The following is a 115,343-nucleotide window of genomic DNA, read 5'->3' as shown; positions in this document are numbered from 1 at the left end:
AGCACTTCGTATGCTTCTAAATAACCTTGATGCTGAAGTAGCCGAAAACCCAGAAGAGTTGGTGGTTTATGGCGGAACAGGTCAAGCAGCAAGAAACGTAGAATCGCTTCAGAAGATCATCAAAGTACTTTTGGAGCTTGACGATAATCATTCATTATTGGTACAATCGGGTAAGCCTGTCGGTGTGGTTCGTACGCATCCACAAGCACCAAGAGTATTGATTGCCAACTCTAACCTTGTACCAGAATGGGCAAACTGGGAACACTTCGAGAAATTGAAGGAAGACGGTTTGATGATGTACGGACAAATGACAGCAGGTAGCTGGATTTACATCGGTACACAAGGTATCCTTCAAGGTACTTACGAGACATTCGTAGCTTGTGGAGAGAAACACTTCAACGGAGACCTTCGTCACAAACTATTGGTTACAGGTGGTCTTGGAGGTATGGGTGGAGCTCAACCATTGGCTGCTACAATGGCGGGAGCTACATTCTTGGGTGTTGATATCGACCCTGCTCGTATCCAAAAGCGCATCGATACAAAATACATCGACCGCATGACTTACTCTTACGAAGAAGCTATCCAATGGGTAATGGAAGCGAAAGAGAAAGGTGAAGCACTTTCAGTAGGTTTGGTAGGTGATATCGGAGACGTATTGGGCAGATTGATCGAGGATAATATCACTCCAGAAATCTTGACTGACCAAACTTCAGCGCACGATCCTGTATTCGGATATGTACCAAACGGATTGAGCTTGGAAGAAGCAGAAGCACTTCGTAAGTCTGACGCAGTAGATTACAAAGCGCGTTCTTTGAAATCTATGGCAAGACACGTTGGCTATATGTTGGAGCTTCAAAAACGTGGTTCGATTACATTCGATTACGGTAACAACCTAAGAGAATTTGCTCGTCAAGGTGGTGAAGAAGATGCTTTCAACTTCCCAGGCTTTACGCCAGCTTATATCCGTCCATTGTTCTGTGAAGGAAAAGGTCCTTTCCGTTGGGCAGCACTTTCGGGTGATCCAGAAGATATCTATGTAACTGACCAAGCTTTGAAAGAGGCATTCCCAGAAAACAAGCACTTGATCAACTGGCTTGACAAAGCACAAGAGCAAGTAGCTTTCCAAGGATTGCCATCTCGTATCTGTTGGTTGGGAATGGGAGAAAGAGAAAAAGCAGGTAAAATCTTCAATGACCTCGTAAGAGAAGGCAAAGTAAAAGCGCCTATCGTAATTGGTCGTGACCACTTGGACTGTGGTTCTGTAGCTTCTCCAAACCGTGAGACAGAATCAATGTTGGATGGATCTGATGCAGTATCGGATTGGCCTTTATTGAACTTGATGTCTAACGCAACAGGTGGTGCAACTTGGATTTCATTCCACCATGGTGGTGGTGTAGGTATCGGATACTCGCAACATGCAGGTATGGTCGTTTTGGCTGACGGTACTGAGAGAGCGGAAGAGTGTATCTCAAGAGTATTGCACAATGACCCTGCAATGGGCGTATTCCGTCATGCAGACGCAGGTTACGACAAAGCAAAAGAAGTAGGAGAAGAGCACGATCTTTTGATTAAATAAGCTTTTCTCTTTTACCATAAATGTAAACTGCCTCAATCTATATATTTGGGGCAGTTTTTTTGTATTTGATTTATTCTAGTTTGTACTTAAACTGAGGCCTGCAACGTAGAGGCAAGGTATACCTTGTATCTACAATAACCTAAATGAACATTGAGCCCTTTTAGGTTCTCTTCATTGAATTACTCTTGATATAAAGTAAGGTACTACTCCTCAAATAACTTCTTGAGCTTTATCTTCACTGTTTTATTCCTCAGTCCTCTTTTATTTTGCTCAAATAGAGTTAATATTTCTTCAGGGCTATCAAATCTGACTGTATCCTCAAGCGTAGAAAATTCTAGGTATTTACAGCGATCCGTATAATATCTTTGGCAGTAATCACTATTCCACTTAAAGCCAAACCCAAATAGGATGATACGTTCATCTGATGTCGAGATTGTATCTAAATGTACTTTGGTTTTGGCACTTCCTTGATCTATCACCAATTCACTTTTATAATGAATAGGGTTTTTGAGGTTATTCTTGATAATAAGTCTTCCTGGAGTATCACAAGAAATAAAAATGAAAAAAATCAGAGTAGTATAAAAAACTTTTACCATTGCAAAGATTTATATTTTTCTGCTATCGAAAATGTGAAATTACAGGGACTATTCTCTGAAATAAATTAACGACTCTATAATTCCTTTCTAAAGCTATTTCATATTTAAGAATCGCCCTCCAAAACTATAGCTTATACTTGTATGTAACATGTATCCTTTCATAATTCCATCACTAGCATTTGATAGATAGAGGCGGAAAATAGGTCCCATCCGTATTTCTGATCCACAACCATCAATTGAAGATGTTTGTGTAACCGTAAAACGATTGGCAAACTTGTATGATAGACCTACAATCATATTCGTTAGTCTAAACTTCTTAAGATTACTCTCTTCTTTAGAGCCATCTTCAGATGTAAAAAAACTTACTCCAATAAAAGGAGATAAGCCAAAATCCTTTTTTAAAAGATCAGCATATGAGAGACTTATGTCAGTTTGAGTAATGTAAGGAGTATCATGTTCAGACCACTGTTCGCCCTCAAAAGTAAAGGTTCTCTTTACTTTAGCTTGTCCTAACATTCCTCCAAAGTTCAATTCCAAGTTTTTGAAACGGAAAGTATAATCAAGCCTCAGGAAGTTAACCAATGGCTGAAACTGTTCAGAAATATTCCCAAAATACACTGTAGTACCTATACCTAGTCCTAAGAACAATCCTAAATTACGATAGTCATATTTGGGTTCTTGTGTATTCTCCGTTTCTGCTAGCCTTTTTTGGATTATGATATTCCAAGCAGCTAAGGCATCAATATCTTCCCCGTGGCTAACGGCTTCTGAAAATCCGTTCATCTCTTGTTCGCACTTTTTATACTCTTCGTCAAAGATTAAGTTTACATAGGAAAAATCTTCAAGTCCATTGAGTTGATATTGAATGTTTCTTCTACAAAGCTCGACTAGGTCAAAAAGAATCTGATTATACCTTAATAGTTGTGGTTTCTTTCCTTCTTCGGTAACCCAACTGCGGTATGGGTTGATCGTACTTTTAACTCTTAAATACTCATAAGTATGTTTTCCTATTTTCTTTTTATCCTTAGCATAGCTGAGCTGATAATAAAGATAGGTCTCTGCTGTTTCCCCTATAGGTGATTCGGCTTGAAAATCATCCCACGTAAGAGGCCCTTTACTCCATTCCCTCTCATATTGAAGTTGTCCGAAACATGCTAATGATTGTAATATCAATAGCATTGATAATAATGTTTTCATCTTTAAAGTTTGAAAAGTAGCCATAGAAAATAATGGCTTAAAATAATTACAAATTATCCTCATTCGTCTTTGTTTCTCTTATTGAAAAAGTATGATTGCCTTGACTTTATCATAAAATAAGAGAAACGAGGACGATAGTAATTTCTGATATCTTATTTATTCACTTCCCCAATATGCCCTTCAATAGACGCAATCTTCTTTTTCATTCTATCGCTTTTTCCTTTACGGATATCAAATTTTACGGTAGAGTAAATACGATTGCTATTTGGTGCTAGCACATCGTGACACTGTTGGATAAGTGCTAATGCTTCAGGCATAGCCTCAGTTTCAAAGATGGTACCCATAGGCGTTAGTTGGTAATTTACACCACTTTCTCTGATTGCCTCAATGACTTTACTGACATGGGCACTCATACTTTCCCCTTTATCGGTTGGGAATATTGCGAATTCTACTAGTACTGACATATTCGAAATAGTTGTTTGTTCAGCACAAATATATATAAACCACTTACTCAAAAGAAAACCTCTATTCGCTCTCAGAATATATCATTGAGAACAAATAGAGGTAATAATACATTTATTGTTTAATTATTTCTTCTTAAACAACCTAGTAATCTTATCTAAGTCTGATTTGTAACTGATTGAAGTTGTCCAAATCTTGTCATAATATTCAGGGTGTGGAGGGTTGTTTTCAATTGAAATATTTCTAGCATAGTCTATGCTGAATCCTTTATATCCCAAGCTCATTCCAGCTCTTGAATACTGCTTTTCCCCTCCTAAACGGAAAGCTACATAAGCTTGATTTTGATGTTCTAGACGTACTTCTGTTGCTAACTTTAAAGCTACCATATCATCAGTTTGACTAAGACCTTTGTCTAATTGAGCAGCAAATACAAAATTTAGCTTCAACTTATCTGAGAGTTGAGTAGTGGGTTCTAGCAGAATACCTAGACTCATATATGGAGATAAATTCCTGTATTTATCATACTCTGTGCTAGGAAAATAGCTTATACCTAAATTATTCAGTGTTGCTCCAAAATTTATAGGCATATCCCATTTGGGAGATAATTTTATATTTCTTCGATATGAAAATCCAAAATCAAGAACATAAGTATAAGAATTTTGAGTCGTCCCCCTCCTATACTTTTCTTCACTATCAATATAATTTAAGCTAGAACTCCATGATATTCTATCATTGGCTTGACGAGCATATGTAATTTTATGTAGATTTTGTATTTCGTCAGGTACATAAACCCAAAAATTTTCAAACTTATCATCATCAAATAGGTGCATGTAGTGATAGGAGTAACTCACAGTATGCTTATTGTTCCAAGAATAATAAGCACCAAAATCAGTATGATACGAATTATCAAGATTACGAGGGTAAACAGGTAGATAGTTTGCTGTGAAGCCAATAGCTGATTCACTACTTTTAAAGAGAGCTCCATTTTGGTACAATCCAAGTTGACCATTGTAAGTTGAAGATACAACACCAATTCCTCCCAAACCTTCAATTTGAGCACTTGAGTGACTAGGGTAGAGAGATGAGGCGATAGATGAGTAATGGTATTGAGCAAAGCTGTTACCGAAAACAATGAAAAGTAAAAGAATAGTAGCTAAAAGTTTCTTCATGATAGAAATCTAGTTTAATGAAAAATAGAAGATGTGTGGGTAAAACATAGTTCAAACTTAAAACACATCAATCTTTCATTCAATCATGATTTAGAAAGTTTATCAATTAACTAAATGTTATTAACATACATTTAAGTTGTGGTAAATGAGTTATTTTTCAGTTTGTTAAAAAAAATAAGTATTCTTAAAAACATAACATAAATAACTTTCATACTTCAGTCATCCCCTTTACGCTACGCTAAACGAGGACGATAGAAATTTCTAATACCTTATTTATTCACTTCCCCAATATGTCCTTCAATAGAAGCTATTTTCTTTTTCATTCTATCGCTTTTTCCTTTACGGATATCAAATTTTACGGTAGAGTAAATACGATTGCTATTTGGTGCTAGCACATCGTGACACTGTTGGATAAGTGCTAATGCTTCAGGCATAGCCTCAGTTTCAAAGATGGTACCCATAGGCGTTAGTTGGTAATTTACACCACTTTCTCTGATTGCCTCAATGACTTTACTGACATGGGCACTCATACTTTCCCCTTTATCGGTTGGGAACATTGCGAATTCTACTAGTACTGACATATTCGAAATAGTTGTTTGTTCAGCACAAATATAGGTCTCAATTAGGCGAATTAATATTATTAAGAATGAAAATAGAAAGTTCAATAGAAAACTCTTTAGATTAGCTTTTTCAAATGAAATAAGACAAAGAGTAGATAAATATGAAATGGTTTTTCCTGTGTATCGCAATTCTAACAGAAGTGATAGCAACTTCAGCATTAAAGTCATCTGAAGGTTTCACAAAACTGACTCCTTCACTGGTTGTAGTGATAGGTTATAGCCTTGCGTTTTATTTTTTATCATTGGCATTGAAAAATATGTCAGTTGGTATCGCCTATGCTATTTGGTCTGGGGCTGGTACTGTATTGATTGCCTTAGTAGGTTATTTTTATTACAAACAAGAGTTGGATTTTGCTGCGATTTTGGGCTTATCTTTAATTGTGATTGGAGTTTTAGTAATTAACCTATTTTCAAATAGTGTTTCTCATTAGCAGAAAGAATGTTTTAAAAGCTTGCATGTGGATTTTTTTATAGAATCCCGATTTTACTAACACCGTAAAAGCCCTAAAAATACCTGTTGGGAAACTTTTTTCTACGTTCCGTCAAATATATTCAGAAGTATTATTCTATTCTGGTTATTATTACAACTTCAATTATTTGAGAATACATAAGACTAAACATCAAGATAGATAAAAGTACATCTATCGGATGAAACCAATTGAAAGTATTATAAAACCAGTTTGCTCAGAAATTGAGCGTCTAATTAGCGTGTAATAATGTTTTGTATATATAGTTACAGAAATCAGAGTTTAAGGGTAAAAAGTTTATATAGGCGGAGTATCAACAAGTTTAGTATAAGTATCTTTTCTGCGACTCTAATACCCTCTTTGCTCTTACTTTTTTTAAGCTTTAGTTCCACTTCTTATGCTCAATCTAAGCCAAAGGAGATTTTTAATAAGATGTTTAATGATACTACTTCTGTTGAGAAACCAAAATGGATTGCATATCCAACTTTGGCATACTCTCCTGAAACAAGTTGGGAGATTGGAGCAGCAGCAGTAGTCGTTTATTATGCAAATAAAGATAGTACCAACCGATTGAGTGAAGCTAGTGGTTTCTCCTTTTTCACTTTAGAAAGTCAGTATGGTGCTCACTTTGATCATGCACTTTATTCTGATAAGAATAAATGGTTTGCACTCGGGAAGCTAAAGTTTCAGAGTTATCCATTAGCTTATTATGGTATAGGGCCCAATATTGGGGGGGATGAATTGGCCATTGCGAATGCTAATTTTATGCTGATCAGAGAACGACTTTTGAGAAAGCTTCATGGGAACTGGTACTTGGGCTTAGAACTCAATTATGAGCGTTTGAGCAATGTGAGTTTTGAGTGGTTAGGCGGAGGTCAACCTCTCGACAACATTTTGGGGCAAGACGGCTATAGCAACTTGGGTTTGGGTGTTGGTTTAGTTTATGACAATAGACACAATGTACTAAATGTAAGGCATGGTTTCCTTTCTGAAATTGGTTACCTTTTCTATGAGCCATTTTGGGGTTCTACACATCGGTTAAGTACTTTATTTATTGACAACAGAGCATTTTTTAAAACCACAGAACGAAATGTACTCGCGTTCCAATTGTTAGGGCAGTTTTCTCAAGGAGATGTTCCTTTTAATCAGCTTAGTATGATTGGAGGAGAAATGATGATGAGAGGATATTACCTTGGAAAGTATAGGGATAAGAATATGTTTGGTTTGCAGACAGAGCACAGATGGTTGCCTTTTAAGTTTAGTAAAAGAATTGGAGCAGCCGTTTTTGCAGGCGTAGGCTCAGTATCACCCGATTTTAATTTTGATAAACTTTTATGGTCTGCAGGAGGTGGTTTGAGAGTTTTATTGTTCCCTAAAAGAGATATTTTTACAAGGCTTGATGTCGGTTTTAACCCTGATGGTTATGGCATTTATATGTTTATTGGAGAAGCATTTTAGCGAGGATTTTTAAGCTGAAAATAAGTGATAAATACATTGATGTAAGAATGGAATTGAAAAATAACTAAGTCATTTTTCACCGAAATTATCATAATTATTTTTCTAAATTAATACTTGGTTCATGTTGATTATTAACTGAATATGCCAATTTTATTTTGAAATCGTTTAACTGATTTAGGTTGAAGTCAATTGATTGTGAAATAGTTTTGGTTTATTCTAATAATCTATGCGATTCTACAAATAAAAATAGACTCAGTTCGCTAGAATCTATTTTTCAATTTCTAAATAGCGGGAAAGTTTTTTTATAAATAGTTTAAACCCATTTATTTAGAATGAAACTTAGAACTACTTTTCTAACTATTACATGGATTCTCATTACAGTATGTTTCCAACAGTGTAAATCACCCAAAACAGATGAGACAATAGAAGTCGCATCTTCTACTTTAGAAAGAGCACCTTACTTAAACTACCCTGTACCTCTTTCCCCAAAAGCACCATTCGATGTAGACAGAGACTTACAAGCTAAGTTGGATGCACAAGGGAAATTTGCTGAAGTACAACGTTTATTCGAGATTCTTTCTTGGCAGCAATTCATTCGCCTAAACTGGCCTGTTGATGCTAAAGGTAACCCCAAGCCTTTACTTTCAGATGCAGGGAAACCAAGATGGTTCTCATGGAAAGAAAGCTTTGAAGTTTTCAAGAAAGACGGATCTAAGCCTACTCCTTGGGGTGATTTCGAGTTACCAAATCGTGTTAGAGAATTTGCTGGAGAAAATAAGCATGTGCTTTTCAGAGCTAGTAAATTTGCCGAGTTTCAACACGATGATGTAGCTGATGAACTCGATCAAGCATTTACTGCACCCATCTGGGATCAGAGCGGTAACATCGTACGCTACGAAGTTCGCATGAACGAAACTGAGTTTGATTACATCGTAAAAAATGAGCTTTACAACTACGATGGACAAATCAAATTTTATCAGGCCAATGCTGGAAAAGATAAGGTTGTCAACTTTCCTTCGGCAACTACGGATAAGGCCGGTGCTTGTGAAGTGAAAATTGCATGGAAAATCATGGAAGAAGGAGTGGATTCAAAAGATCGTTACTTCACTTCAACAGCCCAAGTGATTAATGAAGACAAGACATTTTCTACAGCAGAAGTAGGAATGATCGGGATGCACATTTCATTAAAAACAGCTTCTTCTCCTCAATGGATTTGGGCTACTTTTGAGCATGTGGATAACCTTGAAACAAACCCATTGGTTGAAGTAAATGGAAAACCGCTTCGTCCTTCTTTCAATAATCCAGATTGTCCAACCTGCCCTGTGAACGCCTACCCTGAAGTAGATACAGATGGTAAAAAAAGAAACCAAATTCAGCGAGTAATTCCGATCAGTAAAGCTACACAAGAACTGAATGCTCAAGTACAAGCAATGCTTTCAAAAGCGGATTCTAAACTTAAGTTTTATGATTTGGTAGGAACACAATGGCCTACAGACCCTAGTTCTCCAGCTTATACTTATGGCGATACAAGCGTTTACACTTTGCCCGAAGCAGTGACCAACAAGTCTGGCGGAAAACCAACACCTGCATATTTAACAAATATGATTATGGAAACTTATTTCCAAGGTGGTTCAATTACTCCAAATGCAAAAGGAATAGATACCTTGAAAATCAAACAGACTTATCTCCAAAACGGTGACAGTATCTATGGAAATACCATCACTGGTTTCAATGTATACAACAGCAACGAACCTGCATTTTTCCAAATTCAAGGTTTCCCATTGACTACAGACCTTCAAAATACTCACAAAAATATCTTTGGAACAGAAAGCTGTATTGGTTGTCACTTCTCAGCATCAATTGCCAAAGATTTTTATGTAGATAAAAAGACTAATCAAAAAGTACCTGTTTTTGCTAAACCAGCAGATGCAGATTTTTCTTGGCTACTTCAATTGAAAGCTCATTTCAAAGAAGACATTACTCAATAACCCTTTTTTCATTTTCCCAACCCAAAATTATTTATTGCTATGCTTATTGATGAGCAAAATGGTTCAGAATTACAAAACGGTCTGAATGACTTAGGTGTTAGCGTTCAGCCAGCTGAACAAGCACCTGCTACTGTAAATGATACAAATTTCCAATTTGTTCAAGTCAATGAATTCCAACCCAATGCCGATGGTTGGAATACGATTGGTCAGATTATCGATCACAAAGTTGTCGGACATGACATTTACTTGACAAACACAAATCAGTACCAAGTAAAAGTATCCTTCCTTTCTCCTTCAGCCTTACGTGTTCGCTTTAAACCTTATCGTTATCCTAATTATGAAAAAAACAACTCTTACACAGTTGTCAATCATGACCTAGGAAATATCGACAAGTTTGAAGTGTCAGAACTAGACCAAGACGGAGGAACACTGAAAATAGACACAGGAGTTCTTCAAGTTTACATTGGGCTTAACCCTTACGGAATTTCTGTGCAAAAAGATGGAAAAGTCATCACTGAAGACACTTACGGAAAAAACATTGTATTCAGTAATGAAGCAATTGCCAACTTAAAAAAGTGTCCTGATTCAGAATCTTTTTATGGTTTTGGAGAAAAAGCAGGAGATCAGCTTGACAAGAAAAAATTCAGTCTGACTTTCTTCAATTACGACAATTTCACCTACAATGACATAGATGCCAATGGAGGGAAAGTCGTACCAGAAAACAATGAAGGAGGCCCTCTGAACCCATCATCACCACTCTACAACTCAATGCCATTTGCTTTGGCTGTAGGAAAAGGAAATGAAAACATAGAGTATGCTTACGGACTTTTCTTTGATAATGTCTCGCAATCATACTTCAACCTAGGTTCGAATGACTATTCAAACATGGATGGTAAATATTACTTCGGAGCACTGTATGGTGAACTGGACTACTACATCATGGTGGGAAATGAGCAGAACGATGAGACAACAAATGCCGTCACAGATGTATTGAACCAATATGCAGAATTGAGTGGAAAATCTTCAATGCCACCAATGTATGCTTTCGGTTATCAACAAGGTTGTTACGGTTATTATGACCGTTGGATTCTGATGAGTATTGCACAAGCCTACAGAGCTGCAAATATTCCGATTGATGGTTTACACATTGATGTTGACTTCCAGAACAACTACAGAACATTTACCAATAGTGAAAATAAATTTCCGAATGTAGGTGAGATGTTTGATACTCTTCATGATTTGGGCTACAAATGTTCTACCAACATCACAGGAATTATCACGGCAAACCCATTGGATGAAAACGGGAATACAGATACGCCTTATCCGACTAGAGATAGTATTCTTAATTTAAATGATCAGAATGCAGCAATATCAGAATATAAGGAAGATGCTCCCGTTCAACCATTCATATTCAATACAAGAGCAGGTGAAGCTCCCACTCCAAATATCTTTATAGCCAATGAAAGCTATGGAGTAGACACTGGTTTGAATCCGTTTAAATACCCAACACCTGCACAACCAGAAGGAACGAATGAATTGGGTACCTATGGTTTCTATAGCGACATGGGAGACCCTAAAGTGCAAGAATGGTGGGGAGAGCAATATGATTATCTATTGAAGAAAGGCTTGGATATGATTTGGCAAGATATGACTTGTCCTGCAGTTGTTCCAAACTTTGACAATGGAAACCCTGATAAGACTTTACCTCTCAACTTGATGATGTATGACAAGGTTACAGAGGAGTATCAACCCAATGCAAAAATCCACAATTCATTTGCTTTAAACTTAGTTCAAGCCACTTTTGAAGGAATTAAGAAATTGAAGCTAAGTGAAGAGTTTAAGACTGGTGGAGATAATGGACAGCCATTGTACAATTACAACAAGAGAAACTTTATTATTTCTCGTGGTGGTTTTGCTGGAGTTCACCGTTATGCAGGAATTTGGACAGGAGATTCAGCTTCAAGTTGGGACTTTCTTGCCATCAATGTTCCTGAAGTTTTGAATGTTGGACTTTCTGGTTTGCCAATCTCAGGTTGTGATATCGGTGGTTTTGCCAACGGGTCTGGTTCAGAAGAAGGAGGTGTAACCAACTACGAGCTGTTTACACGATGGATAACTGCTGGAGCATTCTTGCCTTGGTATAGAAATCATTACGATGGATATACAAAAACATTCCAAGAGCCATACCGATTTGGAACTCCTGTACCAGAAAATTGTCGTAAATACATCAATATCAGATATCGTTTACTTCAATTATTCTACGATTCGATGTATGAAAATACCCAAACAGGAATGCCAATCTGTAGAGCTATGTTTGTCAATGAAGTGAATGATCCTAGCGTTTTTGACTATGCAGATCATCAGTTCTTTATTGGTAAAGATTTATTGGTAGCACCTGTCATCAACCAAAACTGGATGAGAGATGTGTACTTGCCATCGGGTAGTAATTGGTATGTATTTGATATTGAAGGAGGAAAATTACCAGAACCTACACAAGGAGGTCAAGTCTATTCGTGGTATGTACCTTTGGATTTGGTTCCTGTTTATATCCGTGAAGGAGCTATTCTTCCAGTCAGAGAATTGGAACAATATGTAGGTCAGAAAGATAACAATATCATGACTTTCTATATCTATCCAGGCCCTGAAAGCTCTTATCAATTGTATCAAGACGATAAGACAACTATGGATGCAGAGGAGCAAGGAGAATATCGTGTAACAGAAGTTATGACAATGAACGGTAATGGAAGTAAGCAAGTCAACTTCAAACGTGTATACGAAAAGAACTATGTTCCAAATGAGAAATATTTCCAAGTGAAATTATTAGGTAATTTGGTTTGTCCTGAGTCGGTATCCATCAACGGAAAACAAATCTCTAAAATGGATTTGGCAGACTTTGACTCAGCAACTTCAAATGCTTGGTATTACGATTCGGACAATGAATTTGTAATGGTAAAAGTGGAAGATAATGCTTCAGAATTGAATGTATTTGTCGCCTATCCTGATGCCGAATAATTCATTTTCTTTATAATGAAACAAGGACAGTAATTATTTATTACTGTCCTTTTTCTATCTAAACATATTTATGATCAAGCATCTGATAAATACTCAAGTTTAAAGTTTTTCCTTGTTGACAAGTTTACCAATTTCTTCAGCAAGTCGTTCCACATTACCATCCGAATTTCCAACAGAGAGATAGCTTATCTTTCCACTTTGATCAATGATGATGTTTTTAGGGATTGAACCTTCAGCATACAAATTCCAAATGGTTTTATCTGAGTCTATTCCTACATTAAAATTGACATTGTACTTCTTCATCTGAGCCATTTTCTTTTCAACTTTAGCTTTATCTTCTCCAATTGAAATTGGAATAAAAACCAAATCATCTTTATCAAATTCGTCTAAAATTTTGGGTGTGATTTCACTAAACTCCATAAGGCATGGAGCACACCACGTAGCCCAAAAGTTGAGTAAAACGACTTTACCTTTAAGTTCTGATAATTTGATCTTTTGACCATCTATCATCGTGACTGAGAAATCAGATGCTTGTTCTCCTACACTCACTTTAAACTCATTATTCAGATCATCTAGACTTATATTTTGATCAACTTTTTTAGTTGTGTTTTTTACTAATTCGGAAGTTTTCTTTTTTGATGAAAGCTCAATCTTTATAATGAATTCTTTCTCTTTAATTTGATCGCCATATTTTCCGAATAGCTCATCTCGTTCTTCTTCCGAAACACCGATATTCATTCCTTTGATTAAACCATCTTTTTCGTATTCTGCTAATTCAGCTTGAGTAATCAATTGATCACCTACGATAATTACATATTCAGGCTTTTCTGTTTTAGTTTCTTGTGCAATCAAACTGAAGCTAAATAACACAAGAAATAAGGTAGTTATATGTTTCATTAAAGGTTCAAGTTTTTAAAAGTATATGAATTTAAGAGGTCGTTTATAGCTCTTTTATGATTTCAGGTAAATGTTGCCTTTTTAGTTGAATGTTACCTTCTTCATCAATTAAGTAATTGGCAGGGATTGATTTTATTTGAAAGTCAGAAGCAAGCTGTCCATTCGGGCCATTAAGATCACAGTGATTGATCATATTTACGATACCAAATTTTTCCATAGCAGAAATCCACTTTTCTTTATCGATATCTAATGAGACATTAATAATGACCAACTCTTTATTTTCTTCGGCTAACCTTAGAAGTTGAGGTGTTTCTTTGATACATGGCGCACAAGTTGAAGACCAAAAATGCAGTAAGACTTTCCTTCCTTTTAATTTCTCTAATGAATATTGGTCTCCTCTATAGTCTGTTATAGAGAATGATGGGGCTTTTGTATTTTCTTCGAATCCTACTTCTCTTTTTATCTTCTGACCAAGAGTACTTAGCTGAACTTGTGGTTCTAAAAGTTCATAGAAATGTTGAGTTTGTTCTAATTGGATGAGGTTATTTCTCATTAAGTATTCAGTTATGAAGGCTGAAATAACTGAATGTTTGTTCTTTTTAATGATGATTTCAGATTGATTAATGAAGTCATTGTATAAGCCTTTTCTTTCAATAAGGTTTAGTTTAGGGTTCATAACATTATTTGAAAAGGCTACCCATAAGTCTAGAAAATGGTAAAAAGCTTCATTTCGATTAGGGTCAGAAGCAAACTGAGGTCTATTTGGGTATAGGTCTTTTATATTTTGAGATTGGATGTCTACCTTTTTTAAAGCTTTGAAGGCGACTTGTGTTTGTTGATCTGATAAAACAAGACTTATTGGGTAACTCATATCATTTATTCCTTCAAATATCAGATAGTATAAAGTTGGTTCTTTGGAATATATTAAGTCGATACTAAATCTGTTAGCAGACATAGCAATTGTATCTGTTTTCGTTGTTTTTGTATTATAAAGATATGCCTTTCCTGTGTAATCATTTTCAATAGTAACTTCAAGGTTATGTGTTTTACAGCATATTAAGGAACACATAATGATTAAAAAAAATACAGTTCTCATTTAAACTCTGTTTAAAGAATGTGATCTAGTGATCATATTCATCGTTAAGAAAAATTAGACTGAAAATTGCCGTCTACTTTTCACTAAATCAATTATTTAAAATTAAATAAAGTTAACTGTAAACTATGTTAAATAGCGCTTTTTGAAAATGAAGGGAGTGAGGATTACCCTATACTATTAAAGGAGTGAAAAGATGAAAAATAGAGATGATTTAATTCGAAATGTTTTCTGATTCATTGATTACAGAATATATACTTTATTGTCTAAGTATCAGTTTTTTATTTATAACCTTTACTTTTTGGCAAAATGAAAGTTGCTACATACAATATCGAAAACCTAGACTTTAAAGGAACAGAGTTGAACCCCGTGTTCCAAGAAAGAAAACCCGTACTCCAAGCAATGTTGAGGAGATTAGATTCTGAGTTGATTTTCTTCCAAGAAATTCACGGTCAAGAGTACACGGATGAAGGTGGAACAGAGCAAAGAGATTTACTTGCTCTTAAAGATTTACTTGAAGATGGCCCCTATGAAAACTACTTTCTAGCATCAACTAAAACCTCAGAAAACAAGGTTTATGACAAACGAAACTTGGTTATACTTTCCAAGTATCCAATTACGGAAGTGAATCAATATCGAAATGATAAAATTGAGAAGCTAGGGTACAGAAAAGTGACAGCAGAACCTGCAGAAGAGGTAAAAGATGTGAGCTGGGAGCGCCCAATTTTGCATGTAAAAATTGATCATCCAGAACTTGGTGAACTGCACCTAATTAATCTTCATCTCAAATCAAGGTTAGCTTCAAATGTTTCTGGGCAGAAAGATGGTTATAAATGGAATTCTGCAGCAGGGTGGGCTGAAGGTTATTTTCTTTCTTCCATCAAACGAGTGGGGCAAGCTATTGAAACGAGAATTTTGCTAGATGAAATCTTTGAGCAAGAAGCGGATGCTAAAATCATTGTTTGTGGGGACTTCAATGCTGAACCAGATCAAGTTCCTGTAGAAGCTATAATCGGAAGTGTAGAGAATACGAGCAATCCTAGTTTGAGGTCAAAAGTTATGATACCGTGTAGTAATGGTATTCCATCTTCAATCCAATATTCTCACCTTCATCATGGGCATAAGAACTTGCTGGATCACATGCTGATTTCACAATCATTGGTTCCATATTTTCAGTCAGCATCTATTTTCAATGAGAATTTGCACGATGAGAGTTTACCTTTTGCAAGTGATCAGAAATTTCCAGAATCTGATCATGCCGCATTTGTAAGCACATTTAAAATATAGAATGAGTACAAACAGAGAACAATAATCAACAATGCAACTAGGCTAAAACTCAATCATATATTTGATTGAGTCTGCGAGAATAAGACTAGCGGCAGATCTTTAAATATAAGATCAAACCGCTAGCTTCTCCTCAGTTGTTTATGTTCAATCCAATTTCTGCGTATTAATTATTAGGGACAATTACATCTATTACAAATTCACCTTTAATTTTTGAATCATTAAGATCACTTCCATGTGCTTCATCATAACTGATCTTTACATTCTTTAGGAATGGAATTTCTTCACTCACATTTATATTAAAATATCCACGTTTTTGACCACTAATATTTTTGGAATACACTTTTCGAATAGAAGCTTTACCATCCGAGAAACTTAAAACTTTATTGTTAATAGGGATAGTTACAAAATATGGTTCTTTTAATACGAATCTAGTATTTTTGTCACTTCCAATACCTCCTTCTTCAAATGTGACTTCATGGAATATTCCTATAACATTTTCATCATTCCCTGCATCCATTCTTAATTCAACGTCGATTTTCACACCCGTATTCTTACCATTTTCTGTATCCATATTATTATCTCCTTTATTTTCTCTGAAGTACTGATCACCTTCTATTTGGAATGAATGAGTCTTTGTCGATGACTTTGTTGCTTCAATGGTTTCAATCCCTTTACTCTCATAATAGATTGAAATAGCATCTTCTATTATACTTTTTGTATTAGAATCTTCAATAAACTCCCAAATAGGTATAAGTCCTCCAGGATAATAGTTACATAAAACAGGATTTTCACCAATTGTCTCTAACCAAGCATAGTAATTTTCTTCTGTTGGATTTGTCCCAATTACTCCTGCAAGTTCTGATTTTCCTCCAATAGCATTAACCTCGACTGTTTTAGTAGATGATTCAAAGTACTCTTCAAAAGAAGCTTCCAAGCTTTGATTTCCACTGACACCGATCACTTTTATAGTAGCTTCAAATTCTGCATACTGTCCTAATGATACTTGTGTATTGGAGGTCTTTCGTTCAGCACTCATGTTGTATAAAAGAGATCCTCCCCAAGTACCACCTACACAAACATGTGTCCCATAGGAATTGATAAATTTTAAAGTCTCTTCTGTTGATGAAAAGTCTGTATTTTCTACTCGTTGAAGAAAACTATCAGTAACATATGAGTATAAATTTGAAGGAGTTAAACGACCATCTACATAAAGTCCATATTTGCTCGTAAGTTGGCGGTATGTAGCATAAGAGTAATTGTTATATGCACCTTTTGATAAATTGAATGTCCGTTTTGCTTCTCCTGAAAAAAGACCCTTTTTGATGCTGTTAGAAACGCCTCCAGAGATTGAAAATTCGAAACCTTTTTGAAAATCCTGTATTGAATTTCCTTCAGTTATAAGGATATTCGAACTTTCTATATTAGTATCCTTGATGATTTTTCCATCATTTACTAATCGAGTAAAGTTTAGTACCTCTTCTTTGGCTAAGGTTGTATTACAAAACTCTAAGGTAGCATCATATCCTCTTCCCAATACAGATTCAGCGTTTTTAAAATCTTCTGTACCTGACTGAACTTCATTAGAATCTTCAATAAGATCTTCTTCACAAGCTGTAAAAAATATACCTAAGCAAAATACCAATAAGCTGATTGGGGAAAGCTTTGATTGTTGTTTTTTCACAATGAAAATGTTTTAGTAAAAATTTCGATTTATGATATAATCAGAAGTTGAAAAATTGTGTGATTTTCTAATTATGATCGAAATATAGGAGGAGGTTAAAACAGGTGAAAAAACTAATGAGTGAGTGGTATATTTTTATGAGTAAATGGTGATTAAAGGTCTTATTCTATCTGTTTTATATTAAAAAAATGTCTTGTTACAGGAAATCAAAGTGCTTAATGATTTCTGATTTTCGACTTCTACTAATTGGTATTTGTTTTTTACCAATCTTTAAATTATTTCCATTAATCGTCTCTACAAAAGCTTTAGAAATGAGGTACGAACGGTGTACTCTCAAAAAAAGTTGGGGGCTTTGTAGCCTTTCTTCAAACTCTCGAAGTGTAACTGAAAGAATGAAAAAACCATTCAGTGTACTGATTAAAGTATAATTGCTTTGCGCCTCAGCCCATAGTATTTCATGATAACCAACTTTTACCTTCTGTCCTTTTTTGTTTAGGAAAATACTTTTCCCTGTTTCTGAGTGTTGAGGGTCTTGCACTTCAGATTGTAATGCTAACTCAATTGCTCTGCTGACTTCTAGTTCATTGAACGGTTTTGTCAGATAAGCTTCAGGTTTCACTCGTTTAGCATATTTAAAAGTATCATCGTCTCCGTATGAAGTAAGAAAAATTATAGGAATTTGGTATTCATCCTTAATCTTAGCTGCCAATTGAACGCCATCAACATCTTCTCCAAGGTTAATATCAAGCAGACATAAATCAACCTCAAACTCACTCAATAGCGCCAAAGCGTGCTGTACATTTATTGCTATACCAATGATTTCAAACCCTCTTATTTCAAGCCTAAGTTTAAGGTCTTCTGCAATTAAAATTTCGTCTTCTACGATTAAAATACGTTTCATATTAATTCAAAGGTATCTGAATTAAAGTAGAATATCCATTTCCTTCATTTAAGGAAGTGATTACTCCATCTAATTGTTTGATCAATGAATTGATCATTTGTATACCAAAAGAGTTTTCGGATGACTTCGCAGAAGGAGTTCCAGAACCATTATCTGCAGTTTTAATAATTAGTTGCTTGCTATCTTCCTTAATTTCAATTGTCAATTTTGGCGAATCAATATCCTCAAAAGCATGTTTGAAAGAATTGCTAAGTAGCTCGTTGAGTATTAGCCCTAATGGGATTACAAGGTCAACAGAGAGATATTTTTCTTCTACTACTTTTTCCACACTGACTTCATCTGGGCGAAAACCATAAGCATACATCAGATTATTAATGAGGTCATTGACATATTTTTTTATATCTATGCTGGTGACATGATGATCTAAATATAAATCCCGATGAATCAATGCCATTGCTTCAACTCTAGCTTGTCCTTCTTTTACAGCTTCAATGGCTTCTTGGTCATTTAATTTATAAGCTTGCAGGTTCAAAATACTTGAAACGAGCTGTAAGTTATTTTTTACCCTGTGATGAAGCTCTTTTAAAAGCAGTGTGATTTCTTGGTTACTAGCTTCTATAAGTTCTTTTTGAGAAGAGAGCAATTGATGATTGTTCTGTAGTTTTTTATAGGCTCCAACCACAATGACTGCGAGCAGTAAAATGAAAATCCCTACAGTGAAAAGAATGTTTCGTTCTTGAGTTCGCTGTTTAATCTCTATTTCCTGTAAGAGAAGTGCTTTTTCTTTCTTTAGTGTTTCAAATTCTACTTCCATTTTGGCTGTTGAATTTGTATATTTTTCATTTATAATTTGTTGGTTGAAGGCAACCTGTTTTTTAGCATATTGATAAGCATCTTTATATTGACCACTCATTGCGAGTAGGGCTGATTTTTGTCTCAGAATATTCTCTTTTTGAAACATTTTACCATGCTTGAAGGCATAAATTTCCGCAAGGTCAACCTCTTCTAAAGCTTCTTTATATTTTCCCCTTAATTTATAATTGGTGGCAAGTTCATTTCTGGTGTGGGCTAGCATGTAATCATCTTTCGCCTGTATACATAATTGTATTGCTTCTTTGAGATAATTTTCTCCACTGGCAAAATCGCTTATTGGGTTAGTTAGCTGTATGCGTTCTGTTCTTGTAAGTGTTAGTGTTGAATCAAAATTACGAATACCAATGACAGTCATTAAAGAGTCCTCAGCCAAGTTTGTATATAATCTACCTATGTTGTTATAGGTCTTAGCAGAATCTCTTAATGAAGGTTCTCCCTTACTTAAAACATCAAGAAATATAGCTAAAGCTTTTTTAGTCTGGCGGTTTTCATCATAAGCAATGGCCAGATTCAATCTATTAATTCTTTGATCAGCGTGAAATGAGGTATTTTGTAAAATTTTGATAGCCTTTTCGAGGTTCTGTATTGCTTCTTTGGGTTGGTGCATGTTCCGATAATTATCTCCAATCATGGCATAAGCTCGTGATAGCTTCTGAATATTCCCCACTGAATCAGCCAAGGTTTTCATTTTACCAGCGACACTCATCGACTTAGAATAATTTCCTACATCTCCATAATCGTAAATGAGTTCTTTGTAGAGGTCTAGTATCAGTGCTGAACTATCTTGATTTAAAGCCAATTCTAAGGCTTGTTCTCTAAATGAAATTGCTTCTTGAAACTCACCTTTTGAGACATGAGCACTAGCCAAGGTATTCAAAACAGAAATAGACAAAAACACAAAACCTTCTTTTTCAGCTACTGGAAAGATATCTTGAGCAATGCTAATAGCAGAATCTGGAGATTCAAACGTTAGTGATGCCGCTATTGAAGATTGCTTGAGAAGTGTTTCTGTTTGAGCATTTGTAAAATGAGAAAGAAGTAGAGTACAAAATATAGTAGCGTATAGTAGCTTCATTATTAAAAATGAAATGAGTAAAAAATAAGAATAGAATGATTCTCTTAAGATATTGATTCTTAGAATTAAAATAAAATATTAAACTATTTAAATTGATAGTTTAATGCTCATAATCTGTATCCATCCCTTTCAAATAAAATAGAAGTCTATGCTTTGTTAGCAGATTATTAACTCAATTCACAAAAAATTTATATTGATCAGTGATTCTCACATTTTACTATTTGTGTTAAACTGTTACTGATAACATAGTGCACAATCTTGCTTTACGACTATTTGAAATCGTTTTTTAACTATTGATAAAACACTAGGATACTATTTATTGTGGTTTACTTTACGACAAAAAATGTTATTGAATCAGCAGAAAAGGCTGTTTAGTTTTGCAAGGTTATTAAAGCAATCTCGAATACAGCTTTTTGAAATAACGTTCATAAACAGATGACGCCACTTTTTAATCATCTAAAAATTAAGGGGAAATATACCAATTAAATCAAACCAGCAAATAGTAGAATTACGTTACGATGGACTTTAATAAGCTAAAACTGTTCGTTTCCTTATGTCTTATAGGGATAACTCTGAATGGATATTCCCAAAATCATAAAGCCACTTATGATATCCACAACATTGCCTTTTACAACGTAGAAAACCTTTTTGATACTGAAAATGATCCTGAAAAAAATGATGAAGATTTTTTACCTGAAGGTTCTTATGCTTGGACAGAGAAAAGATACAATCAGAAACTTATTCAATTAGCAGAAATCATCTCTAAACTTGGAGCAGAAAAGACAAACCAACCCCCAACAGTTGTTGGAATAGCTGAGGTTGAAAACCTAAAATGTCTTCAAGATTTAATTAAAACCGCTCCTTTAAGTGATTACCCTTATGAAGCTATTTTGGTAGAAGGTCCAGATAAAAGAGGCGTTGATACAGGACTACTTTACCGCAAAGACCTTTTTGACCTAAAGAAATACCACGCTAAAGAGTTATGGATTGAAAATGCCTATAAAGGATTTGCCACGAGAAATCAGTTAGTCGTAGAGGGGAAATTGGAAGGCGAAGAAATCGCTTTTTTAGTAAACCACTGGCCTTCAAGAAGAGCTAAATCACATTACAGAGAAGAAGCAGGGAAGCTGCAAAGAAGCATTATCGATTCTCTACGTCAAGTAAACCCAAATATGCATATCGTAACCATGGGTGATTTTAATGATGACCCAACGAATAAAAGCATGGAAAAAGCTTTGGGTGCTGTAGGAAGTAAAAATGAATTGAACGATAAGAATTACCTCTACAACCCTATGCATAAGATGTATAAAAAGGGACTAGGTACTTTGGCTTATCGAGACAATTGGAATCTTTTTGATCAGATCATTATCAGCAAAGAGATGATTGAGAATGAAGAAGGTTTACGTTTCTACAAAGCTGAGATTTGCAATTTTGAGGAATTGAAAAATCAGAATGGTCGATACAAGGGCTATCCTTTCAGAACGTATGCAGGTGGAGGATATGCTGGCGGATATTCAGACCACTTTCCTGTCGTGATTTACCTAGTGAAAAAACAGGAGTCAACTTCGCTATAAACAACTAATAATCAATTTTTAAATCATTAAGCTTTTTTTATGAATCGGTTTATTACTGCACTAATGCTATTTTTTGGCATTTGTAGTATTGCGTCTGCACAAATCGAAGGGGAAATTGTCAGTGGGAAAATTGTATTTGCAGATACACAAAAACCAGCTGTCAAGGTCAGTATCCTTGTGGACGGATATACATTTGAGACAGATTTGAATGGACAATTTCAAATTCCATCGAGCCAAGTTTCTGAGCAATCAATAGTTTCGGTTGCGGTTGATCACTATCAAACAGTGAAACAGGTGTTGAAGAATGGAATGATAATCAAACTGAAACCTATTCACGAAGATGCTGGTACAATTGTTCTTTCTCTAACAGAATTGGATGCTGAAGATGGAGATAGCCAGTCAACACCGGGTCTTTTGTTTTCAACAGGAGATGCTTATAGCAGTTTGGCCGGATACGCTTGGGGACCGTATTGGTTTAGACAAAGAGGTTATCAATCCACTTATACAAATGTATATTTTGATGGCGTAAACATGGCTCACCCAGAAAAAGGTTATGCTTCATGGTCTACATTTGGAGGATTGAATGATATCAGCAGAAATAAGGAAAGTGTGTTCAATATGGCTCCAGTAGATTTCACGTTCGGAAATATTGGAGGTTCTACAAATATCATCACAAAGCCTTCTTTACAACGTGCAGGCTTGAGAGCCAGTTACTCGATCAGTAATTCTAGCTATAACAATCGTTTTATGTTGACATATTCTTCGGGGATGTCAGATAACGGTTGGGCGTTTACAGCTTCTGCTTCAAGAAGATGGGCGCAAGAAGGTTATGTAGATGGAACTTCATACGATGCCTATGCTGCCTATTTTGGTCTTGAAAAACAATTCTCGAAAAACCATAGCATGTACCTTACCGCTTTTGTTGCGCCATATGAGCGTGGTCAGCAAAACCCAATGGTACAAGAAGTATATGACCTAAAAGGTAACAACCTTTACAACACTTATTGGGGCTATCAGAATGGAGAGAAAAGAAATAGCCGAATGAAAAGCAGTATGCTTCCTCAGATTATCTTAAATGATGAATTGACGATTCAAGATAATTTGAAATTGAAAACAGCTGTTGGCTATAGCTTCGGAAAAGAATCGAATACAGCCCTTAATTGGTACGATGCAAACGACCCTCGTCCTGATTACTACCGAAATCTACCATCTTACCAGTACGACCAAGGAAATACGGCAGCAGGAGATATGCTGACAGAACTATGGCAGTCTTCTTCATTCGGTCTTTTGGATTGGGATGAATTATACCGAGTAAACTACGGAAGTGAAGAAACAAATCCTGATGGTGATGGCACAATCACTGGTTTGAGATCAAGATACTTCATAGAAAAACGTCAGAATGATATTCAAAACTTTGAATTCAATCCTACTCTAATTTGGGATTTTGGCAAAAACTGGCAATTGACAACAGGCGTTCAATACGAATTCTATCTAGGAAATAACTACAATACAGTAGATGATTTGTTAGGTGCTGATTATTATGTAGACATTGATAACTTCGCAGACCGTGATTTTGTAGACCCATCAAAAGCAGAAAATGATTTGTTGGCAGACACAAATATCAAGACTGAAGGAGATCGTATTGGACATGATTACGATGCTGTTATCAACAAACTGAATTATTGGGCAAACATCTCAAGAAGTTTCAATAAAGGTTCTTACTACTTGGGCGGAAGTTTGACAACGACATCGATGTACCGTTACGGAAACCGTCAGAAAGGTCTTTTCCCTGAAAATTCATACGGAAAGTCTGATGTACTGAACTTCTTTGATTATGGAGTCAAGTTTGGTGGAGAATATTTCTTAAACGGTAGAAATGTACTGACAGCAAATGCAACATATTATACTCAAGCACCATGGCTTAGAGATGCATTTGTTTCTATAAGAACGAGAAATCAAACGCTAGATAACTTAGTCTCATCAAATGTCATTTCAGCAGATGCTAATTACTATTACAGAGGTGAAGACTTTAAACTGAGATTATCTGGTTTCTATACGCAGATCAATGATATGACCAAGGTGGTCAGTTACTTCGACGACTCCCATAATGCTTTTGTAAACTATGCCCTAACAGGTATGGGACAAGAACACAAAGGAATAGAGCTTGGTATAGAGTACCAAATCACTGAAGAGCTGAAAGTAATAGGAGCGGGTACACTAGCAAGTTATACATACATCAGTAATCCACTTGCAACTACTACTGTAGATAACAGTGCAGAGCAACTTTCAGATGAGACAGTCTATTTCAGTGGAATGCATGTAGGAGGAACACCTGAGACAGCCTTCTCATTAGGGTTGGAGTACTGGTCAAAAAGATATTGGAACATCGGATTTTCAGCCAACTACCTAGCTGACAGATACGTGACGCTTAACCCTGCTCGATACACAGAAAGAGCAATCAATAGTATTCCTTCAATAGATTCACCAGAAGTACAAGCACAAAAAAGAGCAGCTATTCTACATCAAGAACGATTAGATGGAGCCTTTACACTTGATGTGTTTGCTGGTAAAAGTTGGAAAGTAGGTGACTACTTCATCAGACTAAACCTGAATGTCAACAATGCATTGAATAACGAAAACATTGTAACCACAGGTTTCCAGCAGTATCGTTTCGACTTCCAAGAAGGGAATCCTGAAAAGTTTGCAAACAGATATTTCTATGCTCAAGGTATTCGTGTGTTCACGAACCTTAGTCTAAGCTTCTAGCATAACATTCGCACATACATTTAAACAAAATTTGACTTATCTAACAAGATGAAAAAGCAAGTATTTTTTCTGAAAGGCTTGGCAATCACATTGCTTTTAGCGCTTACATTTTCAGCGTGTAATCATGATGACAATCCTCTGATTGACGATGATATTGATAATCCAGAAACTCCTGAAGTAGAAGTTTCTCACAGTATCATTGAGCTAAAAGAAATTTACACAGAAGCAGGTAATCCTGATTTGTTTGAAATCACAGATGAAGTAATTATTGAGGGAACAGTAGTTTCTTCAGACGAGTCTGGAAACCACTACAGAGAAATCTATATCCAAGATAATACAGGTGGTATTCAAGTTCGTTTGAACAAGAATAACCTTTATGGTGATTATCCATTAGGTCAAAAAATCTATATCAATGCGAAAGGCATGTATATGGGTAACTACGGAACACAAATCCAACTTGGAGGAGTGTTTGAAGGAAGCTTCGGTAGATTGGAAGAGGATTCAATTGCGAACCACATCACAAAAGGTGAAAGCCTTCAAATGCCAGAGGCTATCGAGATTGAGTTGGGTGAAAACTTTGACGATGAGGCTTACAATGCTACTTGGGTAAAAGTAACGAATGTAATGTTTACAGAGTCTGAACTTGGACAGACTTATGCGGGTGACGAGAACACAAACCGTACGCTAATCACAGAATCAGGTGAAACAATCATTGTACGTACGTCAAGCTATGCTGCATTCAAAGGGGAGACACTAGCAGAAGGAAGTGGTTCGGTAAGTGGTATTCTTACACAGTTCAATGGAACGCTTCAAATCATCTTGAATGACTTGGAAGGTGTGGAATTGACAGGCGAAAGATTCAATGACCCTAACAGTTTGCTACCAGCAGAAGGTGAAGGTACACTTGCAAGTGCATACAATATTGCAGCAGCAAAAGAAAATCAAGATACACAAGACAAGTGGGTGAAAGGATACATTGTCGGATTCTTCAACAACAATACTTTACATGCAACAACAGAAGGTGCATTGAATTCTAATATAGCCATTGCAGATGTAGCAGGTGAAACTAATGAATTGAAAGTAATTCCAGTTCAATTGCCTGGCGGATTTGTAAGAGAGAATCTTAACATTGCGGATAATCCAGATATGTTAGGTCAAATGGTGTGGTTGAAAGGTGACTTGGAAGCATACTATGGTGTAGATGGTTTGAAAAGTGTAAGTGCATTCTCATTGGACGGAGAAACTGAAGAGGAAGAAGAAGTTGAAACTTTCCAAGGTGAGTTAGTGGCTATTGCAGGAACAGACTTAACAAATACAACAATTGATTTCCGTACTTACAATGTGATCGCTTCTCAAGAGTTTTGGGCAGCAGAATCTCAAAAAGCGACAATCAATGCTTACCAAAAAGGAGCTACTGAGGCTTGGATGATTTCTACAAGCCAAGTTGATTTCTCTTCATTGACTGACCCAGTATTGGCAGTAACAGAGTCAATGAACTACCTTACTTCAACTGACGATGTACAAGTTCTAGGTTCTACGGATTATACAGGTACTGGAGATCCTTCTTCAGCAACTTGGACAGCATTGGCTACAAAAGCTGATCGTGTAACTTCAGGTCAAACAAAAACAGAATTTGTAGCAGAAGGTCAGATGTATGTGGCATTTGTTTATAAGTCTTCAGAAAGTGAAGCAATGAGCTGGGAAGTGATCACTGTAGAAGCTACTGAAGCAGATACTGACAATGGTGGAGAAGAGCCAACTGATCCAGAAAAAGGTGATCTTGGTGATCCATATACAGTAGAAGAAGTGATTGCTGACAATACTGGTTCTGGTTATGTTGTGGGTTACATTGTAGGTTATTATACAAGTGGGTCAAACATGAATACAGATGGTACGCAAGAAAGTGTAACGAATATTGCGATTGCAACAAATGCGAACGAAGCAGACATTTCTAAGTGTATTCCAGTCCAGTTACCAAAAGGTGCAGTAAGAGATGCATTAGGTGATCATCCTCAAAGCTTTGGCTCTCAAGTATGGATTTACGGAAACTTTGAAGCATACTTCGGTATTCCTGGTCATAAAGGAGCTTCTAAGTATTCATTAGACGGAGAAACTGAATTACCATAATTCATATAAAAATTAAAGCCCACGGTTTCTAAATCGTGGGCTTTCAAATCGCAAAGCTTCAATTATAACTATCAAACCAAAGCTGTCCATGTTTTTAAGTAAATTAAAAAGTCAACTGATCATCTGGCTTCTCAGTTTACCTCTTTTTATTGCTTGTGTAGATCAAGACTTTGATAATCCAAACTTCGAAGAACCTTCTGATTTTCCTGATGGTACTGCCACAATCACCATCGCAGAATTGAAAGCACTTCATGAAGGTAAATCAGATTCAGATACCGTAAGCATTCCTGACAATGCCGTCATTGTTGGTCAAGTGATTTCATCTGATCAAGCAGGAAACATTTATAAAGAGCTTTACATCCAAGATGAAACTGGAGGAATATTAATGCGTGTAGACGCAAATTCATTATACAATAGCTACAAACTAGGACAAGAAATTGCTGTAAACTGTGGGCAACTTGTCGTAGGCTCGTATGGTGGAAATAAACAACTTGGTATTCCTTCAATTTACAATAATGCACCTGCGGCAGGGCGTATTCCGCTTCCAATGATGAAAGAAATGATTCAGTTGGGAGCAGTGAAAGAGCTTCAAATTAAAACAGCAACAGTTTCTGAACTTCAGTCTAACTTAAGCGATTACTTAGGACACTTGGTTCATATTACAAACATTGAAGTAGCAAGTAGCGATAAAGGAAAAACATTTGCTGATGCTGAAAACCAAACTACGCAAAACCGTTACTTTAACGATGGTACTTCAGCTAGCGATGTGGTATTAAGAACAAGTGGATATTCTGATTTTGCAGGAGAAAAAATCCCTAGTGGAGCGTTAGATATGATCGTGATTGTATCATCTTTTAATGGTACGCCACAATTGTACATCAATAGCCTAGATGATATTACTGGAGGTTCTGTAACAGACCCAGACCCTGAGGATGGTAATGTTGTGTTTTCTGAAAACTTCGATACTTGGACAGATGGAGAGGTTAACCAAGAAGGTTGGTTAAACATCAATACAAAAGGAAATACGAAGTGGGTAAAAGAAAGTAAAGCGGGACATTACGTAGCTTTCAGCCCATATAATTCTGGAGATGCTGAATCTGAAGGTTGGTTGATTCTTCCTCAAGTGAATGGAAACAATTTATACCTACAATTCAACATGGCAGTTGGCTTTATGGTAGATGGTCATACTGATGTTATGCGTCTGATGATCTCTAAAGATTTCAACGGTCAAGACTTGGAAGCGGCAAATTGGGTAGATATTACAGACCAAGTAAATCTTCCTACAAATATTGGTGATGCTAATGGTGATTTTTGGCAATGGGAAACTTCTCTAATTGACCTATCTCAGTATGCTGGCAATGCAAATATCGCTTTTGTTTATAAAGGAAGCGATGTACAAAGTACCAAACTTGAAATTGACAATATTGTCATTACAAATGGTAAACCAGATGATGGAACACCAGTTGACCCAGGTTCTTATTACGGATCAGCAGAAGGAAAAACAGGCTATGCTTTAAAAACAGCATTACACCAAATCATCTCATCAAATACTACGGTACTTTCTTACGGAGACCTTTGGGATGCATTCTATGAGTCTGATGCAAGAGAAGATGATTCAAACAAAGTTTGGGATATGTATTCGTACAGTTTAGAAGGCGAGTTTACTTACGAATATGAATTTGGCACAAACCAATGTGGTAATACTCCAGGCTATGAAAACGGATGTTACAACCGTGAGCACAGTTTCCCTACAAGTTGGTTTGGAGGGAAAAACTACCCAATGTACACAGACTTAGTACATATTGTTCCGACAGACAGTTACGTAAATTCAAGAAGAAGTAATTATCCGTACGGAGAGGTAAGTTCAGCTTCTTGGGTGTCTGAAAATGGTGGTCAATTGGGCTCAAACAATACGAATGGTTATAGCTCGACTGTATTTGAACCGATTGATGAGTATAAAGGAGATTTTGCTCGTATCTATTTCTATATGGCTACTCGTTACCAAGATCAAATTGCGAACTGGGATAAAAACTCAAGTCAAGCAGATGCTGTATTGAATGGAACTTCTGATCAAGTATTTGAAGATTGGCAACTAGACTTGCTTTTGAAGTGGCATTACAATGACCCTGTAAGTGATAAAGAAATCAAAAGAAACGAGGCTATCTATAAATGGCAAAACAATAGAAACCCATTTGTAGATCATCCTGAGTGGGTGGAAGAGATTTGGCCAACGGAACAAGCAAGCCGATTAGCTAGCTAGACTTTCATTTTACTATACATAAAAAGCGACCTTCAAGATAGATGTTGAAGGTCGCTTTTTTTAGTTGTATATTAAATTAATTCACATTCAATTTTATTAACTCTTTAATATCAAAACTATTGTTAATATTTGGAATCAATCTAAATAAAGGTATATATTTGTCCTGTATTTAAAATTAATCTAAATAAAGGTGTACAGACAGGCTTCACTATATTTCTTTTTTGTTACAATTGTAACTTTATTCTGCACGATCTTTTCTGTTCAGGTATCATTCGCACAGAATGGTAGTTTTACAGTAAAAGGAAAAGTTGTAAGAAAGGATACAAAAGAAGCTATACCCTATGCAACGGTAATTATTGATTCAGCTTCAAAAGGTGTAACCACTGACTTTGAAGGAAAATATATCATTAAAAATCTTTCAAAGAATACGATTGCACTCACAGCTTCTTGTATAGGTTTTGAAGATGTTACCCTCTCTGTTAGCTCCAATTCAAATAAGGAGGTTATCTTTGAATTGGAAGAAGCAGCAGTAAGCCTTGAAGAAGTGGTTGTAGAAGGAGCTTCAGAAGCCTCAAAAATTAAATCACAAGGTTATTCTGCTCAAGTAGTAGAGATGGGACAACTAGAAACTCAGTCGGTACAGATGAATGATTTATTAGATCATTCTTCAGGAATCAGAGTGAGACAGTCTGGAGGGTTAGGTTCTACTGCTAACTACAATATCAATGGACTAGGGGGAAACTCAATTCGCTTTTTCCTTGATGGAATACCGATGGAATACTTCGGGAGAGCTTATTCGATTAGTAATATTCCTGTAAATCTGATAGATAGAGTAGAGGTTTACAAAGGTGTTGTACCTGCTTATTTGGGCAGTGATGCACTCGGAGGAGCAATCAATGTAGTCACTAAAGAAAATGTAGATACAGCTTTAGATTTTTCCTATTCTGTAGGAAGTTTCAATACTCATGAAGCAGTATTGAATGGAATGTGGAGAGATGCTAAAAGTGGATTTAGTGTAAAAGGCTCGATGTTTTATAATTACTCCGATAACAACTACAAAGTTTGGGGTGATAACATTGCGGTTTCAGACCCAGATGGAACAGTTCACAGAGGGATGAAAGTCGAAAGATTTAATGATGCCTTTTATTCTTATGCTCCAAAAATTGATTTGGGTTTTACTCAGAAATGGTGGGCAGATCAATTTTATGTAGGAATGCTATACACGGATATGTATAAAGAAATCCAGCATGGGGCAACAATGGATGTTCCTTACGGAGAAAGACATTACACACAATCCAACTTTACGCCAAGTGCTTCTTACAAGAAAAAAGACTTTATTCTGAAAGGTTTAGACGCGACTGCTTTTGCATCTTATACCATGATGCAGCGTCATACTGTAGATACTACAACTAACAGATACAATTGGTACGGTGAGGTACGAAGAACAGACCAAACTCCTGGAGAAAGAGGAGCTGCCACACTTCAATTGGATGAAATAAATACCTTGGTTAGCAGAGCAAATTTGAATTATAATATAAGTGAAAATACACAGTTTGGAGTCAATTATGTTTATACCGATTCTCGTCAGTATACCAATGATCCATTGGCAGAAACTAGCCGACAAGATCTGATTGGTGAACAAAGAATTTCAAAACAAAATCTAGGCTTCAACTTACAGAATGAGGCTTTCGAAGGACGTTGGAAAACTTCTATCTTCGCAAAGCATTTTAGCTATCGAGTAGATGTAGAGGATGCCGAGAAGATCAAAGGACAGTGGGAGCCTTATGTGTTTTCAAAAACAGACCAAGCTTGGGGTTACGGTGCCGCAACTTCTTTTGCCCTTACCAATTATTTTATGCTAACCTCTTCAGTAGAACAGGCTGTTCGAATGCCAGAGGTAAATGAAGTATTCGGTAATGTAGCAGACAATTTAGAAGCTTCTTACAACTTGAAACCTGAGCAAAGTTTTAATATCAATGCAGGTTTTAATTTAGGTCCATTTTACATGGGAGAGCATAAGCTTTCGTGGAATAATAACTTCTTTTACAGAGACACGAAAGATCAAATTCTTTTGGCTTTAAGTGGTAAAGGAACTACCGAAGAAGCGATGGTTTATGAAAATGTGGGTAAGGCAATCAGTAAAGGTTGGGATACAGAAGTTTCGTATAGCTTTATGAATCGACTATTTCTAGATTTCACGCTTTCGTATCTGGATGCTAGAAACAAGATGGAGTACGATGCAAATGGCTATAAAAACATCTATTACAACAACCGTCTGAGAAATGTTCCTTACTTCCAAATGAGTAACAGAGTGAGATATGAAATCCCAAATTTCTTGAAACAAGATGATGGTTTTTCTATCAACTGGAGCTATAACTATGTGCATGAATTCTTCTTAGACTGGGAAGCTCTAGGAAATAATAACAAGGCTGTAATTCCTACTCAAACCGTTCATAATCTAGGAGTGGGGTACAAGTTTCCAAATCGAAAAATTGCATTGAATGTAGATGTCCGAAATATCATGAATACCCAAGTATTTGATAACTATGGTGTACAAAGACCAGGAAGAGGCGTTTACTTCAAATTAAACTATAACATATTATAAACAACTTCAGAATATCATGAAAACGAATTTTAAACTACTAGGCTTATCAGCTATGATCTCAGTAATGGGGTTAATGAGTTGTGAAGACAAAAACGATACAGATTCAGAAAATCCAAGCACAGAAAATCCAAATACAGAATTATTTACAGTAGCAGCAGAAGTTTCTGGAGAGCCAAAGTCTTATTATATGGCCACAGCCGAAGATTTGACAACAGGAGAGCTTACTTTCCAAGGAAATGGTACTGAAATTGGAGGTGGAGTTTCTGCTCGTGTAGTAGGTGAAAATGGCTATATATATGTGTTGAATTATGGTACGGGTTTTATCACCCAGTTTATAGTTCAAGATAATGGTGAGCATAAGCAAATTAGTGAGATAGATGTGAGTGGACATGTAGGAACTCACCCAAGAATCAGATTGGTAGATGATTTATTATTATTGTATTATCCTGAGTTAGATGCCAATGACGGAAAGTATAAACTTAGTGTAGTTTCTGTTTCTATTCCTGATCTTAAGATTGTTGCTAGTGTTGAAAATATCACGATCCCAACTACTCCTCAATCAGCAGCAGAGAATGCTTACATTTATAGAGTAGATTCGCCAACGATTTTGGATGGTAAAATCTATTTTGGAGCAGCTCGTAGAATTGATGATGTAGATGATGAGTTAAGAGCTTCTGGTTTGGAAACTGTTGTTTTGAATTACCCAGAAATGGATGAAATCAGTGTGATTCATCATGAAGGATACGCTGGACATACTTATGGTTATAGAGCGCCTTCTATGTACAAAGTAGACGGATATGTTTACCAATTGAATGGAACCACTCGTTTTGGATTTAATACAGATAAAACACCAGCTTCTCAAACGGTTATCACGCGTATGAAAGATGGAAAGTATGATGAAGAATATGTGTTTAACTTGAATGCTGAGTTAAGTGATGATATTAGTGCCGTAGGTTGGTTTGCTGTAGGAAACGGAATTGGTTATGTTCCTGTGATGCACGGAGAAAATAACGAAGATTGGAGTGTTGCTCGAATTGATTTGAAATCAAATACAGCAGTAGAGCTAAACGTACCGCATTCAAATCTATTTAGCTACCAAAATGGAGTAACAGATAATGGCTATTTCTATATGGCAATTTCTCCGGGTACAGCAGACTCTTGGGTTTATGAGTTTGACATCAATTCAACAAGTCCTGATGCCTTTTCTCAAGGTTTAGAGCTTGATGGAGGAAATGTTTTTATTCAAGGTATTTATAGATAATCGCTATATTTAACAAAATAAAGATTTACTAGCTTCTTTTTAAGACTGAAAATCAGCAAAAACTCAGTCTTAAAAAGAAGCTTCTGCATTTCACAAGTAAAAACACATAAAGATTAACCATGAAAAAATATACATTCAAACAACTGTGTGCAGACTTACACCTGTGGTTAGGAATAGCTACAAGTCTTGTATTGGTTGTGGTCTGTTTTTCGGGTACTATCTATACCTACGAGGCAGAGATTAAAGCATTCTTCGATCGTAAAGTAGCCACTGTTCAATCAACAGAAGCACCAGTTAAAACCATTGACAAACTTCTTGGAAATTACACCAATAACGAAACTGTATTTTCAGTAAAAATCCCTGCTGATAATGAAATGGCTTACTTGTTCAATATTGCAACAAAAGAAGAAATAGAAGAAGCAAAAAATAGCAAAGAAAGACGACGTAGAGTAGGAGGAATGTATTATGTTGATCAGCATTCTGGAGAAACTTTAGGTAGTCCTAACCCTAAAGTAGCTAAAAGCATGACTACGCTCATGATGCTTCACCGTCACCTTCTTTTAGGCTGGGATATCGGAAGACCTATTGTAGGTTGGTCTACTATTATTTTCATTCTGATCTCTTTAACGGGTTTTGTACTTTGGTTGCCTAAGAAGTGGAAGCAGATCAAACAAGGACTTACTTTTAAAAAGAATGCAGGTTGGAAGCGTATCAACTATGATCTTCATAATGTTTTAGGTTTCTATAGTTTGATTCTTATTCTGATTATGGCCATTACTGGACCTTTCTGGTCTTTCGATTGGTATAGAACTGGAGTCGTAAAAACACTTACAGGTAAGGAGAAAATGTCACGAGGCGGAAAGCCAAAAGTAAAGCCTCAAGAAAGTAAGGCAGTTATGACCATTGCTTACGAAGAGATCTTAGAAAAGGCTAATCAAGAATTGGATTATGAAGGAGATGTTCAATTATCTTTTCCTTCTAAAAAAGCACCTTACGTAAGTGTTCGAAAAACCAATAGAGCATCATTCTTCAGTGTACCTTTCACTGATCAATTATATTACGATACACAAGGAGAATTACTAAAAGCAGATCTTTTTAAGAATAAAGATTTTGGGGCAAAAGTTATGAGCTTATTCAAGGCGATACACTTAGGTTATGTTTTTAGTGGTTTCTCAAAGTTATTGTACTTTATTTCTTGTCTTATTGCCACAAGTTTGCCAATTACAGGTATTATTATTTGGGTGAATAAGTTGAAGAAAAAGAAAAAAAGAAAGCAATTAGCATAAAGAGATGAAGGGAGCTTTTCAGATAGAAAGGCTCCCTTTTTATTTTTAATGAGATTAGGTACTAGGACAAATGTTTTCGAGATAAAATTTTACTGTTCTTAGAGTTGCTCTAAGAACTCATAAATGGATACAGAGGCGGACGCAGTTCTCCAGACTCGACATTTTAGTAGATTTTCGAGTCTGAAGACTCTAATTTTCATTTCTTAATTCTAAGATCACTTCGTTATCTCTTCGAATAGAATACTCGAAATCATTTGTCCTAGTACTTATCAAAAGATATTGATAGGAAAGAGTTTCAAGAAAATAAATATGGGAAAGAATACCGTAAAGAAGGCTAACGATATAGATATATAACGTTGCAAAAGATGTGCTTTTTTACGTGAAAGCCTCATGATAATCCATGGAATTATGGATACTAATGATATGCTAAAATTTATTGAGACAAAAACCCCAACAATAACAACCGCAAAAAACATTGGCTGTAAAATAACGCCAGAGAGTAGTCCATACAAAAATCCCATACTTGCGGCTATTAGCATAAAAATGAGCCCATACTTTAGTCCTAATTTATACTGATTCATGCTTCTACTACTTTTTGAGGTGAGACTTTTGATTTAGATTGTTTGACTTTTTTATTCTTCCCTTTTCGCCATCTCGGAAGCCAAATAATAAAACCCGTAATGAATAGTGTCGCGCAGATAAGTGATGCAATCAAGGCTAAGATTCGGGTAGGCAAACCTCCGAAAGTACCATAATGAATAGGCGTTACCCAGTTTAGGTACATTTTCCCTAACATAAGTTCTTTCTTTTCACTACTGTAAACGACTTCTCCAGAATATTGATCTAGCCAAAAGATTGATCTGTTTCCTACTTCTGAAGCACTAGGACTCCAGACATTCATACTATAAGTTCCTATTGAATCATGAGGTGTGTTAAAGCCTAATAGTACTGAATTGTCTAATTGAGATTCTGCAATCTCTTGTAATTGATTGACTGATAATGGTTTCGCTCCTTCATAATAATTTGATTTTTGATCAAGAATTGAAGCGATAGATTGAGGTGATTGAAAACTCAATAAAAACAGGAATAAGAATACAAATTGGGAGAATGTTATGACGACACCTGTAATAGAAATTAGTGTAATCATTGGTGAGAAATAGAAGCCTAGGGTGTTATGCAAATCGAAATTTACTCTTTTGGAACTAGCTCCCCATTTAATACCTAGTCTAGCTTTTACATTTTTCCACTTTTTCGGAATCCATAAACGAAGTCCCGTTATCATTAGGATAGTACAAATCAGAGAACTTATACCAACTAAATATTTTCCAACTTCGGGGATGAGCAATGTACGATGAAGATTACGAATAAAGCCCATCACTGTTTTATGGTATTCTCTTTCTGCAGTTACCTCAGCTGTATAAGGGTTTATGATATATTGTAAATGGATATCCTTTCCTTCTGGGTGTCCATAAGCGATGTATGCATCATTTCTAGTTTCCCAAGCAAAAAGCCCATGTAAATCGTGTGTAGGGTATTCCTTTTTCAGTTTATCCATCACTTGCTGAAATGAGAGCTTCGCATCTCCTTTTTGGTGAGGAAAATGAAATTGTTCTTGGTAGAACCATACATCTAGTTCTTCTTCAAAAACTAACAATGAGCCTGTAAGACTGACAATGATTAAGACAAAACCAGCAGTTATTCCAGCCCAAGTGTGCCATTTCCCATACCAGTCTTTTTGATGTTTTGCAGCGCCTTTCAACATAGTGTTTTATGTATTGAGAGTAGTAGCTAATTAAATAAAATGGATAAACTGCTGAACTATTGAATGGTAAAATAATCAATAGAACAGCAGTTGAGGTATGAATTCTTTATGGTTTAGAATCCATGTTTCAAGTCGATGAATTGATATGCAAAGCCGCCTTCTACAACATTGAATTGTTGTTTGTTAGACATTGTATTCAAATCAAGCTCATAGAAAGCATTTTCACCTGTACTAGGGCTAGTTACTTGATGGTATAATTTATCATCATAAAGGTATAACATAGGGTAAGAGAAACCTGCAGTGTACGGTGTTCCTGCTACCTCTGTTACTTGTTTTGTAGTTAAGTCAACTTCCATCAGTTTAGAAGTTTCGCTATACAATACCAATTGTATTAGTTTTCCATATTCTTCTGATGTGATAGTACCAAGCCCAAGTTTTGTGAGTAGGTCAATCATTTCTGTATCAGTATAATCTGCTTTTGCAGTACCTATACCATATGCTTTATTATTTCCTGCATAGATCAAAGTGGTGAACATTTGGAAAAAGTTGTTTGCATAGCCTACTGCATCAATTGGGTTGAAAGCATAGTCTGTGTCAAATTCTGAGTTTGTATTGATTTTCAAAATTTGAGGTCTTGAACCCGCAGGAGCATTTGCACCTACCATACCATCTAAACCATATTGACCTTGAGCCACTAAATACGTATTTCCTTCTTCGTCAATGACTTCATGAGTATTTCCTCTGAAAACAGCATATTCTGCATTCGGATGGTCAATTGTTTTCTCATGTATTAATGTTGTTGCATCAATTACTTCTACTCTTACTTCTTCTGCATCGTAGAACTGTCCAGTTGCAGCAATGTCGGCATAGTTAACCGCATATATTTTTCCAACTTTTTCATTGTAAAGCAAAGATGTATATCCATTTGAGTCAAAGCCTTCTCTATCTTCTGCTGCAGACATATCGATTTCGCCAGTTACTTGCATAGTAGTTGGGTTGAAAATCAAGATTTCTTTATCAGAAGAGTTTGAAAGTAAACCTGTAGTTTCATTGATAATAGCAACACCATTGGCATACTCGGGCAATGCAATTTCACCAATACGTTCAACTTCATTTGAGTTCTTATCGATGACATATTTTACAAACTTATTTGTTTCTAAGTCTGTATCAGGGCCAAACATAACTCCGTTTATTGCTTTTTGAATTCTGAATCTACCAAAAGATGCAAAATCAGTAGCTTTAATATTACCCGTAGGCATTTCTTCAACATATCCTGCAAAGTAATTGTCCGTTGAAATTGATCCAACTACATAACCTTCTGTTTTGTAATCAACCTCAGGAGTCATGTTGCCACCATTGTCTTCTGTTTCTTCACATGAAGTGATTGCTAACCCAAGAGCTGCTGCAAAAAGGATATTTTTATAAAGTCTCATTTTTAAAATATTGGTTTTATGCTTAGTAATTATTCAAGTTGTATGCAATTCTGAAATTGAAGTTTCTGCCAGGTCTCGGGACACTATACAAGTCATATAATTCACCGTCTAGCAGATTGTAAATATTAGCTGTATAATTAAACCTATTGTAGGTATAGCTTATGCCAATATCTACTCGATGTTGGGTCGGTACCCAGTTGTCATCGTTTCTAATTTTTCCTTCTCTTAGGTAGTTGAAAGTATCTACAAATTTGTAGTTGATAAAAAGCCTAAGTTTATCTTCTTTATTAATAAGCCCCTCTTCTCTAAACTCAAGGTTTTGATTGGTAAAGAATGTCGGTCTATTTTGGAAAGGTTGTCCTACTTCCCAATTATTTGAAATATTACCGTCATTGATCTCTGAAATCAGAATTTGCATCTTGGTAAGATTTGCAGAATATCTGAACTTCTTCAAAAAGTTGATGGTCAGTTCTGTTTCAGTACCTTTAACTTCAACTCCTCTCTGATTTTCATAGTTGCTAATGTCTCGATCAGGGATAAGGTATATCAGATCCTTTTGGTCTCTGATAAAAGCACTTAGGTCAAATGCGAAACTAAAGGCGTCTGAAATAACTTTTTTGTAGTTGATACCCAAATTAAGGTTATCACTTTTTTCTGGTTCCAAGTTTCCATTAGGTACTACGTTTAATCCATTACCAAATACTTCGTATAGGTTTGGGATGCGAACTCCTTTTTCGTAAGAAGATCTAACAAAAAATTGATCAGTTATCTGATATTTTAAGGTTCCGTAGTACCCATAGTAATCATTTTCTTCCAGTACTTTTTTTTCTAAAAGATCTATACCTTCTAGTTTATAGTAGTAGTGTTTTCCCGCTAACTGTAACTTTAATCGTTCATTGAATAGCTTTCGGGTATATTCAATACCACTGATATTTTTGAGTAAAGATTGGGTGTCTTGAAGTGGGTCTTCCTCTATGGGCTTCATCTCATCTCTGCCATGAATACTTTGATCGGCATATAACAACGAAATTGAGAAAAGATCATGATCAGAAAGTTGGTATTGGAGGCTAAAGCGGTCTACTATACTATTTGTAAATCTTCTGGACAATATCGGTTCATCAATGATTTCTCCAGCTTTTCTCTCAGGGTCAATATCGACAACCTTCCCTTCCCAACTATAGACATAAACAGAGGTATCATGTGTGAATAGTTTTTCGTGGGCATATACGAAGTCATTATTCAGTTTTAACTTATCTGTGAGCTTTTTTTGATATAATATATTGAAGTTATAGTTGTCAGACTCGTAGAAAGCTTCACCATAAGGTGTATTGCCAAGAATAACTCCATTTTGAGCTTCTTTGTAAACATCTGAGTAGTTGAGCTGTAGTTTAAATAAATCAGCCCAAGACTTTGACTTTACCACTAAGGAAAGATCAGTGTAAAATAGCTGATAAGCATCGTGAAATCGTTCAATTTCCTTTTCTTCTTCTGTATAGGTGTTTGGATCATACACATCGGCTGTCATTTTATAATTATTAGCTGAATAATTATAGGCTACCGTGGTATTAAAAATAAGGCCATTATTGCTTACATAATTATTTGTAGCACTAAACTGATGTGTATTGAATGAACCAATAGAATAAGATGTATTGAAGAAGTTAAAATCTTTATAGTCAGAAACTAAGTTTACAGCTCCAGCCATAGCATCACTACCAACTTCTACAGGGACGACGCCTTTATAGACATCAATACGTTTAAGGTTTACTAAAGGAATGTTGGTTAGAGATAATGAAGGATACAGAAACTCAAATGGCATTCCATCTTTATAAGTACGGACAGCATAACCTGTTAATCCATTCAATGAAATTTGAGCTCGATCACCCATCGAGCCAGAACTTTGAACTCTTACTCCAGTCATTCGATCAATAGCATGGCTAATGTCTTTTACTTGCCCTACTACTTTACCAATCTGAATACTTTCGATTTTGATTGATTCTTCTTTCTTTAGTTGTGCTTCAGATTTACCGACTACTGTTACTGTAGAAAGTTCATCTATACTTGCTTGTAAATCTATGTTTATGTTCAGTTGTGGTTTATTCAAAAGTATAACTTGAGTGTACTCTTGAGCACCCACAAAAGATGCTAGAAGTCGATACTCTCCATAAGGTATATTTTTCAATTTGAAAGAGCCATCATTGCTTACAACAGTTTGGAAGTTGGTGTTTTCTAATTTTACATAACCTCCAATAGCAGCTTCTTTTTCAAACGAAATAGAACCTTTAATATTTCCTGTTTGAGCAAAAGTAAGTACTGGCAGTAGAGTAAAAAGTAATAATTTAAGCTGTTTCACTATATTTATTTAAACTTATTATAAATAACACCACAAATGTAAATGATTAATATTAACATTTACAAATTATTTAGAATAATTTTAAATAAAGTATAATTGATTGTATTAGAGCTAGTTTGTAAAGAGTTGTATCATAGTGTTGTTGAATTATAAATAAAATTAAATAAGTTTAAGTTAAATCTACATTTAAAATAGCTATACTATATTCATGGCTAGATGTTAGCCATTAAACTTTCCTAACAATGAAACTATTTAAACTATCTCTTTATCTATTACTTTTTTCATTTGCCTGTAATGAGAAAATTAATTTGGATCAACAAGCCTACGAAGAGTTTTTAGTAAACGAAGGCTATACTCAAATACGCTTTACGAGTTATGAAAAAATTGTTGAAAAGTATGGGAGCTTTGAAAGCTTCAAAGAGTTTTATAACGAGCGACAAGATTTTTCTAAACGTAATAGATCGTTTAGTGAATTATTAAGAAAAAACGCAACTCAAAATGAACTGATTGCTTCAGACTCCTTGATGTATGAGATGAGAATCAAACCTTTTGGCAGTTATAATATCTTTAAAGCGAACTATGATTTACGAGAAAAAAATCATCAGAAGTATATGATGTTTTGGGAAAATTTTGAAAATGACAATACTGTACTTCTAAAAGAGCTATCACCAAAAATATATGACTTGATAATAGAAGAATGGGGAAGTATGCAATCATATAGAGCACATCTTGAAGAAAATAGAAAATCAAGGAGATGAAATCAATATAAAAAAATGAAGGGAGCTTTTCTATCTGAAAAGCTCCCTTTTTTATGGCTATATCTTTGATGATTATATGAACTATTAAGCTAATTCAAACTCTTCTTCAGCTTTTAAAACAGGTGTGGATTCGGCTAATGTTCTCCAATGATTTTTTCTTCTGAAACCATATAATACCGTTTTACTCATTGGGTAGCTAAACATTACTTTCTTTTCGTAGTCTGTACCAAGCTGTTTATAACTGGTAGAAGGTGCTGACCTAAGTGCTTCTTGAATACCTTTTGTGTACGCTGTAGGTCCTGTCATGAGGTGCACGTCAAAAGGATATTTATTATGCTTTAAGTTTTCAATGATATGCGCTAATGCTTTTTCAAGAAATGGATGCCCAGCTTCGTAAAACAACGCATACTGAACATAGCATCTTTGATTACCTTCTAATGCGATAACAGCACTATCATTTGGCGAGATAAACGAATCTAACTTGGCAGGAATTAGGCTATCAATATCAAGGTACACTCCCCCTTTTTTGAACAGAATAGCATATCTGAAAAAGTCAGCTTTTGCAGTTCCAATATTAATTCTTTTAAAAAGTTGATATACTTCTGGGCTGAATTCATTCTTTATAAATTGATCTACTCTTTCATCATCAAAGAATTGATAATCATATTCAGGATTTTTTTCTTAAGCCTATGAATATGCCATTTTGTAAGGAGTGGAAGCTTGGAATGTTTGTAAGTTTGATAAATAACTTTAGGTATTGCCATCTGAGTACATCTTAGTCAAATCGCAATTTAAGTAAAATGATTAATAAATATTTGAATATGTAACTGAGGTATGAAAAAAGGAAGAGTAGAATTCGTGGAGACTTTAAACGTTAATTAACGCATTCACAAATGCTACCCTGTATGTTTAATATTTTGAAAGTCAGTTTTATTATTTATCGAGTTGTGTTTGGTCGAGCATACCGTCAATTTTTTTATATATACCTTTTAAGCTTCCTCCTCCTGAGCAATAGAAGTTCAATAGCTCTGTATCTTCATTCTTATTTGTAGAAATACTCATTTCAGTATCTGAAAATTGAAATAGAATAGCTTTTCCTTCTATCGGGGTTTGGAAGGTATTTTGATTTACCTTTTCAGCAATAGCATCTAGTGTACAAGTAGGTTTTTTCTTATCGGCCCTTGAACGGATTTTAATCTCAAGTTTATTATTCGTTGTTTCAGATACGGATACGGCAATCCAATCATAGCCCTTATCACGATTTTTATAGCCCTCCGAAACGTAATGACCAACTACATTTAATCGCTCGTTGGGATTTCTATTTTCCTTCGCTTGATTTTGGCAACCTATTATGGTAAGGATACTAACTCCCAGAAATATAGCTTTCAATTTATTCATCATTTATGATCAGTTTTATGCTTACTAACAAGTAAACATCAATGATCTTAAAATTATTTTCAATGAAGATTTTTATATGATTCATCGATGAATCTGTATAGTAGAATATCCCTCCATCACCACTTTAAAAGCCTTGTTCAATCTTTACAGCCAATTTTGTCATCTTATTACATATTTCTATTAGATGTACTTTTTACACTTTGATTAGTTTAACTAAAAATTACAGACAACTACAATTCAATTACTCCTTAAATAGACTATCACAGTATATCGAGATGTATATCATAACTACTTTACTTTCCTATTCAATTCTTCTAAATACAGCTATGCCTTGGGGTGTTATAGGTTTCACTTTTGGACTAATAATCAGTTTGTTTTTGATGTGGAGAATGCGACAGCAACTATTGAAAAAGAAAAAAGAACATGATCTCAATACGTTTAAAATTGGTTTGTATGAGAATGTCAATGATGAACTCAAAACACAGTTGGGTTTGATGATGTCATCTTTGGATAAGCTATTGAAAACTAATTTTAAAAATGGGAAGGATACGCAACATTTACTGATTTCTGAAAACACGAAACGCTTACAGCAGCAAGTAGACCAACTATTAGCTATTCAGAAGTTTGGTACGGAGAAACTAGAGTTAAACAAGACTTTAGCAAACCTTGTAGAATTTACAGAAAAGCGAGTGAGTTCTTTTGAAGTACTTTCAAAATCAAAAAATATAGACTTTGTTTTTCAAACTAATGAGAGCGAGTGTGTTTGTCTGCTAGACTACAATAAGTTTGATAAGATTTTATATAACCTTATCTCTATCGCTTTTGAGCATACACCTGACTTTGGGCGAGTTTCTCTTGAATTACATATTGAAAGAGCATCATTAACTTTAAAACTCAAGGACAGTGAAATAGGAATCCAGACCGAACATTTGAATAAGCTTTTCAATCAGTCAACAACAATTAATCTACTTGAAAAGAAGGAAGATTATGGTTTGGGACTAACGCTCACAAAAGAATATGTAGAACTTCATAAAGGGACGATAGAGCTTGAAAGTAAGATTGGAGAAGGCTGTTGTTTTATTGTTCGTTTACCTTTGGAATATGAGCAAACGGATGTGAAATCGACTATTTTAGCTCCATCAGAAAATGATATTGAGGTTTCGTCAAGTATAAAACACAATAGAAAAACGCCTCTGATTTTAGTTGTAGAAGACAATGACGATTTTCGCTTTTTTTTGACAACCAGTCTGAAAGAAAACTACAGAATCATTGAAGCATCAGATGGTCAGGAAGGTTTTGAACAAGCAATTCGAGAACAGCCCGATTTAATTATTAGTGATTTTGTAATGCCTATTATGAATGGAAATACGCTTTGTAAAAAGCTGAAGAGTGATGCTAAAACAGCTCATATCCCCATCATATTACTTACAGCTCAAACAGAGGAACATTACCAAGTACAAGTTTTTGAGAGCGGGGCAGATCAGTATGTTTCAAAACCGCTAAACTTTGAGGTATTGGAATCAAGAATCAGAAGTTTGTTGACCCAACGTGATCAATTGCAGAAAGCTTTCAGTAAAAAAATAGCTGCTGAACCTACGGAAGTTTCCATTACAAGCATTGATGAACAATTGGTGCAAAAGGCTTTGGAATATGTGGAACAGCACATTTCAAAAACGGATTTGAGTGTAGAAGAACTCAGTTTGGCTTTAGATATAAACCGTGTACAGCTTTACAGAAAAATAACTTCACTTACAGGTAAATCACCTTCTGATTTTATCCGATCAGTTCGTTTAAAAAGAGCTGCTCAACTCTTGAACTCTAGTGAGCTAAATATTTCAGAAATAGCTTATGAAGTTGGCTTTCTAAATCCCAAATATTTTTCTAAATGCTTTAAAGTAGAATACGGAATATCGCCAACTACTTACCTCAATAATCAGAGAAAGAACACTTAATTACACTTATATTTTGATTCCTATGGCCATGCTTTAATCGACATTTTATTTAATTGAAAAATACGTTCAAATAGCCCTTTAAATACTTTTAAGGTCGGTTTGTAACGATTAAATCCCCTTTTTGTAACGCTAGGAATCCCAATATTTTCTCCTTTTATCCTCTTTTTTTTGGAGGAGCCTATAGATTTGTTCTTAATCAGAAATAAGTGTAATAATCACTTTAATTTTCGAATACACATTTATATGATTTTCACCTTAAAAGATGTTTGACTTTACTCTTTTAAAAATGGTACATCAACACACAATGAAAAGAGCTTTAAAAGGAATGATTTCCTATTGCTCATAACAGCGTAAAAACTCAAGAACTTAATTCTTCTTTCACTTATCAGTATCGTCATAATCGAGGGATTGGCCACTCCAAAGATTTCATAAAGCAACGACATGTTTTTGATATTGATTTTGGTTCGAAATACGCATACACACTTTATTCTTTTCTTTTAAAAAACTAAAACACTATTATGAAGACAAGATTACTCGTCTCACATTTTAGGTATGCTGCTATACCTTCATTTTTGAAAGGGAAATCCCTATTCAAACTATTCAGTTGCCTAACACTGACCCTATTTCTTGGTTTTTCAACAGAACTAAGAGCACAAGTTCCTTCCGACTTAATGATAAATTGTAACCAATGGAAAATTACATATCCAGATGGGGCAGAGGATAAAACCCTTTGTGGAGAACCTAACAATGAGTATTTCTATGTAAATAATGCAGGTGATGCCATTGTTTTTTATGCTCCAATAAGAAGTAACAATGGAACTACACCAAACTCTAGTTATATCAGGTCGGAGTTGAGAGAAAGAGAGGCTGATGGAAGTAAAGATATTTATTGGACAACGGAAGGAAGCCATATGCTTTATGTAAAACAAGCCATTACACATTTACCGATAAATAAACCTCACTTGGTCGCAACCCAAATTCATGGAAATAAAGCTGATGGTATAGATGATTCTATGGTAATGCGATTAGAAGGTTCTCATCTTTTCTTATCATTTAATGGTGGAAAACTCAGAGAGGATTTAACGATCAAAACAGACTATAATTTAGGTGATATTCATGAGGTGATCTTTCTTGTGAAGGATGGTTTACATTACTGCTATTATAGTGAAGATGGAAATCTGTTAAATGCATACAACAATGGTACGGCTTCTTCTTATTTGGTAAGAGATGGTGGAAATGATTATGTGATGAATCTAAATTATGACCAGACTTACTTTAAAGTAGGAAATTATACACAAAGTAATGCAGATAGAGAGGGAAGCGATACGGATGACCCAAATAACTACGGAGAGGTTTATGTATATGATTTTACAGTAAGTCATAACGGTGATACTGGACAAAATGTGGCTGTCACAGGCGTATCACTAAGTCCAGCAACGGCTTCTTTAACCGTAGGAGGAAATGAGCAACTTAGTTCAGCAGTAGCACCGTCCAATGCATCGAATAAAAGCGTAAGCTACAGCTCAAGTAATACTGGCGTAGCAACAGTAAGTTCTACGGGTTTAGTCACAGCAGTTTCAGAAGGTACAGCTACAATCACGGTAACGACTACAGATGGTGGGTTTACAGATAGTAGTGTTATTACTGTGAGAGCTGCTTCTACAGGATCAAACGTAGCACTTAATAAATCTGTAACAGGAACAGGTACCCCAGATGGTACAAATGTTCCTGCAAACTTGGTAGATGGAAATCCAGATACTCGATGGTCTGTTTCAGGTTATCCACAATCTGCTACCATAGATTTGGGAGCTGTTTATAGGATTGATGGTACCGAGTTAGTTTGTTATGGAGATAGGGCTTATCAGTATGTTATTGAGGCATCCACAAATGGTAGTTCTTATACAACAATTGTAGACAGAAGCAATAATTCTACTCCAGGTTCAAACAGTGCTCCGATTGTAGATAGCTTTTCAGCAGTAAATGCTCGTTACGTAAAAATTACGGTTTCGGGCGCAGCTAGTTATACAGGAACATGGGTGAGTTTGGAAGAGTTGAGCGTATTGGGTGAGGAAACAAATTCAACTGTATCAGTATCTGGAGTCTCACTTAATTCATCTTCATTGTCTTTATCTGAAGGAGTAACTCAACAACTTTCAGCGACAGTTAGTCCTTCTAATGCAACAAACCAAGGTGTCAGCTATAGTTCAAATAATACTTCGGTAGCCACTGTGAATTCAACGGGTTTAGTTACTGCGGTGTCGGCTGGTTCCGCTACTATTACTGTCACTACAGACGACGGTGGTTATACTTCGACTGCTGTGGTATCGGTCACTTCTAACAATGTAACTGCACCTTATGATATTGCTAAGTTCCAAGCATATTTAGCTGAATGTAAGCTACAATCGCCTTTGAGTGGAACAGAGGCAACTGCTTCGGATATAATGGCAGGTTACTCGTCAAATACATTCTATGTGGTGAATACAGATGAAATCGCATTTTCTCAGTCAAGAGATGCTGCTTCTACGAGCCAAAGAGCTGAATTGAGATATTTGACGAATTGGTACGCAAATAATACAGACCGTACGCTTCATGCAAACCTACGTATCGCTGAACAGACTTGCGATCAACTTACTGTTTTACAAATTCATGATGATGCCAACGAAGGTGTTGGTAATGGCCCAAATAAACCACTCTTGAGAGTGTACAGCAGTGGCGGAACACTTTATGCTGCAGTGAAAACAGATGCAGGAGGAGCCAATACAAGTCATATCAATATGGGTTCAGTTCCTAGTAGCTATTTTGACTGTGATATCAGAATTACATCTGGAAGTATGACTGTTTCTGTAAATGGTACAGAGTACGTAAATATGGATATCTCTTACTGGACATTCCCAAGTTATTGGAAAAATGGCGTCTACTTACAAGATACAGGATCAGCCACAGCTTATTTTAATGAATTGACAGAAACGATTCATAGTAATGGTTCGGGTTCTACAACAAATTTAGCGTTGAATAAAGCCGTTTCAGCATCAAATGAACAATCATCTAATCCAGCTTCAAACTTGGTAGATGGAGATGCCGATAGCCGATGGTCTGCTGAAAACTATTCGCAGTCTGCTACAATTGACTTGGGAGCAGTTTATTCAATCAATAGAACAGAAGTGGTATGTTTCAAAGACAGAGCTTATCAGTACATTATAGAAGTATCTACAAATGGTAGTTCTTATTCAACAATTGTTGATCGAACTAGCAATACAACAGGCGGCTCAAATTCAGCTCCAATTACTGATTCATTCGCAAATGTAAATGCAAGATATGTAAGACTTACTGTAACTGGAGCTAGTGGTTATTCGGGTTCATGGATAAGTATTGAAGAGCTTAGTGTGTTTGGTTCTTCGAATGCGCGCATAGCAACAAGCATTTTATCTCAAGAAGAGGAGGATGTAAATGTTTACCCTAATCCCGCAACAACTTCTCTGAATATTTCGGGTGCGTCAGACTATGACAGACTAGTGATTTATAACGGAAGAGGGCAGGTGATATCTACTTCATCTGATCTTGGAAATACTGTTCGGATAAATACAGAAAACTATGTGTCGGGGCTTTACATTCTAAGGCTTGAAGGACGAGATGGTTCTGTTACTCGAAAGGTCTTAATCAAATAAATTTTAAGAAAGAGGTTGCTTAAGGGTGGCCTCTTTTTTTATGAACAATCATGAATTGAGCTAAGGTTTGTATTTACTTTTTAGAGAAAAAAGCGAAGCATCTGCTATTTAGATATGATCCTTTATGTGATTATTTAAATAGATATTTTTACTAATACGATCTTACGAAGTTTGAATGTGAAGTTTATGAATTGGGTTAAAATTGAAATACTTCATTTTATTTGAAGTGTATATTTTACGTTGTTTTTACACTTCAAAAATACTTCAATACCCTTCAATGTCGCTTAAATACCATATAACCTAATATTTAATCTCTATATTTTTTAACACTAAAGAGAATACTTCTTCATCTTTTAGCTAAGGTTTTGAAGTTGGTTTAAGGCGTAATATCAATAAACTATCACCACAAATATGAAAAACACTAACGTTTATTTTTTTGTACTTTTCCTGACTTTAGTCTGTTTTAGTCATACATCAAAAGCTCAACTAGAATCTCATACTGGCGGATACAAATTTTTAAACATCAAGAAGAATTTTTCAACCACACAGATTACTTCAATTCTTCAAGACAAAGAAGGCTTTATTTGGATAGGAACGGATAACGGTCTGAACAAATTTGATGGTATAGAAAACATTATTTATGAACCCAATGTAGAGCTTGTAGGGGCTTTGACAAATGGGAATATCCAAGACCTTTATGAAGATAAAAAAGGAAATTTGTGGGTAGCTACTTGGGGAGGACTGTTTAAGTATCAGAAGGAGTGTGATTGTTTTGAACATTGGAAACATGAGGAAGGCAATACGAATACTTTGCCTAGTAATATCATTAGTCAGATAGGAGAGGACAGACATGGACGACTTTGGCTAGGAACAGATAAAGGGATTAGCATTTTTGATTTCAATGAAAACAAGTTTATTCATCATGAAGGAAATTTAGATGATGAAACAAAGTTGACTGTAAACTACGTTTGGGATTTTCATGAAGACAAGCAAGGACGAATGTGGATTGCAACGCCTTATGGTTTGAATGTTTATGATGAATCTAAAAATCAGTTTTCACGTTTTTGGGCAAGCCCTTCTCCTAAAACAATAGCAGGGAATAGGATTAGAGATATTGCAGAAGATAAAAATGGAAGACTTTGGATAGCTACTCTTGATGGAGGCTTGATAAGCTTGGATTATAAAAGTGAAAATGAATACCGATTCGATAATGTATCTCATTTTCATAATGCTCACTCAGGCTTAAAGCATCATGCTGCAAGAGCTATAGATATTGATAGTAATGGTGATATTTGGGTTGCACTTGAAAATGGGGGAATTGTTCAATATAAGACGGATGAAAAACGATTTGTAACATACGATAAGACACATAACGATTTCCAAGACTTATCTGTTTGGGACATTCTAGTCGATAAAGAGGATCGAATTTGGTCAGGAACTTATAACAAAGGGTTATGGATGTCCGATCCTCAATCCAATAAGTTTAGTTCTTTTTCTTATCTAGGAAATACCCCTATCAAGTTTGGGAATAATACATTTGTTTCAAAAACAAGCGATGGAGATTTGTATCTAGGAGTCGATAATACTGGGGTGTATCATTTCGATGCCGATAAGAATAAAACAAGCCTTTATCATTCAAAAGCAAAGCCTTCTCAAAAGTTAGTCAATGATGCTATAATAGGCTTATTTGTAGATCAGAATGATAATGTATGGATTGGAAATTGGGGAGCAGGGGTATTTTGGAAGAGAAAAAATGAGAAGGAGTTTCATATTGCACCTATTCATGAAGGGATACATGCGCAAACAGCTTTTTCATTCGATAATGATATCAACAGTAAAGAACACCTTTGGATTGGAGTGTGGGAAGGTGGATTAGTGAGGTTTAATGTCAATACACAAGAAAATAGTATAATAGGATCTGGTGAAAATGGCTTGTCTAGTTATTTGATTACAAGCGTTCGAAGTGGGAAAGGTAATGAGGTTTGGGTAGGTACACAGTACGGTTTGAATAAGGTGATATTTAACTCTGAAGATGATTACAACATCACACAATACACACCAGAAAGTAATGAAGCAAAGTTGAGTCATACTTTGATCAACTACATTTACAAAGATCAAAAAGATCGGATTTGGATTGCTACAAGTGGAGGGCTAAATCTTTATGACAGAGAAAAAGATACATTCTTAATCTTTAACAAAGAGAATGGGTTGAATGTAAATGTAATCAATTCAATCGTAGAAGATGAGCAAGGCTTTTTGTGGTTAGGAACAAACAAAGGTGTTTGTAAGTTAAAGTTTACAGAAAAGGATGGACAGCCTTCTATCTTTTCGGCACATTTCTTTGATGAATATCACGGATTGCAAAATGGTCTTTTTTCACCCTCAGTTCATACCGAAACGAATGGTACAATTTGGATGGCAGGAACAGAAGGTATAAATATATTTCAGCCTAGTCAGATAAAACAAAACCCAAATGCTCATGAGGTATTTTTTACTTCTTTGAAGATTTCTAATCAAGAACAAAAGCTCATTTTTGATGGAGAAAATTATCAGACAATCGGAGTGTCTGATCAATTGGTACTAACTCACGATCAGAATATGATCTCGATAGGGTTTTCTGTGCCCAATTTCACACAAGCGCATAAAAATAAGTTTGCCTATCGGATGATTGGTATTGATGATGGTTGGCAAGAAATCGGAAACCGAAGAAATGTGAATTTCACTACACTTCCAGCTGGCGAATATACCTTGGAGGTCATTGCAGCAAATAATGATGGTGTATGGTATGACACGCCAACTTCATTAGAAATTATAGTTCTTCCGCCTTGGTACAGAACATTGTGGTTTAGGTTAGTTGTGCTTTTTACTTTGGTGAGTCTTTTATTCGGTATATATAGGTTAAGAGTCAATCTGTTAAAGCAACAGAAGGCAGTTTTGGAAGGTACAGTTGAAGAAAGGACGAAGGAATTGGTGAGCCGTCAGAATGAGATTATTGCTCAAAATGAAGAATTAAAACAGTTGAATGAGGAAATTGAATCTAGTAGAAATCATATCGAAGAACAGCATAGACAAATAGAAAGTACCTATCGTGATTTTAGTACAGTTAGTGACATTGGTACTCAGGTTGTAGCGGAGCAACATGTCAGTGATTTACTAACGAAAGTGAGTTCTGGCCTGCGTCAAACTATTCATGCAAAACAAGTTGGGATAGCCGTTCATACCTCAAAAAAAGATGCATTGCGTCTATACCTAAAGGATGGGAATTTAGAAATCACAAAGAACAGAATCAGTTTGAGTGATAACCCTTTACATCAGTTGATCTATAAAGTATATGAGAAGAAGGAGTCAATCAGACTTTCGGGAACAAAATTGCTCAATGAAGTAGGGACTGCTCATTCAATTCAGATGCCAAGCACGTTGATTTATATCCCTCTAATCAGAAAAGAAGAATGTATCGGGATATTTGTGTTACATTCTTCGGGCGAAGATTATACAACTCGTGAGTTGAGAATAGCTGAATCTTTGGCTTCATATATTTCGAGTTCTTTGGAGAATATTAGTGCCTACAAGATTATCAAAGAGAAAAATGAAAGTATCGTTGATAGCATCCGTTATGCAAAAATGATACAAGAGGCGTTAATTAGCAGTAATGAAACCTTTTCCACCTTTTTCAAAGACTACTTTGTTTTTTATCAACCCAAAGATATTGTGTCGGGAGATTTTTACTGGACGTATAAAGTCGATGAAAATACAATTTTTGTCTCTGTTGTAGATTGTACAGGACATGGCGTTCCTGGCGCTTTGATGTCAATGCTTGGTTTTGGAATTCTGAACAAATTGGTCGGTGAACAGCGTATTTATGAGCCTTCAAAAATCTTGGAGTTGATGCATAAAGAGTTAAAGAAAATGCTCAAACAGCAAGAGTCGCAAAATGATGATGGAATGGATTTGGCACTTTGTAAAATTCAAGTTCGAGAAAAGGGGACATATAAAGTCAGCTTTGCAGGAGCAAAGTCTGAAATCTATATCATGGAAGAGTTTAATGAAGAACCTAAAGTAGTGAAAGGTACCCGAAGAAGTATTGGCGGTTGGGGAGCAAAAGAGAATAAAGCCTTTGAGACTGTTGATTTCGATTTAACCGAAGGAGGTTCTTTATACTTGTCTTCAGATGGTTTTGCAGATCAGCACAATCATGAAGGTAAAAAGTTTGGAAAACTAGAATTTCTTAAACTGCTTAAGTTAGTTTCTCATTTACCTATGAAAGAGCAAGAAACGCTTATTAAAAATCAGCTTTCAAACTTTATGAAAAGGCAAAATCAAAGAGATGACATTACAGTGGTAGGTATTCGATGTTTATAAAAAGAAGTCCCTGTTCAAGTGAGTATACTTGGGCAGGGAATTTTATTATTGACCTTAAAAGTGAAATTGTTGGCGAAGCGAATAAATAGATGGTGAATAAGTCTGTGAATTTACCTCTCTAACTTGATGGACAAGGATATACTAAGCACACTCAATTTATTCCTAATATTATTATCGGTTTACCATTTTTTGAAGTCTATATACATTACTTGATACTGTTTTATTTTTCCCTCCTTCTCAATTACAAATTTTGAGATTTATCAATTGGATTAAAGAATATGAATTAAGTTTCATGATAAACTTTAAAAGGTTGGTCTAACTATTTATATTGCAATTATGATTTTACTTAATCCAATAAGTTAAGAATCATTCTTTTATTGCTTAAAGGAAATCTATCACATTTAAGTGTCACAAATTGATACGATAATATGTGTAGAACATTGTTACTGATAAAAAATACCGAAATGAAAAACTCAAATACTATACTCATTGCATTACTCTTATTCTGTTTAGCTTGTAAAGAACAGCCTTCAAATACGGCAGAATCAAGCTTGGTTGAAAACCATGAAAGAAAAGCAGAGCAGTTGCATAAAATACCGATTCTAAATTTTGCTACATTCCACTTCGGAAGTACTTCTGATGCAATGTCAACTGAATTTGATGAACACAGTGAAAAAAATCGAAAAGAAGCACATGAAATTGCAAAGAAGTTATCCGAATTCAAGCCTACAGTAATACTGGTAGAGTTGATACCTGAGCGTAATGAAAAATTACTAAGTCAATATGGTAAATACCTTTCTAATCCTAAGATGGATTTTAAATCCCCGTCGGAAGTAGAGTTACTAGCTTACGAGTTAGGTCGAATAAGTGGGGTGAAAAGAATCTATGGAATAGATCATAAGATGGAATATAACTACCGCATAGGAAGTGAGATCATCAATCAGGTAGATTCAGTTTGGTATAATAAATACTATCAGAATATTCCAAGCTTTTATCCAAACATCAATTTCAATGAGGAGAGTCTAAGTTTATTAGATCGATTGAAAACGACTAATAGATCGGAGTACCTAGATTTATTGATTGCCATAAACGCGGATATGCTAACACATGCTGGAAGTGAAAATGGCTTTGAAGGAGCCGATGAAGCAAGTAAATTCTATCAACGAAATTTAAGAATGTATTCGAACCTAAACCGGATAGAATTGAATGAAGATGATCGAGTATTTATCCTAATGGGAGGAGCTCATACCGCCTTTTTCAGAGACTTTATCAATAGAAGTCCGAAGTATAAAATGGTTGATACTTTTGAATATTTGAATTAGCGAAAGAGCTATAGCACAGGTAGCCTACTAAGTAAGCTACCTGTGAATTTATCACTCCAAAACTAGCAAAAACTAATTTGTTAACTATGTTTATAGCATTTCTGATTTCCGAGATTCAGAAAATAAAATTCTTGCTTTAATAGCAATATTACCAACTCCAATCGTTGATAATGGGATAATCTATTTTGATGAATCAAATGGATATCTCTATGCTTATAAACTGTGATTATGGATTTAATTAAAGAAATATTTCTGAACAGATATGGTTTATCTACAGCCAACTTTGACTTTTTAAACTCCTTGATGACAGAGTATACCAAACGAAAAGGAGAACTTTTAATCAGGAAAGAGGAAGTACATCATTCGGTTTATTTTATCAAAAAAGGAGCTGTCAGAAGTTATTATATCAATGAAGATGGAAAAGATATTACCCATTGGTTCGGATTTGAAGGGGATATTGTGGCTTCGTTGGGGAATTTCATCGGAGGAAAACCATCACTTGAAAATGTAGAACTGATAGAAGATACCGTTCTACTCAAGATAGATCAATCCAAATTACTGGAGTTGTATTCCACGAACCTTGAGTTTGCCAACTTCGGGAGAAGGTTAGCCGAAAATGCATTATTGGAAATGGAAGAGCAGATATTACTGTCTCAAGTTTTAGATGCAAAAACCAGATATTTATCCTTGATTGATAAATTCCCACAGATTCTTCAGCGAGTAAAGCTTGGGCACATTGCCTCTTACCTTGGTATTACCCAAGTAACACTAAGCCGTATCCGTTCTCAGCGATAATTGCTTTTTTAACATAGGTAAAAAGAAAGCTTTTTACCCTAAGCTAGCTTTGTACTGTTATCAAAAAATACAGTTCAATATGGCTTGGATCTATTTATTATTATCAGGATTATTTGAAGTCGCTTTTACTACTTCCATGAAGTTTTCTGAAGGCTTTTCCAATTGGAAAGGTGTACTAGGCTTCTTTGTATTTGGAGCTTTGAGCTTCGGCTTTTTGCTTAAATCTATGCAAACTATTGATATGGGAACAGCTTATGCCGTTTGGGCAGGGATCGGAGCTAGTGGTACTATATTGATGGGATTAATCCTATTTGACGATGTATTAAACTGGAACAAACTTTTGTTTCTATCCTTCATCGTTATCGGAATAATAGGGATCAAACTAAGCAATTAAAAAATTATCAAAATGAAAGAAATCACAATCATTGGAGCAACGGGAGTATTAGGTTCTTCCATTACAAAAAAGTTAAGTCAAAAAGGCGTTCGAGTAAAGGCTGTTGTAAGAGATATCAACAAAGCAAAAAAGTTATTACCAGAAACGGTTGAGATTGTATATGGTGATGTTTCTGATAAATCAAGTCTTAAAGAAGCTTTAGTAGGTTCAGAAACTATATATTTAAACTTAAATACAACTACATGGGATGAAAATGCGCCATTTCACCCAGAAAGGGAAGGGATCATAAATGTCATAGATGTCAGCAAAGAACTAGGAGTAAAACATATCATGCAAATTGTAGGTATAGATTTGTCTAATCCTGAGTTTGCAACTAAGGGTATGATTTATAAAACGAATTTGATTAGAAAACCAGCAATCGAGCACATGAAAAAGTCGGGGATAAATTATACCTATCTACATTGCTCTGTTTTTCTAGATTCGTTCCCAACATTTATTCAAGGTGAAGAATTTGCCATTATCGGTAATCATCAATACCCTGTTTATTTTACCAACACGATAGATTTGACTGAAAACATTTACAATACTATTGGAAATGCGAATGCCTATAATCAATCGTTTACCATTCAAGGTAGAGAAGGAATAAGTTTTTCTGAAGCTGCCCAACGATTTTTGAGTGTTTATGCTCCCGACAAGAAAGTTTCAGAATATCCAATGGAAACTATAAAACACATTGGGCTTCCAAGTGAAGAGGACGAACAGTTTATGGAACATATGTTGACTTATGTGGAGCAGTTAAAAGAAGAGCAAGTTTCTCATTCAACATGGGAGATATTAGGTGAACCTAAGCTATCTATAGAAGAATTTGTAGAAACACTATTGAAGTAAGAATGAACAACAAAGCATAAAGAGCATTAAAAGCTTTCTATGCTTTGTTGTTTTTCTAGCTAAGTAGTTTATCTGTGTATCATTGATTATATTCAAACCATAAGTTTAATGATGCTACTTCGTTAGAAAAGTATTTAAAATAGAAGCAGAAATCAGCGATAGTTACTTTTATGAAGTAGTTTACACTCTAGTGTTTTTGTGTTGTATCAAAAATACATTCTGAAAAATGAGACCAAAGGAACTGATTGAAAAGAGGGTTGACATATTCAATGAAGGAGATGCTGCTAAAATTGCGGAACTATACCATTGGGATGCTATTAATCATCAAGTAGCGAATAAGGCTATTGAAGGAAGAAATGCGATCAAAGAAATGTTTTCGATGGAATTCAGTACTGCTGATATGACTTGTATTCCGGAAAATATATTTGAGGATGGTGAATAGGTGATTTTAGAATGGAAAGACCCTTTAGGACTAAGAGGTTGTGGTTTTTTTCAAGTGATTGATGGTAAAATTAAATTTCAGCGTGGGTATTGGGATAAATTGTCATTTTTAAGAATACACAATCTACCGATTCCAGCGGAATAAAAAGATATAAAACGAACTTATAACAAGGAGTAAACAAGAATAGAAAAGTAGTATGATCAAGTTTCCAATAGAAAAGGATTGTAGGAAGGCGGTTGATAACATCAAGTAAATTGGGTTTTATAGATTTGTTTTAAACTAATTTGAATCTAAAATGAAATATATTTTTTTAATCTTATTTTTAGCGGTAACTGCTAAAGGATTTGCACAAAAAACAGAGATACCTATACCGCCAAATTGTAGATATTTATACGGTAATATTTTTATTGATGAAATTGAAATCGCTAATATCAATTGGTTGGAATTCTTACATGGTCTCAAAAAAGATTCAACTTTAGAGGCCTATGCTAAAAATATACCTGACACGACAGTACATACAAAAGAATTTGTAATAAGTAATTCCACTGAAATCCCGTACATTGAGAATTACCTTAGATACCCAGGTTTTAGATTTCATCCTGTGGGAGGTATTACGTATGAGCAAGCCGTAAACTTTTCAAAATGGCGCTCAAGTATTGTTACCAAAAAGATTTATCGTGAAATGGTGAAGAATGAACGCAAAAATTCTTCATTACCTGATTCGATTTGGTACTTTAACTTCAGGCTGCCCACAGAAGAGGAATGGGAGTATGCCGCTTCGGGTGGGAGTGATTTAGATTCTCTTCCTTATGGAGTGGATGATCTTTACGAAGAGCTAGTCATAAAAAGAGCAAAATTCAATTATTGTAGCACAGATTCGTCAATGACCTTTAAAGAATTTAAAAAGCTACACAAGCTTTACAAAGATCGAACTATGGCTCCAAGGTTCGTCGCAATTGTTCCGCCTAAGAAGGGGTTTCCAGAAATATACTATTCAGGAATAATAGAAGAATACATTCCAGATAGAACAGATTGGATTTATGAGTTTTCAGAAAATGGATTTGGCCTCTATAATATGATTGGGAATGTCTCTGAAATGGTTGAAGAGAAAGGGATTTCAAAAGGCGGAAATTATTTACTCCCAATAAGTGACTGTAAAATTAGAGATCGGCAATACTATGAAGAACCTCATTCGTGGGTCGGTTTTCGAAATATTTGTGAGGTTTATAAGATTCCAAACCCTTACAAATGACAATCTAAGGTTAATTCGATGCTTTTCAATTCACACAATTGAGACAGCGTAGATGTACTTTACCAAAAACATTATGTACAAGGACTTGATTTTGAGTTTAATGATCGATTTTAATCTGTGTTTTTTTAATCAGTAAAAAGTGGTCTTCATTCATAATTTTACGTTATTCAATTGATAATTAATGCGCTACATTTGTGAAGTCTTAAAAGAGAATTGGATAGCTTTCTACTGAAGTGATAAATTAAATGTAGCTCAAAGAAATCTCGTCCTCGAAGAATAGGAGGACGAGTATAGGTTTTTCAATGCTTAATATTTCAATTTAGTCCAAAATATCTATCATTAAGCACGTTCGATTTCTTGTGCACCTTGTATGGCTCCAAGTGCCTCAAAAACATCTTCTTGATCATTTTTATTGCTCCAGCCCATTTTACGGAGTTCTGTACGAACTTCATCTTCTGTTTTGTCTTTGATAAAGTGATAAGTTGCAAACTCTACAACTTCTTCAGGGACTTTTTTGATAATATAATTTATACAATTTACAGCAAGTCGGTAGTTCCCAACGGTATACGTAAACCATAATTGAAAAGCCCAACTAATTAGAAGACCTATCCAACCTGTGTTGATGGATTTAATGAGAAGTCCTGCACTTAGTCTTACTTTCATATATTCCAAAAAACCGATTGGCTCATAGTTGTTGATATTTAAGATGAGGTGATACTGGAAATACTGATTTAGTACATAAGTCAGTCCCACCATTCCCATTAGTAAATAGCTAAGTTTGTCTATTTTTGTATAAGTACTCAGCTGAATAAGGAATTTTAGCACGAAGCCAAAAAGCATTGCTACACCTAGTTCAAACAATCCGATGATATAAATTCCTTTAATCGAAATAAATGCAAGTACAAATGCTGTGAGGGTAGCAGTGATTAGACCTCCGGCCACAGGAATCCAGAATTGAGGCGTTTGTCTTTTTTGAGGTTGAGGTAAACTTTCAGGAACCTCATAATCGTCCCAATTTTTTTCTCTTTCTACTTCTTTTTCTAATTCTTCAAGTCCTGCTTGATCGTACTCTTTTTCAGTTTCTTGAAGGGCATGTATAAATAGTTTGACCCTTTTAGAGTTTCTACCATTGTCCCAAACTTCACTTCCGAGTGAATTACTTATGACTTTTGCTTTCCCATATTCATAACTGACTGTAATCTTCTCAGTCCACTGATTCATTTTATTTGAATACTTAGCCTCTGCTATCAATTCATCAACAAACACAACATCCCAACCTAATTTCTCAAATGTTTTGATAACAATAGGAATGAATATACTCTTCTGAAGCTTAGTATGTGTTATCTCTTCATATTTTGGACTCCAGCTAAAACTTGATTTCTTCTTGATTGTTTTTTCGTATGCTTTTAACTCTTCAGTCATTGCCTTTCCTTGTTTTAGAATAAAAAATCTAATATGTTTGATTTCAAAATAAGGAATTACAACTAAAGCCGTCAATTTTTCTCTTTAAGAAAACTAAATAGTACTTCATTCATCGTTTTATCCATTCAGATATTGTACTTGCTTACTATATTCATACTAAAGGTATTGTCTAATTTTAAAAAAGAATTAACTCTTCGAACTGTTTATTATTGATGTTGTATGGATGAGTTAGGTGAAATCAGATAAGTATAATTGTAGTGGCTATGTATATTAATAATAAGGCTAAAATGGAATTGAAGACAAGAGAAAAGGTTTTATTCTCAAAGTATGATGATAGTGTAGTTCCAAGTATTGCCCATATGGAAGTACAAACAAAGGCTAAAGCGGAAAGAAAAATAGCAGAGCTGACAACTCTTATATTTGAACCTCCTATCAGTTGGGTAAAAGAAGAGTAGATTGTAACCCCGTAGAGGATAACTTTGGGATTGATAAGCTGTAATCCGAAGCCCGTTATGAATGAATAGTTTTTATTTAGACTTTTATTTTTTTTGTTTTTCACATTGATAAAAGGAATAAAAGCTAGATACAAAATATAAACAGCACCAAACCATTTGATGACACTAAACAAGTTGTCGTTTTGGGATGTGAAATAAGATGTAAATGAACCCGCAATTAGCATAATCACGAAGAAGCCGACTGAAATACCTAAAAGATAAGGAACAGTCTTCTTATAACTTAACTGTATCCCTGCAGAGGTCGCAGTAATATTATTAGGTCCGGGTGTAATTGTTGTCACAATTGCATAGCTTAGAAACGGAAGGAGTAATGCTTGATTCATACGAGATTTTGTTTTCTAAATAATAACTTTGCAATAATAAATTGAATCAAAGGACAATTCAATAAGTCACAAAATTGTTACCTACCTATGAGCAGTGAAAGGAAAGAAAACTCTACAGATAATATTAACCGTAATGAACTACTCATTACGTGCCCATTTATGAGAGCTTTAACAATGATAGAGGGTAGATGGAAACTTGTAATTATTTGCCGGTTGAGAGATCATGGAAATCAAAGTTTTTCAGGATTCCAAAAGTTGATTCCTAATGCGTCAAAGAGAATGTTGGCAAAGGCATTGAATGAATTGGTGGCTGATAATATTGTACATAAACAGAAATCGAATTCATACCCAATTTCGACATCGTATTCTTTATCTGAACACGGTATCAACTTGTTACCAGTTATTGAACAACTAAAAGAGTGGGGATTAAAAGTAAAACCTCAAATCGAACCAATATATTAAGTAGTACTTTGTTGTGCGAATATATAACTATAGCTAAGTTATAAGTTTGAATTTATATTAGCTATATTTACATCGGGTCAAGTATTCAAATTTATTTTTTCTTCCTATGGAACTTTTTGCATCTTTTCTTCAAAATTCAAGATTATATTTTATTCTTCTTGGAATCTTTTTTTCATCAGCTATTTGTAAACAGACTTACGCTCAAGTTCCTTTGTCTGGGACAGGAGAGGCTGATACTCCGTATTTGATTGAGAACTTAGAAGATCTTCGTTGGATTTCAGAAGGAGGAAGTGATAGTACTGATAACCAAACTAGGTGGTCTTATCATTATAGAATGGTAAATGATATAGATGCTGCGGATACTAAAGATTGGAATGAAGGAGAGGGCTTTAGCCCTATAGGAGCTGATGGAAATGCATTTACAGGAGTATTTGATGGTGCAGGAAATACTATTTCGAACTTGTATATTAATCGACCAAACTCAGAAAATGTAGGGTTTATATCTTCTGCGTGGTTAGGTTCAAAAATTGAAAACATAGGGCTAATAAATCTGGATATTACAGCACGAAAATATATAGGTGGCTTAGTGGCAAACCCCAACAATTCGGTAATCGAAAATTGCTTTACTCATGGAAAAATAAAAGGACAGTCACATATTGGTGGACTTTGTAATTATGCCTTTAGATCATCACTGATAAACTCTTTTTCCAATGTCAACATTACAGGAAATAACGATATAGGAGGGCTGCTCTGTAGTATTGGCAGCAGTACGCTAAAATACTGTTATGCTTCGGGACAAATTAATGGTAAATCTGATTTAGGGGGCATCGTCGTAAATCGAAATAAGTCATCTGTTTCTAGTACTTATTGGGATAAAGAAACAACAGGTGTGGCCACATCGGAGTTATCAAATGATGAATTTGGATTAGTTACTGAAGCTTTCGCAGATATAGACCATTTCTATGACTTTGACTTTTCAAATCATTGGGAAATTGCCTTACTTACAGAGCTTGACAGTGTCCACCGTCCATATCTGAAATCCTTTCTATATGATAAATCTATTAAGGTATTTCCTAGTATCCCAAATACTACTCAAACCATTTCGGGGAATGGTGAGACACAAGTAGGAGCTGAAGTAAATCTTCATTTTACCCCAAAGTCTGGTTATAGATTCATTGCTTGGGAAACAAAAGGTGGAGAAGAACTATCCTCTGAAAACCCTTATTCTTTCACCTTTGAAGAGAATTCTCCTACAGACTATATCGCAAAAGTAGAAGAGTCTTATTCTTTTGAAGGAGGAAATGGTTCAGTTCATGCTCCTTACCAAATCGCAAGTTTAGAACAATTGGCTTATTTGTCTAATGTGGAATCTCTTAGAAAAAATAAGTATTATGAACTGATCAACGATATTGATGCTAGTCCAACTAAGGAGTGGAATAATGGTAAAGGGTTTAAACCTATTGGCTATTTAGACACACTATCATTTAATGGTAATTATCATACAATAAAGGGTTTATATATTAATAGAAAAGAGTCTTATGTTGGGCTTTTTGGTTTTTTACGTCAAGGAGAAATCAAGAATGTGAGGTTAGAAGATTGTGAAATATACGGAACAGACCTTGTGGGTGGACTTATAGGGTATTTTAGTGATAGTTATGGGCATTCAACCATTCAGAATTGTGAGGTGTCAGGAAAAATTACGGCAAAACATTTTGTTAGTGGTGGTATTGCAGGCAGTCTTTATAATACAGATATCATAAACTGTTATTCTTTCGCAGATGTGTTGGGTAAAGAAGTAGTAGGTGGAGTAGTAGCTAGTATAGGTGGAGAAGGCCTTATGAAGAACTGTTATGCTGCAGGTCTTGTAGAAGGAGAAGATCGAGTAGGGGGAATTCTTCCAACAATTGATAAAGAGTTGATACAATATAGTTATTGGGATTCAGAAACGACGACACAACCTAAAGAACTATCTAATACAGCCATAAATAAAGGTCTTCTGACCCCAGAATTTGCTGATCCGAGAAACTTTAAAACTTGGGATTTTGATGCTGATTGGGAAATTCGAACAGTTGGCGAACATCAACGCCCTGCGCTGATGGGTTTTTACTATGACCGTATATTGCAAGCATCATCTAACAGACCTGAAGGCATCAAACGTGTACTGGGGATTGGTGGAAAGAATATTGGAGATACCGTTAAAATTGAAGTGATTATTAGTGGAGGTTTTAGGGTAAATCAACTCACAGATGAGCACGGTAACACGCTTTCTAATACTAATGTTTATGAATTTGTTTTACAAAACGACTCTCCTACACAGTTCTATATTCATTTAGAAGAAGATATTTCTTTTGCTGGTGGTACAGGTACAAGAAATAATCCTTATCAAATTGAAAATTTAGCACAACTTGAGCAATTGAGTTATTTTCCTCATTTATGGAATCAACATTTTATATTGATAGATGATATAGATGCGTCTTCTACGGCTTTTGCAAATAAAGGAGCAGGATTTAAACCTATCGGACAAATAGAACCGTTCTTTACAGGAAGTTTTGACGGAGGTAATCATATAATCAAAGGATTAACTATTTATCGTCCCCTAGATTCAGAGATAGGTCTGTTCGGTAAAATTGTAGGAGGAGAAGTTGTAAATCTAGGAATGGAGAATGTCGCTGTCTCAGGAAGTAAGTTTGTAGGAGGTTTAGTTGGGTATTTTGATGAGGGGACATTAAACAGCAGTTATGTAACTGGAACTGTTTCGGGAGAAGAATACAACATTGGGGGAATCTTAGGGGCTTGTTCGGAGGTGAATTTCTCAAATTGTTTTTCAAATACAGAAGTGACAGGTGATCGTTCTGTTGGAGGGCTTGTTGGCTCACTTTGGAATTGGACTGTTCCTATCTATAACTTATACCAAATAGGAGCTGTAAAAGGAAGAGACAACTATAACGCTGGTCTTATATCTGGAAATTATTACAATACCGACAAAGGTCATCATGTCTATCATACAAATTATAACGCTGAAACAGAGTATACTCCTTATGTATACCCGATAAATGGGTTAGAAGCTGACGAATTCTCAGACCTAAATAACTTTGTGGATTGGGATAAATTTGATCAATGGGAAGTAAGGCTTATCAATGATATAGATAGTGTATCGAGACCATACTTGAAAAGATTCCTATATCATAATTGGCTAGATGTATCTACAAATTATGAAATGGGAATAGAAAGAATAACAGGAACGGCTCTTTTAGAGGAAGGAGGTGAGTATACAATTGAAGCTATATTGAAACCTGGTTATACTTTTGAAAAGTGGATTGATGGAGAAGGAAATGAGTTGAGTACTACAAATCCTTATGCCTTTACGTATACTTCGACAAGTTCAACTAAGCTTATCGCAGTATTGAGCGAGTCTTATCAGTTTGATGAAGGAACAGGAGATGAAAATTCACCTTATCACATCACAACGGTTGAGCAGCTTCGTTATTTAGCAAATAATTCATCTCTTTGGGATAAGCATTTTATTTTGATGAATGATTTAGATCTCAGTGAATCAAACCAATGGGATAATGGGCAGGGTTTAAGTCCTATTGGTCATTTAGGAATTCCTTTCTCAGGATATTTTGATGGCAATGAACACTTTATTAAGAATTTGTATATAAATAGACCTAATAAATCTTTTGTGGGCTTATTCGGGTATTTAAAAAATGCAACAGTGAATAAATTGGGGCTTACAAATACCACAGTTACAGGAAAGAACAAGGTTGGTGCAATTGTCGGAGAACTCTATGATGCTGAAGTAAGTGAGTGTTTAGTTCATGGCGAGGTACATGGACAATTAGATGTTGGAGGTATTGTAGGTGCAACAGTCAGAGATCAAAGCTCGGTGCGTTTGTATACCTCTCAAGCTTTAGTAGATGTACATGGAAAACAACAAGTAGGAGGAGCTGTAGGTAGACATACATCTTATCAGACTCTTTCTTTGAGTAGAGTGTATGCTGCTGGTATAGTCTCAGGAGAAGAGCCTCTAGGTGGTATTGTTGGGGCTACAAGTAGTACACAAGAGTTATATAGTTGGGGTTCATATTGGGATGTAGACTATTCAGGAGTTACAAATACAGTAGATAAGGCGGAAGGGCTTTCTACGGAGGATTTCTCAGATTTAGCGAACTTGTCCGGCTTTGATAGTACTTCATGGATTATTGCGACCAAGACAGAATTTGATCAAGTTCCTCGCCCTTATTTATATTGGCTATTCCCAAAAATTACGGCAAGTTCTTCAAATGTAGGATGGGGAAAAGTAGAAGGGGAAGGTCATTTCCTTGAAGGTTCTGAAGTTCAATTAGTATCAATGCCAGAAGAAGGCTTCTATGTCAAAGAATGGTTATTGAATGGGGAGGTTGTCGGAACAGATAGTATTCTTACTATTAATGTAACTGATGACGCACACTATGAGGCTGTATTCGATAGAGTTACTCTAGATATAGATATAGAAGTAATAGGTAACGGATATGTTTCATTAAGTGATACAACATTAGATTATGGCAGTTCATTGACGCTTAATATTGAAGCCAATGATCAAAACTATGAACTAAAAGAAGTTATTGTAAATGGGAATTCATTAGGAGAAATCTATTACTATAATTTTTGGGGTATAAAGGAAGACTTACATATTAAGATTGAATTTAAAGAACTCGAATTATTCAATGTGAAAATTGAAGTTGAAGGACATGGGAATGTCTCAATGAGTGATACGGTTGTGCATTATGGAACACCATTATTTTTTGAGTTTACTCCTGATGAAGGGTATGAACTAAATGAGGTTATTTTAAATGGAGATACCTTAGATAACAGTTTATATCTGAATGTGTGGCAGGTAACTGAAGATCAGAATTTAAAGGTTGGCTTTAGGGAAATTGTTACTTCAGCAGAAAATAAGAATGAAATTAAAGTCTTTCCAAACCCAGTATCTGAAGGAAAATTAACACTTCAAAATATTCCTTTTGGATCTGTTGTGGTATTATTTGATGTTTCTGCTCGTGAAGTCTTTAGAAAGGAGGTAAACAAAGAGGAAGATTATATCAATACAATGTCACTTCCAATTGGAGTATATTATTTGATAGTAAAACCTCGAGATAGTGAGAAGGGCTTTGCTCAGAAAATTATCATAGAATAAAAGATCGTCCTTCATAAGGCTCAATAAAAGATATCTTGACCAGTCTTTTTATTTCAAAAATAAGATTGGTCAAGATAATTTATTTAACGGGTGTGTAAATACTGATCTTAAAATCGTAGTGATAACTTCTTAAAGTCTCAAACTATGCTTTTGGATTAACTTGAAAACGGAGTACAGTTTTAAGTTTTTCTTCGGGTACTTTTCGAAAATCAGAGAGGTAAATTTCTCTGTGTATTTTAGATTTTCTTGCTAGGTTCGATTCTTTGGAATAATTTTCCATTTGCTCAAAGCTTTTAGGCTCGTTATCATAACTACCAATATGAAGCATCTGAATGGATTTTCCATCACAAATACTTTCAAATCGAATTTGATCTAAGAGATGATGTGGTTTCATTTGTTTGGTAGTTTCTAGAGTATTTCAGTAAAGAAAGTATGATCAGTGAAATCGGGTTGTCTGATCATAAGAGGATATTCAGTGAACTGTGTTGAATTGAGGTTGAGTAATAAACTTAGTGTCTCTGCAGTACATTAATTATGAGTGAATAAGAAAAGAAATTTGGGCGTTAGCGTAGCAAAATAAGTACAAGCGTAAAGTAGTCTGAAGATACCGTTTAAGAGTTGATTGAGGAATAAAAGCTAACGGTTAGTATAAAAGATGAGTGTTAGTTTTTGGATGCCACTTCAGTTAATATCTACTTCACGCACTTGGTAAAAATCACATTATCTCCATTCCACATATCACTCTCGGGCAGAATATCATCAAGGAATTCGATGTTTTGAAAATGATGCTGCTCTAACAGCTTTGCAAGATCATCTTCGGAAAAGAAGTGTGTCCAAAATCGATAAGTTTCTATTCCTTCTTTTTCATTAATAATAATATGCTGCGACAGAATGACTTTTTCTTGTTCATAAAGAAATGATTCGGATAGGGCTAAATATGGCGTTCCCCTCCAAAATCCTTTTTCACTAGATTCCCAAGACTTTGGTGACAGTTTATCTTTAAAGTCCTTATCTTTTAATACATCAAAAATGAAAACTCCACCCTTCTTTAGTGCACGATAGCAATTCGCTAATAGCTGTTCTCTTTCTATAGGAGATAGCACCCCCATATCCGTATAAATCATGACAATCAGATCATACTGTTCTTCACCTAAGTCTGCATCCAAATAACTAACATTTTTGTAGTCAATTGCTAATCCGTTCTCTTTTGCAGATTGAGATGCGTAAGCTATGGAGTTTTGAGATATATCGATTCCTGTAACCTTATGTCCATTTTTAGCAAAAAGCTCAGTGTATAAGCCCGGACCACAACCAAGGTCTAAGATATTTAACGCTTTACCGTCAGTTTGGTCTTCTAAAATCCAATTGATTGTTCTTTCTATGGTAGCCTTTTTACGGCTTGCCACATCGATATCCGGATTCAAGTGAATCTGAAGAAGTTGTTTGGAGATATAAGGGTCTGTCCACATAAAAGCCGAACCTTTCTCATAAAGCTTAGGTGCTTCTGAAAGTTTAGCGATATCTTCTATTTTCATTTTCATCTCTATTGATCAAAAAGCAAAGATACTTTTCCTCCTTTTAGGGAGATTGAATTACTTCCATTCATTAACAAATGAATACTCCCTTTTGTGCTCGCCGATATGGAATATTGTTCAATTCTTTATGATTTCTCGTATTCGTAAAAGGAACAATAACAGGATTGAGAAAATGAAGATATAAATACTAAGGTGTGATGCGAAATTGTGTGCAATAGGAGTGTTTATATACTTTATGAAAGCAATACCTATCCATAGGATAAGTCCTATTATGATCAGTGAGAGTAGTATTACTGAAGAAATTTTGAGGGGTTTATTGATTGTGGCTAACTTTTTTAAGCATAAAGTGAATAAATAGGGGATTAGTAAAAGTACAGTTATTATGAGTAGCAGCTGAAGGTTACTAATGACAATAAAGGTATCGTGTAACTGTATATCGAATGAATCACGAAATTGGAATTCGGTTATAAGCTCAAAAATAATGACCACAACTGCGATCAAAAATAGAATCCAATTTACTTCAATTCTACTACTCATATTTTATTAGTCTAAATGAGAGAGATTTAGCTTCCCTTTTTTTATTCTTCTTCAAAATGAAACTAATCAGTAGTTGGTAGAAGGTGACTGATATCTTCTCCTTCATTCCCAATAATAACGAGTACTCCGTTTACATCAACTTTTTCACCTTCACGAACAGACAAGTATAATACTTTTCCATCTTCATAAGACTCTAGCTCCATCGTGGCTTTATCTGTTTCAACTTCTACTAACACATCCCCAGAGTTGATGTAATCTCCAAGTCTCACACACCATTTAGAAACAACTCCAAATTCCATCTTATCTGACATTTTCGGCATTCGGATTACTTGAGCTGGTTCAGTTCTTTTTATGGGTGTAGGCTTACGTTTAGGGGATGATTTTTTGAAAAAATTAAACATATGAGTGGAGAGTTTTTTGTTTTGATCTTTTACCTGTTTGAAAAACTGGTTTGCATTCAATCATGGATGTAGAGAGTTAAAGTTCTTGTGAAACTCGTAAGCCATAAATATTAGAACTTTACTTTTTTATTTCGTCCTATAGCTAGAAAAGCGATTGAACCAATGATTGGTAAGAATATGATTACTAATGCCCAAATCAACTTTTCGTTATTGTCCAAAATCTTTGAATTGATAAGCATTATAATCGCAACGATCCAAAGTAGTGGTGCTCCTAAGAAAGCAATCATTGCTATGAGTAAAAATAAAAGTTCAAAACCTCCGGGTGCGCCAAAAAGTAGTATCATAAGACTATTTATTAAAAAATGAATGGTTTGGTTTATTGATGATAGATTCAACTTTGTAGACTATCATTTATATTTCAAATCTAACTAAAAATCATTCAATTATCCATTGATTTCGTGTAAATTTAATCTTATTATTCAGCTTTTGAATCAATCAAAATATCTTTAAGCATTTCGAAAAGATCACTTTGTTTTTTGTGTGCCACCAAGTAGTAATCTCTGACCGGATAATTGTCGGATTTCCAGATTAATTTCAGTGATTTGTTATTTATAAACTCTTTTGCATTTTCCTCTAGTGTAATACAAACGCCTTGAACCTTTGTCAATTCTTGTAGCATAAAATATTCGTTGGGGATGACGTAGTTTGTAAAGACTTTAGGTCTTTTTTTATTAAAGCAATGAAGCCAAAAGAGTTTAATAAATGGATTTGTAGACATATGAGAAAACCAAGTTTGCTTTTCTAGCCAATGCTGAATTTTCCTTAAATCATTTTGATTTATGTACTCATCTAATTCAGTAGTGTCTAAGTCTGGATGTCCTATAATAACTAATGATGAACTACAAATTTTGTGAGAAATAGTGTCAAATGTTTGAATGTCTTCTCGAATGATTGCAGCATCAATTTCTTGCTCATTCACAAGCCCAAATAATTTTTTATTGTCTTGCTCAAAGTGAATGCTAAGGTGTTTGAACGTATTTAGTTTTGAGGAAAGAAAACTCTTGTAGAGATGTTCGCTGATACCAATAGTGTATAACTTATCTTCTTTTTTGACGGATTTACTGTAACTCGCTTCGGCTTTTTCGAGAGCATCTAATGACTCAATGATAAGATTATTGAGGAACTTGGCATATTCCGTAGGAACGACTCCTTTAGATTTTCTTGTAAATAATTTATGCCCAACAGCAGCTTCAAGCATACTCATTTGATTACTTACAGTGGGTTGTGTCATAAATAACTCATCTGCAGCCTTTGAGTAATTGCGGTGTTTGTATACTGCTTTAAAGGTTCTATACCATTCTAGATTAATCATTGATATTAATTTTTTTATATCATGAGTAAAAATAAACAATTTCATTAAGAGTCATAAGCCCCATACATTTGCTTCATAAACTTTAAAACAAATCATAATGAAAAGAATCGCATTAGTAACAGGAGCAAACAAAGGATTAGGTTTTGAAACAGCTCGTCAATTGGGAGAAAAAGGAATCAAAGTATTGATGGCCTCTAGAAATAAGGAAAGAGGACAGCATGCTGTTGAGAAGTTAAAAGCAGAAGGACTTGATGTGGAATTGGTTCAGTTGGAAGCAACAAATGATGCTGATATTGAAGCACTCAAACAATACATTGAGAGTGCGTATGGTAAGTTGGATATTCTAGTGAACAATGCTGGAATTATGCACAATGATGAGCCCTTAGGTGTCAATACTTCAGAAAGTATTTCGGCAGAAACTTTACAACATACTTTTGATGTCAACTTTTTTAGTGTAGTTCGTTTAACACAAGCGTTATTACCTTTGTTGAAAAAGAGTGAAGCGGGACGAATCATTAACTTGTCAAGTATTCTTGGTTCAAACACCGTACAAAGTGATACAAGTTCTCCATATTATGGAGTAAAGCCTTTTGCTTACAATGCCTCTAAAGCAGCTCTTAACTCATTTACAGTTCATTTGGCAGCATCACTTGAAGGAACTAGTATAAAAGTTAATTCTGCTCACCCAGGATGGGTAAAGACTGATTTGGGTACTGAAGGTGCACCAATGGAAGTTGTAGATGGTGCTAAAACATCTGTAAGTTTATCACTATCTGAGGAAACAGATTTTAGTGGTAAGTTTATCCATATGGGCGAAGAAGTAGCATGGTAAGCTTAGTAAAAAGTACCTCTCTAGTTTTTATTTAAATTGGAGAGGTATTTTTCATTAAACTTTATAGAGTTAAAAATGTGTTTATTCACATTGTTACTCTGTCTTCACCTTATACCTTATAAGTCTTTTTTCAAGTAGAATAGGTAAGTTTAGAGCAGTACAAGATTCAAGGACTTTTCCTACATTTTTAGCATAGTAGCAATTGTTATAGACAGGACTTTGAGTTCCTAAAGTAAAATCTAGAGTGGTACCCTTGTAATTCAAGGTTTCAAACTCTCCTGCTGGAACAATGACTTGACTTTCTAAGTCATCCATTTGATAAGTAGTAACAAAAATAGTGTCCCCTTGGTAGGTTTCAACAAATGAATCGAGTGCATCAGTAAAGTTAGTAGCAGAGAATCTGATTCTCCCTTTATCATTTACCAAATAACTAGCGGAGTCTCTTAGAATATCAATAATTCCCCAATGCTCTTCATTATTAAAAAAGGAATAGTTTCCTTCTAATACAAAGTACTGAAGTCCATTAATAAGTGTATCTCTACTGATAATTACACTGTCAAGTTGATTTCGCCTTATTTCATTGCCTAAAGAATCAATCTGATAGTGTTCGTATACCCAATAATTCCCGATTGCAAGTGGAAAATAGTTTCCTAGGGAAGGTGAAGTTAAACTTGAATCATCCTTGTCGCAAGAAAATAAAAGAGTGAATACTAGTCCTATAAGAAATAATTTTCTCATTTTTTAAATACTTAAATGTTTAACAATTGGTTTAAAAAAGAGTAAATGTTATTCTCATAGGCATTTAGTGTCGTTTCTTTTAAGTGTGATAAGTTGATTAATATAGCTATGATCTATTTTTTAGAATCTATTTAAAATCCGTCTTTCTATATTTTAGTTTGAATATAATCAATATTTATTAAAGAAACGATTTATCTGAATTAAAGTATGTTATTAAACTTATGAGAGGGCATATGAATATATATTTTAACTTGGGGAATCTTAGCAGGTTATTTGATTTAAAACAGGCTAAGTGCTATTTAGCATTATATATCCCAATAATGCTCTCGACTATATTCAATAACTTCCTTTTCTGATACTAGAGGACGCCAATTAGTATCTTTTTCAAATCCATCATTGTCTATTTCATGAAAATCAACTTCTTCAGATTCTTCATAGGTACAAAATAGTTCTAATTGCTGATACCTAAGGTATTCCGCTTCTGTTTCAAATTCATCCTCTAAATCATGATTAAAACGTTCAGTATGGCAGGATAAACATTTTTGATCATTCATCGATATACTTCCACACACTTGACAGCTCTCTAAATTACTATAAGTCCACTCTAAGAAGTCTGGTATTTTGGAAGATTTTAGTTTTGAGCTTGGTATCTTTTTAAGGAATAAATACCAGCCAGAGTACTCATTATTTATTTCTACTTTTTTTCTATTCAAAAAACGAATACAAACTAAATTTTCTTTCTCTAATTCTATATCTAAAATATCACTCCAATAAATCCGATTTTCTTTTTCATTATTCATTAAAGAAAATCCATGATCGTTTATGTTGGAAATCTGTTGATGGTTAAGAAGGTCTTTTGTCAAAATTAATAGTTGTAGAGTCATTATTTTCCATAGAATAATTGCAGGAGGAATACCAACTAAACTGCCAATTAAAAAGTCGATCCAATTTTTATTGGTGATGGCAAAGATCATTATTAGTAGCCCACAAAATGGTAGTGATATAAGGAGTGGAATGATAATATTTGATTGGAAGCTGTTACTATAAGGAACCTTTATCGTTTTCATTTTCTCTGTTTAGAATCTATAAATCAATTATGTTGTAGTTTTAGTGAAATAGCTTCTTAAGCTGGTATTTTGTTTTCAAGTCTTGTATTTGATCAAAGGAGAGGTTTTCATCTAGTAAGTATGATCGATTCATTTTTCGGTATACTCGTACTTTAAATTTTATACTGTAAAGCATTTTAATGAACTCATCTAGTTCTATTATTTGATATTCATTTTCTAGTAGGATTCTAACTTTTATTTTTTGATTGTTTTGGACAAAGGTTATAAAATTTTTAGTGCCATCAGAGGAACTTCTTCCTTCAATTTCACCCCTAAAGTAGTTTATATCAAAGGTAATGTCATTGATGTCGTCAATGAAAATTTGCTTTCCATTTATATAAATACAATCATGTGTTAGTTCTAGTTGACCAATAGTTTTACTTGTATTAAACCATAGGGTATATGAGTTTATAACTATTAAAGCAACAGATATTAGAAAGATAGATGCAGTGATTAATTCGAATTGATGAGAAGATTCTCCAAACCAAATTTCTATCTTATGACCCATGAAAGCGCAAAAAATACAGTTTAAAAAGCTAATCAGACATACTACTTGTAGAGCAGTAAATTTTAAATCGACTTCTTTTTCTATTATTTGTAGCTGCATTTGAGATGTTGATTTTTTAAAGTCCCAATTCTTCCATTTTAGCTTTCTCATAACGGCTATCTTCAGCAGGATACCTTAGTTCTTTTTCATATTTTCCTGATTCTTTTGCTAATGCCCAAATCAGACTTTCTCCTGCGGGAAGGTTATTTGGTAAACGATTATAGATCGAATCTTCAAAGGCTTCGTGAGCACTGATCACTTCCCAACCATTCTTCTTAAAACTTGTAATCAGTGTGTCTAAGAAAAGTGCGGATGTGAGGTTATGATGGAGTAGGAGATTGTGTTTTACTTTTCGGTCAGTCAATTTTGTCGCTAGCGAATCGTAGTAATTAGCTCTATCAAGTAGATGTTGCACATAAAAGTCTTTGTATCCACTGACATCAGCTGTCGAATCTTGTTTTAGCGTTTTCAACAGTTTACTATTTACATACCAATCTGAAGCATCTACTGTTACATAGCCCATTTTATAATTCTGAGCAGAAAGGAATTCTCTAAAACCATCTCTTTTTTCAATTGTATTTCCCTCTTTGAGATATGGAAAGCGAAATAGCGGTATGAAATTCGAGTACTTTTTGACAATAGAGTCATTCTTGATAAGCTCTTGCTTGAAATCATTTAGTGAGATTTTATCACTGTGGTAGTATGGATGATTGTAGGTGTGATTTCCAATTTTATGTCCATCATCATTCCACGAAGACAAAATGTATTCACCTTTTTCACCTTTCAGAAAAGAACCCGCAGGGAAAAGTACAGCCTTAATCTTGTGTTTGTCTAGTGTTGTTAGGATTTGTTCATTCCATTCTTTCAATGTGTATCCTGGCATATCCCGAATAGATCCATCATCAAAAGTGAAAGAGATGATAGGCTTTTCAGTTTTAGAATTTTCTACGTTCTGAAGATTATGAGAAGTACAGCCGATTAATAAAATGAAGATAAAAAATAAAGAAATACGCATCTGTTGGTTCTGTTAAAGCTAGTCTTTTACGAAAGTGTTTTTCTAAGCAAAAAGTGTACTTAAAGTCTGTACTCAATCTATACTTCTTACAAAATCAAAGTGCTTTTTCTTAAATTTAATTATTGATAAAACTAAAAAAGCACCGAGCCATTGCCCGATGCTTTATGGTATTTTTATATTGAATCGAATCTTATCGTTTCACTATCTATTAGAATTCTTGAGCACCGAAGATACTCTTAATGAATTTCCCTTTGTTCTTGTTATTACTATTTAGGGTGTAACTAATGTTTAGCATTAGCATGTCTACTTCATAAACATAATTTGTAGTGGTGTAGAACTCTCCCTCTCTCCACGTAGAAATACGTTGCTCGTTTGTATTTAGCAATCCTAAATCCATATTCAGCCACTGGAAGGTAGCTGTCAGTCGATTATTCATGAAGCTCTTTTTCACCGTCAAATTAGGTGAATAGAACCTAGAATCTTCACCTTGTGCAGTAATACGATCAGAGATATAGTTAATAGCCCATTGTACACTTAGCGTAGGGCTAAGGTCAAATGTTGTATTTGCATTGATTGAATAAACCATCGTTGAAGAGTTGATAGGATCGTTGTCATATTCTCCATCAATTTTATACTGATACATGTTTACACCAGCATACACATTCCACCATCGAGTAGGATTAACATCTGCACTTAGTTCAAGTCCGTAAGCATTAGCAACTCCAACATTTGAATAGATACGGTCAAGAATAGAGTCATTATATACTCGATTTACACGGTTGACTAAGTTTTGAACATGACGGTAATAAGCTGTTGCAGAAAGCGTGTGATCACCTATATTTTTCACAACACCCAATTCTACCAAGTCAATAAACTCAGGTAAAAGCTCTGCATCACCTTGTTCTAATGTTTCAGAATGTTCTCTTTCACGGAAAGGATTCATTTTAAAAGTAGTCGTACGTTGTACCCTTTTACTGTATGCTCCTTTGATCTTAAAGTTATCGCTAGCAGCATATTGTAAATTTGCAGATGGGAAAAGCTTCAAGTAATCTTCATAAAGGGTTTCGTTTCTTGTTTCGGCCTCATCAGCAAGCTCAAGTTTACGATCCATATGCTCTAACCTCAGTCCTGCACCGTAGGTCCACTGTCCTTTTTTACCCGAAAGTTGTGCATAACCTGAGTGAAGAATTCTCTCTAGATTTACTGTACTTGTATATTCTGGTACAGTTTCGAACTCTCCTGTTTCTAGGTTTCTCTCTTTGTATTCGAAATCTCCTTTATGGTCTAAGTGTCTGAACTGATATCCCATTTCAATCTGACCAATTGGTAATGGTTTCAATTGATAATCCAACTGGAAGCGCATCCCATGTAACGGATTTGTGTTATCATTGAACTGATCTTGAACAACATTTGTGTAACCATCACCATCTAAGTTTAGGTTGGTAGTAGGGCCACCTAGCATTGTGTATTCATACAGAAATGATGTTGATATCCTTGATTCATTACCAAATTTGTGACTGTAGTCAAAAGAACCCAAAGCAAAATCACCTGTACGGATACGAAGGTTTTCGTTATAATATTGGTATGGTTCTCTTACGATATCACCAGCAGCATTGGTTTTGACATTATTGTAATATTCAATGTCTGCTCTACGTTCTTTATTTCTTTTTCCACCAAAGAAAGATAAATTGAAATTATCATTTTTAGTTGGTTCAAAACCTAAAGTGAAACGACCTGAGTAGTTTTCTTCATCAAAACTACGCTCACCATCTGAAGGGAATGATGTTTTAATACCTTCTTCATTGATCGTCCAAACATCACCTTCTCTACGTCCTGATTTATCGCTACGTTGGTAGCTAGCTCCCAATGAAATGTCCCATTTTCCTTTCTTTTGGTTGAAAGTAAAGTCGGCACCATAACGTTGAGCAGCTTCTTTATTGTCATAATCTTCAATACTTGGCAAACCAATTCTTGTGTTGATTTGAGCAAAAGTACCTTCCATTGCTTCTTTAGAAGTGACGATATTGATTAATCCACCCTTTCCTTCTGGGTCATATTTTGCAGATGGAGCAGTCACTAGTTCAACGTTTTTAATTGCGTTAGCTGGTAATTGCCCTAAGATTATACTCGGATCGCCTTGAACGGGCTTTCCATTGATCAAAACAACAAAGCCATTGGCTCCACGTGCTGAAATCTCACCATTTGCATTTACAGTGACCGAAGGAAGGTTTTTCAACACATCAACAGCACTACCTCCTTGGCTTGATTGAAAATTATCCGACTCGAAAACCTGTCGGTCAATTTTGTGCATGGCAGTTACTTTCTTTCCACTAACCTCAACTTCATCCAATAATTTTTCATTTGGAATCATGCTGATATTTCCAAGCTCTAAGGTTTCTCCTTTTTGGATTTTCAGTTCGTTTAGTTGTTTAGTCTCGAAGCCCATAAATTGAGCGGTCAAGTAATAGTTTCCAGTTTTTAATTTCGAAAAGCTAAAGCTTCCATCACTTTTTGTGATCGCTCCTGTAACCAAACTGCTATCGTTTGATGTATAAAGTGCTACCGAAACAAATTCAATGGCAGCATTCTCACTTGCATCTACTACTTTACCTGTAATTCTTCCCTGAGCAAAAATAAACTGTCCTAAAAAACAGAATAATAGGGTAGTGAATAATTTGTTCATTTTTTAGTTTTCTCGAAAAAGAAAGTAATATTCCTTTGTTTAACAATTGGTTTTGTGTGTGATATAGCGGTAATCTACGACAGTATATTTAGCCTAAAATTCCTTAGTTTATCTTTTACTAAACTTGATTATTCTCTATGTTATCTGAGGTTAATCAGTTGAAGCGTTATTCTCCTTTTCGTGTTTCATAAAAGTCATTGAATCATAAATAGGCTAAGATATTTATGTGAATCTAGCTGTAAAGGCTTTTGTTCTGTTTAAGATTACACAAATATAAATCTGTGTGAAGATCTATTTATGGTACAAATCGTTTTATTTATGGTATAAATGAATATCACGTACCTATTTCTTAAGATTTCCCCCTGTTCTTTTGGTGTGGAAACTCTCAATTCAGAATATTCTAGGTGTTTAATGGCTTAATCAATGACATCTTCTTTTGTATTAACATTGTAAAAATCATCCACTAGAAATTTTTTTGATACCTTTGCAGCATGAATACATTCGATGACTTTAAGATTAAAAAACAATTACGATATGCTCTGACAGATTTAGGTCTAGAGCAACCAACACCAATCCAAGAAGCTTCTTACTCAACGATTCTTGGAGGCGCTGATTTTGTAGGGATTGCCCAAACAGGTACGGGTAAAACCATTGCTTATTTGCTTCCGATGTTACAGGAATTGAAATACTCTGATCAACCCAATCCGAGAGTATTGATTTTAGCACCTACGCGAGAGTTGGTTATCCAGATTGTAGAGCAAATCGAGAAACTAACCGAATATATTGACGTTCGTGTTGTTGGAGTTTATGGAGGTAGTAATAATATGAACAGACAGAAGCAAGCCGTTGCTGAAGGTGTTGATATTATAGTGGGTACGCCAAGACGATTGTATGATCTTGCACTTACGAATGTATTACGATTGAAGTCTATCAAGAAGCTGATTATTGATGAAGCCGATGTGATGCTTGACTTTGGTTACAAAACTCAACTCAGACAAATTTTTGAATACTTGCCAGAAAAACGTCAGAACGTTCTTTTCTCGGCAACGATGACTACTTATGTAGATAGCTTAATCGATGATTTTCTAGTAAATCCTGTCCGAAAAACAATAGCTGTAAGCGGTACGCCAGTAGAAACGATTCAGCAAGAAGTATATGAAGTTCCGAACTTTAATACAAAAGCGAATCTTCTGAACTACTTGTTAGAAGACAGAGAAAAACATCATAAGGTTCTAATTTTTGTAGGGAGCAAAGTTATTGCAGATAAACTTGCTGAAACCTTGAATTTCCTTTCAGAGATTTCAGTGATTCACTCTAGTAAGGAACAGAACCACCGTATCAAATCTATCGAGAAGTTTGAGGATGGAACGAGCAGAATTCTGATTGCAACAGATGTAATTGCTCGTGGTATTGATATCGAGAATATCAGTACAGTAATCAGTTTTGACACACCTTTCTACCCAGAAAACTATATCCACAGAATCGGACGTACAGGTAGAGCACAGCAAGAAGGACGTTCAATTCTTTTCTTCAATGAAAAAGAACGAGAACTGAAGGATGCGATTGAGGCTTTGATGAATTATGAAATTCCGTTACAAGAATTTCCAGAGCAGGTGGAGGTTTCATTCCAATTGATTCCTGAAGAAAAGGAAAAACCGAAAGATTTTGACGACGAGCCGTCTCCACACAAGAAAATTGATTTAGAAGCGGGAGCAGCTTTCCACGAGAAGAAACCAAAGAATAATCGTGAGAAGCAAGAGAAGAAAAGTTATAAACAGAAACTTCAAGAACGCTACAAAAAGCCAATTAAACGTGGTGACAAGATTCAGAATATGAAGAAACGTAAGAATAAAAAAAGGTGGTAATATCTACTAAATATATTGAGACAATTATAAGTCAAAAAGAATGATTTTTGGTTTATGATTGTCTCAATTTTTTTAAACCCATTATATCTTTTTAAGCTGACCAACAGTTATTTGGAATGACTATTCTACAAATTCAATCCGTAAACAATTATTAGACAACATTAAGACCCAAGAGGATTCGATTCTAATATATTTGTAATTGTGTTACTATATTGATTTATAGGAGTATATCTCATTTGAAATTATGAATGTGTTCATAAATCCTAAGGAATGACTTTAGGCTGAAACAGGATTATTTTAAATGTTGAATGACTTTACTATGATAAAATTATAGGGGTGTTTGATTTATGACTAACGGTGTGTATCTAACGGAATATAAGATTCTAAGCTATCGACTTATTTATTGTGTCAATGACTTAAGACTTTTCAATTTAAAAAGTCTAGTGGGCATTTTTGGACTTTTGGTTTCACTGCTTTCATCTTGTCATAAAGAAGTTGATCATACACCTGTTATTTATACAGATTATACTGTGCTCGAAGATTGGGGGATAATTGCACTCAAAGGTGTTGATGATTGGGATAATAATGAACTAAGGCTTATAAAAGTAGAATACATAAGAAGAAATGGAGATGTCCGAATGACTTGGACACTTAGGGCTTTTAATGATCTGATTATATTTGAAGGCTATATGTTCAAACGATTTATCTATTATGCTTATCGGCATCAATGTGAATATATTCGGATAGGAGATAAGATTTTAGCCATAGAAGATATTATTTCTAAGCATTTGGAGATTGATATGATTGATTAGTGAAGCAGTACATTATTGTTATAGAGTTCATTTTTACATAAAAAAATCCACTTTCTAGTCTGATCTTAGAAAGTGGATTTTTTCTTCTCTAAATAACTATACTTACTAGTTAAGTGTCAACTTATTGTTGTAGTGCGTCTTTATTGAGAGGTACTTCCAAGACCATAAAGTTAAGACTCCCTGCTCCGAGAATTGCACCATAAAAATACTTATCGCCTCTCTTGAAACAAGTTTCAGCAAAAATTTCACGATCTCCTCGTGTTAGCCTTTCACGAATAGTTTTTAGAGCACCATTAAAATCTTCTTCTAAATCTTTTCGGATATGCGCTAAGGTTTTGGTGTCAAGAACTGTTTTCAGCACTTTAATTTTTTGAGTCTTCTCTTTTTTCAGCACAGAAGAAAGGTCAGGCCAATCTAATGGATTTCCTAAAGCTGAAAAACCAAATGCTGGCGGAACTGTTGGGACTCTAAGTTGCGGAGAGGGCATATAAGAATAAGGTATATGTGAGAGGAACCAAAAATGATCTTGGTAGGATTCAGTATTCCCAACTTGAATCTCATAAGTATCACCCACTCGCATAGCAACAAGATTTAATGGACCACCTTTTATTAGACTATTGAATAGTCTTTTGGAGCTTTTTAGATATGTACTTGGGTTTTGCTCAATATTATTTGCAATCTCTATTTCAGTTCCTTTCTCTAATAGGTATTCTTTTAAAAGTTTCTGATTGTTCAGGTCAAAGATACTCAGTTGAACCTTATCTTTCATTTTACTGACTTGCATGTACTTATCATCTATGATAAATGATGTCATACTGTAAAATTTTTTCGATAGTTTTTCATTTGAAAAGACAGGTAATTGTTTGACTGTATGATCATCAATAGAAATGTCATAAACAAATGTCTTGTTATTATAATCACTCCTAGATACGTCAAAAGTCATATACCATTTTTTTCCATTCAAAAATAGTTTAAATGCTCTGTCGGTAGTCATAGGGTTCACTATTTCATCATGATCTACTATGGCTAAATCATGGTGAATATATTTAGCAAATAAGGTATTACCTTCTGGTTTATAAAACAGGTGACTGTTGATTGAAGAAGAATTAAAGCTAATGATCTTTTCAGCGTCTTGTGCTTCAGAAAATTGGTAAATATGAATGCTTTGTGCTTTTCTATTTCCTGTAATGGCATATAGTTCGTTTTGATAACAGATGAAATCGAATAGCTGCTCATTATTATCAATTTGCCATTCTTTATATGAAATTTCTGATTTGATCTCATTCGCTTCTTTGATACACTTTATTAAGCCGAGTTTGTAAGTTCGAGTTTTAGTATCCTCAACCTTTTTCTTCTCACCACTAATCTCTTTAAACACTAAAGTATATGCATTATCCCTTTTCAAAAAGCCCACGTAAGACTCAAAGGCTTTATTAGCAGCAACCGTTCTAAAGGTTGCGTTTGTCTCTCCTAGGAAAAGATGATGGCTATTTTTTTGAGTGAAAAGAAAGTTATTAACAGTGTCTTCAGAACTCATCAGTGGATGTACTCTGATCTGATCTGTGAGGTTGGCTTTAAATGAAGTTTCTAGATTATATCTTTCATTTTGAGCTTGTGTTGCGAAGGTGAAACTTAAGATTAGTAGCGTAGTAAAAAAATACTTCATTGGTGTAACACTTTTAGTTTAATGTTATAAGTATACAGAAATTTAATAGATGAGACTAATTTAAACTACATGATTTTATTAGAGAGGTAAAGTTGTTGGTATTTAGATGATTGTAGCTATTTGAATTTTGTTTATGTAGTCTTTAAATCCTTGATAGAATTACTTTTTGAAAGTATGAATTTTAATTAAGTCATTAAATAATAGAAAAATAATAGTATTTTATACACTAAACCAAAAACAACGATATACCAATGATACAGTCTTACAAGCAAAAACATGAATTAGCAGCCCATTACGATGCAATTTTGATAGGTTCTGGAATAGGTTCTTTGGCTACGGCTGTGTGTCTTTCCAAAGAAGGTAAAAGAGTACTTGTACTTGAAAGGCACTATACGGCAGGAGGCTACACGCACGTATTCAAAAGGAGAGGTTATGAGTGGGATGTCGGAATTCATTATATCGGAGAGATGGGACGTGAAAGGGGAGTGCTCAAGCAGCTTTTTGACTATATCACGGATGCAGAATTGAAATGGGCAGACATGGGAGAGGTGTATGACCGAATTGTGATTGGTGAGAATACTTACGATTTCCCGAAAGGAGTACAGAATTTTAAAGATCAAATGAAAGGCTACTTCCCCGAAGAAGCCGATGCCATAGATAAATATGTTGATCTAGTTTTTGAAGCGAGCAGAGCAAGCAGAGAATTTTATGCAGAGAAAGCGATGCCCAACTACATCAAATGGGCTGTGAGTAATAAAATGCGTAAAGCATATTTGAAGTTTGCAAGCAGAACAACTTTGGATGTTTTACAAGAGTTGACCTCTAATGAGCAGCTGATAAAAGTACTGACAGGGCAATATGGAGATTATGGTTTGCCTCCTTCAAAAAGTAGTTTTGCGATGCATGCTTCAGTAGCGAAGCATTATTTTCATGGCGGATTTTTTCCTGTAGGAGGTTCGTCTCAGATCGCGGATAATGTTGCTCCAATTTTAGAGCGAAGTGGAAGTATGATCTTGACCAATGCAGAGGTAGAAGAGATTATTGTTGAAAATGGGAAAGCTACAGGTGTGAAAATGGCAGATGGTAAAAATATTCATGCAGACCTAATCGTGAGTGGAACAGGAATTATCAATACCTATACAAAGCTACTTCCTTCGGAGCTTGTGAGAAAGCATAAAATGGATGAACATCTTCAAAAAGTGAAGCCATCGGCAGCTCATGTTTGTTTGTATATTGGGCTAAACGGGACTCCACAAGAGTTGAAATTGCCAAAAGCCAATTATTGGATTTATCCATCGGACTTGAATCATGATGCAAGTATTGAGCGTTTCCAAAAAGATATAGATACAGAATTTCCTGTAGTTTATATTTCGTTTCCATCTGCCAAAGACCCAAGTTGGTCGGAAAGATATCCGAATAAAAGTACAGTAGATATTATCACCGTTATGCCTTATGAGATTTTCCAAGAATGGGAAGATACCAAATGGAAAAAACGAGGTGATGGTTATGAAGCATTGAAAGAAAAGTTTGCTCAAAGGTTGTTGGAAGTTCTGTATGAAAAAGAGCCTCAGCTCAGAGGAAAAGTAGATTATTACGAACTATCAACGCCTGTTTCTACCAAGCATTTTATGAATTATGCACAAGGAGAATTGTATGGTATTGATCATGACCCAGAACGTTATGAGCAGAAGTTTTTGCAACCTCGAACTGAAATAAAAAACCTTTATTTGACGGGGCAAGATATTGTAACTGCAGGAGTAGGAGGAGCACTTTTTGCAGGATTTATCACAGCTTCTGCAATCTTGAAGAAAAATATCATTGAGAAGATTATGAAAGAAGTCCTTTCGGGACAGATTAGTTAATATTTATTCAAACAAAAAATCCCTTCTTAGCCTAACTAGGAAGGGATTTTTTTGAATTCACTAAACTCTGTTACTGTAACAGGTTTCCAATTTTGATATCAAAGTAGAACATTCGAGGAGTTATCGGGCCATAGACAAATGCTGCGTCTTTATCGATACCACTCACAAAGCTTTCTTGCATCTGATTGAAGATGTTATTCACACCTAAACCAAGTTGGATTTTAGTGTCCTTTGTCAGTTTTGTGATATAAGAAACTTTAAACCCAAGATCGAAAAAGCTTTCTGTTTCAATCAATGTTTCTTCGGTGGTTAACTCTCCATCAATAAATCCGCCAGGGATATATGGAGCATACATTTTTCCTGTATAAACTCCTGTAAGAGAAGCAGTCCATTGATTCGAAATATTATAATTAGTTGTGATTGAGCCATACTGATTTGGCGTTCTTAAAATAAATTTTGAAGTACTAGAATCCTCATCTCCCCATTGATTTTCTTCTTCATAACTAGAAGATTGAATTGTATAAGCACCTTGTACATTAAAGAATTCGGAAGGAGCGACTTTAGCTTCAAAATTAAAACCTTCTACAACGGCATCTGAAGTTGAATTCCTCTTGAAAAGTATAAGAGTGCCATCTTCCATGTAGTCGAATTGGTTATCGAATCTATTCTTGATACGTGTATGAAAACCTTCAGTCAATAAATAAACTTGAGTACCACCAATCGTTTTATCCAAATCCCAAGCAAGGTTAAAAGAGATCGAATTTTCAGCTTCTAGGTTCGGATCAAGAATAGTTCTGACACCTTGACCGCTAGAAACCTCAATATGTAAATCTTCTGAGAACATCTGTGGAGCACGGAAACCTGTGGCAAAACCGGCTCTTATTTGCATGTCTTCTGAGAGTTTGTATTTCATATTTACCCTTGGATTGAAAGCAGGTAAAGACTTATTATTTTCAGGGTTTTGAAGGTCTTTGATGTCAACATAATCGAGTCTAGCTCCTAAAAGTACCGATAGACGATCCGCTTTCCATTCATTCTGAGCAAATACAGCATAGGTATTAGAAACTTGATCAGATATAGTTACATCATCGGTTTGTCTGTTTTCTTCCTCATCAAAATAAGACAATTTTTTATCATTGATCTGATCATGAATATATTCCATACCTGCTACAAAGAAGTTTTCACCTCCGAAGAATTCTCCCAAATCAAGATTCAATTGTGAACCTCCTACAATTGTAGAACCAGTCGTCAGTCCGTATCCATCGGGTGTTTGATGTGCTCCATAGTAGCTGTCTCGGTGTACATATTGAGTACTGAAATAGTTGTTGAGGTGTATTTTTTTGTTTGTGCTAAACCAATCGTGTTCTAAGCTGGCACTACCAATATGCATATCTATGGTTTCTGTAAGGTCAGCTTCATGTGGTTCTAAATCGAGTTTGTTACCACCTCTTCTTTCATCTTTGGTGTATTTTAAGTCCAATGAAAGTTTATGTTGTTCGTTTAGTTTTTGATAAATCTTTGAGCCAAATGAATATGTTGAAAGTGCTGTCAGTTCTGAAAAATCATCTTTTATAGGATTGCCGTAAGGATTACCATCTTCATCTATCAAGTAATAAACATCCTCTGGATTTGCATTCCAAGCATCTCGCTGTCTGAAAGAACCATAGATATATGCGGAAGTTTTCTCATTGTTAGAAATGAGTGAAGAATTGAAATAGACATTGTAGTCATTGGATTTACCATCTATAGTCGAAAAGCTACTCCCTACTTCAAAAGCATTAAACTCAGGAGATTTGGTCAAGATATTAACTGTTCCTCCGATGGCATTAGCACCGTACAAAACTGATCCACCACCACGAACAACTTCTACTTGTTCTACCATAGAAACAGGAATTTGTTCTAAGCCATAAACACCAATCAGCCCATTAAACAAAGGACGACTATCGATCAGAATCTGTGTATAAGGCCCTTCCAAACCATTCAAACGAAGTTGAGTAGCACCACAGTTACCACATGTATTTTCAACCCTTGAACCCGAAATAAAATTTAGACCTTCTGAAGCCACTTTAAAGTTGGAAGAGGCAAATAATTCTTTCCCGACTACATTGACTACGGCAGGGGTTTCTTTTCTGTTTTGCGCTCTACGGCTACTTGAGACAATGACTTCATTTAACTCTAATAAATCCTTTTTGAGATTGAAATGTAATTCTCCAGACTTATCAGCCGTAATGTGTTTTACAATAGACTGATAGCCTACCATTGAGATTTCTATTTTGTATTCTTTCCCTTTTTCAAGTTCAAGTACAAAATGCCCTGTATCATCAGAGTGTGTTCCTAGCTGACCTTCATTTATGGAAACTGAAGCAAAAGCAATATGCTCTTTCCCACTCGTGATATGTCCTTTGATTTTTATAGGTGATTTTTCTCCAAATGCAGTTAGCGAAATGAGTAAAAAAAGTAAGAGCTGATAAAATCTCATCTTTAATTTGATTTAGATTAATTCTTGATAGCGCAAACTTAGAATCTATCTAAATAATAAATATTGATCAATGCATTAGTTGAAAAGTGACTTAGGTCATATTTATAATGTCGTCTATTTGTTTTAGTGGTACTATTTTATTTTTAGTGAAGGTCTAGGTGTAGTTTTTTAAGCATCATCATTTTGGAGCCAAAGAATTGCATCGGCTTCTTCTGTAAATACTTTTACATCTATACCTCGATTGGAGGCTACTGTTTTCCCAAATTTTCTAAGTTCTATATTCTTATCATGTAATAGGTAGGCAAGTTTGAGGTACTGATTTAGCTGTAGAATTTCTTTAGCAATGTAGTCTCCATAAGAGTACGAGATCATAGGAGAATTGTGCAAATCTTGAATCTCTCGACAATCAAATAGTACTTTTGTGGTCTGTTTTTCTTTTAATTTCTGGATGGCTTCTTTAAATAAACTTTGCGCCTTCTCGAATGCATATTTCCCTTTTACATTTACGATAAGGTATTCGTGTTGAAAGTGATACTCTTGCTGCATTTCATGATGAAGAGAAAAGCATTTTTTATCACCTAAATGATGAGATAGATTTTTATACATTTTAGTAGTTTTTGAGTGAGAGAGTATTCGGTATTCTTTCTATTTTTTGGAATTTGAGCACTGTTCTTCTTTACAAATTTCTTTAAACTCTGAGGGTGTAATACCCGTTTTTTGTTTAAAAATTCTGTAGAATGTTGCCTTAGATTTGAAACCAGATTTTTCTGCGATATACCCTATTTTGTAGTCTTGGTAGGACTCATCGAGCAATAGATGTTTTGCCTCTTCAATCCTGTAATCATTAATGACATCATAGAATTTTTTACCAAACGAATAGTTGAGTACAAAAGACATATGATTTCTATGGAAGCCAACCTCATTGGCAAGTTCGGGCAAAGTTAGTTGTACGTTTAAATAAGGCTTTTCCTTTTCCAGATATGTTTTGACATCCTCTATTTCTTTTTGGAGTTTTTCATCTACAATTGGTTTGGAACTGTCTTTAAGGTCTTCATTCACCTCTCCTAAGCTCATTTCAATATGTTCTTCTATGGCTTGAATTTCTTCTGCAATAGGTTTTTCTAGGTGGTGTAATGACCTAAACACTTCGGGTTGTTTTAGGGCATAGTAACTCATAAAATAAATAACGACCACAATTGATAGATACACCAAATGATAAATTAGACTGGCTTGTTCTTGACTGTCAAAGAGCAGGAAAATTACACCAGTACTACCAAATAGCCATATTATGATGTTTACCCAAATCAAGATTTTTAACCATTTGAATGTAATAAGTTCAACATCTGAGACTAGGCTTTTTATGCTCCGATTGAATTGTTTAAGTAAACGAAGGCTCGCAAATGAGTAAATAATACATTGAAGTACTGCCGAGATGTTGTAAATGATATCAATGGAGTCATTATATGTAGCTAGAAATTCGGGTTGATTTTCTAAAATGACCAAACGTTTTATTTCGGCGGTTTGGATATAAAATGGAATACTTGCAAGAATGTAAACAAGGCTAGGTAAGAAGTGTAGTAAGTCACTTTTCTTAAACCCTTTTTCATTATTCGTAATATGTTTGATATATAAGTATAAGGGTGGGAAAAAGGCAGGAATAAAGATTGATCCTATCTTGAAAAGATGTGGATAGGAGTACCAAAATTCATCAGATTGGAGTGAGAAAGTAAGACAACAGATAGACCAAGAAAAAGTCATGATAGACAGAATTCTGTTAGGTGTCTTGTTCTTTTTACTAACGAATAAGAAAAAAGTCATGATGAGGGCTTGGAATGCACCCACTAAAAGTAATAACTGGTAAAGAGTCATTGTTAGATTATTCTGTGTGCTGATTGAGTAATTTGTGGTGTTGTGATAAAAAAGAGTAAAAGAAAATCGATCCTTATTTATACCAAAAACTTGAACTTCCGTTCCTATTCTAATTTCTAAACTTAAATAGGTGGTGTTTTAATGTTTTGAAATTCAATGTTTTATAATTTTATTTTTGTACAAATGCTTAACTCTGAATTCTTTAGCTATGTTTAGGTGAAATTGTATTTTTATTAGACTTTTTTGTTAATGCCTACCTCAGACATTTTAAAAATGAATAGAGACAAAATATGGTTTACAGAATATTGTAAGCTTCGTGTAATGCAGCCATACTTCCTTTGCAGTTTAGCGGCACGAAAAAGTCGATATTATGAAAGGTAAAAGTCATTTTTACTTCAGGCATTGTGCGGATAGAAGTTAAAAATCGATCCATACTCAGAAGTAACTTATTCAGATATAGCCTTTTTTTACTTTCATCAATACGGCTTGCATAGAGGTTTATATTTTTTCCATTTACAGATCGAAACCTTAGTTTGTAATTATAGACAGAGCCTTCAAAGTCTAGTGGAATATTGGATTTTTGATCCCAATACATCAAGTAAATTTCACCAGATTGGTCAAGAAATAAACCAATTAGAAGCTGTTGTTCATGTGAATGGTATTTACTTTTTAACTCGCCTATATAAACTGCTGATTTATAACTTTTATCGGAGTCATCATTTTTCGTTGTCCAAACGCTCCATTTATTTTGTCCTAATACTGAAATAGGAAGTAAGATCAGATGAAGTAAAATTAATCCCCTTTTCATGATTTTTAATTTGACATTAAGATGTTGATAAGTCACCCTAATTCAATAGAAGACTCTCCTCAAATATGCAGAGGAAAGCCCTACTATTGAAGGTGGTTTCTCTACGTTTATCAATGTTTATGTAGTGTATATTACCTCTTATTGTTTGCTAGTTATATTCTGATACCAATCATGGTAATGTCATCTCTTTGCGGTTGGTTACCTCTGTGTTTATCCAACTCTTGAATGAAATATTCACGTTGAAACTCTTCATCTTTTTTGTAAACTCTTTGAATGAGTTGTTTAAGTCTTGATGAACCGAATTTTTCTCTGTGGCTATTATTCTGATCTTGATAACCATCTGTTCCTAGGTATAACATATCATCTGTCTGTAATTGAATTTGATGATTTGTGAATGGTCTGATCTCTTTATTTTTTCGTTTTCGACCACCAATAGCTCTTCGATCACCTTTTAGTTCGAAGAATTGATCATCTTTTACATAGAAAATCGTACTCTTAGAACCTGAATAAGTGATCTGATAATTGTGTGAATCAAGTGGCTCGAACAGACAAAGATTTACATCCATACCGTCATCGTTACTCCCATCTTCTTGCTTGAGTGCTGTTATTAGTTTTTTATCCAACTCATCCAAAATGATGGCAGGGTCTACTATTTTTCGCTGATAGATAAGCTCCGATAGTATTTGATGTCCGACCATAGAAACAAAAGCTCCGGGAACTCCATGTCCTGTACAATCTACTACAGCTACGATTTTCTTTCCATCTTCATGCTTTGACATCCAATAGAAATCTCCAGAGACAATGTCTTTGGCTTTAAAGAGCACAAAATGGTGATCAAATACCGCCTTACGGTTTTTCAATGAAGGCAGTATTGAACGATGGATAGTTTCAGCATAGGTGATACTTTTCATCGTTTGAGCATATTGCCTGTCTAGTTCGCTCGCTTTTTCTTCTAGCGTTTGTTTTGCTTTTTCCAGCTCATTATAATTTAGTTTGAGCTGATGTTGCATATCCTCCAAAGCTTGATTTTGTGTTTGGAGCTGTTGATGGTTTATTGCTTGATGTGTTGTTTGGTAAGCAACCGTAATTAGTGAAGCAAGTCCTTTAAGGAGGTTTACTTCTTCTTCACTCCATTTTCGGAATTCATATTTTTGAGAAACACCAATCAGACCAGCTACTTGTCCATCTAGCAAATAAGGAATATCAATGATCGATTGAATTTGATGTTCTTTGAGCTTATCCATCATTTCAGATAATCGGTCATCTTCAAAAACATTTTCCACTTCAATGATCGATTCTTCCGAAATAGCTTGAAAATAATCGGGATACTCTGATGAACTTAGGTCTTTTACTTTCAAAAATTGATTATGCTCTCGGTCATAATATTTGGCATTTACGAGTAATTCTTCACCATCAATTTGTTGGTATTTCCAAATTCCAATTTCATGTAATTTCAGACGCTTTGCACAAGCTCGAGTGAGTTCTTCTAAAAACTGTTCCCATTTTCCAGCCTTTATAAATCGACTTTTATTCAAACGCATGAGCCATTGGTTATTTTCTTCCATGACTACTTTTCGATGTACTTCTTTTTCTCGGTTTTTAGCAAGTGAGAGAACATCTACAGCAGATTTCATAAAGGAAAGATCTTCTTCTGCCCAAGCTCCTTGGTCTTTATTTCTTTCAAGCAATAAAATACCATCAACTTCTTTTCCGTCATAGGTCATGAGAGCCACACAGTCATGGATTTCATTTGGAATTAGTCGTTTCAAAATAATTTCTTGAAGCTCATTTCTTTCGTCTGAATCTTTGAACAAGACCATTGACTCACGAAGAATTAATTTCATGAAATCAGAGCCTTTAGGAATTTCGATAAGTTCTCCATCCGATAGGCTGAAATCGTATGACTTGAAGCTAAGTGTGTTTTCTAGAATAATATTGTTGTCTGTCTCATCGGTATGTTTCAGCGACCATGCAGAAACAGAGTTCATATCTACGGTTTTTGCAATGGTGGTCACGATTACTTCAACCGATCGGGTATAGTCTCCTGCCAACACATGTTTATTTTTTGACAGGCTCATCAGAATTTGTGTGAATCTCGAAATTTTCTGGTTTCGTTTCTCCGTCAGCTTTTGCGTCTTTTCTATAAAGTCCCTTTGTGTATTGGTCTCTTCCATATTCTGACGCAGTTCCTCTTGTATGGTTAACATTTGATCATTTGTGGCTTGAAGTTCTTTATTTTTGACTTCCATAGTTTTCTGCATCTCTTTTATATTCGAGATATCCACAACTATTCCTAAATGATTTTCTTCTCCATTGAAACGAATGTTACGCATATAGCCAAGTGAGGAGAGCAAAGAACCATCGTTGTGTACTGCCTTGAATTCAAAATCACTTACCTCCCCGTCTTGTGCGAATATTTCGGCAACTTTCTGATGGTCTTTAATCTCTCCATAAAAGTCTGCAACAGGCTGTCCAAGCATGGTGTCAGTTGTCGCAAACGTCTGATTGGCAATTGAATTGGTTTTTAAAATTTTCCCCGATCTAGGATCCGATATGACTAATGGTATTGGGATTGCATCAAAGATTCCTTGTAGGTCACGTTCTTGTTCAGCTAGTCTTTCCTGTGTCGTACTGATTTCCTCTAAGTTTTGTCTCAGCTCTTCTTCAATTGTGAGCATTTCATCATTTTTCTCTTGTAGACGTTTGTTGGTCTCTTCAACTTCAGCTTGCATTTCTTTAAGCTTTGAAATATCGACAACACAGGCTAATGAATTTGTTGAGCCATTAAATCGGATTTTTCGTAAATACCCTAATGAAGTAAGTGTAAGTCCGTCTTTGGTTGAAGTCTCAAATTCAAAATCATTGACTTCACCTCTTTGGGTTATAATTTCCTCTACCTTTTCTAGATCTTCTGTATTTTTATAGAAATCAATAACGTTTTGATTCGTCATATTTCCATATGTTTCAATGGCTACTTTATTAGTCTTGATAATCTGTCCACTCGATGGATCGGAAATGACTAACGCAATAGGTATAGCATCAAATATTTCCTGTAAATCACGTTCCTGTTCTGTTATACGTTCTTGAGTCGTACTGATTTCCTCTATATTTTGGCGTAATTCTTCTTGGACAGTCAGCATTTCATCATTTTGTTCTTGTAGCAGACGATTTTTAATACTGATATCTGCCTGCATTTCTTTGATCTGAGTGATGTCGACTACACAACCTAAAAACCTTGTCTCGTCATTGAATCGAATACCTCTCATGTACCCCAATGAGGTTAAGGTTTGACCTTCCTTTCCTTTGGTTTGAAATTCGAAATCATTGACTTCTCCTTTTTCAGCTACAATTTCACCTACTCTCTCTAAATCTTTCGGATTGCTATAGAAGTCGATCACATTTTGATTGATCATTGTTCCATAGATTTCAGTGGCAATCTTATTCGTTTTAATGATTTGTCCACTTGTTTGATCAGAAATGACTAGCGCAATAGGTATAGCATCAAATATTTCTTGTAGGTCACGCTCTTGACTTGCTAAACGTTCTTGAGTAGCACTGATTTCTTCAATATTCTGACGAAGCTCTTCTTCAGTAGTCATCATAAGTTCATTGGTTCTTTGTAAGCTAAGATGAACTTTTTCAATATGATTTTTAGAAATAAGAAGAGTTACAACCACTAAAAATATAGCATTGAAGGGATTGACTGAAAATAGATAGCTAATCTCAGTACTTAAATTTTGATGTTGAATACCTATCCCGATAATATTTAAGAAAGTATCAAGGAATAATACTCCACTGATTTGAATGCCTAATGATGTGTAAAAAAGCTTCTTTTCTTTAGTATTAGAAAAGAGCATCATACTAACTGTGATCAGTCCTAAAAATATGAATTTTGGATAGCTAAAAGAAAGGATATCAACGGATGTTCCAAGACTTTTAGCTTGCGTTAAACTTAAGACTCTTTGCGCTACTAATACAATAGAAACGGTATTGACTACTAGAAATTTATAGAGCGTATATTTTCCTTTTTTCGGCAGATAATTTATTACTGAAAAAATGAAGATCATTACAGCTACTAAAAATACCTTATTCATATTTCCATGAAATAGGAAAAGACCGAATAGGTAAAAAGAAAAGCAAAGCAATACGATATTTAATGTACTCGCAATGTTCATTGAGAGTTTGAGTTCTTTTGGAATATTATTCAAAACGCTTGAGCTTTGAACTCGATCTATAAAGTTGATGATGCCCTTAATCATGATTTCTATCTTTTAAAGATTCTTCGAGTGTCCTTACGTTTAGTGTGTATGTACCTATGTCTCTATTTTTAGGTAATAGAAACTTTGGTACTCTAAGAAATAAAATGATTTACTAATTAATAGCTAACGGAAATAATCACTGTTTTCAGGTTGACATAGTCTTATACTATACAAGCACCACTTTTTATTCTAGATGCGAGTTTTGTTTACCTCGTTTATTTTGTAGTTTATTCCATTTACCTAAATTAGATTTTCTTAAAAGCCTACTAAAAATTATGACAATAGTTAGTAATACCATTTTCTAAAAATGGAGAGTTATACACTGAATAAATTATTTACTTTCGACTAAACGAATTGATATTTATTGAATGTGAGATTTAATGATTCGTATTTGACTTACTGATTAATTTCCTTTTGGTTTTCGCTTGCAATTATTGCGAATCGATTTTCAATTTTACGAATCTAAATGTTAAAAAGTGTAAAAATAATAAGTTTAGGTGTCTCAAATTACACAGTGAGACAAAATACAGCATGCTAGGAGTCAGATTTATACAGAATCTAGTAATGAAGTAGTGAGTGTTTTATGACACACTTTCTTTCTGAAGAGAAAAATAGTCTCTGTCAGAAATAACAGAGACTATTGATTTTTGGGTATAACTTAATACTAGACATAAGAAAATAGGTAGTAAGGCTATCCTTAGAGTTAACGAAGTGATCTAAGGATTTCTCGATGAAAGCAAGAGTCTTTAGACTCCAAAATCTTCTAAAATGTCGAGTCTGAAGAACTGCGTCCGCCTCTGTATCCATTTGTGAGTTCTTAGAGTAACTCTAAGAACAGTAAAGTTTTATCACTAAAATATATGTCCAACTACTTATTTTACTTTCTTAATATTTTTAGTTGCATCGTAACCGTCTTCTTTATTACTGACTTCTTCACTGGGGTTGTAATGCCTCATCAGTACATTGAATTTACCAGTGGTATTTCCTTCTCGGATGGGAATGTTGTTTGGCATTCCATCACATCCAAAACGTAGGGTGTAAGTACCATCTGCATTTTTTTCAGGCTTCATTTCACTTGAAATATTGGCAATATCATTAAACATTCGTCCATCACCATTATAGACAGTAGCAGACCAGAAGGCTTTATCTTTAGGGTCAACAAAAGTCATTTCATAACAACCTTCTGAGCTGAAGTATGGACTTGTCTGATAGATGTTATCTTCAACCATAGCTCCACCCCAACCACCAGCAGCGCCAACATAATTCATATATGCAGTTTGACCGCTTTCAGCATTACCAAATGCTTTAGATTGGTCATAGCCATCACTGAAATCTAAATTTCCAGCTTTATCGACTTCTTTAAATGTCTTCATATCCCAAGGCTTGACTTTGAAAGGTTTTGCACTGCTAGCCTCAATGATCAAGTTTCTTATGGCATTGTCGTCTAGCGCACGAACAATGACAAATGCATGATCCGTTTTCGCACTGATTTTATGTCTTCCAGAACCATAAATCATAGGTTGTGTTTCATGGTTTTCATCCACAATTTGTAACGAAACATACTTATCAGTTGGGGGAATTGTGACAAAAACACTATCGCTAGACATATCAATGACAGATACAGAATAAAAGGTATCTCTGTTCATCCGAACTACAAACTGTTCTTCTGGAATGCTGCTAGGTACAGGCATTTCAAAAAACGTATTGATATCTCCAGCTTTTTTGATCACAGCAGCTAATCGCATATTGGTGTAAGCTTGTGGGAAATTCTCTTGGGTAACAATAATTGCTTCAGTTTCTGAAGAATTAGATTCTTCATTTGAGCTACTATCTTGATTGGTACTTTGACAAGATGTAAGAACTACAAAACTAAAGAAGAATAATAGTATTGGGTTTTTCATAGTAGTGTTTAATGTATCCATTAAAGTTTCTCCAATACTAACACTGTAGGATTACCAAAGATTTTAATTTTAGCTGTTATGTCCTTTAATTCGAATTATTTCACTTAAAAAGTTAAGAAATTTTAAGAATATTTTATTTAATGCTTGACTTTCTAATTTATTAATCGCTCATTTGCCCCATCATATTTTTAGAACCCCTAAATCACAAAGGAGGGAATCATGATGGTCTTAAATTTACATATCGCCCCAACGACTGGTCTCAAATAATACTATTTGAGGATCGTTTCTGACACCTGCTTTATAAAAGCTTGGTGCTCATCTTTGTATCCAGTCATCTCCTATTCAATATTTCAAAACCGTTCAAGAATATCACCAATATCTCTTGAAGCCTGGCATAGCTGTATCTTTTCGCAAGTGTGTACACATTGTGCTAGGCGGTTACACCCTATTCTAAAATACATGGGCAAACAAAAGCTTAAAGGTAAAAACTTAAGAGCTATTCAATATTCGTCGAATAAAGCAATCAGCTTGGCGGTATCATTGATGGCTAAATACTATAAACATTCCACTGTTGAAGAACAGTTAAAACTACTGATCGATATAAAAGAAAATTATCAGAATTATTTAAATCATGAACATTTAAACATACTTGCTGAAGTTTTCAAACCTTCAGAAAAAGTGATACGCCAAGAAATAGCACTACTAGAAGAAGCTAAGGATTTTCAAGTGTTCGGGAGAAAACACATTAGTAGCAATGCCTACCAACAGATGAAGTGGGCCATGAAACTCCCGATTGCAAAACAAGGGGCGCTTATGCCCGATGCACACCAAGGCTACGGACTTCCGATTGGAGGTGTCTTGGCTACAGAAAATGCAGTTATCCCTTATGGCGTTGGTGTTGATATTGGTTGTAGAATGAGCTTGAGTATTTATGACTTGGACGCAAAGTATTTACAACGCTATCAATATCAATTGAAAGTGGCTTTGAAAGAGAAAACCAATTTCGGAACAGGAGGCGAATTAGGCTTTTCGCAAAAACATGAAATCCTTGATCGTAAGGAATTCGCTGCAACACCACTACTTAGGCAACTACATGGTAAAGCAGTTAGGCAATTAGGGTCTTCTGGTTCTGGAAATCACTTTGTCGAATTTGGTTTGGTAGAAGTAGGCACTGACAATCCTTGGAATTTGAAAGCAGGAGAATATGTGGGCTTATTGGCTCATTCAGGTTCAAGAGGTTTGGGCGCAAATATCGCAATGCATTATACCGAAATCGCGAAACAAAAATGTTTGTTGCCTAGCCCTACTCAAAACCTTGCTTGGCTAGATTTGGATTCAGAAGAAGGACAAGAATATTGGCTTTCTATGAACTTGGCAGGTGATTATGCCAAAGCATGTCACGATCAGATTCACTACAACTTGAGCAAAGCTTTAGGGATTAAAGCAATCGCTAAAGTTGAGAACCATCACAATTTTGCTTGGAAGCAAAAACAAGCGGATGGTTCAGAATCGATTATACACCGTAAAGGAGCTACACCCGCAGAAAAAGGTGTATTGGGTATCATTCCAAGTTCAATGTCATCGGCAGGGTACATTGTATCTGGAAGAGGAGAAACAACAGCGCTTCAGTCGGCTTCTCATGGAGCTGGAAGGCAGTTTTCTAGATCGAAAACAAGAGAGCAAATGACAAGAAGTAAGCTCAAGAAGATCTTGAATAAAGAACAGGTTACGCTGATTGGTGGAGGATTGGACGAAGCTCCAATTGCCTATAAAGACATTGAAGCAGTGATGTTAAGTCAGCGAGAATTGGTAGATGTTGTTGGGAAGTTTACGCCCAAGATTGTACGAATGGATAAAGCTTAAGAAAGTATGAAAGCATATATAAATTCATCAGAAAGTCTTTATGTACAGATTTCGGCAGGAAGGGGTCCTGCCGAATGCTGTTGGGTAGTTGCTCAAGTACTCAAAGTCCTTTTGAAAGATATTCAGCAAAAAGGATTCAATTATGAAATCTTGAACAGACAACTAGCAATGGAAAAAGGAACGCTAAGTTCTGCCTTGCTACTTGTGAAAGGCTCAAATTTAAAAGATGCGCTCAAGGAGTGGGAAGGCACAATCCAATGGATAGGAAAAAGTCCCTATCGAAAATTTCATAAGCGAAAGAATTGGTTTGTGGGTGTCAGCTTCTTTGAAGAAGAAGAAAAGGAAGCACTTCGTATTTCTGACCTTAGTTTTCAACGTTTTCGAGCTTCAGGACCAGGAGGACAACACCGAAACAAAGTGGAAACGGCTATACGAGCAATTCACAAACCGACAGGCTTGTGCGTCACAGCTACTGATAGCAAATCACAGCATCAGAATAAACAAGCAGCGATCGAAAAAATGAAGTTTGCGTTTCAAGCGCAGCGAATTGAAAATATGCAATCACAAATTGATGCGCAGTGGCGAGAGCACCTTTCTCTTGAAAGGGGAAATGCTGTAAAAGTTTTCAGAGGCACCCGTTTTGAGTAACTGAAATTCAATGAGACTTTAAATTTTAAACCAATAAAGACAATGTTTAACCAACTACTTATCAAAAAATAATGAAGTACATAGAACAAGTACTCCAAAGTGAGTCTATGACCTCATCTATTCAAGAAGCATAGTACTGATTTAGATGAGGATTGGGCTCCTATTCCTGAAAGGGAAATTCATTTCAAAGTCCAATACCAACATGAATCATTATGCAAAAGGAAACTTTAAACTATATACTGGAGTCGGTAGAAACGCAATCCTATTTCAGTTATCAACAAGACGATTATGTAAGACAACTTTTTATAGAAGCTTTAAAGCAAAAAGACATTAGTAAATCAGAATTGAAGCAAAGTCAATATGCTTTTCTCTTGAATAAACCGAATTTCAGAAAGATTACAGCGCAAAGTGGTGGTAAAGCCTATTCACTTTCACAACTCGACGGAATTGATACGCTTTCGCACAAAGCATTCAGTCTAAGCTTTGGTCGTTGGGGAAAGGAGATTAAGCATAGAAACAGAAGTTACTACCAGACTTCTTGCCCTAGTGAGAACCTTGTGTTGCAACTGAACTTCGATCTAGCACATGACTTGCTTTACCATAAATTATTCAATGTAAAAGAAGAAGGACATCCTTTTACTTGGGACTGCCATCCGATTTCTGAAAAGCACAAAACGATGGCTTGGGCACGTATAGATTTATGTCTTGAGACCGAAGAAGCTTTTATAGAAGAAGTACAAAATGATTGGCTACGGGAGGCTTTTGAAGTGCATACAATCATTAAAGCACGTACAGAGAAAAGAAGGAAATCTCATTGGATCAATGACTATACAGATCTCAATAGCTTTGAGAAGTATATGGAATTTCTGAAACCTTATCAGAAACTATGGTCGGAAGCGATTCTGATGGCAAGTCTCGACTTTTTACTCAACACTGTCGGGATACAGAAAGTCTTTTACCATAGTTACGAGAGTGGAAATCACTTCAAACAATTGAGATGGTCAAAGCCTCCCAAATCTTTATACACACAATTGCCGAAGCGTTTTGGCTTTCAGAAAACCAAAGAGATGCCTCAGTTTTGGCAGAATGAACACTATTTGAAAAAGAAGATCAGAACATTTGAAGGAGAGCTTTATTGTTTTGATTTCAGACTATAAAAATGGAACATGCTAGAAAATATTGCAGAACTTTACATGCACAGATCAGCAAAGGAACGACGTCTGATGATCGTTTTATGCCCGAAGGATATGTTCGGGCATTTGCTGAGATGGAGCAAATGGTTCTGACAGAAAAATTAGATGGACAAAATAACTGTTTCAACAGATATGGAGTTTTCGCCCGATCTCATGCGGCTCCTTCTCAATTACCTTGGGATAAACCAATGCGAGAACGTTGGGAGTTGATCAAGAATGACTTGAAAGATGTCGAACTCTTTGGCGAAAATATGTATGGCATTCACTCTATCGGGTATCACAAATTAGAGTCATACTTCTATGTTTTTGCCGTTCGAATTAAAGACAAATGGCTTTCGTGGGAAGAAGTAAAGTTCTATGCAGCTTTATTCGACTTTCCAACGGTTCCCGAAATACCAATTCAGACCGCTTTAACTGATGTATTTCATTTCTCTAAAGATGAGAATCAAATTTTGGCGGAATGGCTTCGCTTAAATTTGGAGATGACATGGGAAGAAAGTGTAGAGACCGAAGGCTTGTTGGGTGGCTATGACCCGACAACAGGAAAGGCTTGCTCTGAAGGTTTTGTCATTCGAAATGCGGAAAGTTATAGCACTAACTCAGGTAGATTGGCTGTCGCATCCAATGAGTTTGATAGCTTGATGAAGCTCGTTAGAAAAGCACATGTAAAAACAGATGTGCATTGGACAAAAAATTGGAATCCAAGCAAACTGATCGATTATCAGAAATACCATTGGTTTGCTTATGAATACTTATCAAAACAATGAATTGGAAATTTCCATATTATGAAATAGATCAACCCATCGACTGGGACAGTTTAGAAGCCCAGTTCGATTGGTTTCAAGAAATGAAAGACGTTCCTCAAGATGCTATTTGGCATGGAGAGGGCGATGTGATGACTCACACCAAAATGGTCGTGGATGCTTTAGTTACTTTGGACGAATTCAAAGTATTGGAAGAGCAAGACAAGCATATTTTATTTGCTGCTGCTTTGATGCATGATATTGAAAAACGTTCGACCACAAGTACTGAAGAGATTGATGGCATTCAGCGTATTATTTCTCCTCGTCATGCGAAGAAAGGTGAGTTTACCGTTCGAAAACTACTTTACATAACTATTCCAACGCCTTTTAAGGTGAGGGAGCAAATCTGTAAGCTAGTTCGTTTGCATGGGCTTCCGCTTTGGGCTATTGAAAAAAGTAATCCGCACAAAGCGGTTACTGAAGCTAGCTTGGAAGTCAATACACAACACCTCGCAATGCTTGCCAAAGCAGATGTACTTGGTCGCATTTGTCACGATCAAGAGGGAATGTTGGAACGAATCGAGTATTTCATAGAGCTGTGTATCGAAAATGAGTGTTGGGGAAAAACTAGGCATTTTGAAAATGATTTCGCTCGTTTTTTCTATCTGAATAAAGAGGTTTCTCCAGACTATATTCCTTTTGACAATTTCGAATTCGAAGTCTTTATGATGAGTGCTTTGCCGGGTAGTGGAAAAGACACTTACATCGCTCAAAACTTCGACCTCCCAATTCTTTCACTTGATGATATTCGGAGGGAATTGAAAATTGATCCGAAGGATAAAAAGAAAGGAGGGAAAGTTATTCAAGAAGCCAAAGAATTAGCAAAAAAGTATTTGAGGGAAAAGCAGTCCTTCGTATTTAATGCAACTAATATCACTGCTGATATGCGCAGAAAGTGGAGTTCACTTTTCATGACTTATGGAGCGAAAGTCAGTATCATTTACATCGAAGTTCCTTATAAGCAATTGCTCAAACAGAATCATGATCGAGAACATAAAGTACCTGAAGTCGAAATTGATAAGATGATTGGGAAGCTTGAAATACCAACGGCGATAGAAGCTCCGCATATTATTTTAAATGTAGATTGAGGAAAATGAATATTTCTTCATTTATTCTTCTTCTATGGAAACATTTCATACCTTTTGATGCTTTAGTATAAGGTTCAAAGTTTATTTCAAGATCAAAAAGTAAAATGGAAGTTCAACAAATTGCTTCACTTGCCGATTTTCAAACAATTATAGATGCGAGAAGATCGTACAGAATGTATGATACGACGTATGACATGCCTGAAGAAATTGTAGCCAATGCTTTAGAGGCGGCATTACTTTCTCCTAACAGTTCAAATATGCAAATGTGGGAGTTTGTACGTGTGCGTTCTACAGATATGAAAGAGAAAATGCACGATATCTGTTTAGGACAGTCTGCTGCAAAATCTGCATCTGAGTTTGTGGTAGTGGTCGCTCGTGCCAACGCTTGGAAAGAGCGTGCAGCTTTTAACTATCAAAGTTTGGAAAATGAATACGGCAGAGATTCTGAGCAATTCAAGAAAGTATCGCAATATTATGGTAAGTTGATGCCTTTCATTTACAGAAACGATTACTTCGGTATTATTGGTGGTGTCAGAAAGCTGATAACGGGAGTGATGGGACTATTCAAACCAACTGTTCATCAGGTTTCTAAAAAGGATATTCTAGCCTCTATTCATGGTTCAAACTCGTTGGCAGCTATGACCTTTATGTATGCCATGAAAGCACAAGGTTATGATACTTGTCCACTAGGAGGTTTTGATAGTAAAAGATTGAAAAAACTATTAAAATTGAAATCTTCTGACGAAGTAACTATGGTTATTACTTGTGGCAAAGGAGTTGCAGAAGGTGTATGGGGAAAACGTCATCGTGTCGCTTATAATGAAGTGGTAAGATCAGTCTAAGTTCTTATACATTCAACAATTGCAATTGATATAAAATCCCTTGAAGATGAATCATCACTTCAAGGGCTTTTTCTTTTTTAAAATAGGATAATCTTAAATTGTAATGGGGAATTTTAATGCTTTCATAAATCCCCCTGTTTTGTATCAAATATTTTTACTTACATCTAGCTTCTAGTTCGTATTTTCATTTAAAAAGAATGAACAAGCTATACTTTTTGCTCACTATTACTCTTTTTGGGCTAACAAAATCATTATTTGCTCAAAACCCTTTGGTCACACATATGTATACCGCAGACCCTACGGCAAGAGTTTTTGAAGGCAAACTTTATATCTATCCTTCGCATGATATTGTACCTCCTGAAGGGACTGAAGCACCAAGGTTTTGTATGCCCGACTATCATATTTTTTCATTGGAAAATGGGAATACTTGGAAAGATCATGGGCGCGTTTTAGACCAAAATGAAGTGCCTTGGGGAGAAAAGAATTCTTACGGAATGTGGGCACCAGATTGTATTGAGAAAGATGGGAAGTATTATTATTACTACCCTGCAAAACCAAAGAACGAAAATACTTTCCGTAGAATTGGTGTCGGTGTATCTGATAGCCCGACAGGGCCTTTCAAATGGGAGAAGAATTACATCAAAGGAGTGAGTGGAATAGATCCTGGACTTTTATTGGATGACGATGAGAAAGCATATCTATTTTTTGGAGGAGGACATGAACTATATGTCGCTCCGCTTAAAGATAATATGAAAGAAGTTTCTAAGGCCCCTATTTTGGTGGAAGGACTACCTGCGGGTTATAAAGAGGGCTCTTTCCCTTTCAAAAAAGATTCTACCTATTACCTCACTTTTGCGCATGTATTCGCAGATGAGGGTTATACAATAGGTTATGCAACAGCCGACAATCCGATGGGACCTTATCAATACCGTGGTAAGATCATGGATAATATAGACAATGGTACGAATCACCATTCTGTAGTTAATTATAAGGGAGATTGGATTCTTTTTTACCACTGGTGGGATGTGAGTGGGTATAACAAACTTCGTTCGATGCGTGCAGATTATATGACTTTCAAAAAAGATGGAAGTATAAAGAAGGTTAAACCAACCCGAAGAGGTATTGGAATTCCGACTTTAGGGGATACCATTCAAGTTGATCGCTACAATGAAATTCATAGGGCAAATACCGCTTTTGTAGGAGGAGAGGAACCATTGGGATGGATGGTCTCTGATACTAGGATGAATTCTTATGTTAAATTTAATAAGGTTGATTTTGGGAAAGGAACTGCAAAGAAAATGCAGGCTCGTTTAGCTTGTGGTCAGCGAATAGGAAGTATTGAAGTACATTTGAACAGTCCGAAAGGAAAGAAGATTGCTGAATTTTCTTTGGCTTATACAGGAGGGTGGAATTCTTGGGAAACCTTTGAAACAGACTTACTGGAAAGTGTTGAAGGAGTACATGATATTGTTATCGTCTTCAAATCAGACTGGGGATCTACGAAAACAGCCAACTTAAACTGGCTTATTTTACAAGAATAGAAAATTAAAAAAGCCCTTGAAGTATCGTATCATCTTCAAGGGCTTTTGTTTAGAATTCGTCTCTTTCAACCATCAAGATTGAATGTTGAGGAACGATAAAGTATTTTTCCTCTCCGTATTTAACCTCAATAGCATTCTTTTGTAAGAATAAAGCCAAATCACCTTCTTTCACTTGCAAAGGCATATACTTTGCTTTTTCATTGTCTTTCCAAGGCTCATCATAATCATCCCCTGCTGCAGGAATCATATACCCTGGACCGGTCTTGATCACGTAGCCCGACTGCACTTTCTCATTTTCTTTTACACTAGGAGGAAGGTACAATCCGCTTTTGGTTTGTGAACTCTGCGTTGGCTTTATCAACACACGGTCTCCGATAACCACCAATTTTTTCAATCCTTCTTCTGAACTAATCAACATCTTTTATATCAATTATCTGTTCTTATCAATTCTTCAAATTTAATTGAAAAACAAGCTAGAATCAACGGATTGTTCGTTTCGGACGTATTAAACTAATCTGAGGTTTTTATTAAAGTGTCTCTTTAAACCAAGTATTTGCTTTATCAACTGCCAAAGTTACTTCTGCGTCTTGGTCATAGAAATTGAACTGATGCATTGGTGAAGGCAATTCTGTATCTAGCCAATCCAAACGTTTATTTTCTGAGCTGATTCCTTCAAAGAAATTTTTGGTGTATTGAGGAAGTACGCATCCATCAGAATGAATCATTAGGGTTGGAGCTTGTAGCTTAGGTGCATATGGCATAGGGTCTAAAGTCAACCAATCTTCCCAACTCATCACCGCAAACTTATCGTTACTCCACTCTTTTACCCCGCCTCTTTCTGGGTTTAGGTAGTAATCATATTCGCCATACATGGCTGCACTTGTATTTGTGGTTGAAATTGTCTCGATATACTCCACTACACCATCTTGTGCGAAAGTCTTTTTCGCTTTTCTTGCCGCTTCTATTTTTTCGTTAACTCCTTCTTCTCCTCCATAGAATAATTTAACAGCCTCGGCATCATGTAACCAAGAAGCTGCCGTTACTACAGATTTGATACGATTGTCATCTGCTGCAGCCATCAAAGAATACATTGATCCTGCACAAACTGCGAAAATCCCAATTTTTTCACTGTCTACTTCAGGCAACGATTGAAGGTAGGTTACTGCATTTTTGATATCTTCTACTTTCATGCTTGGGTTTTCCCAAAAACGTGGTTCACCTTCACTCTCTCCATAATTTCTGAAGTCAAAAGCTAAAGTGATAAATCCTTTTTCGGCTAATTTTTCAGCATAAAGCCCCGCCATCTGTTCTTTGACCGTTGTCCAACTTCCGACAGATATAATTGTAGGTAAAACATCTCCTTCTTTATAATTGGCTGGATAAAAAAGGTTTCCTACTAAGTCTAATCCTTCGCTTTTAAAGTTTATCTTTTTCATGATTTTATATGTTTTTAGTATCTATTATTTGATTTGATCTAGAAGTCCGAAACCTCTTGCGGCAGTGATCGGATTGAAAATTTCTACATATTCTGTGATCTTACCTTCTTCATCAAATTTGAAGGTAGCGTAGTAATCGTTTTCATACCAACCCGCGTCATTCGGTAATTTGATTCTGCCTTTAAACTTTGTAAAAACAATAGATGGGTCTTCCATTGCATAGATTTCTTCTACCGGAAATTCCATCTTCTCAAAATTTGGAAATACAGGCTCCCAATAAGCTTTGATGGCATCTTTACCTTCGGCTCCTTCAGAAAATAAACCCGAGGCATAAGGGTTGATGTGCTTCCCATTTTCAGCAAATAAATCAGCTACTTTTTGGGCATTCATTTCTTCTAAGGCTTTCAGAAAAGCTAAGGTGCATTCTTTATTTCTTTGTGCAGTGTTCATTATTTAAGGTATTTGTGAGTGGATAGGTTTATTTCAAACCATTCATGGCTGCTTCGGGAAGTTTAGTGTTTCCGTCTTGGTATTTGAAATTGAACGTCATCTTAGAAACAGTCCATTTTTCATCTTTTTTCTCAAGGTCAAAGTCATAAGAACCCACAACAATCCAGACATTTCCCCCTTCGTGCTCCAAATAGTGTGTAGCAGTACCATAGCAAAATGCATGAGCCTTTTCAGCGGTTACATCCGAAAGAATGAAGTTGCCTAGTTGATGATGTGTGGTTGTAAAACCAGGAAGAATTGTTTTCCATCCCTCTATGATTTGTTTTGGGCTAAGTGTAGAAGCTTCTTGCCCACTCATACTTGAATAATCAAGTATTACTTCTTCTGAAAATGTGCTTTCTACTTTATCCCAATCTCTTTGGTCAGTGGCGACAAACAGTGTTGAGAGTGTTTCTTTGATTGCTTCCATTTCTTCTATATGATTTGAATCTGATGTTTTTTGCTCACAAGCACTGAGTAATAAAACAATGACTGCGAGTGCATTGACTAATTTCATCATGATCGTATTGAAAAACCGTTGATTTATTTCCTTTTGATTACGTTACAAATATCAGCGGTTTAAGATGGAATAGATTTATGATTTCAAAGCATGAAGTACAGATTTCAAAGATTTGATAATTTTGAGGCGTATTTGAGAACGGTGTAGCGAGTCTATGAAGGAATTTGAGTGAATTTACCCTTTACATTTACAGTGGGCAATTAAGGATTCTAAGAGTTTATAAATGAAAGTAGAAACAAAAAACAGTTCTTCAGACCCGAAAATATGAGTATTTAGGCTGAAGAACTGTTTCAATCTTAAAGTCATTTATAGACTAGAGTTATCTTATTCGAAAAGCTGAATAATATCTTGATAATCTAATTTTTTAGCCAACTCTAGAGGTGTCATTCCATCCCATGCTCTAAGCGTTGTATCCACTCCTGCATCGATTAAGATTTTAGCTGTTTCAGTATGTCCGTGCCAGATAGCATCGTGAAGAGGTGTATAGCCATTTGTAGGGCCTTGTGCATTTTTGATTTTATCGAAATCGGGATGGAATACAATCAATCGCATAATTTCGGGATTTCCTCTGTAGGCAGCTTTGTGAGTCACTACGGCTTTCATCGGTTCGCCTTCTAAAGTCAAATCTGCTCCATCTATGACTAGTTTCTCGAAAAGCTCTAGATGGTTATCTCTTGCCGCTACAAGTGCTGCTGTATGATAATCATTTCCTTTGTTTCCATTAGGAATTCGGATGTTTACATCTTCTGGTAGTCGTTTGGGTGTAAATCCATCCGCTTCAAATTTATCAGCTATGTATTGATCTCTTTTCTCGAAATATTCCTTGAAAATACTTTTGATCTTTTGGTCAATAGGGTGAAGTTCGTCATAGCCTTTTGCAACTACAGGGAAATCTGCTGCTATTCTTCCATAATGATCCTTTATGAGAGGGTTAATGTGATCTAGTGTGAGTAGGTACTGAATCATTTCTGGGTTCTGATACCATGTAGCAACCATAAGAGGGGTGAATCCGTTGCTTGCAGCTTGAAGGTTGATGATAGATTCTGCTCCATTTTCTACCAATATTTTCATGACTTCTACATTTCCCCCTTGTGCTGCAAAGTGAACAACGCTTGTTCCTGTGATGGGGTCAATGGTAAAAAGGTTCGCACCATTATTCAGTAAGTTTTTGACTTTAGAAACCTCTCCATATCCTGCAGCCTTCATCAGTGCAGTCAAGTGTGTTTCTTGATGCTCTATATTTCTTTCGTAGGCTCTTAGTTTCGTGAATTGAAGAATGCCATTATTTTCTTTGATCGAAGCATCTTGATGAATATACATTTGTATGCTATCTCCTTCATTGTTTACAGCCTTCCAAATGATATCATAACTTAATTGCCAATTTGTATCATCCTTAGTTATAATTTCCACATTTTGGAGTGCATGTCTATTCCAAGTAATACTTTCCCATATCTGATTGTACCAATTTTTAAAATCATCTTTTGAACGAATAGGGAAATCGGGATATGCCATATCTACAGGTTCTGCGATGTGTTCTAAAAATTCATTTACATCGGGGTGATGATCAAAATTGGCAAACCACTCATACAAAAAGCTTTCAACATCATTATTTGAGATTGATTTGCTAGGTGTTTCTTGTTTTGGGATAAAGGAAAACAGGAAGATAATAAGTGAAATACTCAATGTGACCATTCCTATTTTCGACAATATATTCGATGTTTTATTTGCTTTATCTTTCATTTTCATCAAAACTTTTACTTATCAACAATTTCCTTGAAGGATTTGTACAAAAGCAAAGTTCTGAAGTTTGAAAAGGAAAGAAGGTTTAAAAACAAAGGAGCAAGTATTCAAATCAAAGCTGTTTTGATTTTCGGTAGGCTAGAGGAGTCTTTTCAGTGTATTTTTTGAAGAAAGAACTGAAACGGTTTGGCGTGTCGAAATATAACCTATATGCAATTTCTTTTACACTGTCGTTGGTCTGAGCCAATTCTGCTTTTGCGAGTTTTAAAATATGATTATGGATGTGGCGTAATGCGGTATGCCCTGTAATCGATTTGACAACAGCGTTTAGATGATTAGGATGAACACTCAAGATTTCGGCATAATAAGACGGCGAATGTAAATTTACATCTGCTAGGAGTTCTGTGTCGGGATAGAAACTTGTTTTGATTAGTTTCTGAAAACGAGAAAGCATTTTCAAATCAGCCGTACGAATCTGTTTAGAGGCAAGATTAGCATCAACTTGCTTGTTGAATAACCGCTTCACTTGGTTGAGTAGTAACAAGACGTAAACTTCGATAAACTGAAATTTGTCAGCTTTGTCGCTTGTATATTCTTCCTTTATCCGTTTGTAAATGGCTAAAATCTCGGGTAAGTCTTTAGGATCAATCTCAAAAGGAATTGATTCATCAATTTTTAGAAAAGGAAACTCGTCCAATAATTTCTCAAAATGATGAGATGAAGCCAAGAAATCCTGAGAAATCATAATGTAAAAGCCTGTCCAATTGGGAACAATATCCCAAGAGGTAATCTGAAATGGAGAATTAAAAAATACGGTTACACCTTCGGGGAAATCAGTATTGTGTCCTGTAATAGCCTTTCCTTCACCATTGGCTTTGATCGCTATCGAATAGAACTCATGTCGGAAAGGAGGCATATTCGAGATGACCTTTCCCATATTTTCTTCAAAACTTCGAATGTCAAAATGCGGATGTAATGGCTCTGAAATACCAATGGCTTTACAATATGCTGATATGGTTTTAAAGTGTTTCAAAGAATCTATTTGGCTTTGAGGTATTGGCGTTTAATAATCGATTTTTCGACTGTATAAATCCAATTTATTATTTAATTTGAAACTTCAAAAAATACATTTTTTAATAATTGGAGAAATAGATTTTTTATGAGGCAAGAAGAATTAAAGAAGGTTGAAAAAAATATTAAGACAGCTTGGGGTGCTGCATTATTTTCAATGGTGATTACAATAATATTGACGGTAATGTCGATGTTAAATGAAAATGTAGCTCAGAAATTGGGTTTGAGTACATATAATTTCTTTGATGCTTTTATACTTGGTTTTTTAGCACTAGGGGTATATCGAAAGAAACGTTTTGCATCAGTTGCATTATTTGTTTATTTCTTGCTTAGTGTTTTTATCAATATCGTTGATGGACAGCTTTCCGGTGGTATTGGTCGTATCATCTTCGGAATTCTATATTTTAAAGGGATGATAGCTTGTTTTAAATATTATAAGCATCAAGTAGAGATTGGCGAAATTGATCCAGATCAACCTAAAGGATTAAAGACTTATTTAGGATATGGGGTCTTAGGTTTTTTTAAGTTTTGTATTAATTATTCTAATCGTGATAGGTTCCTTTACTACTGAAACTACTATACTTTCAGGGAATGAGTTGAGTCAAAATTATATTGATTTTATAGAAGAAAATCAGCTTGTTGAACCGACCGACCATATTCATTACTGGTATTCAGATGCAGCTTTTGATATTGAAGAAGGTGTATACTTTTTCACAGATGAAAAAGTAGTAGTTTTTAGTAATCTATTAGAAGAGCCTGTTATCATAATTCCTTATGAACAAATAGTTGAAGTAGATTTTCAAAAAAGTGAATCTGATTGGGTTGATAGTTATGTGATTCTATCTCTAGAAGATTACTCAACGATTAGTATTCCAGTTACCGTTGAAGAAGGTGGTGATCATATTTTTTTCAATGACCTTAGAAAGACTTGGGGAGCTAAAGTGCAGATCATAAATGACTTATCTCAATATGAATTAGAAGGAAGTCTAAATTAATTGTGAGTTTATAAGAAATGAAAAACCCCACAGTATTAGCTACTATGGGGTTTTATTATAGTTAAGAATTCGTGTTTTCTAAAGAAAGCGTAACCGTCGTATTTGCTAATAATCGCTTGGGTTTATCAACTTTTGGTTTTACTCCAAATGTGAGAGCTAAAGCTGTAATCATAAATGATATGACAAATACGGTGATAGGAAACCACATTCCTTTGAATGCGGGTGTGTGTGGATAATAATACATTTTTAATAATTAGTTTTTGGTAAAAAATAGAACTTGAAAAATTTCAAGTGACTATTCCTTATGCTTCAAAAGTTAAGAGAGAGAAAAATCATAAGGGAATAGGTTTAATAATTTAGGGATTTTTTTGGATAAGTAGAATGAGGAGAAACTACTTTTATTTAAAAAAGCCTTCACTTTCCACAATGATTGGGATAGTGAAGGCTTAAGTATATTATATGTAAAACTCAATTGAAATGAGTCTTATCGGATTTTAGGCTTTGATGCTATTTTTTGGTTAGACGGTAATACATATCTCCCCATTGCGAAGCTTCATGAGGGAACTTGATTTGGAAGTCGTAATAGCTTTCATCACCGTATCGTTTTGATTCAGTGTAAGAAATCTCTTTTCCATCAACATTTAGAGTGAATGTACCGATTACTCCACCCCATTCATCTGTTGATTGGTAAACGTAGGTAAATGTACCTGTTTTAAGTGTATAATCGCCAGCGTCAAAGGTTTCTCCATCTGCGCCATGATCTACAGTGATTGTTCCTGTCCAAGTTCTACCATCATCTGATACGGTTACATCTGAGAATGAATACGTATCATCTAAAGTAGCTTCTGTACCCGCTACAGGGTAATGGTTGTCAGTGTATTCATATATTGCTGAAGTAGCTGAATGTGCGCCCCAATTACCTGTAAGGAATTCATCTGGAGCAGGAGCTAAACAAGGGTTTTCACCAACATGCCCTCTGCCAAACTTATACCAATGTGCATCGGTAGCATTCCCGTCAGACAATTGACCGCCATTGAATTTTAAAACAATCTGATCATTCCCCGAACCTTCTACAGGGTTATCAACAACAACTTCTGTTCCGTCTGTAGCAATGTATTTCATTGTCCAGTACTGACGGCTTTCTGTATCTAGAGGGTCTTGAAGTACTTTAAGCTCAAAACTACCCGCAGTAGGGAATACGACCCAATCACCATCTACATCTTGTACGTTTGTAAGTTCTCCATCAGCACCTGCAGTATATGTGAAATCTCCTGATAAAATACCACTTGTTTCATCATAGAACTCATTAGAGAATGTCATGATATTGTCAAAGTCTGCACAAATACCAGCATCTCCGCTAGGCCAGAAACCTATTTCTGTGATACCCCAACTACCATTCAATGAAATTGGCGAATATGATGGAATGATAGGTTCGTTACCTGGTCCACCTGTATCACCAGGAAGAGTGTAGCCTTCTTTCACAAAGGTATACCAAGTCTTTTGACCATAATTTAACTCCAACTCATTGTATGTACAATCTTGCCAGCCTAGAACGTGTGCCTCTGGTGCAAATGGAAGGCGGAAAACAGTGTATGGATTTTCGCTGTTTTCATCGGCATCCCACTCCAGTGGCAATGAATATTCTTCATTGTTATCTGTCGTTAAGATTAACTTATCTTCATTAAGGTCAAGCACCCAGTTAAAAGCACCTTGAGGCATTCTTCCATAGAAAGGCGTATAGTCTACCTGCCCATTACAATCACTTGAGTAAATGAATGATTCATACATTCCATCTTCACCTGCATCGTAAGAACCTGTTCCTACTAAATTACCATTTCCATCAATACCTGTAGTTGTTAGTTCCAAAGTGTTGTCTGAAGCTGGAGCTACTGTAGGCATATTGTTTTCCAAAGCTTTTGTATCTGACCAACCCCAATCTTCTCCAGGTCCGATGTGGTAAAAGAATTGCATTGGTTTTCCTACATACCACTTACCATGTATTAGATTTTCAAATGGTTGTACGGTAAGTGTCCAGTCGCGAGTCAGACCGCCTTGTGCTGTTACTTTATAAGTGAAAGAGCCTGAAGAAAGGTCGATGGCTTCGCCCGATGCTGGAGAAATCGAAGCTCCGTGCGAGACTTCGATAACAGGAGTCACATTTGAAAGGTCCATTCCTTCGATTACATAAATAGTCATTTCTGCTTTCGAAGTCGTTCTTGTAATATCTGCTGGACCTATTTGTACCCCATTAATAAAATATGAAATGATTGCTCTTTCTTGACTCATCAACTCATTTGGGTCTTCAGGTTGACAAGCTCCTATACCTAGGAATAAAGCAAAAAGTAAAAATATATTTCTAGTTCTCATTTTTCCTATGTTTTAATAAAGTCATCTAAAAAATGTAGAGGAGTAGCTTTGTCAGAAGGATTTTTTCTGACAAAGCTTTCATTCCATGATTAAGGAATCATTGGATTTGAATCAATCTCTGTCTGTGGAATTTCAAAGTAGTAAACTCCTTTTTCAAGAGTTTTACCATGTTCGCCGCCCAATACTGATTCCATGCTATTGGTTCTTCTCAAATCAAATAGGCGTTGACCTTCAAAGGCAAGTTCATATGATCTTTCTTTTAGAATAGCAGTCCTAAAATCATCGTCAGACATGCCTGCTGGTAGTGGAGCTAAACCTGCTCTGCTTCTAATCTGATCCATGATTGCATAAGCTTCACCTGTAGCACCTACGGCTTCTGCATATACCATCATGATATCTGTATAGCGTAGAATTGGTGTGTCACAAGAGGTTTGTTCGCCTTCTTGATTTGGATCTAAAAATTTGATTGGGAATGCAGCCATTAGACCACCTCCAGGGTAGTACAGCTCTTTATCTTCTTCATCATCTCCGCTTGCTGGAACAGTAATAGATGAGAAGATCATTTCTTCATTTCTTTTATCTCCTGATTCAAAAGTGGAACGGAAGCTATCTTCAATCCAGAAGTGCTCAAATCCACCACCTCTAATGGTTACTCCGTTTGGTAAGATTATTTGAGAAGCACCTTCAGCATTTGGTGTAAACATGATTGGCAATTTGGAGTACTCTCCTTCTACCAATCCGCTTCGATCAGTTGCTGAAACAAATATGTGTTCTTTAGCATCGTATCTCGCATCAACATTCCATGTATTCAACAAATCATCTTCGAACATATAAGTTGATTGCTCATGTAGTACTTTGCCTGCATAGGTAGCTGCTTTTGTGTAGTATTCTTGACTACTTGTAACCCAATTGTAGCCTTCAACACCCGTATGAGCAGAAGAAGCAATATGTAAGTACATTTTAGCCAAGAGAGCCCAAGTTGCTACTTTATTTCCTCTTCCATAGTTTCGATCTGTACTTAGCACTTCTTCAGCAGCTAACAAATCTTCTTCAATGAAAGTATATACATCAGACATTGGACTTAGACCTTTTGGAACGCCAGATTTAGAGTCTACTTGCACATCTCTGATGACAACATCACCAAAGAAACGTACTAAATTGAAATGATGTAAAGCACGGAGAAATTTAGCTTCAGCTACTATTTCAGCCTCTCTTGTCTTACTAAGTCCGCTAATGTCTTTTACATTTTCAATAACAGCATTGGCTCTATTAATCCCGATATATGGATAACGCCACATATCTTCAGCAATACCATTGGTATTGTTAATGTTTAAGCGATCTAAAGCATGTTGATCTGCTCCTGCATCGGGTTTGATGGTTAAGCTTTCCGATGGAACTTCTGTCGCAATAATGTAGTGTCTCGAATAGTATTCAATTTGAGACATAATTGCGTAAGAGTATGTCAATGCTGACTCTGCATCTTCTGGTGTCTGATAAAAAGTCTCTTTTGAAAGGAATCCATACGGATCTTCATCAAGACTACATGAAGAAGAAGCTCCTAAAAGAGCAGCGGCTAGGAATATATTTCTAAAGATTTTTTTCATGATTTCAGATTATTTCAAGGTTACATTCAGACCAAAAGAATAGGTAGTAGGTTGCGGATAACCTCCCCAGTGGATACCATTTGCTGCTACTTCTGGGTCAAAACCATATTGGAATTTTGAAAAGATGTAAGGATTGTCAATTGAGACGTATGCTCTCAAATTCTGAATCCAATTCACTTTCTGAGGCATCGTATAACCAAGAGTTATGTTTTGAATACGTAAGAACGATCCGTCTTCAATCCACCAATCTGAAGCTCTATAAAGTCTATTGTCATTTAAGCTAGGATAAGCATTGGTAGGGTTGTCTGGAGTCCATCGATTTAATTGAGCTGCTCCTTCAAAACGAGTCATGTTGTAAACGTCATTGCCATTAACTCCGTTAAGTAAGAAACTAAAATCAAAGTTTTTGTAACGCATACTTGACGAAATACTGTAGATAAAGTCTGGATTAGGATTACCAATCACAGTTCGATCATCAGCATCTACTTCATCGCCTTGTAGGTTTACATATTTAATTTCACCAGGTCTAGCTTCATCTCCTCTCAAACCAGCTTCTAAACCTTCTTCTACAGATTGAATGATTCCATTGGTTTTATAGCCATAAAAAGCACCGATTGGTTGACCAGGAATCAAGACATTAACTGGCGATCTAAATCGTTCTACATCACCTCCAAACCATACTAGGTTCTGACTACCAATTTCAACTACTTCATTTCGGTTTTGAGAGAATGTACCTTTCACACTCCATTCAAAGTCTGAAGCATCACCAGTGAAAATGGCTACATCTAAACTGATTTCATAACCATTGTTTCTTACAGCTCCATCGTTTACCAATACTTCATCATAACCTGCACTAGGAGCTACACGCTCACTACGTAGAAGATCGGTTGTATATTTATCATAAACTTCAGCAGTTAGCATAACTCTAGAGTTAAACAAGCTAATGTCCACCCCTAAGTTTGAAGTTGTTGTCGTTTCCCATTTCAGCTCACCATTCGCCATTCCTTGCCAGTATTTGTAAATGAAATCTGGGGTGTACCATGTTCCAGGGCCAAATCCTGTGCTCCATCCTCCGCCAGCATTCGGATAACGAGCCGTTCCATATCTTTCATTAATTTGATAAGGATCTAATCCTTGATTACCTGCTTGACCCCATGAAGCTCTCACTTTAAATGAGCTAATCGCTTCAATGTCTTGCATAAAGCTTTCTTTGTGCAGATTCCAACCCAATGCTACTGACGGGAAGTAACCCCAACGGTTATTTTGACCAAATTTAGATGAACCATCAGCTCTCATTGTAGCGGTGATGAGGTATCTGTCATCAAAGACATAGTTTAATCTACTGATCGCTGAAAGAAGTGTACTTGCTTGGTAGCTGTTGGTAGTTTCCATAATGTCAGCTGCATACAAGTTTTGGTTTTGCAGATTGTCATTCACAAAGCCTTTACCCACTAGTTGGCTATTTCTCATTTCATATCTTTGAGCACTCCAACCTGCCATAGCAGTGATTCTGTGTTTATCTGAAACTGTTTTGTTATAAGTCAAATAAGTTTCACTTAAGATATCATGGTCTGTGAAATTCGATATTGATCCGTATCCATTCCATTCGTTACCGTTCCAAGTTTTTCCGATTGGCTCATAAAGGTCAGATACCGAGTTACCGTTTTTGTAGTTAAGTTGAGTTCTCAGTTTTAAGTCGTCGGTAATTCCCCAATCCAGATACAAGTTTGATATAAAGTCAGTACCTCTATTTTTGTTCAAAACTTCGTCTGCTAGGATAATTGGATGGTAGAAATCTTGATTTCCAATTCTGAAATAATCACCATTTTCATCATATACAGGGAATACAGGTGAACGACCAATACCACCACCAGCACTATTATCTTGATCTGTATTTGAGAATATAATATTAAAACCCGCTTTTACATTTCTAAAAATCTCTTGATCTAAACTAAAGCGAGCATTTATACGCTTGTATTCATCCCCAATGTTCATACCTTCTTGCCCTAAATAACCTAGAGAGAAGTAATATTGAGAAGTTTCTGTACCACCGTTAGCAGAGAAGTTATAATCTTGAGCCAAAGCATTTCTGTAGACAACATCAGCCCAATCGGTTCTGTGTCCCCATTCGCCACTTTGGATTTCGCTAACAGAAGGATAGTAAGTTCCTAAAAAGTTGCTTCCATTATAAAGTGGAATCATACCTGCATTGGTACGCCCTTCGTTAGAGATAAGTGCAAAAGAGGCAGGGTCATTTATGGTATTAAAGTTTGAAGGAGGAGTCTGTACTGAAACTCTAGAATTAAAGTTTACATTCATCTTACCAGACTTACCTCTTTTCGTGGTGATCATGATTACACCATTGGCACCTCTAGAACCATAAATGGCAGATGCAGATGCATCTTTCAAAATCTCAATAGATTGGATGTCGTTTGGATTGATTTGCTTCAAATTTCCTGCACCACCCATCGGGAATCCATCTACAACAAGTAGAGGACTGCTATCTCCTGTAAGTGAACTAACCCCTCTTAGTTGTACATTTACGGAGCTACCTGGTTGCCCAGAAGAGTTTGTGATCTGAAGACCTGCTGCCTGACCTTGTAATAACTCTTCCACATTTGCAGTTGGTCTAGAAGGTAGGTCATCCATTGTTACCGTGTTTACAGCACCAGTAAGGTCACTCTTTTTCATGGTACCATAACCAACCACTACAATCTCTTCTAATTGTTCAGCATCTTCAACAAGTGTGACTTCAATATAAGAACGAGACCCAATTGGCTCTTCAATTGTTTTATAACCTATAAATGAGAAAACTAATGTTTCAGTGTCTTGAGGAACTGATATTTTAAAGTTTCCGTCAAAATCTGAAATAGTACCATTTGTGGTTCCTTTGACCACGACATTCACACCTGCCAACACTTCACCGCTAGCGCTAACTTTACCAGTGATAATTGTTTCTTGAGCTAAAGCAGCTACAGATGTTCCAAAGAAAAGTGATAAAAATGTGACTAGTATTCTTAGACTAGTCCTTGATGGTGATAAACTCTTCATATCTGTTCATGTAAAAAAGTTATCGTATATTTTTTTAGTGTTTCATAGTTAAAAGGAATTGAAAAACAGTATCAATTGAAGTGCGCAGACTGTCCTTCGTTTCACTTTACAGATACAATAATAGTAGGGCTTACACTTTTAAAAATGGAAAAATCAAGAATGTATCACTAATACGTTGAAAAGTATCTGTGATAAGTGTATGATCATCGTTTTTAGTATTATAAACCCAATTTTTAGCTTGAAAATGACCTGAAATAGATCGATTATATGAAGTGTGGTTTAAAATGATATAAAATTATATCTATTAATAATTGCTTTAATTTCATTTTCATATTTGACTATTTTTTGATTCAAAAAAGTATAGGTTTTTTATTAAATAATTGATAATGTGTGTTTAATGGTTGTTGTTGAATTGTTTGATGTATTGTTTAAGCTGTAAAATAGATCGTCTGTAATTTGTATTCATTGGTCTTGAGAAGTGTTGTTTAATACAAATCAATACTTTTTAATTTATTTGTAGTACATTTTTGAATAATTAATTCCTAAAAGTGTGTGAATAACTATTATTACTACATAGTATCTACATTCAAGGATTTTTATTCATTTTTATATGAAATCAGCCTCTCTTTTTCTCTTACTGCCCCTACTGTTATGGTCGGGTTGCAAACAAACTTCAAGTCGGGAACAACAATCAGATATACTCCAATTGGAATTAAATGAAAATTGGTTTTTTAGTAGCACTACTCATCCCGATTATCAACAGCCACTCCCTGCACAAGTTCCTGGAACTGTTCAAACCGATTTATTATCCAATCATAAAATTGAAGAACCTTTCTACCGTTTCAATGAAGATTCTACCTATTGGGTTGAAAGAGAAGATTGGACTTACACCAATACTTTTAAAAT

Annotated in this window: 82 protein-coding genes and 1 pseudogene (2 of these 83 running past the window's edge); 39 read left to right on the top strand and 44 right to left on the bottom strand. The window is 35.5% G+C overall.

The annotated features are described in order from the left end of the window. A protein-coding gene (gene hutU / locus BC781_RS11290) for a urocanate hydratase (protein WP_109617633.1) crosses the window boundary here: on the top strand, positions 1–1,576 show its 3' portion. Its footprint begins 98 nt before the window's first position; the window shows 1,576 of its 1,674 coding nt (coding positions 99–1,674); the start codon falls outside the window, past its left edge; it ends in the stop codon at positions 1,574–1,576. A 203-nt stretch (positions 1,577–1,779) separates the two neighbouring features. Here the strand turns inward: hutU and BC781_RS11285 are convergent, their stop codons facing one another. The 5 genes from BC781_RS11285 to BC781_RS11265 form a co-directional block, all read right to left on the bottom strand. Then, positions 1,780–2,172 carry a hypothetical protein gene (locus tag BC781_RS11285; RefSeq protein ID WP_109617631.1) on the bottom strand — a complete coding sequence of 131 codons (393 nt, stop codon included), beginning with the start codon at positions 2,170–2,172 and terminating at the stop codon, positions 1,780–1,782. A gap of 93 nt (positions 2,173–2,265) precedes the next feature. Continuing rightward, a complete protein-coding gene (locus tag BC781_RS11280) occupies positions 2,266–3,369 on the bottom strand; it encodes a hypothetical protein (protein ID WP_146201674.1) in 1,104 nt (367 codons plus the stop codon). A 152-nt stretch (positions 3,370–3,521) separates the two neighbouring features. Next, a complete protein-coding gene (locus BC781_RS11275; RefSeq protein WP_109617627.1) occupies positions 3,522–3,833 on the bottom strand; it encodes an MTH1187 family thiamine-binding protein in 312 nt (103 codons plus the stop codon). A 123-nt stretch (positions 3,834–3,956) separates the two neighbouring features. Beyond that, complete coding sequence (locus BC781_RS11270) at positions 3,957–5,000, bottom strand: PorV/PorQ family protein (protein WP_109617625.1); 1,044 nt, start codon at positions 4,998–5,000, stop codon at positions 3,957–3,959. A 269-nt stretch (positions 5,001–5,269) separates the two neighbouring features. Next, complete coding sequence (locus tag BC781_RS11265; protein WP_109617623.1) at positions 5,270–5,581, bottom strand: MTH1187 family thiamine-binding protein; 312 nt, start codon at positions 5,579–5,581, stop codon at positions 5,270–5,272. Between the two features lie 140 nt (positions 5,582–5,721). On the opposite strand from BC781_RS11265, the gene BC781_RS11260 reads away from it, so the two are divergent. From BC781_RS11260 to BC781_RS11245, 4 genes are all read left to right on the top strand, one after another. Then, entirely contained in the window at positions 5,722–6,051 is a 330-nt protein-coding gene (locus BC781_RS11260) for a DMT family transporter (protein ID WP_109617621.1), read from the top strand. 468 nt (positions 6,052–6,519) lie between these two features. Continuing rightward, on the top strand, positions 6,520–7,545 hold the full coding sequence (locus BC781_RS11255; protein WP_245935611.1) for a BamA/TamA family outer membrane protein: 1,026 nt from the start codon (positions 6,520–6,522) through the stop codon (positions 7,543–7,545). A gap of 332 nt (positions 7,546–7,877) precedes the next feature. Next, entirely contained in the window at positions 7,878–9,533 is a 1,656-nt protein-coding gene (locus BC781_RS11250) for a hypothetical protein (protein ID WP_109617616.1), read from the top strand. Positions 9,534–9,572: 39 nt separating this feature from the next. After that, on the top strand, positions 9,573–12,545 hold the full coding sequence (locus tag BC781_RS11245; RefSeq protein ID WP_109617614.1) for a glycoside hydrolase family 31 protein: 2,973 nt from the start codon (positions 9,573–9,575) through the stop codon (positions 12,543–12,545). Positions 12,546–12,644: 99 nt separating this feature from the next. Here the strand turns inward: BC781_RS11245 and BC781_RS11240 are convergent, their stop codons facing one another. Both BC781_RS11240 and BC781_RS11235 read right to left on the bottom strand, forming a co-directional pair. Then, a complete protein-coding gene (locus BC781_RS11240) occupies positions 12,645–13,442 on the bottom strand; it encodes a TlpA family protein disulfide reductase (RefSeq protein WP_109617612.1) in 798 nt (265 codons plus the stop codon). A 43-nt stretch (positions 13,443–13,485) separates the two neighbouring features. After that, on the bottom strand, positions 13,486–14,538 hold the full coding sequence (locus BC781_RS11235) for a TlpA family protein disulfide reductase (protein ID WP_109617610.1): 1,053 nt from the start codon (positions 14,536–14,538) through the stop codon (positions 13,486–13,488). A 306-nt stretch (positions 14,539–14,844) separates the two neighbouring features. Here BC781_RS11235 and BC781_RS11230 point away from each other — a divergent pair, with 306 nt between their 5' ends. Continuing rightward, positions 14,845–15,822: an endonuclease/exonuclease/phosphatase family protein gene (locus BC781_RS11230; protein ID WP_109617608.1), complete on the top strand. Its 978-nt coding sequence runs from the start codon at positions 14,845–14,847 to the stop codon at positions 15,820–15,822. A gap of 163 nt (positions 15,823–15,985) precedes the next feature. Here the strand turns inward: BC781_RS11230 and BC781_RS11225 are convergent, their stop codons facing one another. The 3 genes from BC781_RS11225 to BC781_RS11215 all read right to left on the bottom strand — a co-directional run bounded on the left by BC781_RS11225 (position 15,986) and on the right by BC781_RS11215 (position 20,352). Then, a complete protein-coding gene (locus BC781_RS11225) occupies positions 15,986–17,503 on the bottom strand; it encodes an MAC/perforin domain-containing protein (RefSeq protein WP_158281446.1) in 1,518 nt (505 codons plus the stop codon). 196 nt (positions 17,504–17,699) lie between these two features. Continuing rightward, positions 17,700–18,404, bottom strand: coding sequence for a LytR/AlgR family response regulator transcription factor (locus tag BC781_RS11220; RefSeq protein WP_109617604.1), 705 nt, complete (start codon positions 18,402–18,404; stop codon positions 17,700–17,702). A 1-nt stretch (position 18,405) separates the two neighbouring features. Beyond that, the gene (locus BC781_RS11215; RefSeq protein ID WP_109617602.1) at positions 18,406–20,352 is read right to left on the bottom strand and encodes a tetratricopeptide repeat-containing sensor histidine kinase; all 1,947 of its coding nucleotides are present in this window, start codon (positions 20,350–20,352) and stop codon (positions 18,406–18,408) included. 518 nt (positions 20,353–20,870) lie between these two features. Here BC781_RS11215 and BC781_RS11210 point away from each other — a divergent pair. The 7 genes from BC781_RS11210 to BC781_RS11180 all read left to right on the top strand — a co-directional run bounded on the left by BC781_RS11210 (position 20,871) and on the right by BC781_RS11180 (position 34,231). Continuing rightward, positions 20,871–21,926, top strand: coding sequence for an endonuclease/exonuclease/phosphatase family protein (locus tag BC781_RS11210; protein WP_109617600.1), 1,056 nt, complete (start codon positions 20,871–20,873; stop codon positions 21,924–21,926). Positions 21,927–21,965: 39 nt separating this feature from the next. Beyond that, positions 21,966–24,692 carry a TonB-dependent receptor gene (locus BC781_RS11205; protein ID WP_109617598.1) on the top strand — a complete coding sequence of 909 codons (2,727 nt, stop codon included), beginning with the start codon at positions 21,966–21,968 and terminating at the stop codon, positions 24,690–24,692. Between the two features lie 48 nt (positions 24,693–24,740). Then, entirely contained in the window at positions 24,741–26,819 is a 2,079-nt protein-coding gene (locus BC781_RS11200; RefSeq protein WP_109617596.1) for a DUF5689 domain-containing protein, read from the top strand. Positions 26,820–26,907: 88 nt separating this feature from the next. Beyond that, positions 26,908–29,079 carry an endonuclease gene (locus tag BC781_RS25640; RefSeq protein ID WP_211323740.1) on the top strand — a complete coding sequence of 724 codons (2,172 nt, stop codon included), beginning with the start codon at positions 26,908–26,910 and terminating at the stop codon, positions 29,077–29,079. Between the two features lie 190 nt (positions 29,080–29,269). After that, positions 29,270–31,684, top strand: coding sequence for a TonB-dependent receptor (locus BC781_RS11190; RefSeq protein ID WP_109617595.1), 2,415 nt, complete (start codon positions 29,270–29,272; stop codon positions 31,682–31,684). A 16-nt stretch (positions 31,685–31,700) separates the two neighbouring features. Then, on the top strand, positions 31,701–32,945 hold the full coding sequence (locus BC781_RS11185; RefSeq protein ID WP_109617593.1) for a DUF4374 domain-containing protein: 1,245 nt from the start codon (positions 31,701–31,703) through the stop codon (positions 32,943–32,945). Positions 32,946–33,064: 119 nt separating this feature from the next. Then, entirely contained in the window at positions 33,065–34,231 is a 1,167-nt protein-coding gene (locus BC781_RS11180; protein ID WP_109617591.1) for a PepSY-associated TM helix domain-containing protein, read from the top strand. Between the two features lie 577 nt (positions 34,232–34,808). Here BC781_RS11180 and BC781_RS11170 read toward each other — a convergent pair. The 3 genes from BC781_RS11170 to BC781_RS11160 all read right to left on the bottom strand — a co-directional run bounded on the left by BC781_RS11170 (position 34,809) and on the right by BC781_RS11160 (position 39,776). After that, complete coding sequence (locus tag BC781_RS11170) at positions 34,809–35,993, bottom strand: PepSY-associated TM helix domain-containing protein (protein ID WP_109617586.1); 1,185 nt, start codon at positions 35,991–35,993, stop codon at positions 34,809–34,811. A gap of 113 nt (positions 35,994–36,106) precedes the next feature. Continuing rightward, entirely contained in the window at positions 36,107–37,426 is a 1,320-nt protein-coding gene (locus BC781_RS11165) for a hypothetical protein (RefSeq protein WP_109617584.1), read from the bottom strand. A 22-nt stretch (positions 37,427–37,448) separates the two neighbouring features. Beyond that, positions 37,449–39,776: a TonB-dependent receptor gene (locus tag BC781_RS11160; RefSeq protein ID WP_109617582.1), complete on the bottom strand. Its 2,328-nt coding sequence runs from the start codon at positions 39,774–39,776 to the stop codon at positions 37,449–37,451. 242 nt (positions 39,777–40,018) lie between these two features. Between BC781_RS11160 and BC781_RS11155 the strand changes: the two genes are divergently transcribed. Then, a complete protein-coding gene (locus tag BC781_RS11155) occupies positions 40,019–40,534 on the top strand; it encodes a hypothetical protein (protein WP_109617579.1) in 516 nt (171 codons plus the stop codon). An 84-nt stretch (positions 40,535–40,618) separates the two neighbouring features. Here the strand turns inward: BC781_RS11155 and BC781_RS11150 are convergent. Both BC781_RS11150 and BC781_RS11145 read right to left on the bottom strand, forming a co-directional pair. Further along, positions 40,619–41,200, bottom strand: a pseudogene (locus BC781_RS11150) (glycosyltransferase family 32 protein); the annotation flags it as partial. A 267-nt stretch (positions 41,201–41,467) separates the two neighbouring features. Next, the gene (locus BC781_RS11145; protein WP_109617575.1) at positions 41,468–41,935 is read right to left on the bottom strand and encodes a hypothetical protein; all 468 of its coding nucleotides are present in this window, start codon (positions 41,933–41,935) and stop codon (positions 41,468–41,470) included. A gap of 272 nt (positions 41,936–42,207) precedes the next feature. Here BC781_RS11145 and BC781_RS11140 point away from each other — a divergent pair, with 272 nt between their 5' ends. The 9 genes from BC781_RS11140 to BC781_RS11100 all read left to right on the top strand — a co-directional run bounded on the left by BC781_RS11140 (position 42,208) and on the right by BC781_RS11100 (position 57,001). After that, positions 42,208–43,884 carry a hybrid sensor histidine kinase/response regulator transcription factor gene (locus tag BC781_RS11140; RefSeq protein WP_109617573.1) on the top strand — a complete coding sequence of 559 codons (1,677 nt, stop codon included), beginning with the start codon at positions 42,208–42,210 and terminating at the stop codon, positions 43,882–43,884. A gap of 518 nt (positions 43,885–44,402) precedes the next feature. Then, on the top strand, positions 44,403–47,549 hold the full coding sequence (locus tag BC781_RS11135) for a polysaccharide lyase family 7 protein (RefSeq protein WP_109617570.1): 3,147 nt from the start codon (positions 44,403–44,405) through the stop codon (positions 47,547–47,549). A gap of 411 nt (positions 47,550–47,960) precedes the next feature. Continuing rightward, the gene (locus BC781_RS11130) at positions 47,961–51,908 is read left to right on the top strand and encodes a two-component regulator propeller domain-containing protein (protein WP_109617568.1); all 3,948 of its coding nucleotides are present in this window, start codon (positions 47,961–47,963) and stop codon (positions 51,906–51,908) included. 464 nt (positions 51,909–52,372) lie between these two features. After that, positions 52,373–53,230 carry a DUF5694 domain-containing protein gene (locus BC781_RS11125; protein WP_211323725.1) on the top strand — a complete coding sequence of 286 codons (858 nt, stop codon included), beginning with the start codon at positions 52,373–52,375 and terminating at the stop codon, positions 53,228–53,230. Positions 53,231–53,458: 228 nt separating this feature from the next. Next, positions 53,459–54,025 carry a Crp/Fnr family transcriptional regulator gene (locus BC781_RS11120; RefSeq protein ID WP_109617566.1) on the top strand — a complete coding sequence of 189 codons (567 nt, stop codon included), beginning with the start codon at positions 53,459–53,461 and terminating at the stop codon, positions 54,023–54,025. A gap of 79 nt (positions 54,026–54,104) precedes the next feature. Next, positions 54,105–54,419, top strand: a complete 315-nt coding sequence (locus BC781_RS11115) for a DMT family transporter (protein ID WP_109617564.1) — start codon at positions 54,105–54,107, stop codon at positions 54,417–54,419. A 12-nt stretch (positions 54,420–54,431) separates the two neighbouring features. Beyond that, positions 54,432–55,307 (top strand): SDR family oxidoreductase, encoded by an 876-nt coding sequence (locus BC781_RS11110; RefSeq protein ID WP_109617562.1) that lies wholly within the window; start codon positions 54,432–54,434, stop codon positions 55,305–55,307. Positions 55,308–55,533: 226 nt separating this feature from the next. Next, positions 55,534–55,749, top strand: a complete 216-nt coding sequence (locus BC781_RS25735) for a nuclear transport factor 2 family protein (RefSeq protein WP_245935610.1) — start codon at positions 55,534–55,536, stop codon at positions 55,747–55,749. 295 nt (positions 55,750–56,044) lie between these two features. After that, a complete protein-coding gene (locus BC781_RS11100) occupies positions 56,045–57,001 on the top strand; it encodes a formylglycine-generating enzyme family protein (RefSeq protein WP_109617560.1) in 957 nt (318 codons plus the stop codon). Positions 57,002–57,340: 339 nt separating this feature from the next. Here the strand turns inward: BC781_RS11100 and BC781_RS11095 are convergent, their stop codons facing one another. After that, entirely contained in the window at positions 57,341–58,423 is a 1,083-nt protein-coding gene (locus tag BC781_RS11095; protein ID WP_109618012.1) for a hypothetical protein, read from the bottom strand. Between the two features lie 238 nt (positions 58,424–58,661). Continuing rightward, positions 58,662–59,261: a LysE family translocator gene (locus BC781_RS25865; protein ID WP_109617557.1), complete on the bottom strand. Its 600-nt coding sequence runs from the start codon at positions 59,259–59,261 to the stop codon at positions 58,662–58,664. Positions 59,262–59,348: 87 nt separating this feature from the next. Between BC781_RS25865 and BC781_RS11085 the strand changes: the two genes are divergently transcribed. Next, the gene (locus BC781_RS11085; protein ID WP_211323723.1) at positions 59,349–59,723 is read left to right on the top strand and encodes a winged helix-turn-helix transcriptional regulator; all 375 of its coding nucleotides are present in this window, start codon (positions 59,349–59,351) and stop codon (positions 59,721–59,723) included. Positions 59,724–59,829: 106 nt separating this feature from the next. Next, positions 59,830–64,899 carry an InlB B-repeat-containing protein gene (locus BC781_RS11080; RefSeq protein WP_109617555.1) on the top strand — a complete coding sequence of 1,690 codons (5,070 nt, stop codon included), beginning with the start codon at positions 59,830–59,832 and terminating at the stop codon, positions 64,897–64,899. Between the two features lie 142 nt (positions 64,900–65,041). On the opposite strand, the gene BC781_RS11075 is transcribed toward BC781_RS11080, so the two are convergent. From BC781_RS11075 to BC781_RS11050, 5 genes are all read right to left on the bottom strand, one after another. After that, the gene (locus BC781_RS11075; RefSeq protein WP_109617553.1) at positions 65,042–65,293 is read right to left on the bottom strand and encodes a GyrI-like domain-containing protein; all 252 of its coding nucleotides are present in this window, start codon (positions 65,291–65,293) and stop codon (positions 65,042–65,044) included. 298 nt (positions 65,294–65,591) lie between these two features. Further along, positions 65,592–66,440 (bottom strand): class I SAM-dependent methyltransferase, encoded by an 849-nt coding sequence (locus BC781_RS11070; protein ID WP_109617551.1) that lies wholly within the window; start codon positions 66,438–66,440, stop codon positions 65,592–65,594. A gap of 593 nt (positions 66,441–67,033) precedes the next feature. Beyond that, positions 67,034–67,372, bottom strand: coding sequence for a biotin/lipoyl-containing protein (locus BC781_RS11060; protein ID WP_109617547.1), 339 nt, complete (start codon positions 67,370–67,372; stop codon positions 67,034–67,036). Positions 67,373–67,482: 110 nt separating this feature from the next. After that, the gene (locus BC781_RS11055; protein ID WP_109617544.1) at positions 67,483–67,716 is read right to left on the bottom strand and encodes a PLDc N-terminal domain-containing protein; all 234 of its coding nucleotides are present in this window, start codon (positions 67,714–67,716) and stop codon (positions 67,483–67,485) included. Between the two features lie 131 nt (positions 67,717–67,847). Next, positions 67,848–68,744 carry a LysR family transcriptional regulator gene (locus BC781_RS11050; protein WP_158281445.1) on the bottom strand — a complete coding sequence of 299 codons (897 nt, stop codon included), beginning with the start codon at positions 68,742–68,744 and terminating at the stop codon, positions 67,848–67,850. Positions 68,745–68,841: 97 nt separating this feature from the next. On the opposite strand from BC781_RS11050, the gene BC781_RS11045 reads away from it, so the two are divergent. Beyond that, complete coding sequence (locus BC781_RS11045) at positions 68,842–69,576, top strand: SDR family oxidoreductase (RefSeq protein ID WP_109617541.1); 735 nt, start codon at positions 68,842–68,844, stop codon at positions 69,574–69,576. A 93-nt stretch (positions 69,577–69,669) separates the two neighbouring features. Here the strand turns inward: BC781_RS11045 and BC781_RS11040 are convergent, their stop codons facing one another. From BC781_RS11040 to BC781_RS11020, 5 genes are all read right to left on the bottom strand, one after another. Beyond that, on the bottom strand, positions 69,670–70,314 hold the full coding sequence (locus BC781_RS11040) for a hypothetical protein (protein WP_109617539.1): 645 nt from the start codon (positions 70,312–70,314) through the stop codon (positions 69,670–69,672). 305 nt (positions 70,315–70,619) lie between these two features. Further along, positions 70,620–71,381: a hypothetical protein gene (locus tag BC781_RS11035; RefSeq protein ID WP_109617536.1), complete on the bottom strand. Its 762-nt coding sequence runs from the start codon at positions 71,379–71,381 to the stop codon at positions 70,620–70,622. 40 nt (positions 71,382–71,421) lie between these two features. Further along, positions 71,422–72,078 (bottom strand): hypothetical protein, encoded by a 657-nt coding sequence (locus tag BC781_RS11030; RefSeq protein ID WP_109617535.1) that lies wholly within the window; start codon positions 72,076–72,078, stop codon positions 71,422–71,424. Continuing rightward, a complete protein-coding gene (locus BC781_RS11025) occupies positions 72,044–72,982 on the bottom strand; it encodes a polysaccharide deacetylase family protein (RefSeq protein WP_109617532.1) in 939 nt (312 codons plus the stop codon). Before BC781_RS11025 ends, BC781_RS11030 begins: the two co-directional genes overlap by 35 nt. A 208-nt stretch (positions 72,983–73,190) precedes the next feature. Beyond that, entirely contained in the window at positions 73,191–75,665 is a 2,475-nt protein-coding gene (locus tag BC781_RS11020) for an outer membrane beta-barrel family protein (RefSeq protein WP_109617530.1), read from the bottom strand. 491 nt (positions 75,666–76,156) lie between these two features. Here BC781_RS11020 and BC781_RS11015 point away from each other — a divergent pair, with 491 nt between their 5' ends. Together BC781_RS11015 and BC781_RS11010 are read left to right on the top strand one after the other, a co-directional pair. After that, the gene (locus BC781_RS11015) at positions 76,157–77,530 is read left to right on the top strand and encodes a DEAD/DEAH box helicase (RefSeq protein WP_109617529.1); all 1,374 of its coding nucleotides are present in this window, start codon (positions 76,157–76,159) and stop codon (positions 77,528–77,530) included. A 347-nt stretch (positions 77,531–77,877) separates the two neighbouring features. After that, positions 77,878–78,342 (top strand): hypothetical protein, encoded by a 465-nt coding sequence (locus BC781_RS11010; protein ID WP_109617527.1) that lies wholly within the window; start codon positions 77,878–77,880, stop codon positions 78,340–78,342. 121 nt (positions 78,343–78,463) lie between these two features. Here BC781_RS11010 and BC781_RS11005 read toward each other — a convergent pair whose 3' ends face one another. Further along, positions 78,464–80,008: a hypothetical protein gene (locus BC781_RS11005; RefSeq protein WP_109617525.1), complete on the bottom strand. Its 1,545-nt coding sequence runs from the start codon at positions 80,006–80,008 to the stop codon at positions 78,464–78,466. Between the two features lie 251 nt (positions 80,009–80,259). Here BC781_RS11005 and BC781_RS11000 point away from each other — a divergent pair, with 251 nt between their 5' ends. Beyond that, positions 80,260–81,870, top strand: a complete 1,611-nt coding sequence (locus BC781_RS11000; protein ID WP_109617523.1) for a phytoene desaturase family protein — start codon at positions 80,260–80,262, stop codon at positions 81,868–81,870. 70 nt (positions 81,871–81,940) lie between these two features. Here BC781_RS11000 and BC781_RS10995 read toward each other — a convergent pair whose 3' ends face one another. From BC781_RS10995 to BC781_RS10970, 6 genes are all read right to left on the bottom strand, one after another. Next, a complete protein-coding gene (locus BC781_RS10995) occupies positions 81,941–84,349 on the bottom strand; it encodes a TonB-dependent receptor (protein ID WP_109617521.1) in 2,409 nt (802 codons plus the stop codon). 168 nt (positions 84,350–84,517) lie between these two features. Further along, positions 84,518–84,955: an STAS/SEC14 domain-containing protein gene (locus tag BC781_RS10990; protein ID WP_109617519.1), complete on the bottom strand. Its 438-nt coding sequence runs from the start codon at positions 84,953–84,955 to the stop codon at positions 84,518–84,520. 39 nt (positions 84,956–84,994) lie between these two features. Beyond that, positions 84,995–86,218 carry a helix-turn-helix domain-containing protein gene (locus BC781_RS10985; RefSeq protein ID WP_109617517.1) on the bottom strand — a complete coding sequence of 408 codons (1,224 nt, stop codon included), beginning with the start codon at positions 86,216–86,218 and terminating at the stop codon, positions 84,995–84,997. 295 nt (positions 86,219–86,513) lie between these two features. After that, positions 86,514–87,026, bottom strand: a complete 513-nt coding sequence (locus tag BC781_RS10980) for a hypothetical protein (protein WP_109617515.1) — start codon at positions 87,024–87,026, stop codon at positions 86,514–86,516. A gap of 152 nt (positions 87,027–87,178) precedes the next feature. After that, the gene (locus BC781_RS10975; protein WP_109617513.1) at positions 87,179–91,285 is read right to left on the bottom strand and encodes a SpoIIE family protein phosphatase; all 4,107 of its coding nucleotides are present in this window, start codon (positions 91,283–91,285) and stop codon (positions 87,179–87,181) included. 872 nt (positions 91,286–92,157) lie between these two features. After that, a complete protein-coding gene (locus tag BC781_RS10970) occupies positions 92,158–93,186 on the bottom strand; it encodes a DUF1254 domain-containing protein (protein ID WP_109617510.1) in 1,029 nt (342 codons plus the stop codon). A 459-nt stretch (positions 93,187–93,645) separates the two neighbouring features. Here BC781_RS10970 and BC781_RS10965 point away from each other — a divergent pair, with 459 nt between their 5' ends. The 7 genes from BC781_RS10965 (at position 93,646) to BC781_RS10935 (ending at position 101,164) form a co-directional block, all read left to right on the top strand. Then, entirely contained in the window at positions 93,646–95,049 is a 1,404-nt protein-coding gene (locus tag BC781_RS10965) for an RtcB family protein (protein WP_109617508.1), read from the top strand. 6 nt (positions 95,050–95,055) lie between these two features. Then, the gene (gene prfH, locus BC781_RS10960; RefSeq protein WP_109617506.1) at positions 95,056–95,697 is read left to right on the top strand and encodes a peptide chain release factor H; all 642 of its coding nucleotides are present in this window, start codon (positions 95,056–95,058) and stop codon (positions 95,695–95,697) included. Positions 95,698–95,909: 212 nt separating this feature from the next. After that, positions 95,910–96,854 (top strand): hypothetical protein, encoded by a 945-nt coding sequence (locus tag BC781_RS10955; protein ID WP_109617503.1) that lies wholly within the window; start codon positions 95,910–95,912, stop codon positions 96,852–96,854. 2 nt (positions 96,855–96,856) lie between these two features. Continuing rightward, on the top strand, positions 96,857–97,657 hold the full coding sequence (locus BC781_RS10950) for an RNA ligase family protein (protein ID WP_109617501.1): 801 nt from the start codon (positions 96,857–96,859) through the stop codon (positions 97,655–97,657). Then, the gene (locus tag BC781_RS10945) at positions 97,654–98,781 is read left to right on the top strand and encodes an AAA family ATPase (protein WP_109617500.1); all 1,128 of its coding nucleotides are present in this window, start codon (positions 97,654–97,656) and stop codon (positions 98,779–98,781) included. Before BC781_RS10950 ends, BC781_RS10945 begins: the two co-directional genes overlap by 4 nt. A gap of 104 nt (positions 98,782–98,885) precedes the next feature. Continuing rightward, positions 98,886–99,623, top strand: a complete 738-nt coding sequence (locus BC781_RS10940; RefSeq protein WP_109617498.1) for a nitroreductase family protein — start codon at positions 98,886–98,888, stop codon at positions 99,621–99,623. A gap of 197 nt (positions 99,624–99,820) precedes the next feature. After that, entirely contained in the window at positions 99,821–101,164 is a 1,344-nt protein-coding gene (locus BC781_RS10935) for a family 43 glycosylhydrolase (RefSeq protein ID WP_109617496.1), read from the top strand. A gap of 49 nt (positions 101,165–101,213) precedes the next feature. Here BC781_RS10935 and BC781_RS10930 read toward each other — a convergent pair whose 3' ends face one another. From BC781_RS10930 to BC781_RS10905, 6 genes are all read right to left on the bottom strand, one after another. Then, the gene (locus tag BC781_RS10930; protein WP_109617494.1) at positions 101,214–101,582 is read right to left on the bottom strand and encodes a co-chaperone GroES; all 369 of its coding nucleotides are present in this window, start codon (positions 101,580–101,582) and stop codon (positions 101,214–101,216) included. Between the two features lie 109 nt (positions 101,583–101,691). Then, positions 101,692–102,600 carry an alpha/beta hydrolase gene (locus BC781_RS10925; protein ID WP_109617493.1) on the bottom strand — a complete coding sequence of 303 codons (909 nt, stop codon included), beginning with the start codon at positions 102,598–102,600 and terminating at the stop codon, positions 101,692–101,694. A gap of 24 nt (positions 102,601–102,624) precedes the next feature. Then, positions 102,625–103,050, bottom strand: a complete 426-nt coding sequence (locus tag BC781_RS10920; protein ID WP_109617490.1) for a nuclear transport factor 2 family protein — start codon at positions 103,048–103,050, stop codon at positions 102,625–102,627. A 28-nt stretch (positions 103,051–103,078) separates the two neighbouring features. Continuing rightward, on the bottom strand, positions 103,079–103,609 hold the full coding sequence (locus tag BC781_RS10915) for a nuclear transport factor 2 family protein (protein WP_109617488.1): 531 nt from the start codon (positions 103,607–103,609) through the stop codon (positions 103,079–103,081). A 324-nt stretch (positions 103,610–103,933) separates the two neighbouring features. Beyond that, the gene (locus BC781_RS10910; RefSeq protein ID WP_158281444.1) at positions 103,934–105,349 is read right to left on the bottom strand and encodes an ankyrin repeat domain-containing protein; all 1,416 of its coding nucleotides are present in this window, start codon (positions 105,347–105,349) and stop codon (positions 103,934–103,936) included. A gap of 112 nt (positions 105,350–105,461) precedes the next feature. Then, entirely contained in the window at positions 105,462–106,382 is a 921-nt protein-coding gene (locus BC781_RS10905) for a helix-turn-helix domain-containing protein (RefSeq protein ID WP_109617485.1), read from the bottom strand. Between the two features lie 126 nt (positions 106,383–106,508). Between BC781_RS10905 and BC781_RS10900 the strand changes: the two genes are divergently transcribed. Together BC781_RS10900 and BC781_RS10895 are read left to right on the top strand one after the other, a co-directional pair. After that, a complete protein-coding gene (locus BC781_RS10900; protein ID WP_109617482.1) occupies positions 106,509–106,991 on the top strand; it encodes a hypothetical protein in 483 nt (160 codons plus the stop codon). Beyond that, on the top strand, positions 106,969–107,415 hold the full coding sequence (locus tag BC781_RS10895; protein WP_109617480.1) for a hypothetical protein: 447 nt from the start codon (positions 106,969–106,971) through the stop codon (positions 107,413–107,415). Before BC781_RS10900 ends, BC781_RS10895 begins: the two co-directional genes overlap by 23 nt. Positions 107,416–107,476: 61 nt before the next feature. On the opposite strand, the gene BC781_RS25405 is transcribed toward BC781_RS10895, so the two are convergent. From BC781_RS25405 to BC781_RS10880, 4 genes are all read right to left on the bottom strand, one after another. Beyond that, the gene (locus BC781_RS25405; RefSeq protein WP_146201673.1) at positions 107,477–107,659 is read right to left on the bottom strand and encodes a hypothetical protein; all 183 of its coding nucleotides are present in this window, start codon (positions 107,657–107,659) and stop codon (positions 107,477–107,479) included. 263 nt (positions 107,660–107,922) lie between these two features. Continuing rightward, a complete protein-coding gene (locus tag BC781_RS10890) occupies positions 107,923–109,782 on the bottom strand; it encodes a hypothetical protein (protein WP_109617478.1) in 1,860 nt (619 codons plus the stop codon). A gap of 89 nt (positions 109,783–109,871) precedes the next feature. Continuing rightward, complete coding sequence (locus tag BC781_RS10885) at positions 109,872–111,386, bottom strand: RagB/SusD family nutrient uptake outer membrane protein (protein WP_109617476.1); 1,515 nt, start codon at positions 111,384–111,386, stop codon at positions 109,872–109,874. A 9-nt stretch (positions 111,387–111,395) separates the two neighbouring features. After that, entirely contained in the window at positions 111,396–114,437 is a 3,042-nt protein-coding gene (locus tag BC781_RS10880) for a SusC/RagA family TonB-linked outer membrane protein (RefSeq protein ID WP_109617474.1), read from the bottom strand. Positions 114,438–115,047: 610 nt separating this feature from the next. Between BC781_RS10880 and BC781_RS10875 the strand changes: the two genes are divergently transcribed. Continuing rightward, on the top strand, positions 115,048–115,343 hold the 5' end (the start) of the coding sequence (locus BC781_RS10875; protein ID WP_109617472.1) for a beta-mannosidase. Its footprint extends 2,326 nt past the window's final position; 296 of the gene's 2,622 nt are visible here — the first part of the coding sequence; the start codon lies at positions 115,048–115,050; its stop codon lies off the right edge, out of view.

The sequence above is a fragment of the Sediminitomix flava genome, from assembly GCF_003149185.1.
Classification (GTDB): domain Bacteria; phylum Bacteroidota; class Bacteroidia; order Cytophagales; family Flammeovirgaceae; genus Sediminitomix; species Sediminitomix flava.
Note: the sequence above shows the minus strand (reverse complement) of the source record. Positions and strands in the feature narration are given on the sequence as shown.

Bases quoted from the DNA above. Each gene is read 5' to 3' on its own strand.
- BC781_RS11285 (WP_109617631.1), bottom strand. From the start codon at position 2,172: ATGGTAAAAGTTTTTTATACTACTCTGATTTTTTTCATTTTTATTTCT.
- BC781_RS11280 (WP_146201674.1), bottom strand. From the start codon at position 3,369: ATGAAAACATTATTATCAATGCTATTGATATTACAATCATTAGCATGT.
- BC781_RS11275 (WP_109617627.1), bottom strand. From the start codon at position 3,833: ATGTCAGTACTAGTAGAATTCGCAATATTCCCAACCGATAAAGGGGAA.
- BC781_RS11270 (WP_109617625.1), bottom strand. From the start codon at position 5,000: ATGAAGAAACTTTTAGCTACTATTCTTTTACTTTTCATTGTTTTCGGT.
- BC781_RS11265 (WP_109617623.1), bottom strand. From the start codon at position 5,581: ATGTCAGTACTAGTAGAATTCGCAATGTTCCCAACCGATAAAGGGGAA.
- BC781_RS11260 (WP_109617621.1), top strand. From the start codon at position 5,722: ATGAAATGGTTTTTCCTGTGTATCGCAATTCTAACAGAAGTGATAGCA.
- BC781_RS11255 (WP_245935611.1), top strand. From the start codon at position 6,520: ATGTTTAATGATACTACTTCTGTTGAGAAACCAAAATGGATTGCATAT.
- BC781_RS11250 (WP_109617616.1), top strand. From the start codon at position 7,878: ATGAAACTTAGAACTACTTTTCTAACTATTACATGGATTCTCATTACA.
- BC781_RS11245 (WP_109617614.1), top strand. From the start codon at position 9,573: ATGCTTATTGATGAGCAAAATGGTTCAGAATTACAAAACGGTCTGAAT.
- BC781_RS11240 (WP_109617612.1), bottom strand. From the start codon at position 13,442: ATGAAACATATAACTACCTTATTTCTTGTGTTATTTAGCTTCAGTTTG.
- BC781_RS11235 (WP_109617610.1), bottom strand. From the start codon at position 14,538: ATGAGAACTGTATTTTTTTTAATCATTATGTGTTCCTTAATATGCTGT.
- BC781_RS11230 (WP_109617608.1), top strand. From the start codon at position 14,845: ATGAAAGTTGCTACATACAATATCGAAAACCTAGACTTTAAAGGAACA.
- BC781_RS11220 (WP_109617604.1), bottom strand. From the start codon at position 18,404: ATGAAACGTATTTTAATCGTAGAAGACGAAATTTTAATTGCAGAAGAC.
- BC781_RS11215 (WP_109617602.1), bottom strand. From the start codon at position 20,352: ATGAAGCTACTATACGCTACTATATTTTGTACTCTACTTCTTTCTCAT.
- BC781_RS11210 (WP_109617600.1), top strand. From the start codon at position 20,871: ATGGACTTTAATAAGCTAAAACTGTTCGTTTCCTTATGTCTTATAGGG.
- BC781_RS11205 (WP_109617598.1), top strand. From the start codon at position 21,966: ATGAATCGGTTTATTACTGCACTAATGCTATTTTTTGGCATTTGTAGT.
- BC781_RS11200 (WP_109617596.1), top strand. From the start codon at position 24,741: ATGAAAAAGCAAGTATTTTTTCTGAAAGGCTTGGCAATCACATTGCTT.
- BC781_RS25640 (WP_211323740.1), top strand. From the start codon at position 26,908: ATGTTTTTAAGTAAATTAAAAAGTCAACTGATCATCTGGCTTCTCAGT.
- BC781_RS11185 (WP_109617593.1), top strand. From the start codon at position 31,701: ATGAAAACGAATTTTAAACTACTAGGCTTATCAGCTATGATCTCAGTA.
- BC781_RS11180 (WP_109617591.1), top strand. From the start codon at position 33,065: ATGAAAAAATATACATTCAAACAACTGTGTGCAGACTTACACCTGTGG.
- BC781_RS11170 (WP_109617586.1), bottom strand. From the start codon at position 35,993: ATGTTGAAAGGCGCTGCAAAACATCAAAAAGACTGGTATGGGAAATGG.
- BC781_RS11165 (WP_109617584.1), bottom strand. From the start codon at position 37,426: ATGAGACTTTATAAAAATATCCTTTTTGCAGCAGCTCTTGGGTTAGCA.
- BC781_RS11155 (WP_109617579.1), top strand. From the start codon at position 40,019: ATGAAACTATTTAAACTATCTCTTTATCTATTACTTTTTTCATTTGCC.
- BC781_RS11145 (WP_109617575.1), bottom strand. From the start codon at position 41,935: ATGATGAATAAATTGAAAGCTATATTTCTGGGAGTTAGTATCCTTACC.
- BC781_RS11140 (WP_109617573.1), top strand. From the start codon at position 42,208: ATGTATATCATAACTACTTTACTTTCCTATTCAATTCTTCTAAATACA.
- BC781_RS11135 (WP_109617570.1), top strand. From the start codon at position 44,403: ATGAAGACAAGATTACTCGTCTCACATTTTAGGTATGCTGCTATACCT.
- BC781_RS11130 (WP_109617568.1), top strand. From the start codon at position 47,961: ATGAAAAACACTAACGTTTATTTTTTTGTACTTTTCCTGACTTTAGTC.
- BC781_RS11125 (WP_211323725.1), top strand. From the start codon at position 52,373: ATGAAAAACTCAAATACTATACTCATTGCATTACTCTTATTCTGTTTA.
- BC781_RS11120 (WP_109617566.1), top strand. From the start codon at position 53,459: ATGGATTTAATTAAAGAAATATTTCTGAACAGATATGGTTTATCTACA.
- BC781_RS11115 (WP_109617564.1), top strand. From the start codon at position 54,105: ATGGCTTGGATCTATTTATTATTATCAGGATTATTTGAAGTCGCTTTT.
- BC781_RS11110 (WP_109617562.1), top strand. From the start codon at position 54,432: ATGAAAGAAATCACAATCATTGGAGCAACGGGAGTATTAGGTTCTTCC.
- BC781_RS25735 (WP_245935610.1), top strand. From the start codon at position 55,534: ATGAGACCAAAGGAACTGATTGAAAAGAGGGTTGACATATTCAATGAA.
- BC781_RS11100 (WP_109617560.1), top strand. From the start codon at position 56,045: ATGAAATATATTTTTTTAATCTTATTTTTAGCGGTAACTGCTAAAGGA.
- BC781_RS11095 (WP_109618012.1), bottom strand. From the start codon at position 58,423: ATGACTGAAGAGTTAAAAGCATACGAAAAAACAATCAAGAAGAAATCA.
- BC781_RS25865 (WP_109617557.1), bottom strand. From the start codon at position 59,261: ATGAATCAAGCATTACTCCTTCCGTTTCTAAGCTATGCAATTGTGACA.
- BC781_RS11085 (WP_211323723.1), top strand. From the start codon at position 59,349: ATGAGCAGTGAAAGGAAAGAAAACTCTACAGATAATATTAACCGTAAT.
- BC781_RS11080 (WP_109617555.1), top strand. From the start codon at position 59,830: ATGGAACTTTTTGCATCTTTTCTTCAAAATTCAAGATTATATTTTATT.
- BC781_RS11075 (WP_109617553.1), bottom strand. From the start codon at position 65,293: ATGAAACCACATCATCTCTTAGATCAAATTCGATTTGAAAGTATTTGT.
- BC781_RS11070 (WP_109617551.1), bottom strand. From the start codon at position 66,440: ATGAAAATGAAAATAGAAGATATCGCTAAACTTTCAGAAGCACCTAAG.
- BC781_RS11060 (WP_109617547.1), bottom strand. From the start codon at position 67,372: ATGTTTAATTTTTTCAAAAAATCATCCCCTAAACGTAAGCCTACACCC.
- BC781_RS11055 (WP_109617544.1), bottom strand. From the start codon at position 67,716: ATGATACTACTTTTTGGCGCACCCGGAGGTTTTGAACTTTTATTTTTA.
- BC781_RS11050 (WP_158281445.1), bottom strand. From the start codon at position 68,744: ATGATTAATCTAGAATGGTATAGAACCTTTAAAGCAGTATACAAACAC.
- BC781_RS11045 (WP_109617541.1), top strand. From the start codon at position 68,842: ATGAAAAGAATCGCATTAGTAACAGGAGCAAACAAAGGATTAGGTTTT.
- BC781_RS11040 (WP_109617539.1), bottom strand. From the start codon at position 70,314: ATGAGAAAATTATTTCTTATAGGACTAGTATTCACTCTTTTATTTTCT.
- BC781_RS11035 (WP_109617536.1), bottom strand. From the start codon at position 71,381: ATGAAAACGATAAAGGTTCCTTATAGTAACAGCTTCCAATCAAATATT.
- BC781_RS11030 (WP_109617535.1), bottom strand. From the start codon at position 72,078: ATGAGAAAGCTAAAATGGAAGAATTGGGACTTTAAAAAATCAACATCT.
- BC781_RS11025 (WP_109617532.1), bottom strand. From the start codon at position 72,982: ATGCGTATTTCTTTATTTTTTATCTTCATTTTATTAATCGGCTGTACT.
- BC781_RS11020 (WP_109617530.1), bottom strand. From the start codon at position 75,665: ATGAACAAATTATTCACTACCCTATTATTCTGTTTTTTAGGACAGTTT.
- BC781_RS11015 (WP_109617529.1), top strand. From the start codon at position 76,157: ATGAATACATTCGATGACTTTAAGATTAAAAAACAATTACGATATGCT.
- BC781_RS11010 (WP_109617527.1), top strand. From the start codon at position 77,878: ATGACTAACGGTGTGTATCTAACGGAATATAAGATTCTAAGCTATCGA.
- BC781_RS11005 (WP_109617525.1), bottom strand. From the start codon at position 80,008: ATGAAGTATTTTTTTACTACGCTACTAATCTTAAGTTTCACCTTCGCA.
- BC781_RS11000 (WP_109617523.1), top strand. From the start codon at position 80,260: ATGATACAGTCTTACAAGCAAAAACATGAATTAGCAGCCCATTACGAT.
- BC781_RS10995 (WP_109617521.1), bottom strand. From the start codon at position 84,349: ATGAGATTTTATCAGCTCTTACTTTTTTTACTCATTTCGCTAACTGCA.
- BC781_RS10990 (WP_109617519.1), bottom strand. From the start codon at position 84,955: ATGTATAAAAATCTATCTCATCATTTAGGTGATAAAAAATGCTTTTCT.
- BC781_RS10985 (WP_109617517.1), bottom strand. From the start codon at position 86,218: ATGACTCTTTACCAGTTATTACTTTTAGTGGGTGCATTCCAAGCCCTC.
- BC781_RS10980 (WP_109617515.1), bottom strand. From the start codon at position 87,026: ATGAAAAGGGGATTAATTTTACTTCATCTGATCTTACTTCCTATTTCA.
- BC781_RS10975 (WP_109617513.1), bottom strand. From the start codon at position 91,285: ATGATTAAGGGCATCATCAACTTTATAGATCGAGTTCAAAGCTCAAGC.
- BC781_RS10970 (WP_109617510.1), bottom strand. From the start codon at position 93,186: ATGAAAAACCCAATACTATTATTCTTCTTTAGTTTTGTAGTTCTTACA.
- BC781_RS10965 (WP_109617508.1), top strand. From the start codon at position 93,646: ATGGGCAAACAAAAGCTTAAAGGTAAAAACTTAAGAGCTATTCAATAT.
- prfH (WP_109617506.1), top strand. From the start codon at position 95,056: ATGAAAGCATATATAAATTCATCAGAAAGTCTTTATGTACAGATTTCG.
- BC781_RS10955 (WP_109617503.1), top strand. From the start codon at position 95,910: ATGCAAAAGGAAACTTTAAACTATATACTGGAGTCGGTAGAAACGCAA.
- BC781_RS10950 (WP_109617501.1), top strand. From the start codon at position 96,857: ATGGAACATGCTAGAAAATATTGCAGAACTTTACATGCACAGATCAGC.
- BC781_RS10945 (WP_109617500.1), top strand. From the start codon at position 97,654: ATGAATTGGAAATTTCCATATTATGAAATAGATCAACCCATCGACTGG.
- BC781_RS10940 (WP_109617498.1), top strand. From the start codon at position 98,886: ATGGAAGTTCAACAAATTGCTTCACTTGCCGATTTTCAAACAATTATA.
- BC781_RS10935 (WP_109617496.1), top strand. From the start codon at position 99,821: ATGAACAAGCTATACTTTTTGCTCACTATTACTCTTTTTGGGCTAACA.
- BC781_RS10930 (WP_109617494.1), bottom strand. From the start codon at position 101,582: ATGTTGATTAGTTCAGAAGAAGGATTGAAAAAATTGGTGGTTATCGGA.
- BC781_RS10925 (WP_109617493.1), bottom strand. From the start codon at position 102,600: ATGAAAAAGATAAACTTTAAAAGCGAAGGATTAGACTTAGTAGGAAAC.
- BC781_RS10920 (WP_109617490.1), bottom strand. From the start codon at position 103,050: ATGAACACTGCACAAAGAAATAAAGAATGCACCTTAGCTTTTCTGAAA.
- BC781_RS10915 (WP_109617488.1), bottom strand. From the start codon at position 103,609: ATGATGAAATTAGTCAATGCACTCGCAGTCATTGTTTTATTACTCAGT.
- BC781_RS10910 (WP_158281444.1), bottom strand. From the start codon at position 105,349: ATGAAAGATAAAGCAAATAAAACATCGAATATATTGTCGAAAATAGGA.
- BC781_RS10900 (WP_109617482.1), top strand. From the start codon at position 106,509: ATGAGGCAAGAAGAATTAAAGAAGGTTGAAAAAAATATTAAGACAGCT.
- BC781_RS25405 (WP_146201673.1), bottom strand. From the start codon at position 107,659: ATGTATTATTATCCACACACACCCGCATTCAAAGGAATGTGGTTTCCT.
- BC781_RS10890 (WP_109617478.1), bottom strand. From the start codon at position 109,782: ATGAGAACTAGAAATATATTTTTACTTTTTGCTTTATTCCTAGGTATA.
- BC781_RS10885 (WP_109617476.1), bottom strand. From the start codon at position 111,386: ATGAAAAAAATCTTTAGAAATATATTCCTAGCCGCTGCTCTTTTAGGA.
- BC781_RS10880 (WP_109617474.1), bottom strand. From the start codon at position 114,437: ATGAAGAGTTTATCACCATCAAGGACTAGTCTAAGAATACTAGTCACA.